The sequence below is a fragment of the Blautia luti genome (genome assembly GCF_013304735.1).
Lineage (GTDB): Bacteria > Bacillota > Clostridia > Lachnospirales > Lachnospiraceae > Blautia_A.
Genome location: NZ_JAAITI010000005.1, coordinates 57672 through 149730, shown reverse-complemented (window position 1 = coordinate 149730; position 92059 = coordinate 57672). Strand labels below are relative to the sequence as shown.

The following is a 92059-nucleotide window of genomic DNA, read 5'->3' as shown; positions in this document are numbered from 1 at the left end:
CATGAACATCATCACCATCATCACGACGATGACCACTGCGGCTGTGGTTGCGAGGATCATGATCACGACCACCACGAGCATGAACATCATGATCATGACCACGAACATCACGAGCATGAGCATCACCATCATCACGATGACGAACACTGCGGTTGCGGCTGCGGGGATCACGACCACAACCACGAGCATCACGAGCACTCCCACAGCACAGCATCCGCAAAACGTGTCTACATCCTGGAGAACCTGGGCTGTGCTCACTGTGCTTCCAAGATGGAGGAACAGATCCAGCATCTTGACGGCGTAGAAAGTGCAACCATCACTTTCGCCACCAAACAGCTTCGTTTAAACGCTGCTGATCCGGATGCTCTGCTTCCGCAGATCCGCAAGATCTGCACCTCCATTGAATCCGAAGTCAAAGTTGTTCCGAGAAATCCGAAACCATCCGCTTCTGCTGACGTGACAACCAAGATCTACCTTCTGGAGAACTTAGGATGTGCTCACTGCGCTTCCAAGATGGAAGAACAGATTGCAGATCTCGACGGTATCTCCGAAGCTACCATCACTTTTGCCACCAAGCAGCTCCGTGTCACTGCAAAAAATCCGGACCGCTATCTTGACCAGATCCGCAAGATCTGTACTTCCATCGAATCCGAAGTTGTCGTAAAAGAAAAAGATCCGAAGCCAAAAACGCAGACAGCTGCATCCGAAACTCACGCAGCTGGCAAAAAAGAAACTTTTTCCAAAGAAAAGATCGACACAATCTGTATTATCATCGGTGCGATCCTCTTTGTTGCCGGCGAAATCATGGAACATAAAGGATTTGCAACTACTGCCACTCTTCCGGTATTCATGATTGCATACCTGGCCCTTGGCGGTGTGATCGTTGTAAAAGCAGCCAAAAACATCTCCCATGGACAGGTTTTCGATGAAAACTTCCTGATGAGTGTTGCAACCCTTGCTGCTTTTGCTATCAATGATTCTGCAGAGGCCGTAGGCGTTATGCTCTTCTACCGTATCGGTGAGCTTTTTGAGGAAAAAGCTGTTGAGCGAAGCCGTGGACAGATCATGGACGCTGTTGACCTCCGCCCGGAAGTTGTAAATCTTATTGTTGGCGATGACATTCAGGTAATCCCATCTGAGGAAGCTCAGGTTGGTGATGTTCTCCTGGTCCGCCCTGGCGACCGTATTCCTCTTGACGGCGTGATCCTCGAAGGAAGCAGCCGTATTGACACATCACCAATCACAGGTGAACCTGTACCAGTTGCTGTAAACGAGGGTGACGAGATCACTTCCGGATGTGTAAATACCTCCGGCCAGTTAAAGATCCGCGTGGAAAAACCTCTCGAAGAGTCCATGGTCACACGTATCCTGGATTCTGTAGAAAATGCAGCAGCAAGTAAACCGAAGATCGACCGTTTTATCACACGTTTTGCAAAAGTGTACACTCCTTGTGTTGTAGGAATCGCTGTTGCAACAGCACTGATTCCATCCCTTGTAACCGGAAACTGGCATTACTGGATCTACACAGCCATCACCTTCCTGGTAATGAGCTGCCCATGTGCTCTTGTACTTAGTATCCCGCTTGCATTCTTCTCAGGCATCGGTGCCGGTTCCAAGAAAGGAATCCTGTTCAAAGGCGGCCTTTCCATCGAGGGATTAAGCAATCTTGGCGCTGTAGTTATGGATAAAACCGGAACCATCACAGAAGGTAACTTCCAGCTTCAGAAAGTTGTAACTGCCGGTAAATATAACGAAAACGAACTTCTTTCCATGTGTGCAGGCTGCGAGCAGAACTCCACACATCCGATTGCAAACAGTATTGTAGCTGCCGCAAAAGAACGCGGAATCCAGTTTGAAAAACCGATCTCTCTGGAAGAAATTTCCGGACATGGAATTGTCGCAGAAATGTCGGAGGGAAAAGTTCTCTGTGGAAACCGCAAGCTGATGGATAAATTCGGCGTCACCATCGGAGAATTAAAAGAAGCCTCTTACGGCTCTGAAGTATTTATGGCTGTAAACGGAACTTTTGCAGGATATATGCTGATCTCCGATACTATCAAACCAGATGCAAAAGAAGCCATTGCTTCCCTGAAAAAACTCGGTCTTCACACAGTTATGCTTACCGGAGATTCCGAAGACAGTGCAAAGGCCGTAGGAAAAGATGCCGGAATCGATGAAATCTATGCCAAACTTCTTCCGGAAGATAAGCTCAATGCCCTGAAAAAAGTCCGTGAGGCACACGGAACGGTTATGTTTGTCGGCGACGGAATCAATGACGCTCCTGTTCTTGCTGGCGCTGATGTAGGCGCAGCCATGGGAAGTGGTGCAGATGCTGCGATCGAGGCTGCAGATGCTGTATTTATGAATTCCAATGTAGACGCTATCCCGCAGTCCATCGCCATTGCGCGGAACACAAACCGCATTGCATGGCAGAACGTGGTATTCGCCCTTGTGATCAAGATCGCAGTTATGATCCTTGGTCTTGCCGGACACGCAAACATGTGGATGGCCGTATTTGCAGACACTGGTGTTGCCATGATCTGCGTGCTGAATTCCATTCGTATCCTGTATAAAAAATAAAGAATTTGACCGGTGCGGTTTTTTCAGCTACAATAGAAGTTAATAGTTTGGAGGATACGCAAATGAAGAAACCACATATTGATTACCCGATCAATGATGATACGCTGTATCGGCTCGCCGACCTTTTTAAGGTCTTTGGTGATCCTACCAGAATCCGTATCCTGTATGCGCTTTCTGTAGAAGAGCTTTGTGTGCAGGACATTGCCGACCGGCTTTCCATGACACAAAGTGCCATTTCTCATCAGCTTCGTGTACTGAAACAGATGTCACTGGTCAAATTTCGAAGAGATGGAAAAACAATCTTCTACTCCCTGGCAGACAGCCATGTAGCCACCATCATGAATCAGGGTCTGGAACATGTAACAGAAGAATAAAACATAAAAAAACAGTCAAAAAAGCCGATCCTCTTTCCAGCAATGGAAAGAACAGATCGGCTTTTTTATAAACAGCGTTCAATTCTGACGCTTTTTATTCATTTACACAGTTAATCGCATCTACCGTCTTCCTGTACTCAGAAGAAACTTTCTCAAGCATTTCCGGAAGCTTTGCGGCATCCGGATTGCCGCCTCTGAGCTCTTCTGTCAGATCACTGGAAACTTTAAACAGCTGCGTAAATCCAAGATTTGCACAAACACCCTTTAATGTATGGGCGGCACGGAAAGCTTCCTCATAATCTGCTTTATCCATAGTCTCTACAAGTGTCTGATAACTTGGATCATCAAGAAATTTCCGGGCAAATTTTTCAACCAGCATTTTGTTTCCCGCAAAACGTCCAAGCACCTCTTCATAATTGCTTTCAATTGCACTGTAACACTGCTCAATTGTCATAGTATATTTCTCCTTTCCATCAGGCATCCTCCATATTTTTACGGTCTGTTTCCTGAACTGTGCATTATTTATATTTATCCCTTGCTCTGTGATGAAGCACCATCGCTCCGTATGCAGGCATTCTCACATGGAGGATTCCCGCATCTGCAATATATTCTTCCGGCATTTCCGTATAGCCTTCTCTGGAAGAAAGCATCAGCCGCTGAAAAGCGGTTGCTTCTTTCCGACTCACACCGGTTTTCCAGACCGTTACTCTCACATCTCTCTCATAATCCTGATTATTGAGAATCACAATGATCTGCTCAGAATCAGAAAAACGGCCATAACTTAAGCCCTGATGATCGTTCCACAGAAATTCCAGGGAACCTTTTGCAAGGAGCGGATATGCCTTGTGTACACAGATCATCCGTTTATGGAAATCCAACATCTCAGAATCTTCTTTTCCCCATGGATAGGTTCTGCGGTTATCCGGATCTGTAAAGCCGCACACGCCGGCCTCGTCCCCGTAATATACCGTAGGTGCGCCAGGCCACGTCATCTGGATCACAACTGCCTCTCTCATGATCGCAGGGTTGATACCTGCAGATGCTGCTTCTGCTCCTGCATAGGAAAGCCTTCCTACCCTGTGGTTGGTTCTTGTGAGAAATCTGGAATGATCGTGGTTGGAAAGCTCATTCATGGCCCCGTAAAGAGCTCCCATATGCAGTGAACGCATATGATGCTTCATAGCTCCGATAAAAGCCTCACTGTTGCCATAAAGGTCTTCCCGGTACTCATCACTGTGCTTCTCCATTCCGGTGAGGAACCAGGTTACAGGCTCCATAAAAGCGTCGTAGTTCATAACTGTATCCCACTCATCACCAAGAAGCCAGCTCTCCGGATTTCCGTAGTGTTCCGCAAGGATCACCGCATTGGGATTGGCTTCTTTTACCGCCTTTCGGAACTCTTTCCAGAAGTGATGGTTAAATTCATTGCTGTGGCCCAGATCTGCTGCCACATCCAGTCTCCATCCATCTACATTATACGGCGGAGAAACCCATTTCCTGCCTACGTCAAGGATTGTCTGACAAAGTTCCTCAGATCCTTCATAATTCAGTTTCGGCAACGTATCGTGAGTCCACCAGCCATCATAAGTAGGATTATATGGCCAGCGGTTCTGATCCCGGAAACAGAAGAAAGAACGGTAAGGGCTGTCCGCCGAAACATAAGCTCCCTTTTCGTATCCTTCCTGGTTTTCATAGATCCGTTCTCTGTCCATCCATTTATTAAAAGATCCACAGTGGTTAAATACCCCATCCAGAATCACTTTCATTCCTCTCCTGTGGATCTCTTCCACAAGTTCCCGGAAAAGCTCGTTGCTGGCCTTCAGATTCCATTTATCGGTCACACGACGGATATACTTAAGTGCATGACTGTTATCCCGGTCTCCGGGGCTTAAAAGGCCGTCACAGTCCTCCACGATCTTTCCGATATGAGGATCGATATGGTCATAGTCCTGACAGTCATACTTGTGGTTGCTTGGGGAAACAAACACCGGATTCAGATAAATCACATCCACCCCAAGCTCCTGCAGATAATCCAGTTTATCCATGACTCCCTGAAGATCGCCGCCGTAAAATTCCCGGACACCCATAACTGCAGGAATTTTTCCCCAGTCATCCACTTTCACGGAAATATCCCCAATATAGGAGTATTCTCCGGTTTCCACATCATTGGAAGGATCTCCGTTATAAAAACGATCCACATAAATCTGGTACATGATCGCACCCTTCAGCCATTCCGGCACATGATAATCCGGATAGATCTCAAATTCTGTCCGTTCCTCATGCCTGGTACTGACACCGTTTGTATCGTAATAACAGGTAACAAGCCCTGAATGGATTTCAAAATGATAGCGCACAATGTCTTTTCCCATTATGATCTGTGCAGTATAGTAATCAAAACTTCCGGAAGTCTTCTCCCGTTTCATTTCCAGATATTCCCCGTCATGCACAAGACAGACGTTGTCCACATTATTTCGCTGGGTACGAAAACGGATCGTAACTGTATCGCCCTCCCGCGGTTCCACAGGTGTCCGGTAATATTCTGTTCCATCGCTGAACATCGCGTCTTTATTTAATACCGGACTCATATTGAGTATATACTGCATCTTCTTTGCTGTCTCCATGCTTTCATATAACATTCTATTTTCCTCATTCCGTTTTTAGTACCACTCTCTTAAATATATTATCTTAATTTTTTCCATATCGCAAGTTTATCTACCGGTTTTCTCCATGTTTCCGCTTTTATTTTTACGCAGTAAAAAAGACAGCTGGTTAGGCTGCCTTTTTTGGAGAAGGTATTTCTTCTTATGGGGTGTAGCAAAAACTATATAATGTATTGGGGGGGTTTTACGGTATATATAGTACCATGTGTCCACCAAAAAGTGTGCACAAAGTTCACAAAATTCAATATGTTTTTTTGTGCACTTTATTCGTTTGTTTCTGCAACCTCTTCTTTTTCTGTTGTAAAAAGTGCTTCAAACTCTTCACGATGTACTTTTTCCTTCTCAAGAAGAAGGGATGCACAGCTGTGAAGAACGCCGATATGCTCTCGGATAATACTCTCTGCTTTCTCGTGGCATTCGCTGATGATACGGGAAATTTCCTCATCGATCTCTCTTGCCACTTCCTCGCTGTAACCTCTGGTATGTGCCAGATCACGGCCGATAAATACCTCATCGTCATCGTTGCCGTAAGCGATCAGGCCGATCTTTTCGGACATACCGTATTTCATTACCATGGAACGTGCAGTCTCTGTGGCACGTTTGATATCATTGGATGCACCTGTTGTAATATCTCCGAAGATGATCTCCTCGGCCACACGGCCTCCGAGAAGCGTTGTGATATCCTCCAGCATCTTGTTCTTTGTGTTGAACATCTCATCATTATCCGGAAGCGGCATGGTGTAACCGGCAGCGCCCATTCCTGTAGGAATAATGGAAATGGTGTATACCGGGTCCATATGCGGAAGCACATGGAACAGGATCGCATGACCTGCCTCATGATAAGCAGTGATCTTCTTCTCTTTGTCAGAGATGACCTTGCTCTTCTTCTCTGCACCGATCCCGACTTTAATGAATGCTTTTTTGATATCTTTCTGCATGATATAAGGACGGCTTTCTTTGGCTGCGTCAATGGCCGCCTCGTTGAGAAGGTTCTCCAGATCCGCACCGGTAAATCCGGCTGTTGTCTGGGCAATCTGGCGAAGATCCACATCATCTCCCAGCGGTTTGTCCTTGGCATGGACCATCAGGATCTCTTCTCTGCCCTTAACATCCGGACGTCCCACACCGACTTTTCGGTCAAAACGTCCCGGACGGAGGATTGCCGGGTCCAGGATATCCACACGGTTGGTAGCTGCCATCACGATAATACCTTCATTTACTCCGAAACCATCCATCTCTACAAGAAGCTGGTTCAGTGTCTGCTCTCTCTCATCATGGCCGCCACCCATTCCGGTTCCTCGCTGGCGGGCTACCGCATCGATCTCGTCAATAAAGATAATGCATGGCGCATGGCGCTTGCCTTCTTCAAAAAGATCTCGTACACGGGACGCACCGACGCCTACAAACATCTCCACGAAATCCGATCCGGAAATGGAGAAAAACGGAACCCCCGCTTCTCCTGCAACTGCTTTCGCAAGAAGGGTTTTACCGGTTCCCGGAGGACCCACAAGGATTACTCCTTTCGGAATTCTGGCACCTACTTTGGTATACTTCTGCGGGGATTTCAGGAAGTCAACCACTTCCTCCAGATCCTCTTTCTCCTCCTGAAGACCTGCAACATCCTTGAATGTTACTTTCTTATCATCAGGGGTAGACATTCTGGCTCTGCTTTTTCCGAAGTTCATCATCTTCGCATTGCTTCCACCGCCTCCAGACATCTGCCGGTTCATCATCATAAAGAAAAAGATAAGGATCGCACCGGTAAGTACCACCGGAAGAACGGTTCCGATCATGGAACTGTCTTTGGGCACATTGCGGATCGTCGGATCAATGTCATATTTTTCAAGAAGCTCTTCTGCCTCTTTTACATCGGTTACATAGACTGTCCTCTGACCGTCTGAAACAATGTTTGTCGTTACATAACCGGTGGGCACTTCTCTGTTCTGATGAATCACTGCATCCGTTACTTTGTCTTCTTCCAGAGCCTTTTCCAGCTGACCCATTGTGTAACTGCCCTGGGTAGATACCTGGTCATTAAGATACAGATATCCTGCGATCAGTGCCACAATAAGCAGAAGGTACAGGCCTATCTTACCTGAATGCTTGCTCACTTGGTTAAATCTCCTTTCAGTCCTCCAGTTCCACTACTCCGATGTAAGGAAGGTTTCTGTATTTCTGGGCATAATCAAGTCCATATCCTACCACAAACTCATCCGGAATATTGAAACAGCAGTAATCTACCTTTACGTCTGTCACACGTCTCTCCGGTTTATCAAGAAGCGTACAGAGTTTAATGCTTGCCGGATGTCTGCCTTTCAGGATACGCAGCAAATAGCTTAATGTTCTTCCTGAATCAATGATATCCTCCACGATCAGGACATCTTTCCCCTCCAGAGGCTGGTCAAGATCCTTGACGATCTTTACAACACCGCTTGATTTCGTGTCATCACCGTAACTGGATACAGACATGAAATCCAGAGTTACCGGCCGTGTGATCCTTTTGGCAAGCTCACACATAAAGAAAACTCCGCCTTTCAGCACACAGATCATGTGTACATCTTTTCCCTCGTAATCTTTGTTGATCACATCTGCAACTTCCTGGATACGGGCATCTACTTCTTCTTCACTGAGTAAAACCCTGATTTTTTCGCTCATGTTAAAACTCCTCCTTGGTAATGTAATTCCAACACTCTCCCTGTAGTGGAAGTGACCTTATACTGTTCGTTCATTCGTCCTCCCGGGATCCAGAGGATCTCTGATCCTGTGGCAACAACCGGAATCTGATCCCTTAAACCGGCCGGAATCTTCTCGTCAATAAAGACACGGTTCAGTTTCTTTCTTCCTCCGGCACTGTTTACAACAAGATAGTCTCCCTGTTTTCTGGTACGAACGCATGGACTACCTTTTATTTTATCATAATCCATCCATTTCGTATACTTTTTTTCTTCAATCTTCTGATTCTTATAGGGAAAAATTTTTGTCTCAAAGATTCCGAAAGAACATCTGAGGGTTCCTGGAACCGGAATTTCAAAAAAACACTCTGTATACTCCGGTGCCTCCTGCGTTTCTGTCTTTTCCAGCAGAATCCCTCCATACTGCCGGATGGCCCTTAAATGCTGCGGAAAGCAAATATAACGGCCGATTTCTTTCTCCCTGAGGGAAAATACCTGTTCTACGTGAAGAGAGGTAAAATCTTTTCTTTTCCCCGCAAGCTGTTCAAAACCTTCCATCACTGCATATTCCCGGATAATGGAATCTTCTTCAAAAAAGATATCATCCAGAAAATAGCCTTCTTTCCGCCTGCACAGTTTCAGAAGTTCTTTTCCTTTTTTTTGGAAATACTCATCCGCAGACGCAAGGATTCTGGCTGTTTCCGCCATATGTTCCACTGCCTTTTGGTTAATTTCCATCTCCATTGCAGGAAGTATGTGATGCCGGATTCTGTTTCTCGTATATTCATCAGAAAGGTTACTGCTGTCTGTAATATAGGGAATTCCTCTTTCTTCCAGATAATAGACAATTTCCTTCCGTTCTAAACATAAAACCGGCCGGATAATTTCTCCATTACAGGGGCGAATTCCCGAAAGGCCGCGAAGGCCTGTCCCTCGTGCCAGATGATGTAGCATGGTTTCTGCCAGATCATTACAGTTATGGGCCAGCGCAATGCAGAACCGCCCCATTCCCTCTTCCCGTTTTTCCGAAAAACCAAGCTTCTTTTTTTCTTCCGCAAAAGCCTGCTTACGAACAATCCTTCCGGTTTCTTCCTCTCCCAGTTTCCACTCCCTGGAAAGTCTGGGAACCGGATAATGATAAGACTGAAACGGAATTTTCCATTCTTCACAGATTTTTTTTACAAGGGCTTCATCTCTGTCCGCTTCTTTTCCCCTGATTCCATGGTGGATATGAACCGCCTCCAGGGAAAATCTAAACTCTTTTTGTATGCTTTTTAAAATATGGAGCATGGCAACAGAATCCGCTCCTCCGGATACTCCCGCCACTATCATACTTCCAGCTTCCAGCATCTGATTTTCCCTGATATATTTTTTTACACGTTCGATCATTTTTTCTCCTGTATCAAAGACTTTCTATTTTTTCCAAAGGCCGGCCACAACTACCGTCATATCATCTTTTGCCCGGTAATCGCTGTATCCCAGAACCCGTTCCAGTATTCCACGCCCAATCTCTTTCGGTTCTTTTTCCCGGATATCCATAATAATTTCCTTCATGGTCTCCTCTTCCCGCTCTGCAGGCAGCGCATCCAGAACTCCATCTGTCATCATAATCAGATAATCTCCATGGTAAAGTTTTCTGGATGCCGTATCAAAATCCAGCTGCTGAACCAGGCCTGCTGCCAGACTTTCCGATGCAATGGACTCCACCCAGTGGTCTCTTTTTATGAATGTAGAGGATGCACCCGCCTTCAGGAAATTACAGATTCCCGTGTAAAGATCCACCGCACAGATATCTACTGTGGAAAACATTCCTTCTCTTCCTTTCAGAATCAGTGCCGAATTCACCATTCGTGCTGCTGTTTCCTGAGAAAATCCGGATTCCATAAACTGTTCCAGCAGCTCCACCACAATTTCACTTTCCCTGAAAGCTTCCATCCCGGACCCCATTCCATCCGAAAGGCAAAGAAAAAACCTGCCATCTTCCTCCTGGCGGCAGATATAATTGTCTCCGGAAACTTTTTCCGCTTCTCTTGTCAGGCTTGCCACTCCGTAAAGAATCTGATAACTTACATCCTCCACGAAATGCACGGTATGAAAATCCCCATTTACAATACTCCTGCTTCCCTGCTCCGGTGTCATAGGGCTTCCACATATTCTAGATAAAATCTGTGTAATTTCCGTCATAGAAACACACTGCCCGCTTCTGGCACGAAGATTCAGAAATACCTGCCGTCTTCCTTCTACTTTGTCCATAACCCAGACATTTTTTATGATTACATGTTTTTTGCGGAAAGCCTTCCGGAGATCCTCCCGGAAGCTGGGATCTGCCGGCATAATGTCATACAATTCTTCGGCCACGTGATCCATAATTCTGGATATCTCAGTAAGCTGCTGTGCAACCGCAAGACGACTTTCAATCATTCGGTTATCCCAGACCAGATTCTGTCTCTCTTCCCGAAACTCTTCATTCAGAACCTGAAAATACTGAGCTGACCGCCCACAGGCGCTGATCCATTCACTTCGCGCCTGACATATGGCTTCCTCATCGCCTTCTTCCATAACACGGATCATCTTCTCACTGCCCCGCATGGTTTCCCCGGCACGTTCTCCCCAGCAGATTTCTCTCTGATAACATCTGGCACAGACAGAAGCACTGGTGTCAGAAATAATACGGTTCAGCTGTCCTCCGCTCAAAAACTCCTTACGGTATGGCATCCCATAAAAAGTTTCCGCCAGTTTTCGGAATGATGCTGCATACCGTTCCACTTTTTCCTTCTGGGGATGGCTTTCACATAGCGGCATCATCTCTTCTTTTTCCTGCGTTCTTCCTGAAAAGACAGTTTTTGCCATGTCCCGGAGTATCAGCAGAATGCTGACTACGAGCATGGCAATGATCCATTCCTGCATATTTTTCCCTCCCCTTATAACCTTCACTGACTGATTATTATAAAGGAGGGATTCTGAAATATGTGTCAAAACCGCACGATAATCCCAGGAAATTTTCTGCCAAAAGACTTCTGGTTTCGGCTATTTTTCTTCCTGAAATACAATCTCATTGTCTTTTACAAGACCAAGCTTTTCTCTGGCTGCTTCTTCTACATATTCATCGGTTTTCATATATTCTTTCTGAGCTTCTATTTCCTTGGTTCGTTCCTTCTCACTGTCAATTGATTTATCCAGTGCCGCCGCCTTGGAATTATAATAATCCAGACGTTGCTGCAGCCCCTTGCTCTGCACCATAAGACTTCCAAGCAGCACCAGCGCAATCACGGCAATTCCTACCATACCAAGATAATTATAACCGATTATCTTCTTTTTTTTCCCTTTTTCCGGCTTTTTCAATCTGTCTGCTCCTTTTTTATCTTTCCTGATTTTCATTTTTATTATGAGCTTATACATCCAGATTTTACAACTTCTGTTAAAAAATATCAACCAGTTTACTGTCTTTTTTTGTCCTTATTGAAACAGTCTTTTTAAAAAGGACTCTTCCTTTTTTTCCTTCTTTCTGCCAAGATATGCAAGGCTGTCAATTCTGCCTTCCAGACTCAGTTCCCCGCTCTCCAGATCCAGATGCCTTACATGCAGGGAATCTCCTTTCAGGGACAGTTTTCCTTCTTCTGTGTGCAGCAGTATCTCTTTTTCGTCAAAAGATATCACCTCCCGGATTCCGGTGATTGTGCCCCCCTTCTGTCTTTCCAGCATCAGCTTATGAGCTACCGCAGATTTCTTTCCGTCCAAAACCAGCCTCCCGGGAACCGTTTCTCTTTTAATCTATGAAACGCCGTATGGAAATAGACCATTCGCAAAAACATGCCCATCGGCCGGATATCGAAACGTGCAGAAAGCGTTTTCCGGATCTGGTTAAATATAGCGGAACATACTCTCTACTTCATCTTTTTTTACTGTATCTTTTACTTCCAGAACTTCCACCTTTACGTTACGGCTTCCGAACTGAATTTCCACAGTATCTCCGGTTTTCACCTGTACAGATGCCTTGGCCGGTTTGTCATTTACCAGAACTCTTCCTGCATCGCATGCCTCATTGGCCACTGTACGGCGTTTGATCAGTCTGGATACTTTCAGATATTTATCAAGACGCATATTTTTTTCCTCCTTTAACAAAACTTTCGTAGTAAAAAAGCAGGAGAAACCGGTTTCTGGTTCCTCCTGCCGTTATCACTGAATCAACAGATTATTTACCGTTAACAACATCCTTTAAAGCTTTTCCTGCTTTGAATTTCGGAGACTTGGAAGCCTCGATTGTCATGGTCTCACCAGTCTGAGGATTTCTTCCCTCTCTTGCAGCTCTTGTGCTTACTTCGAAAGTTCCAAATCCAACAAGCTGAATCTTCTCGCCTTTTTTCAGTTCATCAGTTACAACATCGATAAAAGATTTCAGAACAGCTTCTACATCTTTCTTGGAAAGATTGGTGTCTTTCGCCATTGCTGCTACTAACTCTGTTTTATTCATGGTGTTTCCTCCTATAATTGATGTTCTCTTATTTTTTTGGCTTTGCCTTATATATATAAACCTTTTGGCTTATAATGTCAAGGTTTTTCGCATATTACAGGCGGAAGGATGACCCATTTATTTCATGGAATCAACCATTTCAAGAACTGCCTTGCCCATTGCATCGGATTTCTCGTCTGCATCTGCAAGAGAGGTTCCTTTTACTCCATAGTAGAATTTTACTTTCGGCTCTGTACCGGACGGTCTTACGCATACCCATGCATCGTCTGTAAGCTCATAATAAAGAACATTGGAGTTCGGAAGGCCTGTCGGTTTCTTCTCTCCTGTAGCAAGATCTGTAATCTCATCCAGTTTATAGTCACGTACTGCGGTTACTTTATGACCTGCAAACTCTGCCGGCGGATTCTGACGAAGTGTTGTCATGATCTCCTGAATCTTCTGGAGTCCCTCGATACCCTTCATGGTAACTGCCTGGATAGCATCTTTATAATATCCAAACTCCTCATACATATCAATCATTGCATCCCAGAGAGTCTTGCCCTGTGTCTTATAGTAAGCGGCAGCCTCGCAAAGTGCCATAGTAGCAACGATGGCATCTTTATCTCTTGCATAGGTTCCGATCAGGCAGCCATAGCTCTCCTCAAATCCGAAAAGATATGTACCCTTACCGCTGTTCTCAAATCCAAGGATCTGCTGTCCGATGTATTTGAATCCGGTAAGCACTTCGATGAGGTTCACGTTGTATCCCTTGGCAATCGCATCTGCCAGGTTTGTTGTAACGATTGTCTTTACAAGAGCTCCATCCTCTGGAAGACTTCCGTTTACAGCCTTTCTCTGGCTCAGCTCATAGTTTGCAAGAAGGCATCCGGACATGTTTCCTGTAAGGTCATGGTACTCACCGTTTTTATCTTTTACACGGACACCAAGACGGTCTGCATCCGGATCTGTTGCAAGTACGATATCTGCATCAACTTCTTTTGCAAGCTTCAGGCCAAGTTCAAATGCCTCTGCTGCCTCCGGGTTCGGATAGCTGACTGTCGGGAAATCTCCGTTTGGAAGTTCCTGTTCCGGTACTACGTATACGTTCTCAAATCCAAGCTCTTTCAGGATTCTTCTGGCCGGGATATTACCAGTTCCGTGAAGTGGTGTGTAAACGATCTTGAGGTTCTTGCCCTCTGCCTGGATGGCATCCATATGGATGATCTGTTTCTTAAGCTCTGCCATGTAAGCATCGTCAACAGCCTGTCCGATCACCTCGAAAAGTCCTGCCTTCACTGCTTCTTCTTTATCCATGGTCTTTACGGTATTCCAGTCGGAGATTGCCTTAACCTCACCCATGATTCCGGTGTCATGAGGTGGTGTGATCTGTGCACCGTCTTCCCAGTAAACCTTGTATCCGTTGTATTCCGGCGGGTTATGGCTGGCTGTTACGTTGATACCTGCAACGCATCCCAGATGACGTACTGCAAAGGAAAGCTCCGGTGTCGGGCGAAGTGTCTCGAAGATGTAAGCCTTGATTCCGTTAGCTGCCAGGCAAAGTGCTGCTTCCTGAGCGAACTCCGGTGACATATGACGGGAATCATATGCAATGGCAACACCCTGGGATTTCTTGTCTACTTTTGCGATGTAGTTGGCAAGACCCTGAGTTGCTCTTCTTACTACATAAATATTCATACGGTTGGTACCCGCGCCAATGATACCGCGCAGGCCTGCCGTACCAAATTCAAGATCCATATAAAAACGCTCTTTGATCTCATTTTCGTCGTCTTTGATTGCTTTCAGCTCTTCTTTTGTTGCCTCGTCGAAGTATGGGTTTTCAAGCCACTGATTATAGATTTCCTTATAATCCATGTTCCAAAATACCTCCCTGTTTCTTTGTATAAGATAATTAACATTATATAACAATTTTCTGAAAAAGGGAAGTTTTGTTTTTGACACATTCAGAATTATTCCTGCCGGAAGCACTGTTTTGAAAATTCCTCCCACTGTTTTTTCTGATGAATCAGGGTTCGCAGCTTTTCCACATTTTTCCCGGAAACCACTGCTTTATTATGAGTATAATAATGATTGGCAAGTTTCCAGTATTTTTCTGGATAACAGAATCGGACTCTTAAATTCTGCCACTCAGACTCTGAAATCGGGCGTACCGAATTGTATGCGGAAAGCATTTTCCGGGCAATGTGTAAGTCCCAGCAATATTTCTCCAGAATTTTTCGCATAAAACGGTACAGATCTGCCATCTGCACATCAAAACTCCAGTGGCTGAAATTGGTTACTGCTGTATTTTTTCCAAGGATCAGTACATTATGCTGATTATATTCCCCATGACAGATACTGCCTTTCTGGAGAGCCTGCTGCCGCAAATTTTTATAATCCGTGGTTTCCAGCATATCTGCCGCTTCTTCTCCCTTCTGAAGAAACCATTCCACACTTTTCAGATAATCTTTTTCAAATTGATTGGATGCTCCTTTTTTCCGGATAAAACGACGTATCTTTTTCATTTCCTGATTATGCCGGCTATATTCATCCTGCAGATCTCTTCCCACATAATCCATTTCCACCGGAAGCTGCATGATTTTGTGGATTTGTGCCAGAGTACGGATACTCTTTAAAATATCCGTTTCGGATTTCGTATCACATTCCCGTCCCTCAAACCAGATCTGTGCAGTGTATGGAATGGCATCTTTGTCCCTGCTTACCAGAACACCCTCCTGATTTCTGAGATAAGCATCCACGAAACAATTCTGTTTTTTCAGTTTTTCAAGAAGCTGCTGCTGCATGGAAAGCTTTTTTTCTGAGCCGTGAAATTCCCGGAGTATCACAGGACCTTTTTCTGTCTGGCAAAGAAGTGCACCCCTCACCCTGCCGGAAGTAAATGCTGTAAGCCCATACTGCTCCAGTACGCTCAAACCATAATCATACAAAAAAGTTCCCCCCTGCCTTATTTTACGTTCTATCTTATGCAGGGGGGATTTTCGTTATTCTATTGGGTTTTCATGCTGTCTTTTTCCGCTGTTTCAAGAAGTTTTTCTTTTGTGTTAAGGGATGGATCTTTCAGTACACAGTCAAGAAGTCTTTCCAGAAGGTCTCCCAGTTCCGGTCCGGCCGGATGTCCGGCTTTTATGAGATCTTTTCCGGAAACTGCCAAGGTTTTCAGTGAGGTACATTCTCCTCTCTCAAGGATTCCCTGATAGGTTTCTGTCACGCCACCTAACCGTGCCAGTTTTTCCTCTCTCCTGTAAGTACTTTGCGCTAAAAGGTCTGCCTTCTGTACTTTCAGATACAGTGGAAAAAGATCTTCTCCTATAAGATTCACAGATCTTCTCACATCCTCAGCTGCCGGCGTGGGGCGAAGATCATGATACCGGATCAGACGGCAGGTATTTCGGATCGTTGCATTGTCAAATTTCAGACGGCGCAGGATCTTACCGGCCAGCTTCTCACCTGCCGGGCCATGCGTCTTAAAGTGGTCTCTTCCGTTCTCGTCCGTCTTTTTTACAACCGGCTTGGCGATGTCGTGAAGAAGCATGGTGATGCGGAGAAGCCGGTCATTTTCGATCTCTGTGAGGCTTTTCAGAATGTGCTCGCCCACGGTGTAACAGTGATGGGGAGTATTCTGCTCTGTCTCCATGCAGGCATCAAATTCCGGAAGAAACTCTCTTGTAAGACCTGTCTCCCAGGCTGTCCTGAGATAATCCGGATGATCGGACACCAGAAGCTTCACAAGCTCTGTCTGGATACGCTCTGCACTGACATGTTCCAGGTTTCCTGACATCCGCGCCAGTGCTGCCTTTGTATTCTCTTCCACAGTAAATCCAAGCTGTGCGGAAAAACGCACTGCCCGGAGCATCCGAAGGGCATCCTCTGTAAAACGTTCCACCGGATCCCCGACACACCGGATGATCTTCCCATCAATATCTTTCATTCCGCCAAACAGATCCACCAGTCCGTGCTCCGGATGGTAGGCCATGGCATTGATGGTAAAATCTCTTCGTTTCAGATCTTCCTCAAGGCTTCTGGTAAAAGTCACAGCATCCGGATGGCGGCCATCATGATACTCGCCGTCCACACGGTAGGTTGTCACCTCAAATCCTTCTTTATCCATCATTACGGTTACTGTTCCATGCTGGATCCCCGTATCTACAGTTCTGTGAAAAAGTTCCTTCACCTGCTCCGGAAGTGCAGAAGTTGTAATGTCCCAGTCCCCCGGCACCCGGTTCAGGATGGAATCCCGGACGCAGCCGCCGACAACGTAGGCCTCATAGCCGGCAGCATTTAAAGTCTTCAGAATCTGCGCTGCTTTTTGTGGTATGTTTATCTTCATAATAACTCCTCTTACTGATTGCTGCTGTCAAGATCAAGCATTCACATTTCACTGTATTATCTGCTCTCAGCAGCCGGATGATATTCTGATATGGTTTCAGTAACGACATTATAGCATAAATCCATAAAAACAGCGGAGCTTATTTCGCTCCGCTGTCCAAATTCCTGTATGATCTGGTTACTGCTCACGCAGTTTTATACATTTTAGTATGCACGTCCCCAGTAAACCATTTTCTTGGCCGGTTTTCCACAGCATACGCAAACGTCGCTTAACTGCTCCTGCTCAAATGGCATACATCTGGATGTTGCCTGGAAATCTTCTTTGATCTTGTCCTCGCATGCACGGTCGCCGCACCACATAGCTTTGATGAATCCTGGCTTGCTGTTGATGATCTCGCCGAACTCCTCGTAATTCTTGGCTACATAAGTATGTGCCTCTCTGTGTGCACGTGCGCGCTCCAGCATATCATGCTGAATGGTATCCAGAAGCTCTTTAACCTTATCTGCAAGCTCCTCGAAGGATACAGTGTATTTCTCACGGGTATCTCTTCTGCAGAGAACTGCCTGGCCATTCTCGATATCTTTCGGTCCACACTCAACACGAAGCGGAATACCACGCATCTCCTGCTCAGCGAATTTGAATCCCGGGCTCTTGTCTGTAGCGTCAACTTTTGCACGGATGCCTGCTGCCTTCAGTGCTACAAGAAGCTCGTCAGCTTTCTCCATAACGCCCTCTTTACGCTGCTGAATCGGAATGATCACAGTCTGTACCGGAGCGATTCTCGGAGGAAGAACAAGACCGCTGTTATCACCGTGTACCATAATGATGGCACCGATCATACGGGTTGTCATTCCCCAGGATGTCTGGTGAACATATTTCAGTGTGTTATCTTTGTCTGTGTACTGGATTCCGAATGCTTTGGCAAAACCATCCCCGAAGTTATGGCTTGTACCGGACTGAAGAGCTTTTCCATCGTGCATCAGGGACTCGATGGTGTAAGTAGCCTCAGCACCTGCAAATTTCTCTTTATCTGTCTTCTGGCCTTTAATAACCGGAATTGCAAGAACTTCCTCACAGAAATCTGCATAGATGTTCAGCATCTGGATGGTACGCTGCTCAGCTTCCTCTGCTGTTGCATGTGCTGTATGTCCTTCCTGCCACAGGAACTCTCTGGAACGAAGGAACGGACGTGTTGTTTTCTCCCAGCGGACAACAGAGCACCACTGATTGTAAACCTTCGGAAGGTCTCTGTGGGACTGGATCTCTTTCTGGTAGAAATCGCAGAACAGAGTCTCGGAAGTCGGACGTACGCAAAGTCTCTCCTGAAGCGGATCAAGACCGCCATGAGTTACCCATGCAACCTCCGGGGCAAAACCTTCTACATGATCTTTCTCTTTATCAAGAAGAGACTCCGGAATAAAGATCGGCATGTAAACGTTCTCTACACCAGTCTCTTTAAATCTGCGGTCAAGCTCATGCTGGATATTCTCCCAGATTGCATAACCTGCAGGTTTGATCGCCATACAACCCTTAACGCTTGTATAGCCGCAAAGCTCAGCCTTCTTAACAACGTCTGTATACCACTGAGCAAAATCCTCATCCATAGACGTAATGGCCTGTACTAATTTCTTTTCTTTTGCCATGATAAATCTCCTTTTTTCCAAAAAAAATAAGCCCTCCGAATCCCTCACAAGGGACCGAATGACTTCGGCGGTACCACCCCAGTTAACAGCGCACCCGCTGCTCTCTCAACACCCGTTAACGCCGGAAACACACGCCACGCTTCAATCACGCAGAGCTCCGAGGCCGGTTCCACAGTTCACGCACAGGACCCTTCCACCAAACCAGACCCCTCTCTGAGATAATTCCCTGTGTACTATTCTCATCATCGCCGTATCTTTGATACATTTTAGGCGAAAACTCCCCCAAAGTCAACCCCAAACCAAAAAAATTCTAATCCACCAAACCCTATCGCCACCATTCAGGGAACAGGGCGCAAGCGCCCGCCTTCCCGTTCATGACCAATACCGTACTCGTGCCCGGAAAGGGAGGGGTGCAGGGGAGGGAAAAGTGGGCTTCGAAACTCCGAGCGCCTTTCCCTCCCCTGCGGTTTTTTACACTGTTGTCAACAGTGCCTCAAATTTTCCTTTCATTTCATACTCGCCGGCATTAGCCGTAATAAAAATACTATCTCCCTTCTGCACATCCACACTTTCCTCCCCGGACTGCACCTTCCCGGCGCCATCCAGCACAAGCAGGCTGGCAAAAGAGGTCTTATCAATCTCTCCAAAGATCTTCTTCATCCTCTGTCCATCCAGAACCACCTTATCAACCGTAAAATAATCACAGTCCACAATATGCGGCTCAAAAGACTTCTTCCGAAGGATCGGCACCCTCTTCGTCACCTGAAGCGCCTTCTCAATATGAAGATCCCTTTCCTTCCCATTGGCATCCTTACGTCCATAATCATAAACCCTGTTTAAGTCAACATCTGTTTCTGCTTTTCCCCTGATTCTTTTTGCTATGCCATGTTTCTACTCTTTCACAGACACTGCCGGCATCTCCAGATACCGGTTCAGATCTTCTGTGAGAATACGGATCTTGTCTCTGGTATCCTGCTCTTTGTAGGTCAGCCGGTCTGCGATCCTGGTGATATAATCCTCTTCCTCGATGATCTCACAGGTTTCCGGGAAATTAATATCATAGTACTGGGCAAGATAGGATACCCAGTAGTCCACAGGCACCTGTCTGTCCGCAGATAATACAGACTCTCTTCTGAGACAGGACTCCCACACTGCCGGCGAGATCAGCCCTTCTCCAGCTGCTTCCTCTGAGGCTCCCAGCATGGCTTCAATGGATGCCACCAGTTTCACCCGGCAGTTATCCAGCTTGTCTGCATCCCGGATCAGTTTTGCATGAAACAGTGTTCTGGCGTCATGGATCCCCTCCAGCTTAAAATCACTGTGCTTACGGATTGCCGCATCGATCAGAATGTCAAACTGGTCATCACGGATAAAACGGCGGATTATTTTTTCCTCCCCGAAGAGAAGTTCTGCCCCGAATACTGCATGATCCATAGTTCCCGGCTCAAAGCTGTGAAATCTTCGGATCTGCTCAAAACGTCCGATATCGTGAAGCAGCCCGATCAGTTCTGCAAGTTCCACGTCTTCCCTGGAACACTCCATCCGTCTGGCGATCTCCCCTGCGTATTTCACCACGCCGTAGGTATGCTCGATCTTCAGATAAATCTGCTCATCCTGCCGGTCGTATTCATCCAGATATTTCTCGAATTCCTGTTTTGCATGTGCAATATCAATCATTCTGCCACACCCCTTCTGCTTTTTTTCGTTCTGTAACTTTTTTAAAACGCTCTGTGTTTATTATATCGAAGGTCTCTGACAAATTCCACCGTATTTCCCGGAATTTTGAAAATTCCCTCTGTTGCCTGATCCAGGTCAAAAAAAGACAGCTGACCTATGTCTATCTTCTGGATAGACCGGACAGCCGCCTTTTCTCTGGAATCTCTTACTATTTTCTTATCTCACAAAATGGATCTCATAATCTCCTGATCCGGCCTCAGCCTGCATAAATCCGTCTCCTGCCGTGAACGTAAGTCCGTCTGCGGCTTTCACTTCCTTCGCCCCATCCAGGCAGATGGTTGCGGTTGTATTTGCAGGTACGGAAACATGCAGAAGTGTCTCTTCCGGTGTTACTTCCCAGAAGCTTCTTACCGGACCGTAAACAGAACGGTATTCTGCTTTTACATATTTAAGATCTCCGCCCATTCTCGGATAAATCACTGCGTGTTTATAACCAGGTTTCTTTTCATCCACTTCAAGGCCTGCCATCACACGTACCAGCCATTCTCCGATGGAACCGTAAGCATAGTGATTGAAGGAGTTCATATCTGCACTCCACATGGTTCCGTCCGGTTTCAGTCCGTCCCAGTGTTCCCAGATCGTAGTAGCTCCCATCTTCACCTGATACAGCCATGACGGGAAATCATCTTTCAGAAGCAAATCGTACGCTTCCTTTACATGGCCATTCTGGCTTAATGCGTGGCAGAAATACGGAGTTCCCACAAATCCGGTTACCAGATGATCATTCTCTTTTTTCAGAAGCCTTAAAAGACCCTGAACCGTTTTCTCTTTATATTCTTCCGGTACCAGGTCAAAATACAGTGCCACAATATGTGCGGTCTGTGTCTGCGCCGTCATCTCACCGTTTTCATCAAAGAATGTTCTCTGGAATTTATCCACAACCTTATTGTAAAGGTCTGTGTATTCCTTCACATCTTCCTCACGGCCCAGAACTTCGGCTGCTTTTACAAACAGTCCTGTGGAATATGCAAAATAAGCCGTACAGGTCAGATCATTTGGAGTTGCCCCGAAATAACTGCCTTCTTCTGCGTCCAGAGCTACCCAGTCACCAAACTGCAGCTTGTAGTTCCAGATATAATCCACAGAATACTCTCTCATAAAGTTGATCCAGTTCTTCATGCTGTTATACTGAATCTTCAGAATTTCTTTGTCACCAAAAGTCAGATACATGGTCCATGGATTGATTACTGCCACATCTGCCCAGGCCGCTGCGGAATGGCTGCCCTGTTTAAGAAGCCAGTTATCCCCTTCATTTCCGGAAATAATATCCGGAACAACATGGGCAACACCGCCCTCCTCTGTCTGATCCGCCTCCACATCGCGGAGCCATTTCCGGTAGAAAGAATATGTATTTTCAAGGAAGCATGCTGTACGGCAGAAAATCTCCGCGTCACCGGTCCATCCAAGTCTCTCATCTCTCTGCGGGCAGTCTGTAGGAACATCCACAAAGTTACTCTTCAGTCCCCAGAGGATATTGTGGGCCAGCTGGTTCAGATCCGGATTGGATGTCTCAAGAAATCCGGTACGTTCCATGTTGGTATGAATGGCATGTGCGATAAAGTTTCCAGGTTCCGGTGTTCCCGGGAAGGAAACGATCTTTGCGTAACGGAATCCCATAAAGGTAAAGGACGGACGGTAAGTAATGGTTCCATCTTCTCCGAATGTATACTGAAGAGATTCTTTTGCCCCTCTTAAGTTATCAAGATATACATTTCCTTTGGAGTCCAGCACCTCAAAGCAGTCCAGACGGATCACATCACCTTTTTTACCTGTTGCGGTAACCTGAATGAGGGCACTCATATTCTGACCAAAATCAATGACCAGATCTCCTTCCGGCGTCTCAAAGATTTCTTTTGGTTTTACCTCATCCATAAGGGAAACTTTTCCACTTCCCTGTCCGGTAAGAACGGAAAAATCATAATCCAGTTTACGGACTGGTTTCCACTGTCCGGCTGTACATCCAGCCTCAGACCATCCTTTGATTTCTTTTGCTCCGTCGTAGATCTCACCATCATAGATCTCTGCAAACACAACCGGTGCATCTGCACCGCTCCAGCTCTCATCTGTCACAAAAAGCTCTTCGGTTCCATCCTCATAACGGATTACCATCTGCGCCAGAAGTGCGGTATTTTCTCCATAATGGTTTCTTCTCTTTTCCAGGCCTTCAAATCCCATTTTTCCTTTATACCAGCCTGCTGCCAGCACGGCACCCGCCGCATTTTTGCCTTCTTTCAGGTAATCGGTTACTTCATAAGTCTGGAAGCAGAGATGTTTCCGGTAGGAAGTCCATCCCGGTGTCAGTTCATCCTTTCCAACTTTTCTGCCATTAACATAAAAATGATACAGTCCCAGTGCAGTTACAGACACAAAAGCTTCTTTTACCGGTTTTTCAACTGTAAACTCATTTCTTACATAGGTACCTTTGGAATTGTCCTTATCTGCCTCTTCCTCTGCAGATACAAACACTGCTTTCCATTCTCTGTTATCCAGAATTCCTGTGACAAAGGATGTCTCCGCCCACTCTGTCTCTTCTCCGTTGGCGGTTGCTTTTACACGGGCAAAATATTTCTTCTGGGATTCCAGTTTCACATTCTCAGGAAGGATCTGTGCAGATGCATCACTGTTTACCCTTCCACTTTCGTAGATCTTTTTCTCAAAAGCTTTATCCTCTGCAATTTCCAGCTCCCAGGTATCCTGAATTACATTTCTCTTATCACTTTCTAATGTCCAGCTGAACTCCGGAACATGTGTGATTCCAATCTGTTCTTTTTCATAATCCATACGGATCTCATTAATTTTTAACATAGGTTCTACCCCCAATTTTCCGTGATATTGTCAGTTCTTACAGAAATGGTAACAAAAAAAGCGTCATCCTTCAATAACGCTTTTTCATCAAAATATTAACCATTTATAAGGTGTTTCGATGTTCTTTCCGGTACTGTGCCGGCGTACACCCCTCTGCCTCACGGAATTTCCGGTAAAAGAAATTCATATTATTGTAACCACACAGCGGGATCAGCTCTGAAAGCGGCAGTTCCGTTGTTTCCAGAAGCATCCTTGCTTTTTTCAGGCGCTGTTCCTGAACATGTTCCACAAAACTTCTTCCTGTTTTTTCTTTCAGAAGGGCGGTAAGATAATTGCCATGCATTCCAAAAGCCTTTCCCATTTCCGGCAGTGTACAGGTTTCGTAATTTTTTTCGATATAGGAAAGCAGTTCCAGGATCTGTACTTCCTTTGCCACAGATGCCTGTTTCTTTGTCTCATCACGCCAGGTTCTGAGAAGTTCTGTAAACAGAATAATCACATAGCTTTCCATCACCTCTTCCATGCCGATGTCCCGGGTGTAATACTCGGATATAATCTGTTCCATGATCTCACCCACCCGGTTGTTTCCATGGGTTTTAAAATACAGATAATGTTTCTTCTTCCTGCTTCTGGTCACCGATTCCGCAAGAAACTCCGAGACAATTCCCTGACGCGGCATCCGGCTTAAAAACGCCGCGTCAAAGAATTCCCGGCTCATAAGAATATTTACCAGAATATCATTTTCACCGCCGGCCTCAATGGAATGCACTGCCTGGGTATCAAAAATACAGACATCCCCTTCGCTGGTGACAACCTTCTTTCCTTCTATGGTCTGGCTGCAGCTTCCTGACCAGAGATAACACAGTTCTATATAATCATGCTGATGGGGCAGTACTTCCACATAACGGTCCTGCCTGCTTACCACAATTTTTTCTCCCGGTGCCATAAACAGGCTTCCCTCAAAAAGATAAGTTCCCTGGCCGGACTTTGCAAACCGGCAGGTGTCCTGCCTGTGCAGTTCCTCCAGGGAAATTCCTTTCAGAATCTCTTTTTCTCTTGGTGTTATCTTTCTCAGATAACGGTCAAGTTCTTCTCGGTTCATCGTATTTTTCAGGCTCCTCCGTTTCCAGAAAACAGCTGTTTCCGCTCTTTTCCTCAATATAACACGTTGGCTTTGTCCGGTAAACCGTTTTTTCCTGTTTCTCCTATTCATACTTTACAATTTCTTTTCGCAGCCGCTTCATGATCCGCTTCTCCAGGCGTGAAATATAGGACTGCGAAATTCCCAGGAGATCTGCCACTTCTTTCTGAGTCTTTTCCATCCCTTCTCTGTTTCCCAGCCCAAAACGCAAGCGGATAATCATCTGCTCTCTCTTTGTCAGTTTGCTGATGGCTTTTCCCAGAAGCGCAATCTCCACTTCATCCTCCAGCCGCCTGGATATCACATCATCATCTGTACCAAGAATATCCGAAAGCAGAAGTTCATTGCCGTCCCAGTCCACATTCAGGGGTTCGTCAATGGAAACTTCCATTCTGGTCTTGCTGTTTCTCCGAAGATACATCAGGATTTCATTTTCAATACACCTGGATGCGTAAGTAGCAAGTTTGATATTTTTTACAGGATTAAATGTGTTGATCGCCTTAATCAGTCCAATCGTTCCAATGGAAATCAGATCTTCCACCCCTACCCCTGTATTGTCAAATTTCTTCGCAATGTAAACCACCAGCCGGAGATTGTGCTCAATCAAAACTGCCCTTGCTTCTTTTTCTTCCTCTGTCCCCAGCATGGCAATTACCTTCGTCTCCTGCTCCGGCGGAAGTGGTGCCGGAAGGATATCATTTCCCCCGATATAAAAAACATCTCCCGGCCGGTTAATCATAAATCTTGAAATCACCTGAAATGGATACGCTCTTACTGCAGCTCTGTTCATAAAAAAGCCCCCTTCTTAATTCAATAGTCTGGAATTCAAAAGTATCCCGTACTCTTCTCCCAAAGCTGAGGGCTCAAATGTAATGGCAAGTACCGGTTTTCCCACATGTACAACCCTTCCGGGAGTCTGGATCGTAAGTTCGGTAAGAATCACACCCAGCAGCAGTCCTTCTTTCCCGCCTGCTGTGCGGCACGAAAGAAAATGAGGCCGCAGCCCGGCAAGTTCCGTGCTTTCCAGCTCCTCTGGTTTTTCTTTTATGTACATCAGTTTTTTTACCAGTTCTCTGGAAAGCACTTTTTCCAGAAGTTCCGGTTTTACTATGGATACCGGCTGTCTGCTTACAGGATCCATAAGAAGATTTCCTGTGTCAAAAAAGCCGTAGGACTGTTGTTTTTTCCCCTGATATATCAGGGTTACCGGATAAATATTTTTCCGGCACAGCCGGAAAGTTTCTGCCACACAGGTCAGTGTGTAAAGACTGCCATAGGTTCCTGCCAGAAAAAGCAGAAAAGTTCTTCCTGTCATGGTTCCTTCTGTTTCCAGCGCCTGATAAATCCCTCCCACCACAAAAGCGGTAAGATACATCGCCAGAATTGTTTTTGCCAGCAGGCAGCCCCTCTTCAGCCGAAACGCAAAAGCTGCCATAAAAAAAGCACAGCTTCCATGAATCAGAACAGCCACCGGAAAAACAATCCGGACAGGCATATAAAGAAGCAGACAGGAAAAACCAGCTCCCAGCGCAGCAGATGCCAGACACCGGAATCGGCTTCCGCCAAGATGCAGAAACCTTCCCACAAGTCTGAGAAGCATGTAATCCATCAGGAAATTCGTCAGAAAAACGATATCTATGTATATGGTCTGATACATAAAATTCCCCCGCTGCCACCTAACACTTTATCCGTGATCAATCCTTCACTTTGGTAAGTGCATTTATTATATGGCAGGCTCTCTGCATATTTTGTCAAAGCATGGAAGCCCTGGCCTCAAACTTGTCGTGGCATTTCTGGGGCACTCGACATTTATAGATTCTTTCTATGGATTCGTGACAAAAATGTATAAATTTCTGTACAATGATGCATCTTTGTTGATTTTCACACTTTATAGTGTTAAAATATTTTTTATTATAAAATCTGAAAAGCAGACAGCTTTTTGCTGATATTTTTTATGGATATAAGGGAGGAATCGAACAATGATTAATATCACCGGACACACCGGGCTTACCGGCCTTCTGGGAAGCCCCGTTGCACACAGCGTATCACCTTTAATGCACAATGAGGCATTTCGTTACCTCGGGCTTGACTATGTATATCTCTGTTTTGATGTGACAGAGGAGACCCTTCCTCAGGCAGTGGAGGGACTGAAAGCCTGCGGGATCAAGGGCTTTAACCTGACCATGCCAAACAAGAATAAGATCGTGGAGCTCCTGGACGAACTTTCTCCTACCGCACAGCTGATCGGAGCGGTAAATACCGTCCGCAATGATAATGGAAAATTAAAGGGATTTAATACCGATGGTTATGGATTTACCCAGTCTGCCAGAGATGCAGGCTGTGATGTGAAGGGACGCACCATCACCGTTATGGGTGTGGGCGGTGCCGGAATGGCAATCTGCGGACAGTCCGCCCTGGAAGGTGCAAAAAAGATCCATGTTTTTGCACGTCCTACCAGCCGTTACTGGGAACGTGCCGCTGCCATGGCAGAAAAAATGTCTCATATGACAGAATGTCAGATGATCCTTCATGAGATGGATGATCACGCCGCTCTGAAAGACGCACTGGAAGAAAGCACTCTTCTGATCAACGCTACTTCTGTGGGAATGGTTCCGGATGTGACCGGCACAGTCATCCCGGACAAAACTCTGTTCCATCCGGAACTTACGGTAGCCGATGTTGTGTATGAACCAAGAGAAACAAGACTTCTTAGAGAAGCCCGGGAAGCCGGATGTCCAACCTTTAACGGAATGTACATGCTGCTTCACCAGGGCGTAAAAGCATTCCACATCTGGACCGGACTGGATATGCCGGTTGAGATTGTAAGAGAGAAATATTTTAAATAATCCATCCCTGTTAATACACGATCCGCATATTAATTCCCTGTGGGAAATCTCCGTATTTTTCTCCGAAGAGATTGATTCCACCCTGATTTATGGCATCCGGGCGCACTCCGATCCTCAGAGAAATATACGGTTTTCCTGACAGGCGCACGGTTTCCAGTATATTCTCATCGTTCACCTTAATCTCATTGATGTAACATCCATCTTTTCGCAGAGAAACTCCTGTCATAAATCCATACTGCGTCAGACCTATGGGCCATACATTTGGTGTCAGTCTTCCTCTTCTTGCTCCCAGATCTCCCGGACATGTATAAGTCCCAATCTCTGTTCCATTAACTGAAAAAGTAATATCCGACGGCCACTGGGCATTATATCCAGGTGCTTCCGAACAGAGTTCCATGGAAAAATTCATCTCCCGGATGTTCCAGAGGGGATTTATTTTGTTGGGAAAACGATATTCTATATATCCCCGGCTGAACCAGATCAGCTGCGCCTGCTGCCTGTCCGTCGAATAAAAAGACCTTGGATCATCAAAAGTATCAATTACCCCGTTCATTCCCGCCAGGCCACAGGAAGGTTCCACCTGAAAATCTGTATAATTTCCAAGGGGCATCTGGTATACCAGCGTATTTTCCGCCGCGCTGATATCCGTATCATACGCTTCCAGATGAAACGAAATAAAATCGCACATGCAGACTCTCATGGAGCCATGAATTCCCGGCTGGCTTTCTGTAGATACCAGATGAGCATCCTCCAGACAGCGGATATGCAGCGCTGTTGAAGATAACGGGATTCCCAGTCTCCTGGAAATTTCCTGCAGTGACAACGGATGCACCTTTATCAGATTCAAAATATCAATCCGTACCGCTGAAGACAGCGCCTTTCCGATTGCTGTGATCCATGGTTTGTGACTCTCTGTTGACAGGTTCAGTTCCAGTTCCTTTTCCGTTGTAATTCCCTGACTGATTCTTTCTTCCGCCATTCTTTTTCCTCCGTTTCAAGATTCATGTAATGAATATCTGCTTCTTTTCTTATTTATTTCATTATTTATGTAATAAACATCATTTTTTCAAAAATATATACAAATTGCATTATACATTCTTGTTACAATCGCAGATTTGCGTCATTTTGCATTAAAACCATTGATTTTTTTGAATTTTGCAACTACAATTATGAGTATAAAAAAGAGAAAAAACTTTTTGAAGCTTCGTTTTTTCTTCTCTTTCCAGTAATTATGTAATAAATTTATTAACCCTATTATATGGCAGCCAACGTAACCTGACAACATTCTTTTTTATATCCCGGGCAATACCCATTACGGATATTTCAATATTGATTTTACTCAAAGAAAGGATTTAACTCTATGAGAAATGAATATCCGCGCCCTGATTTCATCCGGGAGAAATGGATGCCTTTAAATGGTACCTGGAATTTTCAGGACGGAACCGACAAAACTCCCGTAAAAATCCAGGTTCCCTTCCCGCCTCAGAGCAGACTCAGCGGGTTTCAGGAAGAACTTACTTCTGACAGAATTACCTATCAGCGGAATTTTTTTATCCCGGCAGAGTGGATCGGTCAGAGAATTCTTCTTCACTTCGGAGCTGTTGACTACAAATGCAGCGTATTTATCAACGATCATTGTGTTGGCTTTCATGAAGGCGGTCAGTCCTCCTTCACCTTTGATATCACAGATTTTCTTTCCGGAGGTGAAGAAACACTCACCGTGGCAGTTACCGATTACCTGCACGATGAGACCGTTCCCAGAGGCAAACAGTTCTGGAAATCATCCGGCGAGTTTATCTGGTACACACAATCCAGTGGCATCTGGCAGTCCGTATGGCTGGAGCCGGTAAATGAAGCCCACCTGGAATGGATTCATTTTACTCCGGATATTGATCAGGGTACTGTAGAAATCACTTATTCTCTTTCCGACTGCACTGTTTTTCCATGTGAACTGGAATGGGATATCCGGTTTAAGGACCATCCGGTTTCTCACGGTTCCCTTACCGTTTCCGAAAAACGCGGAAAGATAATTGTTGATATTTTCAAAAACAAAGCACTGCGCGGTTCCTTCCACTTTACCGGATGGTACTGGTCTCCGGAACATCCGAATCTTTTTACAGTAAGTGCACTTCTGAAATCCAGAAATATCCTTCTGGATCAGGTGGAAACTTACTTCGGAATGCGTAAAGTGCACGTCCACGGTGGCAGAGTTTATCTTAACAATCAGCCTTATTATCAGAAGCTGCTTCTGGATCAGGGATACTGGAAGGACGGACTTGTTACCGCACCTTCCGAAGAAAACTATATCCAGGATATTCAGAAAGCCAAGGAAATGGGATTTAACGGCTGCCGCAAACATGAAAAAGCGGAAGATCCTCTCTTTCTTTACTGGGCCGATAAACTTGGATTTCTCGTATGGGAAAGCACAGCCAGTTTCTGGAGTTTTTCTCCGCAGTCAGCAGCTGTTTTTTCCCAGGAATGGACCCATACCATACAGAGAGACTACAACCACCCCTGCATTATTCTGTGGAACATGATGAATGAAAGCTGGGGGGTTCCCAGACTTTACGATAACACACAACAGCAGCATTTTGCGCGGTCTCTGTATCATCTGGCTCATGGCCTGGATCCTTCCAGACTTGTAATCGCCAATGATGGATGGGAAATGACGGAAAATGACATCTGTGCATTTCACTCCTACAAACACGGATCTCCGGATAACCCGGATGCTCAGGCCGCATTTTCTCTGGGACTTCAATCTCTTTCCGGACTTGAAAGCCTGGTAGAACGACCGCTTTTTGCAGACAGCTTTGTTTATGAAGGGCAGCCGGTTATGCTTACAGAAGCCGGAGGAATTTCCCTTAAAACAGGAAAGGATAAAAAAAGCTGGGGCTATTCTGATACAGACAGCGAAGAAAGTTTTCTCGCAGCTTACAGCCATGTAATCCGATCCATCTACGCTTCTGATCTGCTTTGTGGTTTCTGCTACACACAGCTATCTGATATCCAGCAGGAACAGAATGGGCTTCTCGATGAAGATCATCAGTTCAAAACAGATCCGAAAAAAATCAAAGCAATCAACGATTCCAGGGAAACGACAACCTCATTTTCCACCATTGAAGACTATTAAAGGAGGCCTCTATGAAAAAAACAATTTTTGTACTTCTGGATGCCTGCCAGTATGAAGCCGGCACACGAAATCTCGGATATCTGGAACATCTGATTGATTACAAAAAAGGTGCCAAATATAAAGTAAAAGGAGAACTTCCTTCTCTTTCCAGACCTATGTATGCAACGCTTCTTACAGGAACTCCGGTCTTTTCCCATGGGATTACGACCAATGATACCCTGAGGACCCTGGACTGTGACAATGTTTTTTCCCTCTGTCAGAAACAGGGTGGAAAAACCGCAGCCGCCGCTTATCACTGGTTCGGAGAACTTTATAACCACATTCCATTTCGCATTGACCGTGAAAGAATACAGCTTCAGTCTTCCGAAACCATTAATTCCGGAATTTACTACTGGGATGACACTTACCCGGATTCCCATCTTTTTGCTGATGGCGAATTTCTCCGGCAGAATCAGAACCCGGATTTCCTCCTGATTCATTCTATGGCAATTGACGATCAGGGACATAAGCACGGATCCGGTTCAAAAGAATACGAAGAAGCCATCGCTATTGCAGGGCATATGATCGCCAATCTGCTTCCCACATGGAGAGCCGCAGGATACCATGTGGTTGTCACTGCAGACCACGGCATCAACGAACTTGGCATCCACGGAGGAAACGATTGTGCACAGCGTGATGTTCCACTTTATATTTTCAGCGATCAGGTATCTGCCGGTCGATTTGAAAATCAGTATATTTCACAGCTTTGCATTGCCCCGCTTCTGTGCCGGCTTCTTGATATCGAGCCATCCCCGGATATGATGGCAGAGATTCCGATCAATATGGCAGATGCTATTTCACTCATACCATAACAAAGGAGGGTTTAACTATGAGAAAACGTAACTTATCTTTAATGAGCACTGTACTTGCAGCCGCACTTTCCGCATCCATGCTGATCTGTGCCATTCCTGTCAGCGCTGCGGACGCTTCAACCGTTGTTTTAAACGGCGAAGAAATGAGTCTTGATGACCTGATCAAAAACGCCAAAGAAGAAGGGGATCTGCAGTCTGTGGGAATGCCTGATGACTGGGCAAACTGGAAAGGTTCCTGGGATGCAATCACAGATACTTACGGAATCACCCACGGCGATGTTGATATGACTTCCGCAGAAGAGCTTTCTCAGTTTGCAGCTGAAAAAGATGATCCTACAAAAGATATCGGTGATATCGGTCTTTCCATGACACCAGAAGCCATCAAACAGGATGTCATCGGCACCTACAAAGCTTCCACCTGGGATTCCTTCCCGGACTGGGCAAAAGATCCTGACGGCCACTGGATCATGACCTATACCGGATCTCTTGCCTTCATCGCAAACACAGAGTTTACCGGCGGAAAATGCCCGACATCCTGGGAAGATGTAAAGAACGGGGATTATCTGGTATCTGTCGGAAATGTTCTTGGCGGTGCCGCATCACAGGTTGCTGTATTATCCTGTGCGATCGCCAATGGCGGTTCCATGGATAATGTCCAGCCAGGAATTGATTACTTTAAAGAACTGGCCAAAGCCGGACGTCTTGACACCGGCGACACCACTTCCGCCCGCCTTGCAAGCGGTGAAATGGTCTGCTGTGTAGGTAATTATGATTATTCTGTCCTTGCATGGAGAGATAACATTGTAGCAGAAAATCCAACCATGGAACTTGATATCACAATCCCGTCTGACGGTTCCGTAACAAACGGATACGCGCAGATCATCAACAAATACGCGCCTCATCCAAATGCGGCAGGTCTTGCCATTGAATATCTCTGCAGCGACGAAGGTGCCATCAACCGTGCAGAAGGATATGCACGTCCGACCAAACAGGACGTAACACTTCCTGACGATGTAAAATCCAAACTTCTTGATGATGATTTATACAAAAACTGTACAAATATCTCTGATGTTGACGCATTAAACAGCGCATGTGCAGAAATCGCTGAATTATGGGAAAGAGAAGTTCTTCCACTGGTTCAGTAAAAGGGAGGGCTGACAGATGAAAAAAGTTCGTAACCTTCAAAAACTGATACCGCTTCTTCCGCTACTTTTGCTGGCTATCCTGTTTATCTTTCTGCCGATTATAAGCATGGTCCAGAAAAGCTTTTTATCACCGGAAACGGGTGCTTTTACATTCAATAATTACAAAACAATCTTTACAGATTCCGTTTATCAGGTAGCAACCAGCAACAGTCTGTATCTGTCCTTTGCTTCCACTATCATTGGACTGATCCTCTCTTTCTTTATTGCCTGGGCAGTCAATGAACTTGGAAAAAACGGACAGAGCCGTATGTTATCCATGTTGAATATGGTATCAAATTTTGCTGGCTTACCACTTTATTTTTCATTTGTAGTTATTCTTGGAAACACCGGAATTTTTGTACTTGCATTGCGTGCCATCGGTATACAGCTGTCTACCGTTTTCCGTCTGTATTCCATCCAGGGGCTTTTGCTGATGTTCATTTACTTTCAGCTGCCCCTGGGCAGCCTGATGCTGGTTCCTGCTTTTCAGGCAGTGGATTCTTCCTGGAAGGAAGCAGCTGAGATCCTGGAAGCTTCCCCGTTCCAGTTCTGGACGCGAATTGGAATTCCGGTAATGCTTCCGAGTCTTCTTGACACCTTTGCACTGCTTTTCGCCAATGCGATCACAGCTTACGCCACAGTTCTTCTTCTGGTAACCACCAGTATTCCTCTTCTTCCGGTAAAAATCACAACCATGTTTACCGGAGAAATGACACCACAGAAAGAAATGGGATCTGCTCTGGCAATCTGGATGATTATCATCATGCTGGCCGTTATCTGTATCTGCAATCTTCTGAAAAAGCTGACGTATAAAGGAGGGGAACAGGTATGAAACGAAGAAAAAAACTGCCTTATGTTATCATTATCCTCGCCTGTATTTTTCTCCTGATTCCATTTGCTGCAACCCTTGTCTACTCCTTTACCATCGGATGGACAAAACTGTTTCCTGCAGGATGGACTTTTAAATACTGGATACAGGCATTTACCGAGCCAACACTGTGGCCCGCTATCCTTCGAGGCGTTCTGATCAGTATTCCGCCGATTCTGATCTGCAACATCGTTGTAATTCTGGCTCTGTATACTTCAGTGGTCTATTATCCAAAACTTGAAAAATACATCCAGACCATCTGTATGATTCCAAATTCCCTGAAGGGTGTAACGATTGCAATTCCTGTACTGGCACTTTATGCAGGCGGAGTAACTTTCTTTTCCAACCGAATGGTAATGCTGGTCTGTATTTACAGTATTTCCATCCTGCCTTTTGTATATCAGGGAATCCGAAACAATCTGCACGGAATCAACGTTACCCGTCTTCTGGAAGCAGCGGAAATCCTGGGTGCCGGAAAATTATACGCATTTATCCGGATTATTCTTCCGAATATGCTGGCCGGTATTCTGGTATCTTCTCTTCTCGCTCTCTCCACAGTTTTCGGAGATTTTGCAGTCATAAAAATCATTGCGGGAAACAAATACGAAACCATTCAGATGCTTCTGTACAACAGCCGTCTGATTGTACTTCAGTATCAGTGTGTAATTGTAATCATCATGTTTACAGTTACTCTGGTTATTTCACAGCTTGTTTTTAAATTTCAGAACAGAAAGAGATAGGTGATATAAATGGCATATATTGAATTCAGAAATGTTCACAAAAGTTTCGGAAATAACGAAGTTCTGAAAGGCATCAATCTTTCTATTGATGAGGGAGAATTTGTCACTCTTCTCGGTCCGTCCGGCTGTGGAAAAAGTACGCTTCTCCGCTGTTTTTCAGGCCTGGAGACCGTTACGGAAGGAGAAATTTATCTGGACGGAACAAACATCACCGATTTTACTCCCAAACAGCGAAAAATCGGCATGGTTTTCCAGCAGTACAGTCTGTTCCCCAATATGACTGTGCGCCAGAATGTTGCCTTCGGCCTTCAGATGCAGAAAAAAGACAAACATTTTATTGCGGAAAAAGTAAAAGATGTTCTTCATACCGTAGGACTTTCCGACAAGCTGGACCAGTATCCACGTCAGCTGTCCGGCGGCCAGCAGCAGCGTGTTGCCCTGGCCCGTGCCATTATCATGGAACCGAAAGTTCTTCTGCTGGATGAGCCTTTAAGTGCAATTGATGCCCTGCTGCGAAGAAACCTTCAGGTTGAAATCCGTAAAATTCAGCAGAATCTGAAAATGACTACCATTTTCGTCACACATGATCAGGAAGAAGCCATGGTTATGTCCGACACCATCCATCTATTTAATGTGGGCCAGATCGAACAGTCCGGATCACCGGCAGATATCTATACCCATCCACAGACAAAATTTGCAGCCAATTTTATCGGACACTATAACATCCTCAGCAATCCGGATCTCAAAAAACTGTGCGGTCTTTCCTCAGACTGTGACTTTGTCGCAATCCGCCCGGAAGCCGTCCTGATTTCTCCGGAACCCCTTAATGATGCTGTGCATTTCCAGGGAAAGATCACCGGTGTGATGCTGCGTGGAACTACCATTTCCTACACCATAGACTGCGATGGTATCGAATTACGGGCAGATACCCTGTTTGAAACCAACCGGCAGCGCAATATGGGCGAAATGCTTCAGCTCCAGATTTTGAAAGAAGATATTCTTCATCTTCATTAATAACTCCTGACTTTACGGAGGTATTCCCTGCAAAAAAACTCCCACCAACAGGCAGCTATAAACAGCTGTCTCTGTCAGCGGGAGTTTGGTTATGTTATTTTATATCTTCTTATTTCTTTTCTTCCTGAACTTCGATCTTACGGATAGTCTTGTTCTTGATCTCTTCTTTGATGAAGCTGATGAACTCGCCAAGATCTTTCATTCCTTCATCACCAAGGTAACGGCTTCTTACGGAAACCTTGCCCTCTTCTTCCTCTTTTGCACCAACGATAAGCATGTATGGTACTCTCTCAAGACGTGCCTCACGGATCTTGTATCCCATCTTCTCAGAACGTCCGTCTACGGAGCAGCGGATGCCTGCCTCTTTCATCTGGGCCTCTACCTTCTGCGCATAATCGTTGAACTTCTCGGAGATCGGGATCACACGAACCTGCTCCGGGCAGAGCCATGTCGGGAACATTCCTGCATACTTCTCAATGAGCCATGCAAGAGTTCTCTCATAGCATCCCATAGATGTACGGTGGATGATGTACGGACGCTGTTTGTCGCCGTTCTCATCAATATAGTACATATCAAACTGTTCTGCAAGAAGTGCATCCCACTGGATTGTGATCATGGTGTCTTCTTTTCCGTATACGTTCTTGGCATTGATATCAACCTTCGGTCCGTAGAAAGCAGCCTCTCCTACATCCTCTGTGAACGGAATGTTCAGCTCGTTCAGCATCTGGCGGATATGACCCTCTGTCTCCTCCCATACTTCCGGCTCACCGATATATTTCTCTTTGTTTGTCGGGTCCCATTTGGAAAGGTGATAGGTTACATCTTCCTCAACACCAAGTACCTGCAGGCAGTACTGTGCAAGTGCGATACAGTCTTTGAACTCTTTTACCATCTGGTCCGGTCTTACGATCAGATGTCCCTCGGAAATAGTAAACTGACGAACTCGTGTCAGGCCATGCATCTCACCGGAATCCTCATTACGGAACAGTGTGGAGGTCTCACCGAGACGGATCGGCAGATCACGGTAGCTGTGCTGCTCTGCTTTGTATACATAGTACTGGAACGGGCATGTCATCGGACGAAGTGCGTAAACTTCTTTGTCTTTCTCCTCGTCTCCAAGTACGAACATTCCGTCTTTGTAATGATCCCAGTGTCCGGAGATCTTGTAAAGGTCGCTCTTTGCCATCAGAGGAGTTTTTGTTCTTACGTATCCACGTTTTGTCTCCTCGTCCTCGATCCAGCGCTGAAGCTCCTGCATCATGATCACACCGTTTGGCATGATAAGCGGAAGTCCCTGTCCGATTACGTCTACCGTTGTAAAGATCTTCATCTCACGGCCAAGTTTGTTATGATCGCGTCTCTTAGCCTCTTCCATCTGCTCCAGATGCTCTTTCAGCTCATCCTTTGTTGCATATGCAGTTCCGTAGATACGTGTAAGCATTGCGTTTTTCTCGCTTCCTCTCCAGTATGCGCTGGAAGAAGAAAGAAGCTTGAATGCTTTGACTCCTTTTACGCTCATCAGGTGTGGTCCTGCACAGAGGTCTGTCCAGTCTCCCTGGGAATAGAAGGAAATCTCCTCTCCCTCCGGAAGATCCTCGATCAGCTCTACCTTATATGGCTCATTTTTCTCTTTGAAGTATGCGATGGCATCCTCACGGGATTTTGTGAAACGCTCGATCTTTGCGCCTTTTTTGATGATCTTCTTCATCTCTTTTTCGATGGCATCAAGATCCTCACGGGAGAATGGCTCGTGGTCAAAATCATAATAGAATCCTGTGTCAATGGATGGTCCGATGGCAACCTTTGCCTCCGGATACAGGTTCTGTACTGCCTGTGCCATTACATGAGATGCTGTATGGCGGAGAACTGCAAGACCTTTCTCATCTCTTGCTGTAAGGATGTTAAGCTCACAGTCACTGTCAAGAACTGTACGGAGATCTACAACCTCTCCGTTTACCTCTCCTGCACATGCTGCGCGTGCAAGGCCTTCACTGATATCATATGCGATATCGATTACAGATTTTGCTTCTGCATATTCTTTTTTTGATCCGTCTTTTAATGTGATGATCATAATCGTTTCTCCTTTCATTTTCGGTAAATTTCTATGGTACACAGTGCAGTTTCTGTTATTATGAAGGATTTTTTTGCAATAAAAAATCCCTCACAGTACATCGTGCACTGTAAGGGACGAGTTTGTTCATTCTCGCGGTTCCACCCTGCTTGCTCTGCTTCCCTAGTCACGCCAGGATACAAAGCCTCTCAATTTAGATGATAACGGAATCACCGGACCGGATTGGGGCCACTCGGAGGTAGTTTTCGACTGTTTCCTGATAAGATGTTTCCAGCACTTCACATCTCTCTCTGTAACATTTCACAGCTTACTCGTCTCGTCAACGTGTTGCTTTATTGCTTTTTCTGTGGTTCATTATAAGCTCATGATTTTTATTTGTCAACGCATGTTGGCAAAATTTTTCAGATTTATACATTCCTGTGTTACTGATCACGGAGCAGGCAGTAACCTCCTGTGAACTACAGATTTCCCATGAGTTTATCTTTAATGACAGCCAGAATCTCTCTTGGAATGTAGATCAAAAGACGCCAGCTTCTGTATCTGGACGGAATCATGGCAACTTCACGGAAACCACATTTTCTGGCAATGGCTGCGCCTCTCCACACATGAAAATTGTTAGTGACAACGCCTACAGAACAGTTGCAGGTTCCAATTTTTCTAAGGCTGAAAGCCAGATTTTCTTTCGTACTGGTGGATTTTTCTTCCAGGATCAGACGGCTTCCGTCAATTCCATGACCTGTAAGATACCGGTACATAGCCTCTGCTTCTGAAATATTTTCCCCGGTACCTTTTCCACCGGAAAGCACTGCCTTCGTCCCGGGATTCTCCTCAAGATAAAGAAGGGCCCTTCTGGCTCGTTCCAGAAGGGCAAGTGTCATCCGTGTTCCGTCCACATGGGCACCTAACACGATAATGTAATCCAGATTCTTCTTTACGCTCATTATCTTCCGCAGCAGTATTTGTATTTCTTGCCGCTTCCGCATGGACACGGATCGTTTCTTCCGACTTTATGTGGTTTCACAACTGTGCCGGATTTCTTCTGCTCCATGTAGAGAGCTTTCTTCTTCTCTTCTGTGAAGATCTTATCCCACTGAGGAAGGTTGTACAGCCAGTCAGCCTTAGCATCTACCATGTTCTTGTAGAGAGCTTCTTTATCGAATGCAAGGTTAACCTTGGTGTTCTCATCCATAGTTTCAATCGGGTTCGGAACCTTCAGGCTGTCGTTGATTCCGTCAAGGAAACCAACCATAGTCATAACGTCCTGGCCGTATTTCTCAGCAAGCTCTTTAACGGTTCCGGAAACAACCTCATCCGGGTTCTCCAGAAGCTGCTCGTAAATGTTCTTCTCAATGTTAAAATAAGTTGCCCAGAAGCGCTGAAGCTTATTCTTATCTGCATTCTGATTATAAGCAACGGAACGCCACTGCTCAAGAATTGTCATATCGCTCATTGTCTGATCCTCTTTTCCAAAATTTTAAATGAGTAAAGCGGACATTTACATTCCGCTTTATGATGTGCGTTTATTATAGCATCTTTTCCACAAAAACACAAATTATAATATCATAAAATCCTATAATTTTATATATAATTTGTATAATAAACACAGCTTCAGGATATACTTTTTATATCCTCCCCTTTAGACGCAGAGGGCTTCGCGATGGTGCAGGTTCTCTGCGTTTCTCTTTTTACACCGGAGGTTATTTCACGCCAAGTTTTTCAAGCTCTTTTGCCGCCTGTTTCAGGTTTTCGAACTGAATGGTACGGATTCCTGCTTTTCTGGCCCCTTCACAGTTGATGGCCCGATCGTCCATAAATACTGACTTCTCCGGTTTCAGATCATAGCGTTTCAGAAGTGTCTCATAAATATCCACTTCCGGCTTAATCTGCTGTACATCACAGGAAAATACCACTCCATCCATATATTTCAGGAACGGCATATCCTTCTTTGTGCGATCCAGCATATAAGTTCCGTAATTGGAAAGAACGTAGAGATGATATCCCTGGTTTTTGAGATATTTTACCCAGGTTTCCGCATAGTCATAGAGATGCATGCATTCCGGGTCACGTCGTACCACCTCACGGATGTCTGCCTCATATTCCGGCGCACTTTCTACAAATTTATCCACATACCAGGATTCCTCATGGAGTGCTCTGTCCTGCTCCTCCCAGATTGGATTTCGAAATGTTGCATCTGCGATTTTTTGATATTTCTCTTCCGGGAAGTTGTAGCTCTTCAGATACTCTTCCCAGTCATATCCCATCAGCACATTTCCCACATCAAAAATAACATTCTCGATCATACGGTCCTCATCCTCCTTTGGTTTCTTAGGTCCCCAGATCCGGTACGCCATCCAGAAAACATAAGCCACGATCGGTACCAGCACAGCTGCCGCAAAAGCGCCACGGAACAGTGTCTGTGAGCTCTCACTATTGCCCCATGCAAACACCATTGGAAGGCAGAATATGAGAAGCAAAAGAACAACACCTGCCAGTGCCGCAATTCTTTTAAAATTTTTCATTGAGATTCCTTTCACATGATATGTCAGTTATTACAGGCATCCTTATCTTCATCCACTTAGCAATTAACAAAAGGGCGCCGGAGAAGTTTCCCCGGCGCTGCCTGTCATAATCCTGTCACAGTAAATGATTATCTATAAATGATGTCGTTTCTTCCTGGTCCGTTGGAGATCATGGTGATCGGGAATCCGATGTGTTTCTCTACGAACTCTACATATTTTCTGCAGTTTTCCGGAAGATCCTCATATTTTTTGATTCCACGGATATCGCATTTCCATCCCGGAAGCTTCTCAATAACCGGTTTTGCTTTCTCAAGCTGCACAGTTGTCGGGAATTCTGTTGTTACCTCTCCGTCGATCTCATAGCCTGTGCAAACCGGGATCTCATCCAGATATCCCAGAACATCCAGTACTGTAAAAGCAACGTCTGTAGCTCCCTGGAGACGGCATCCGTATTTGGATGCAACACAGTCGAACCATCCCATACGTCTCGGACGGCCTGTAGTAGCACCGAACTCACCACCGTCACCGCCACGTTTTCTCAGCTCATCTGCTTCCTCGCCGAAGATCTCAGAAACGAATGCACCTGCTCCAACTGCACTGGAGTAAGCTTTGCATACGGTTACGACCTTCTTGATCTCATATGGAGGCAGGCCTGCACCGATGGCACCATAAGCAGCCAGTGTGGAAGAGGATGTAACCATCGGATAGATTCCGTGATCCGGGTCTTTCAGAGTTCCGAGCTGTCCCTCAAGAAGAACCTGTTTGCCCTCTTTCAGTGCATTCCAGAGATAGAGAGATACGTCACATACGTATGGCTCAACCATTTTCTTGTATTCCATCAGCTCGTTCATGATATCTTCCGGTTTCAGAAGCGGTTTGTGATAGAGATGCTCAAGTGTTACGTTTTTGGTCTCACAGATACGTACAACTTTCTCTTTCAGTGCTTCCTCATCAAAGAGCTCACTTACCTGGAAGCCGATCTTTGCATATTTGTCAGAATAGAACGGAGCGATTCCGGATTTTGTGGAACCGAAAGCCTTGCCGCCAAGACGCTCCTCTTCATACTGATCGAACAGAATGTGGTAAGACATTACCATCTGTGCTCTGTTGGAGATCAGGATCTTCGGTGCCGGTACTCCACGGCCTACTACTTCGTTGTACTCCTTGAAGAATACCGGAATATTCAGTGCAACACCGTTTCCGATGACACTTGTTGTATGTCCGTAAAACACACCTGACGGAAGTGTATGAAGTGCGAATTTACCGTAATCATTTACGATGGTGTGGCCCGCATTGGCTCCACCCTGAAATCTTACGATGATATCGGCTTTCTCAGCAAGCATGTCAGTGATCTTGCCTTTACCCTCATCTCCCCAATTTGCTCCTACTACTGCAGTTACCATAACACAGTTTCCTCCTTGTGTCTTTCTCTATTATTCGGAACGACATGTTCTCTGCCTGTAATACACAGAGACACGTCATTCCTGTCTGTGTTCATTTCTTAATGTTTATAACATCTTGGAATTATACGTTGATCTCAACCTTAACGCCAAGCAGATCCTTATGTGCATCCAGAACCGGCTGTACCACATTGGCGATAAATGCCTCTGTCTGCTCTTTGGCACGTCCTGTATATCTGGACGGATCCATGGATTTCTGAAGATCCTCAAGAGTCAGGTTAAATGCCGGATCCGCAGCGATCAGCTCAAGAAGGTTGTTTTCCTTACCTTCTACCTTCACATTCTTGCCTGCTTCCATGGAAAGCTCACGGATACGCTCATGAAGCTCCTGACGGTCTCCGCCTGCCTTAACTGCATCCATCATGATATTCTCAGTTGCCATGAACGGAAGCTCGGACATCAGTCTCTTCTCGATAACCTTCGGATAAACAACCAGTCCATCTACAACATTGAGGCAGAGATCCAGGATTCCATCGATGGCAAGGAAGCCTTCCGGAACGCTGAGACGCTTGTTTGCAGAGTCATCCAGAGTTCTCTCAAACCACTGTGTTGCAGATGTGATTGCCGGGTTCAGGGCATCGATCATCACATATCTGGACAGGGAAGCGATTCTCTCACTTCTCATCGGATTTCTCTTATATGCCATAGCCGAAGATCCGATCTGGGATTTCTCAAACGGCTCCTCCACTTCTTTCAGATGCTGAAGAAGACGGATGTCGTTGGACATCTTATGTGCACTTGCAGCGATTCCCGCAAGGATATTCAGTACACGGGTGTCAACCTTTCTGGAATAAGTCTGTCCGGAAACCGGATAGCAGGACTTAAATCCCATCTTCTCGGCGATCATCGGATCGATCTTGTCGATCGTCTCCTGATCTCCGTCAAAGAGCTCCAGGAAGCTTGCCTGTGTACCGGTTGTTCCCTTGGAACCAAGAAGTTTCATGGTGCTTAATACATACTCAAGATCCTCCAGATCCATCAGGAATTCCTGTGTCCAGAGAGTTGCTCTCTTACCTACGGTTGTGGGCTGTGCCGGCTGGAAATGAGTAAATGCCAGAGTCGGCTGATCCTTATACTGTGCAGCAAACTTGGAAAGCTCAGCGATCACATTCACAAGTTTCTTGCGGACAAGTTTCAGTGCCTCTGTCATAACGATAATGTCAGTGTTATCTCCTACATAACAGGAGGTCGCTCCCAGATGGATGATACCTTTTGCCTTCGGGCACTGTACACCAAACGCATACACGTGAGACATTACATCATGGCGAACCTGACGCTCACGCTCCTTAGCCACATCATAGTTGATATCATCCGCATGAGCTTTCATCTCGTCAATCTGCTCCTGGGTGATGTTAAGGCCAAGCTCACGTTCCGTCTCAGCAAGTGCGATCCACAGCTTTCTCCATGTGCGGAATTTCATGTCCGGGGAAAAAATGTACTGCATCTCTTTGCTTGCGTACCGCTCTGACAGCGGGCTTACATATCTGTCTGTATTCATTATTATCCTCCTGATTACATACATCCGGGCCGGAATGGCGAATGATCCGTTATCTGCCCGAATCTGGTTAATTCACGCCTCTTGAAATTATATAACATTGCCTCTTTAAAAGCAACCGTTTGTTACTCCATACCCTGATGGAATTTTCCCAGGAATTCCTTCATTCTGCCATTATCGGAAGAAAATACCTCCTGTGGGGTTCCTTTCACTGCGATCACACCCTTGTCCATAAAAATGATACGATCGGAAATATCTCTTGCAAAATTCATCTCATGGGTAACAATCACCATGGTGATATGCTCCTGTGCCAGATCCTTGATAACCTTCAGGATCTCACCGGTGAGCTCCGGATCCAGTGCAGATGTCGGCTCATCAAAAAACAAGATCTTCGGGTTCATGCAGAGGGCACGGGCAATGGATACTCGCTGCTGCTGTCCTCCGGAAAGCTGGAAAGGATATGCGTTCTCCTTATCTGCCAGGCCCATCTTCTTAAGAAGGCTTCTTGCCTGGGCATAAACTTCATCTTTCTTTCTCTTCTGCACTTTTAAAGGTGCATCCACGATATTTTTCATTACGGAAAAATGAGGAAACAGATTAAACTGCTGGAATACCAGTCCCACATCTCCTGTTTTGATGATCTCGCCGCTGTCCGGTGTCTCAAGACCTGTGGCGCAGCGCAGGATGGTGGACTTGCCGGAACCGGAAGGACCGATGATACTTAAAACTTCCCCCTCTTCCACATCAAGCGAAATGTCTTTGAGAACTTCCAGCCCGTCAAAGCTTTTTTTGATATGTTTCATTTCAAATAATTTCATATTCTGTACTCTCCATTCCGGTTAACGGTAGTAATTCATGCTCTTCTCAACCTTCTGCATCACAACAGCCACGATCAGATTGAATACATAATAAAATACGGCAGCGATCACAAAGGGCATCATGGTCGTCTGTGCACTTGCGATCTGCTTGGCAATGGTAAACATCTCCGCTACTGCCACAACAAAGGCAAGGGAAGTATCCTTGACCAGTGTAATAACTTCATTGGTAATGGATGGCAGGATCCTTTTGATCACCTGTGGAAGGATGATGCGGAAAAACGTCTGCACTTTATTGTATCCGAGGATCTTTGCAGCCTCATACTGTCCAACCGGCATGGACTCAATGCCGCCACGGTAGATTTCTGCAAAATAGGCCGCATAGTTGATGGCAAATGCGATAAATACAGCGATCAGGCTGTATCCCATGGAAATACGGATTCCAAAGATAAAATATGGACCGAAATATACAACCATCAGCTGCAACATCAGAGGAGTTCCTCTCATGATGGATATGTAAGCGGATACAATGGCACGGATCACTTTGTTTTTGGACATTCTGCCAAAACAGATCAGAAGTCCCAGCGGCAGAGAAAACAGCAAAGTTACAAAAAAGATCTCAATGGAGACCAGCATTCCTCCTGCCAGCTGCTGAAGCATTACAATAAAACTCATTTTTTTCCTCCTGGTTCGGAGTATCTGTCCCATTTATCGGACTGATACCTGTAATTCCTGTAAACAACAGGAAATGAGCATGCCCGGCAGCTCTTCCAACGCCGAAGCACCCTCATTTCCTTTTTATGCAAAAGCTTCAAAAACTTCTGCTATGTTTCTTATTTCTCCTGCTGTTTGATAGTTTCTGAAAAATATCTTCACAGTTTTTGCTGTAATCTGAGACTGGATCACTTAGATTCAGAATCCGCTTCTTTCTCTGTGCTATCTGCACTTTCTTCTGTGTCAGCTTCTGTGGAATCGGAATCTGAGTCCTCCTTATCCTCGCTGATGCAGAGCATACTCTTATCCAGCTCATATTTATCTGCAAGCTTGTCAACTTCACCGGACTCGTCAAGTTTCTTGACTTCATCCCATACCAGATCTTTCAGTTCATCGTTACCCTTCTTAAATCCGATGCCATACTGCTCATTCTGGATCGGCTCGTCAAGGATCACATATTTATCCTTGCCTCTCTGGGAAAGCTGATAATTGGCAACACCAATATCAACAGCAACCGCATCTGCAGCACCGGAATCAATGTTCATAAATGCGGTGTTGTAATCCGGGTTCTCTGTGAGAGATGCAAAGCTGTCCTTCAGTTCCTTATTGTCATCGTTGTTCAATGCGTCCAGTGCAGCGGATGCAGCCTGTACAACTACGTTCTTACCCTTAAGGTCTGCAAGCTTCTCAATTCCGGAATCCTTGGCAACTACGATCACCTGCTCATTGTTGATATAAGGATCGCTCCATGTATAATCATCCTCACGGCCGTTAATGGTAAATCCGTTCCAGATACAGTCGATGGTTCCGGAATTCAGCTCCATATCCTTGGAATCCCAGTTGATCGGCTTCTTGACAAGCTCCCAGCCAAGATTATCACATACTTCCTGAGCCAGGTCAAGGTCAAATCCCACATATTCTCCATTATCATCCTTATATCCGAATGGAGGGTACTCTGCGTCAAATCCGACGATCAGTGTCTTATCCTCAACACCAGCCTGTACACTTACTCCTGTTACCATCATTCCTATTGTCATCGCTGCCGCCATTACTACTGCAACTGTTCTCTTCTTCATGATCGTTCTCCTTTTTTTCGTTATTCCTTTATCACGTGGTCACTCTACCACGCGAAAGCGTATGGTTATAGTAACATACCAAAAAGGAGCTGTCAAGAGCAAACCTTCTGCTGTGCCAGATAATCTTTGTATTTCTGTCTTGCATTTTTCAGATAGGCTCTGGAAATAGGAATTTCTGTCTGTCCGATGACAAAACTGTTCTTTTTAAGTGAGGTCACTTTCTCCAGATTAATGCAGAAACTCTGATGACATCTTAAGAAACTGCTCTCTGCCAGCTGACCTTCAAAATCCCCCAGCCGCGCCCGGCAGCTGATCTTCTTTCCATCTGTAAGATGAAAGGTTACATTGTGAAGGCTGCTGGATATGTACGACAATCGGCTGTGCTGAAGTGTATAAACCTGCGTTCTGTAATGAAAATACAGCGCTCTTCCACCCTCCCGCTTACATGCCGACAGAATCGGTATCAGCACATGTTCCAGTTCTCCGCTTTCCACCGGTTTCGTCAGATAATTATATGCAAATACTTCAAAGGCTTCTTTATAAAATTTCTCATTGTCCGCTACCATGACAACCGGTATATAATTTCCCCGCAGTCTCATTGCCCGTACAGTCTCCAGGCTTTTCCCATTTTCGCCGTCCAGTCCCATGAACACCATATTACAGATCTTATGTTCCTGGGAAAGTCCGTCAAGAAACCCCTGTCTGCTGCGATATACCAGTATCTCCGCATCCGGAACAAGTGTGGACAGCTGCCTGGAAAGTTTCTGTGCATCTTTTCGTATTTCGTCACATATCGCAATTGTCATTACCGCCATGGTTCTGGTTTCCTCCGTCCTGTTGTTTCTGCTTAACTCTATAAGACCTATTTTATTTTTATAGAAAGGACTCTGCAATATGTGCTACCAATTGTGCCCTCTTTTTTTACAAATCATTGCAATTCCTGATTCATTTCCGTATAATAATGCCATAAGTATGAAAAAGGAGAATTATCATGTCTGATTTCAGCAGTAAATGTCGCGAATATCTAACAGATACAGGAGAAACGGTTTACCAGTTAGCTTCATCCTCCGGTCTGGACCGCACCTCCCTGCAGCGTATGCTTACAGGCAAACGTCTGCCCAGCATTGACTTTATCCACCAGTTCTGCGACTCCATCCGGATTAATCCATCTCAGCGCCTGGAACTGATGGAATTATATAAAATCGAAAAAATTGGAAAAGAAGTTTATTATAACCGAAAATATATTCAGGAGCTTCTCCGCGTAATCAGCTCCCAGCAGACCATTTCCCCCTCCGGTTTCCAGCGGCTTCCTTCTCTGCCGTTTTACCGTGGAGATTTTTCTTTTGATGTGGAAAAAAAGGTCTTCAGCCTTTTTGAAGATATCCTTGATTCCGGCTCTGATGAAGAAATCTGTACTAATATCCCGGCTAACTGCCGCCTTCTTGTACAGACTTTTGCACGCCTTTATCCAGAATACGGGAAGCTTCCTCCTGTGATCCAGATTCTTCCGCTTCATCAGAATCCCACCGCTTCACCGGATTACAATATGAACCTGGAAACCTTTCTCTGCACCATCCTCCCAATCCTGTCCGGTTTTCTCAATTATCAGCCGTATTATTACTATACACAGGCAGGAAGAGATGTTTCCAGTTACACATTATTTCCGTTTTTCTTTATAACAAAAAAGAAGCTCCTGCTTCTCTCCTATGATATGATGACCTTTGTGTTCACAGAAAATCCGGCTGTTGTCAGCTCTTACAATCAGGAATTTCAACGGATTCTTGAAAATTCCCGACGTTTCTTTCAGCAGTCCGATTCTCCCTCTCAGATTCTGGAAATTTTTGGTTCCATTATGCACACCAGTATTACGACAAATTTTGCGCTGGAATCCCATCCCTGCCTTGCCCTGATGTCCTACGGACCTGATTTTGTGCAGGCATTATTTAAAAACCGTGATGTGGACCTTTCCAGTCCTGTCTATACACAGCTGGCTGCCGTATTAAAACAGCCATCCTTTGCTTTTACAGAAGATGACACTTACTGCAATTATTTTACCCTGAACGGAATCCGGAAATTTGCGGAAACCGGACTGCTTGACGGTCCCTATTCCTACCATCAGACACCACTTCCGGTGGAAGAACGAAAAAGAGCCATCCTGCATCTTCTTAATACAGATCTGGGTGGCGAAAAATGCAGAATCCTCAAGCCTTCTGTTCTTCCCGAAACAGTCATTCATCTTGAAGTCCTGTCTGATTACTCTGTTTTTCTCTGTTTTCTCTCAGAGGAAGACACCTTTATCTGCGTCTATCTGAAAGAGACAAGTATCGGCCAGGCACTGAATGATTATCTCTGCTCCCTTGCCGACGATCATGCCGCTTACTCAAAAAAAGAAGCCCAGCAAATCCTGCTGGGACTTCTTGAACAGCTTTAAGAACCTGTACTTCTGTGATATTCTCTTGTAAGATTCTCAAGAATCCTGTCGGTCTCCCCGGATGCAATCTTCTGCTCCGGGAGACTCAAAAACTTCTCCAGTCTTCCTGCTACCTCTTCTTTTACTGTTTCTTCCACCTTCAGCTCTTCCAGCCTCTTTTCAAACTCTTCCTGGCTGTGAACACTTCGATACGCCAGAAGATAAACTTTCAGAGCTTTTTCTGACCGGTTTTCTCTCCATGCCATAAAAAAGCAGTCAAGGGCTTTGTCCATCTGAAATAGATAACTGTAGGCACATCCCTGATTATGGAAAATCCGCTCACGCATCTCACCGGAAACATCTTTTGACTCCTTTTCCAGCAGTTTCTGATAAACCCGGATGGCATTTACATACATCCGGTTCTCCATAAGAGCGTCCCCTTTCTGTTTTTCCCTGATTTCCTCAGATTCACTGTTTCTTCTCTCAATTCTGCCATTCAGTGTACGGAGTTCCTCATAAGCCAGATAATTGATTTCCTTAAAAACCGGATACAGGATTTCTTCCAGTCCTGCTTCTTTTCCGATAAAAGGTTTCAGTTTTGCCGCAAGTTTCGGCAGATCCAGTTCTTCTTCAAGCCAGGTGCACAGCTGATTGCTGATCAGAGAACTGTCCACAAGATACAGATTGTTGTAGAGATAATAGCACAGTTCTTCTATGGAATAAATATTCGTGCTGATATTTTCAATATAAAATGGTTTCTCTGCTTTCTTTACCTGGCATAAAATATATCCGCTCATACCTGTTTCCTTTCTTCCGTTTCATCCCAGCGAACCAGTTCTTTCCAGACTTTTCCACTGGACGGATACATTTCACCAAATCCAAGATCTCTCACTGTAACCTCGCACTCTTTCGGGGATACATATTTCAGCGTAAGCGCAAGTCTGGTTGTCCGGTTCGGGCGTTCTGGCAGGCCATCAAGAGCCATCGCCACACGCTTCTTTTCCGTTTCATCCGGAAGGCTTACCGTAAATACCAGTTCCTTTGTATCATCCAGAATCAGTTCACATCCAGCACTGCATTCATACCAGTTACTTCCACCTTCAATCAGTGGATAATATGCCGGAGAGCCCATAACACGCATGTCCATTCCCACATCTGCAACAACCAGGGAGTCACTTAAATAGCGATAGCCTTTCAGCTTACGATCCTCAAGGCGGTCTTTAACAGCGATGCAGGCACCTTTTGCAAAAAGATTATTTCCGTAAAATACCTTGCGGCCCTGATGACATAGAATTTTCACCGACTGCTGCGCCCATTGCTGGTCAAATCCTTTTCCTGTAATCTGGACACTGGAAAAGAGCTCTTTTCCAAGAGTTTTGCTCACAAAACGGCAAAACTCCACATCACGGATTTCATTTTCCGGATCGAGCTTTGTGCTTACCGGATCTTCCAGTTTTACAAGGACAGGCCTGGATGCACCGTTTATGGTCAGTTTCCGGAAATCAACCGTATCTCCCGAAAACGCATACCATCCTACGCTCCGGTTCCAGGTTTCTCTTTTCTGTCCCAGTGCATAATAATAAAAGCTCTCCCCGTAATCCATGAGCATGTATTTTTCTTCCGGAAAACCAGCCAGGCTGCAGGCTTCCTGGTAATTCCGTACCTGCACCGCATTAAGTTCCGGCGAAGTAATACATAAACATTTTGTATTTTTTACAATATCCTGGATTCCCAGAAATTTCAGAATTTCTCTCAGAAAATGTGAGAAAAGTTCTGCCGGTTTTCTCTCTTCTCCTGCTACCTGAACTGCCTCTTCTTTCCGGCAGATATCATAAATATTTCCAACCATGATTCCGCCTTTTTCCCTGGCAAAATACTCAGCTTCCAGGCCTACGCAGTAATCCTTCTGCACGGATCTGTAGCAGATGCAGCCCGGGGCCTCATACTGACTGGCCCCCACTTTCATGGAAAGAGAACGTGCTTCTTCTGCCTTTCTGTCATAATAACAGATCTGTGTGTATTCTTTTCCAATATCAATTCCTATGATCAAGTCACGAATTTCATTCATCTTTCCGGTTCCTTCTCTATGACAAACATTTCATTGACGTACTGTTCCTGACGGAGATACTGTGTCAGCTTTTCCTTCACTTCCGGTTCTTTTTCCAGCTTTCTTGCACAGAGAATCTGATTAATCAGCTGATATTTGCTGGATGCACGGTCATCCGTCTGGTTCATGGTCAGCACTTTTTCTTCTGTTTTGTGCGTACCTTCACGGTCTTCTGTCTGGAAATAATAACGCAGGGTTTCCCCGTAAAACAGGGTAAAGGTCTTCGTAAAAATTCCCTCATAAACATTGCGAAGGGGTTCACTTTTATATTCCGGTGCTGTTCCAAGTCCTGTATCCAGTGAATAATACAACGTAACCGAAGCCTCCGGTGAAGCATGAAACTCCACAAATGTTTTATCATCCAGCTGGTATGGCCTTAAAATACGCTGATCCAGATTATGGAAAAACTCAAACACCATTCCTTCTTTCACACAGGCAGCAATGATTTCTTCTTCCAGCGCCAGCTCTTCTTCATCCGGTGTTTTTTCTTCGGAAAGTATCTTAAGAAGTGCCAGATCACAGATCCGATCTTCGGGCCACTCTTTTCGTTTTCCCTCTTTCAGATATTCCCTGAGCTCTGGGGTCTCCGGCATTTCCCGCACAAACATTCCATATGCCATCTGTGTCAGATAAGCTCCGATCACTTTTTCTTTTCCAAGATGACTGATATAGGATTTCAGAATTTCCTCTCCTTCTTCTCTGTAATCAGAAGTATACATCAGAAGAGAAAGGATTCTCTCCTCCAGATTATACGTATCCATCTCAAAACCGCAGGCACTTTTCCAGATGTTCAGAAGTTCATCCACAGGCCCAAACCTGAACTTCATCAGATATTGAAGAATCACCTCGTCATAAATTCCTTTCCTGTATACATACGACGCGAGTGCAATCAGTTCCTCATCTTCCGCGCAGTCACATCTTATAATCATCCTGCTTACAAGTTTCAGAAGTGCCCGCTCATCCACACCTTCAAATCCAAAAGCTTCCACAACACTCATTGCCTGTGGAAAAAGCCCTCTCTGAATCAGAATCTCCAGCAGGATCTTTTTGTCAACCATGGCATATTCCCGGTAATCCATCATCTCAAGACAGGTATCCAGGTCTTCTCCCTGCACATGATCTCTGTAATAATCCAGAATTCTTTTCCGGACAGCACTCTTGTATTCCTCTGTAAACGCTGAGGAGAGAACAAGTTTCTGGAAAATTCCCAGATTTTTTCTTCCAATCTCCTGGTTCTGGCAGTAATAAAGAAGCACGCCCGGTTCATCCGCACCTTTTTCCAGCACTGCCGGTACCATCTCCCGGTCATCAAAGAGCGGTGTCAGATTATAGTCTACCGTAGCTGCATACCGTCTCTGTTTTTCATCCTGAAAAAGTACTGCTGCATCACCGGTATAAATTTTCGGGTAGGCAATTCCATGTACACATGGATAAATTTCTTCCTGTTTCAGCTGTCTGTGGCGTACAATCACACTCCGTACCTTGGGATCATCGGTATACAGACGGTAGGTAAACATTCTTGACGCAATAATCTGTGCTTCCTCGCTGCCTTCTGGCTCCCGCATAAATTCCTGATAAACAACCGCATAATTCTCATTCATCCGGCCTTCCTGCAGTTTACGCAGTGCAAAATCCTTCATATTGTCCCGATAACTCTCATACGTCTTGGGATCTTTCTCCTTCTGTGCAATAATACATGCGTACAGATATGCTCTCTTGGAATCTCCGAGGTTGTTGTTATTATAAGTAAAATACATAAGTAACGGCTTCGGCAAAATTCTGCGGTAAGAAGTATCCAGTGTTTCCACATAATACTCATACAGACGCGTAATCCTGATTCCTCTCTCCACTGCTGCGGAAAACCAGCGGAAATATTCCGTTTTTCTCGGGTTTCCCTTCATGATATATTTACAGATTGCTTCCACGGTATCATCTGTCGGAAAAGCCTCACAGCCCATAACCATGGCACGGTACAGACTATCATTGAAATTTTTCTCATAACCGGAAAGGTAGGCAAGACGCATTACCAGCTCCTCTGTCAGCATCTTCTCTTTTCCTGCAAAGAGAAATACCTGTGCCCAGAAACGGTTCATCCTGTGAAGCAGGGACATATCTGCACAGATTGCATTCCATGCTTCCAGATACAGAAACGGACTGGTACATCCTCTTTCAAAGAGTTCCTCCATCAGAAAGATTTTTCTGGAAGAAGAAAGCCCCTGGTCCATTTCAAATACCAGTTTCAGAAGGATAAAACTGTCCTCCTTCTGCATCTGGAAATTCTGAACCTTACGCAATGCCTGTTCCTTATCTCTGTATAATCCGGTCAGTGTGCACAGATAAAGATACAGTCCTGCCAGTTCCAGCTCATTGTGGCTGAAAGATTTATTCTGATACCGTTTCAGGATATCCACTGCCTTCTCATCTTCATTTTCCAGATGATAAAGATAAGCTTCCAGAAGCTGATACTCCGGATATTTCAGTCCGCTGTCACCCATTCTGTCAAGTTTTTCATGGGCAAGTACCGACCAGGACTGAAAATCCGTTTTTCCACAGACATAACCCAGATATTCCTTCAGAAGAGCTGCTCGGTACTGTTTCTCCAGAAGATCAATATTTACAGAACTTCCTGTTCCTCTGGATGCCAGCACGTGATATACCAGCTTCTGGTAAGGTGTCTTTATAACAATCTCACCATACTGATTTCCTTTTCCAATCTTTTCTCTGTGGATCACATAATTTATTTCACAGGTTCTTCCGATAAAATCATCTTCTGTAATAACATGTTTTTCTGCTTCCAGAAACTCACCGTTTACTTCAATATCTGCCCGTAAATGTCCCCAACCACTTCTGTGAATATAAAGTGACTCCTGAACGGACTCACTGACATCATAAAAATTGGCTTCTTCCCGGTTCAGGCTCAACTCCACTTTTTCCTTGACGCCGGCCGCAATGAGAAATTCCTCCAGGTGCTGATAGGTTACCGGCTGCTGAGACATCCCTGCATAAAGAGAACGGATTTTTTCACTCTGATCTTTCAGAATCAGGGAAAAATGGCGCTCTGTGAAAATTCTGTATGCCTCGTGAAAATCTTCCTTCGCAATGCGAAGAAATTCTTCCAGGGAGGAAACTTTTCTGCCGGAACTTTTTACTTCTTCTTCTGAAACAGCAACCTTAAAAGGCAGTCTGTATTCTCCGATGCTGGTAGTAAAGCACAGCCATCCCTCAAAGCTCTCTCCCGGATTCATCCCCTCTGCATCTACTCCATAGGGCATGCGTATGGTAGTTCCTGAAAAACGATCAAATCCAGGCACAAGTCTCCGGTCGGATGATGTCACAAATCCGCTGATCCTGCGGTTGTCATCTGTGCCAAAATAAATTTCAGCCCTGGTAGTTTCTCCTGCTTTCAGGGTAGCGGAAATCTCCTCCTGGGAAAACAGAAGCTCTGGCTGTTCATAAATAAATTTTCCATTAAGAAGCTGTTCTATCCTCTTTTTCAAAATATATACTCCTCGTCAATGTACACTGATTATTCTACTCATATTTTATGATTATACACCAGATCAGAAGGTGGTGCAACAGGATGAACCCTCTGTCCTTTTCTTAAAAATTCTGTTGGAAAAGCACGAAAAGCACGTCCTTTTCATAAACTGTAAGGAAATCCCCTTTGAGGTGAATCTTTGAAAACGTTTCTGAAACCGCTGTCTGCCGCAGAAGAACAGTTTTATCTTCTGCGGTTCCAAAGGGGCGATCCTGAGGCAAGAAATATTCTTATCGAGCACAATCTTCGTCTTGTAGCCCATGTTGCAAAAAAATACCAGGGCTGTGATGAGGACCCGGATGATCTGATCTCCATCGGTACCATCGGACTGATCAAGGCAATCTCCACCTTCGACCCCTGCCGTACCTCCAAGCTTTCCACCTACGCGGCACGCTGTATTGACAATGAACTTCTCATGATGCTGCGCGCCCGCAAAAAACGTTCCAGGGAAGTTTCCCTCTATGAACCTATTGGTACGGACCGGGAAGGCAATGAAATCAGCCTCCTTGATATCATTGAAAGTCCACCTGTTGACGTTGTGGAAGACTGTTTTCAGCGGGAAAACATTCTCCATCTTCTCCGTCATATTGCCGAGATCCTTTCTCCAAAAGAATACCATGTCATCTGCTGCCGCTATGGTCTGAACGGCCAGGAACCCCGGACTCAGCGTGAAATTGCCAGAGAACTTTCTATCAGCCGCTCCTACGTATCCCGCATCGAAAAAAATGCACTCCAAAAACTCCGCACTCTTTTCCCAAAAAATCACTAAAGGGGAGAACGTTCTTTTCGTTCTCCCCTAAATCATTTACCTCATTCGCCTCTTCGAAGGATATCAAATACCTCCGGTGTCTCGTTCAGTTTTACGTAAATTCTCTGCTGTGCATGCGGCGCACTCTCCATGGACTCACCCTCTTCATTATAGATGGCTTCCACTGTAACCGGAATGTTTCTTCCATCCGGTTTCATAATCTCGATGGTTTCTCCAACAGAGAACTTATTTCTCTGTGTCAGTCTTGCCAGGCCTCTCTCATCGATCTCTTCCGCAAATCCAAGGTACGTATATTCTCTTACATAGGTATTGCTGTCATAAATTTGTGTATTCTCATCTGGTTTTCCATAGAAAAATCCGGTTGTAAACTGACGGTAGGTACAGTTCGAGATCTGTTCCTGATACCACGGCATATTGGCATGATATTTTTCCGGACTTTCCATACAGTCGTCAATGGCTTTTCGGTAGGTTCTGGCTACTGTAGCCACATAAAGAGCTGTTTTCATACGTCCTTCGATCTTCAGGCTGTCAATACCGCTGGTAAGGATGTCTTCCATATGTTCTACCATGCACAGATCCTTGGAATTGAAAATAAAAGTTCCTCTCTCATTTTCAAATACCGGCATGTATTCTCCCGGGCGCTTCTCCTCCACAACAGAATATTTCCATCTGCAGGGATGGGTACAGGCTCCCTGATTGGCATCTCTTCCTGCCATGAAGTTGCTGAGAAGGCATCTTCCGGAATAGGAAATACACATTGCTCCGTGGATAAACGTCTCAATTTCCATATCATCCGGAATATGTGCCCGGATTTCCCGGATTTCCTCCAGAGAAAGTTCTCTTGCACTTACCACACGCTTGGCACCAAGATTATACCAGAAACGGTATGTCTCATAGTTGGTATTGTTCGCCTGGGTGCTAATGTGACGCTCGATCTCCGGGCAGATCTCCTTTGCATACATAAAGATTCCAGGATCTGCGATGATCAGTGCATCCGGTCCGATCTCCTTCAGTTCCTGAAGATATTCTCTTACGCCTTCAAGATCCCGGTTATGTGCCAGGATATTCACTGTCACATAAACTTTTACACCATGTGCATGGGCAAAGGCAATACCCTCACGCATGTCCTCTTTTGAAAAATTCTTAGCCTTTGCACGAAGTCCAAAGGCTTCTCCGCCGATATAAACGGCGTCTGCACCATATATGACGGCAACCTTTAAAACCTCAAGGCTGCTCGCCGGAACTAAAAGTTCTGGTCGTTTCATAAGCCTGTTCTCCTGTTTTCACACTTACAGCCGCCCCGTCTCCCAGAGGAAGTACCGATGTACGTAGCACCGGGCTGTGGGTCAGCTGCCAGAGATATTCTCTCATTCTTTTATAAATTGTCCGGTTTCGCCGTTCCACAAGATAATGAGATTCGATAATGTCTCCCTCCTGCAGCACGTTGTCGGATACCAGAACACTTCCCTCTTTCATCAGCCGCAGCACATCAGGAAGCCAGTGGATATACTGACCTTTGGCCGCGTCCATGAAGATCATGTCAAACGTTCCGGTAAGGGTTTTCAGGATCTCACCGGCATCTCCTTCCAGAAGTGTAATCTGGGATTCCCTTCCTGCACGCCTGAAATTATCCTTTGCCACAGGAATTCTTTTTTCGTAATTTTCTATGGTAACAATCTTAAGATCTTCCGGGCCGTATTCGCACATAAGAAGTGTGGAGAAGCCTACGGCAGTCCCCACCTCCAGAATGCGCTTCGGCTGTTTTACCGCCAGAAGCATCCTCATAAAACTCTGCATATCTCTTCGGATAATCGGCACCCGGTCCGCAAGTGCCTCTGCTTCCAACTCCTGCAGAAACGGAGTGTTCCCCATATCAAGAGAATTGATATAGGTCTTCATGCGTTCTTCTACGATCACTGGCTGTTCGATCCTTCCTCGCTCTCCTCTCCTGACAGCACCGCCAGAATTCTCGTTGGCGTATATGCTGTACTGAGAAGGTATGTACCGGCTTTAATCTGTCCGTGATACGCGGACATTCTTTCCTGCACAGTAAATGCAAGCGCATCTTTGATAAGGCCCTTCTGCTCCAGTGTCTTACCCACTTTATATGCGGACGCACCTTCCTTTATGACCACCGTGACCTGCTGTCCCTCTCCCGGGCTCATAGCCTGCTGGTTAAACACATTATATCCGAACTGATATGCGGATTTTCCAACCCAGATCAGAAATACGATTACGCAGATATATAAGGCGATTTTAAACACCCCTCCAGCCAGAAAAACGCCGGCCCTGCCTGCCTTCTCTCTTGTGTCTGCCATAGTCTTTCTTCCTCCTATAAGTCAGGAATCTGTATGTCTATCCCGGCTACCAGTGTTCTGCAGATTCGCTGCATCAGTCTGCACAGCGCAAGCTCGGCATCAAGATAGGCATTTACTTTCAGGTTCTGTCTCAGACTTGCAGATTCACGGATGAGCTGTTCCGCTATCTGGAACAGCTCATCCTTGTCTGCCTGACTCTGAAGTCTGAAATTATCTCCCCGGAATTTCATCACCCTCGCCTTCAGCTCAGGATCTTTCTCAAGCTGGGCTGCCTGTTTCTGATATTCCTGGTATTCATCACTTCTGTGCACAGCATCGAGAAGTTTCTCAATGTCCATGCTGATTTCGTCCATCCTCTTATGCCTCCATAATGATCGGCAGAATCATCGGACTTCTCTTGGTGCGTTTCCACAGATATTCACCAAGTGCATCTTTGACTTCTGTCTTAATTTTGCCCCAGTCTGTGATATTGTTTTCCAGGCAGGAATCCAGTGCGGTTTCCACAACCTGTCTGGCATGTTCCATAAGATCCTCGGATTCTCTTACATATACAAAACCTCTGGAAACAATGTCCGGTCCTGCAAGAACCACATTGCTGTGGCGCTCCAGTGTCATAACAACAATCATAATTCCGTCCTCTGACAGATGCTGACGGTCACGGAGTACAATATTTCCAACATCGCCCACACCAAGTCCGTCTACGAAGATCGCTCCTGTGTGAACACTTCCTGTTACCTTGGCATCCTGTCCGTCCAGTTCCAGTACATTTCCGGAAGAAAGGATAAAGATATTCTCTTTCGGAATTCCAAGATCTTCCACAATATGTTTCTGTGCAGTCAGATGACGGTACTCACCATGGATCGGGATCGCATATTTCGGTTTTACAAGGGAGTAGATCAGCTTGATCTCTTCCTGGCAGGCATGTCCGGAAACATGGACATCCTGGAAAATAACTTTGGCCCCCTTCATGGACAGCTCATTGATAACCTTGGAAACTGCTTTTTCATTTCCGGGAATCGGATTGGAGCTGAAGATGATGGTATCGTTTGGCTTAATGGTAATCTTCTTATGGATGTTGGCTGCCATACGGGAAAGTGCCGCCATGGACTCACCCTGGCTTCCAGTTGTAATCAGAACTACCTTGTCATCCGGATAATTCTTCACCTGATCAATCTCGATCAGAGTATTCTCAGGGATCTGCAGATATCCAAGTTCGGATGCTACCGAAATAACATTGACCATACTGCGGCCTTCTACTGCAACTTTTCTTCCGAAACGGTATGCAGTGTTAATAATCTGCTGCACACGATCCACATTGGACGCAAAGGTCGCAATGATGATTCTGGATGTACGGTACTCATTAAAAAGATTATCAAATACATGTCCCACTGTGCGCTCGGACATGGTAAATCCCGGTCTCTCCGCATTGGTACTCTCACACATCAGTGCAAGAACGCCCTTCTTACCAATCTCCGCAAAACGCTGCAGATCGATGGCATCTCCGAATACCGGTGTATAATCGACTTTAAAGTCTCCTGTGTGTACCACAATTCCCACCGGAGAGTAAATGGCCAGTGCTGAGGCATCCTGAATACTGTGGTTGGTCTTAATAAATTCCACAGCAAAATCTCCAAGATTAATCACCTGTCCGTGCTTTACTTCTTTCAGCTTGGTGGAACGCACAAGATTGTGTTCTTTCAGTTTGTTGCGGATCAGTCCCAGCGTCAGCTTGGTAGCATAGATTGGAACATTGATCTCCTTCAGTACATAAGGCAGAGCTCCAATATGGTCCTCATGTCCGTGAGTAATCACAAAGCCCTTCACTTTGGAAATGTTTTCCTTAAGATAAGTCACATCCGGGATAACAAGATCAATTCCCAGCATATCATCCTCAGGGAAAGAAAGTCCGCAATCCACAACTACAATGCTGTCTTCATACTCAAAAGCGGTGATATTCATTCCGATCTGTTCCAGACCGCCAAGTGGTATGATTTTAAGTTTCGAGGATGATCTGCGGCTGTTTTTCCGTCCGGATGGTCTGCCGCTGTTCTTAACCGGTCTCTGTGTGTTTCTGCTGCTGTTCTTTACAGCACCGCCTGTGGCTGCTTTCTTCGCTGTCGGGCGGAACGGCTTATCCTGGCGGTTCTTATTTCCGCCACGATACTGTCTTGTCCTTGATCCAGCGTTCTTCTGTCTTGGTGCCTGTTTTCTGGCGCCGCCTGCGGAACTTACTGTTCTGTTCTCCGCATTTCTGTTGTCACCGTTATTTTCGCTTTTCAAAAATCGCTCCTCCATTCAAAATTCACGTCATCCAGCATCTGCTGAAAAACTGCGTAAACAGCCTGAAGCTCGTCCTCATCCTCGACCATCTCATAACAAGCTTCCGTGCTTCCCGGAGCAGAAATATCCTTCAAAATATATGCGTCTGCTTCCTCATCCTGTGAATCGGACACCAAAAGATAAGTCACACCCGCAATGTTGGTCTGCTCCTCTACGTAAAACTCAGCAGTTGTGCCGTCGTCTGACTGAAATATTATTTTTTCCATATTTAATTCTTCCTTATCCGTTCTTATGAAAATATCCGTATTTCCGGTTTATTCTTTCTCACTTTCCTGTTGCGCCTTCTTATGTGCAACAGAGTCCAAATATCCCTGCAAAATAAAGACTGCAGCTACCTGATCCAGATACTGTTTACGGTCTTCCTTATGCACGCCGGTCTCTTCCAGTGTGCGGTCCGCTGCCATGGTAGTCAGTCTTTCATCCCACATAATAACAGGCAGGCCTGTACGTTTCTCCAGCATTTCCTTAAATTCCAGAGATTTCTCGGCCCGCTCCCCTACGGTATTGTTCATGTTTTTCGGGTATCCCAGAACGATCTCCGTAACCTGATACTCCGAAATAATTTCTTCAATACGTGCCAGTGTACGGCGAAGCTTGTTCTCCTGCTTGCGCCATACCGTTTCCACGCCCTGGGCTGTCAGACCAAGAGGGTCGCTTACTGCAACTCCCACAGTCTTCGAGCCATAATCCAGTCCCAGTACTCTCATATTACCGTTCCCAGGACTTGTTCTTGATATACTCGGTAAGAAGTTCCTCTACCAGCTCATCACGCTCCACTTTCATGATCATGCTTCTCGCACCCTTGTGGCTTGTGATATAAGTCGGGTCTCCGGACATAATATATCCTACGATCTGATTCACCGGATTGTATCCCTTCTCATCCATTGCATTGTACACCAGATCCAGGACTTCCTTTACCTGAAGCTCCTGATCCGGTTTTGTTCTGAAATACTGTGTATTTCCCAGATTATTTTCTGCCATTGTCTCTCACGTCCTTAAAATATATTCTTTTTTATTTTAATATAAATTTACATAAATTACAATCTTAAATTTAACGCGGATTGCGAATGCAAACTGTCAACATACGATTCCGTGCTTTATTTTACAACTTCACCGGTCATGATATGCTCTTCAAGGAAACTCTCTGCCTTTACTCTTACGATATCATTTACGCCATAATTTTCGGATTTCGGTACCGCTGTTTTTATATATTCACGGCTGTGTCCCAGATACCAGATCTGGCCATCTTTTGTATATTCCTCTTCAATAAGAACTTCCAGTTCTTTTCCCAGCATGGACCTTTCGTAATCCTTTGCATGACGGTGATGCATCTCGATCATTTTTTCGCTGCGCCGGGCTTTTTCAGCCTCTGTCAGCTGGCCGTCCATGGCTGCTGCCTTTGTGCCCTGTCTCCTGGAATATTTAAAGATATGGGTCTCATAAAAATGAATACCATCCACAAAATCATAGGACTTCTGGAATTCTTCTTCGGATTCCTGTGGAAAACCTACGATCACATCCGTAGTCAGTGCTGGATTTTCATATACTTCTCTTAAAAGTTCACACCGTTCTCTGTATTCTCCGCTTCTGTATCTGCGGTTCATCCTCTCCAGAGTCTCATCACAGCCACTCTGCAGGGAAAGATGGAAATGCGGGCATACTTTTGGCAGTGCCGCAATCCCTTCGGCAAATTCTCTCGTAACAATTCCCGGTTCCAGAGATCCCAGGCGGATACGCTGAATTCCTTCGATCTCATGTACAGCGCGGATCAGGGAAAGCAGTGTCTCTTTTTTCTCCTCCGGAAAATCTACGCCGTAGGAACTTAAATGAATTCCTGTAAGAACTACTTCCTTATACCCTTTTTCTGCAAGGGAATGGACTTCCTTCAGCACACTTTCAATGTTACGGCTTCTGACACGGCCTCTCGCATAAGGAATAATACAGTACGTACAGAACTGATTACATCCGTCCTGAACCTTGATGTATGCCCTTACATGTTCTGCTGTATGATCAATGGAAAGATCCTCATACTCTTTTGTCTGGTTGATCTTAATCACATGGGAGCCATGTCCCGGTTTATTTTCCGCATATTCTGCCAGTGCTTCCACAATATTGATCTTCTGGTTATTTCCAAGTACAAGGTCAATGGCTTCGTCTTTTTCCAGCTTATCACCACCGGTCTGTACATAACATCCCGTTGCTACCACGATTGCTTCCGAATTCATTTTTTTTGCTTTATGAAGCATCTGTCTTGATTTTCTGTCTGCAATATTCGTTACCGTACAGGTATTGATTACATAAATATCCGCTCCCGGCTCAAAAGGCACAATCTCATATCCTGCCTCCTCCAGAAGCTGCTGCATGGCCTCAATTTCATAGGCATTTACTTTGCAGCCCAGGTTGTGTAATGCAACTCTATTTCCCATTTTTCCTCACTTTTTTTACACTTTAACTAATTATTAAAACAATTTTTATCTCTTTTTACCTTGACTTTTCTGGGGCCGACAGGTAAGATGAAAGCTGTAAATACAAAAATCTATCAAGGGAGGTTATTATAATGAAAACAGCTAAAATCTCACTGAACTCCATCGATAAGGTGAAGGCATTCGTAAACGAGATCAGCAAATTCGACTGCGATTTTGATTTAGTATCCGGAAGATATGTGATCGATGCAAAATCCATCATGGGTATCTTCAGCCTGGATCTTTCCAAGCCGATCGACCTCAACATCCACGCAGACGGCGCTGCTCTGGATAACGTAATGCAGATTATTTCCAAATATACAATCGACTAATCTATGATGTATATTTGAGAGGAACTGTATTGGATACAGTTCCTCTTTTTTCATGTTTTCAGAATTTTTCTGATCTCAATGATCTCCCTTTTTCTGATACCGTTTGATAATCCCAGGGAACCTCCAAAGCGGGGTTCCCTGATTGTTTTTTCTTACGGAAAAACAATCACTGAATTTCAATGATCTCTGTGGTATTCAGAGCAGTCTCCATCAGCTCATCGATCTTCTCAGAAAGTTTCTGCTCGGAACGGCGGATCACCTTAAGATTCGGCTTGGTTACCGGATGTTTTGCAACAAAGATGGTACAGCAGTCCTCAAACGGCTGAATGGATGTCTCAAAAGTATCGATCTTTCTGGAAATCCGAACAATCTCCTCTTTATCAAAACCGATCACCGGACGATATACCGGAAGTGTGCAGACCTCGTTTGTGGAAGCAAGACTCTGTAATGTCTGGCTTGCAACCTGACCGATACTCTCACCTGTGATCAATCCGAGACAGCGGTCTTTTTTTGCAAAATGCTCGGCAATACGCATCATGTATCTTCTCATAATGATGGTAAGCTCATCATGTGGGCACTGGTCGTAAATATAAAGCTGGATATCTGTAAAATTAACTACATGGAGACGGATCGGTCCGCTGTATTTGGCTACCAGGCGGGCAAGATCCACGACCTTCTGTTTTGCACGCTCGCTGGTGTAAGGCGGTGCATGGAAATATACCGCATCGATCTTAACGCCACGTTTTGCGATCATGTAACCGGCAACCGGGCTGTCGATTCCGCCAGAAAGAAGCAGCATGGCTTTTCCGTTTGTTCCGATAGGCATTCCGCCTGCGCCCGGAATGGTCTGGGAATATACATAGATCTTGTCACGGATCTCCACAGAAAGATCCAATTCCGGATGATGAACGTCTACACTTGCCTCCGGGAACGCATCCAGGATACGTCCGCCAAGCTCTGCGCTAACTTCCATGGAGCTAATCGGATAGGATTTCTTTGCACGGCGTGTCCAAACCTTAAAGGTTCCGTTAAAGTCCGGATGCCACTGTTTCATATAGCTTACTACGTCTTCGGCAAGTTTCTCAAAGCCCTGCTCTTCGTAGATCATAACCGGGCAGATACCTACGATACCGAATACGTGCTGCAGTGCGTCTACAGCCTCATCGTAATCATAATTCTCCGGGCAGAATACATAGACTCTTCCCTGCTCTTTTTTTACTTCAAAATCTCCCTCGATCTTGGAGAGCGCAATCTCCATCTGATGTACGAGAGCATCTTCAAAACGGTAGCGGTTTTTTCCCTTCAGGGCGATTTCCGCATATTTGATCAAAAATGCATGTACTAACATAAAAATTCCTTTCTTGTGTGTTCTCTATCGACGTGCATACCTGCGTAACATCGGGATGGTTTTTCCCAGGGCTTCCAAGCAGTAATCTACTTCTTCGAAAGTATTCTCCTCACAGAAACTGATGCGGACGGTACTCTCCACATCTGCTCTTGAAAGTCCCATAGCTGTCAGTGTTGCACTTGGTTTTCTCTTATGACTGGAGCATGCACTTCCTGCGGAAATATATACTCCGAATTCTTCCAGTGTATGGAGCAGGACTTCGCTTCGGACCCCGTGGAAAGTCACACTCATGATGTGCGGTGCCCCTTCTCTTAAAGGCATTCCGTTGATGGTGATGTCTCCAAGCTTTGAAAGTCCCTCTGCCATCCGTTCTTTCAGGTCATAAAGGTGCTGTATTTTTTTATCAAAATCTGTATATACCATCTCTGCGGCAACGCCAAGGCCTGCAATTCCCGGTACATTGTCTGTTCCGGAACGCATGCCGTTCTGCTGTCCGCCTCCAAGGATCTGTGGCTGTACTCTTACTTTTTCGTTGATGTAGAGGAAGCCCACGCCTTTTGGTCCGTGGATCTTGTGACTGCTTACAGATAAAAGATCGATTCCCAGCTTTTTCGGATAGATACGGTACTTTCCGAAAGCCTGGATGGCATCTACATGGAAAAGCGCTTTCGGGCTTTTTTCGTGGACGAGCTTTCCGATCTCTTCTACCGGCATCACAGCTCCCACTTCGTTATTCACGTACATCACAGACACCAGGATCGTATCCGGGCGCAGAGCTGCTTCCAGCGCTTCCAGTTTCACAACTCCCTGATGATCCACAGGAAGGATGGTCACCTCATAACCCTGGTCTTTCAGATAGGCAAAAGGCTGAGCCACTGCCGCATGCTCCACTGCCGTTGTAATGATATGGTTTCCCATACGCTTGTTGGCTTCCACGCCGCCGATAATGGCAAGATTATCTGATTCTGTTCCACCGGAGGTAAAAAGAATCTCTTTTTCGTTAACTTTCAATAATTTTGCAAGGGTTTGGGCGCTTTTGCGGACGTAATTCTCCGCTTCCATTCCCTTTTTATGCATGGCAGAAGGATTTCCGAAATCTCCTGTCATGGTTTTGCAGACAATATCCTTTACTTCATCGAAGCATCTCGTTGTCGCGGAATTGTCAAAATATGCTTCCATAGTTTATTCATCCTCCAGTTGAAACATCAGAACAGAAAGTACTGCGAGTCCCGCAGTTTCTGTCCGTAAGATCCGGTGTCCCAGGGTGATCGGTTTCGCACCGGCTTCCATGGCATCTGCCACTTCCTGCTCTTCAAATCCACCCTCCGGGCCGATAAAAACACCGATGCTTTTTCCCGGTTCGATTGCCTGGATCAGTTCCTTTGTCTCTTTCATTCCTTTTGCAAGTTCGTAAGGGATCAGCAGAACATCCAGTTCTTTTGCGTAAGCAAGGGCTTCCTTAAATGTCATCACGGAATGGACTTCCGGAACAAGCATGCGCTTGGACTGTTTTGCCGCGCTTTCCGCGATCTGCTGCCAGCGGGATACCTTTTTTTCCGCTTTCCTGTTATCCAGTTTTACCACACATCGTCTGGTTGAAACCGGAACTACGGAGTATGCCCCAAGTTCCACTGCTTTCTGGATGATCAGCTCCATCTTATCCGCTTTCGGCAGGCCCTGAAAAAGATAAATGCGGTTTTTCAGCTCATAATCCGGCTCCTGGACATAGAGGATGTGGAGCAGCACTTCATCCTCCCCGGCATTTTCGATCACACAGTGATATTCTTTCTCCTTGTCGCTGATCCAGAGCTCCTCGCCTTTTTTCATGCGGAGCACGTTCACGATATGGTTCACATCACTTCCTGTGATGTGGATCTCATGTCTTTCCCCGTCGATCTGATGAGGTTCCACAAAAAATCGCTGCATGAGATCAGTCCTTTCTTGCTGTCACAGATACCCACTCGCCCTGATGAGTCACTTCTACCAGAGTCAGTCCGGCGTCTTTTACAGCCTGCACTACAACGTCTTCTTTTACATCCAGGATGCCAGATGTAATGTAATAAGCGCCTTTTTTCATCTGTGCAACGATCACCGGTGTCAGCGGTACCAGAACATCTGCCAGAATATTTGCAGTTACGATATCATATTTCTCATATCCTACCTGATCCTGAACGTCTTTGTCATCGATGATATTTCCGATCATCATGTCAAAGGATTTCTCCTCGATCTGGTTGGCCTCCTTATTCTCAGATACTGCCGGAACTGCACATGGATCAAGGTCTGTACCAACCACATGGCCTGCACCAAGCTTCAGTGCAACGATTCCAAGGATTCCGCTTCCGGTTCCCACATCCAGAATCTCCATTCCCGGCTTCACAAATTTCTTCAGCTGGCGGATCACAAGCTGTGTAGTCTCGTGCATTCCTGTACCAAAAGCTGTTCCCGGATCAATGTGAAGGATCATCTTGTCCTTATCCTCTGCCTTCACTTCTTCCCATGACGGTACAATCAGGATATCATCCACATAGAACTGATGGAAATACTGTTTCCAGTTGTTGATCCAGTCTTTATCCTCTGTCTGGGATTCTGTGATGGTAGCTTCTCCGATATCCACAAAGCTTCTTAAATCTTCCAGTGCTTCTTTTACATCTTTCAAAATGGCTTCTGTATCTGCATCCTCTTCCAGATAGAAATTCAGATATGCGATGCCGTCATCTGCCGGTCCTTCCGGCATGATATCCACGAACATCTGCGCTTTGTCCTCATCGGTCAGCGGCTGTTTATCCTGAATCTCCACACCTTCAATTCCCACCTCGGCAAGTGTGCAGATCACAATATCCTCTGCCTCTGTTTTTGTCTTAAGTGTAAAACGGTTCCATTTCATATTTCTATATCTCCTTATGCTGTATACACATTTACGGATTTCTTTTCCTGTCTGTTGCCTGTTTTCTGTTTCCCTGAAAACGGGCACTTCTTTTAATATACACGAATACAGAAAAAAAAGAAAGAGGCTTTTTATGCCTCTTTCCTGTTTTCACTTTATTTATTCCTCAAACATTTCCTTGACTTTCTCACGGAAACCTTTTTTCTTCTTTTCTGTTTTTTCAGATTTTTCGGAAGTCTCGGCTGTACTGTCTGCTGCCGGACGGTTGCCGCATGCCGCATCAAAAGCCTCCAAAGCTTTCTTTGCCTCCTCATTAAGGTTAGTCGGAGTCTGGACTACCAGTGTTACATAGTGGTCACCACGAACGTTCTTGTTACGTAATGACGGAACACCTTTGCCCTTCAGGCGGATTCTTGTATCCGTCTGTGTTCCCGGTTTCACCTCATAGGCAACCTCACCGTCTACCGTATTGATACGCATCTCCCCGCCAAGTGCAGCCTGTGCAAATGTGATCGGAGCTGTTGAAAAGATATTCATATCCTGTCTCTGGAAGATCGGATGACGGGCTACATTTACCTCAACCAGCAGATCTCCTCTCGGACCGCCGTTGGTTCCCGGCTCACCTTTTTCACGAATACGGATGCACTGGCCATTGTCGATACCGGCCGGTACAGATACCTGGATCTTCTTTCTGGAAGAAGTATATCCGGTTCCACGGCAGGCACTGCATTTATCCTTGATCACCTTACCGGTTCCATTACAGTCCGGACAGGTCTGGACATTACGTACCATACCAAACATGGACTGCTGAGTGTAAACGATCTGACCCTGGCCTTTACATTTCGGACATGTGACCGGTGATGTTCCAGGTTTCGCTCCGGTTCCGTGACATGTGGTACACTCATCCTTCAGAACGATTTCCAGCTCTTTCTCGCATCCGAAAACCGCTTCCTCAAAAGTAATGTTCACACGTGCACGAAGGTTGGCGCCCTTCATCGGTCCGTTGTTGGCCCGTCTGGTTCTGCCTCCGCCGCCGAACAGGTCTCCGAAGATATCTCCGAAGATGTCTCCCATATCTGCGCCGTTGAAGTCAAATCCGCCAAAGCCGCCGGCACCGCCTCCGCCGCCGTTTTCGAATGCTGCATGACCAAACTGATCATACTGTCTTCTCTTGTCGGCATCACTTAAAACGGAGTACGCCTCTGTCGCCTCTTTGAATTTCGCCTCAGCCTCTTTATCACCCGGATTTACATCCGGGTGATATTTCTTGGCCAGCTTACGATATGCTTTTTTTAATGTTGCGTCGTCGGCGTTTTTATCCACACCTAAGACTTCATAATAATCTCTTTTATCAGCCATTGTAATTATTTCCTACTTGTCTTAGACTTCCTTGTAATCAGCATCTACAACATCATCGCCGTATCCTGCTTCATTTCCGCCCTGAGCACCAGCGTTTCCGCCCATGTTGCCCATATCCGGTCCAGGACCAGCCTGACCCTGAGCTCCCTGAGTCTGCTCATACATCTTGGAGAACAGTTTCTGAGCGCTCTCCATCATCTTCTCCTGTGCAGCCTTGATGTCTGCAACCTGAGAATCAGTAAGCTCCTGAGCATTTGCTGTCTGTGCAAGAAGATCTTTCAGTGCATTGAGGTCAGCCTCAACACTTGCTTTATCGTTTGCGTCAAGCTTGTCGCCAGCTTCTTTCAGTGCATTCTCAACCTGGAATACCATGGAGTCTGCATTGTTTCTTGTGTCGATCGCCTCTTTACGTTTCTTATCCTGAGCCTCGAACTCAGCTGCTTCTTTGACAGCTTTGTCGATATCGGAATCGGACATATTGGAACCAGCTGTGATTGTGATGTGCTGCTCTTTACCTGTTCCAAGGTCTTTAGCGGATACATTAACGATACCGTTGGCATCAATATCAAATGTTACCTCGATCTGCGGAACTCCACGACGTGCTGGCGGGATTCCATCCAGACGGAACTGGCCGAGGGATTTGTTGTCTTTTGCGAACTGACGCTCACCCTGTACAACGTTGATATCTACAGCTGTCTGGTTATCTGCTGCTGTGGAGAAAATCTGGCTCTTCTTTGTAGGAATTGTAGTATTTCTCTCGATCAGACGAGTTGCGATACCACCCATTGTCTCGATGGACAGAGACAGCGGAGTAACATCCAGAAGAAGGATATCACCGGCACCTGCATCACCTGCAAGTTTACCACCCTGTACGGAAGCACCAAGTGCAACACACTCATCCGGATTCAGGTTCTTGCTCGGCTCTTTGCCTGTTAACTGTCTTACCTTATCCTGTACTGCCGGGATACGGGAAGAACCACCAACCAGAAGTACCTGGCCAAGCTCGGAAGCTGTGATACCTGCATCAGACAGTGCACGGCGAACCGGCTCAGCAGTCATCTCTACAAGATCATGTGTCAGCTCATCGAATTTAGCTCTTGTAAGGTTCATATCAAAATGCTTCGGTCCCTCAGCAGTTGCTGTGATGAACGGAAGGTTGATGTTTGTTGTTGTTGCGGAAGAAAGCTCTTTCTTAGCTTTCTCAGCTGCCTCTTTCAGTCTCTGAAGAGCCATCTTATCGTTGCTAAGATCTACGCCCTCAGTTCTCTTGAACTCGGAAAGCATGTAGTCTGTGATCTTCTTATCAAAGTCATCACCACCAAGACGGTTGTTACCAGCTGTGGAAAGAACCTCGATAACGCCATCACCGATCTCGATAACAGATACATCGAATGTACCACCACCAAGGTCGTATACCATGATCTTCTGCTCTTTCTCATTGTCAAGACCATATGCAAGAGCTGCTGCTGTAGGCTCGTTGATGATACGTTTTACATCAAGACCTGCGATCTTACCTGCATCTTTGGTTGCCTGACGCTGAGCGTCGTTGAAGTAAGCCGGAACTGTGATAACAGCCTCTGTTACTTTCTCACCAAGATAAGCCTCTGCATCCTTTTTCAGTTTCTGAAGGATCATTGCGGAGATCTCCTGTGGAGAATATTTCTTGTCGTCGATAGTTACACGGTAATCAGTACCCATCTCTCTTTTGATTGAGGAGATTGTTCTGTCTGCGTTTGTAACTGCCTGACGTTTTGCAGGCTCACCTACCAGACGCTCTCCTGTCTTTGTGAATGCTACAACGGATGGTGTTGTTCTTGCGCCTTCTGTATTTGCGATAACTGTTGGCTGTCCACCTTCCATTACGGCTACACAGCTGTTTGTTGTACCTAAGTCAATACCAATAATCTTTCCCATGATTTTTTCCTCCTGTTTTAGTCTGTATCTGTTAAAATAAAGTTTGTTGTCAGTTAGTTTGCAACCTTTACCATACTGTGGCGTACTACGAAATCCTTGTAGGTGTAGCCCTTCTGAAATTCTTCCACCACGATGTTCTCTCCAACCTCTTCATCCTCCACATGCATCACTGCATTATGGAAATCCGGGTTGAATTCCTTTCCCACTGCTTCGATCGGCTTCACACCAAGCTCATCCAGTGTTGTGGTAAGCTGCTTGTAGATCATTTTCATTCCATCTGCAAAAGCATCGCCTTCCTGTGCCTGTGCAAGACCTCTTTCGAAGTTATCCACAACCGGCAGGATCTTTTCAACGATCTCTTTTGCGCCGATGATGTACATGCTGGATTTTTCTTTTTCCGTTCTTTTACGGAAATTATCAAATTCAGCCATGGTACGCTTCAGGCGATCGGTAAGTTCCTCCACCTTCTGCTCAGATTTATCTTTTTTCTTCTTTCCGAAGAAGGAAGTTTTTGATTTTTCTTCTTTTTTATCCTCTGAGGCAGCTTCTTCGCCTGGAGTATTATTTTCTTCCTCCGGCAGATCTTCTCCCTCCGGTGTCAGGTTTTCTTCTTCCTGATCTCCGTCAGTTACGGGGATTTCCTTCTCCGCTTCCTGCTCTTCGGATGTTTTCTTTGTTTCCTCCGACACTTTTTTTCTACCGCCTTTCTAAGTTTTCTTCTTTTTCAAAACGTCATCCAGATGATTCTTCAGTTCCTTCAGACTGTCCACTACATTCTCATAATCCATTCGTTTGGGACCGATGATCCCGATGGTTCCGTACATTCCGTCTCCCAGTTCATATCTGGCAGTTACAATGCTGCAGTCCTTCATGGTCTGGATTGGCATCTCATCACCGATGTAAACCTGAATTCCTGTATTCTCTCCATCTGACATCTGTTCTTTTACAAGATCGGCAAGTTCATGCTTCTCCTCAAATGCGGAGATCAGCTCCGTTGCCTTCTCTTTATCGGCAAGCTCCGGATACTTGAAAATGTTAGTTGCACCTGAAGTATAGATCTCCATATCTTCCTCTTCCACATGAATGGTGGCTGCCACTGCATCCAGAACCGTTGCCACCACACCGCTGTGGCTGCCTGCCTGTTCCTTCAGTCTGGCGATCATCCCAAGGTTGATATCCTGGATTGGAATCCCATTGAGATTGGTGTTAAGAAGAAGATTCAGTTTCAGGATCGTCTGGTCGTCCATTTCCTCATCCAGATTGATGATCTGGTTCCGGACTGTGTTGTTGTCACTGACAACCACTGCCACAAGCTGAAGCTCGCTCATCCTCGACAGCTGGATGAACTTGACCTTGTTGCCGCTGTACTGCGGAACGGAAACCATGGTAGCATAGTTGGTATTGGAAGCAAGAACCTTCGCAACCTTCTTAAGCACCTTATCCATCTTATCTGTCTTCTCAATGATCAGATCTCGCAGCTCTGCGACCTCCGCTTCCTTCTCCTTCATCAACTCATTGACGTAAAGTCTGTAGCCCTTATCTGAAGGAATCCTTCCTGCTGAGGTATGAGGCTGGACGATATAGCCCATATCTGTCAGGTCTGACATTTCATTTCGGATCGTTGCGGAACTGACATTGAGATCCGCATACTTGGAAATGGTCCTGGAACCAACCGGTTCTCCGGTTTCCATATAGGTCTTGATGATTGCTTTTAAGATTTTTTGCTTGCGCTCATTCAACACCTCTTCCATGAATCCATCTCCTTTCCTTTTTATTCTTTCCTGACGGATGTTGATTCTTTTTTTACATCTGTTAGCACTCATTTTAGTGGAGTGCTAACATCTACAGTCTTTAAGATATCACCATGTAAAATATTTGTCAATATGTTTTGAAAAAAAGTTCTTATTTTTTCAAAACAAAAAAAGCATCAGTACGATGCTTTTTTGTAATACTGGTCTATGCAGTTCTGTGCCCCGGCAAAAAATTCCGCTTCTGTTTTCTGTCCCAGCATATATTTCTGAAATTCCGTTCCCATGGACGAAACGGCTTCTATGGAATCGGCACACAGTGGTCTTGCTTTCAGCTTATAATCTTTCAGATATTGCCGGATCATTTCAATGCCATCCAGATCAAAATTCTTATCCTCGATCACATCCAGTCTTGCCGGACACATTTTTGTCAGCTGTCCGTAATTTTTACTGGCCTCATATCCGGACACATACTGAAGGAACTTCAGAGCTGCTTCTTTATGATCAGAATTTTTATTCAGTACATACTGCCAGGTTGCGATATTGGTCACCTTCTCGTCAAATTCCGGAAATGGTGCCATATGGATCTTATCTTTTCCATACACGCCTGCATTCTGAAAAGTACTCAACACACCGGTATACATAAACATACATCCATACTGGCCGTTTATAAATTTTTCATTCAGCTGGTCATGCTGGTCGATCAGATTCTCCTCTGATATCATCCCTGTATCCAGCATTCGCTTCATATATTCTGCCGCTTCTCTTGTTTTCGGATCCGTCCAGTCTGTATAATCTCCTCCGAAAAAATCGACATACTCGCTGATACTATTATATATGTAAGAAATCTCCCATGCATCCCCATATGCATATTTTCCCGTATTCTGAAGCTTTTTCTGAAGGATCTCAAGATCACTGAGACAGGAGAGTCTGTCCAGACCAGCCTGATCCAGCAATTCCTGGTTCACCCAGAATGCCATGATATCCATCCTGAACGGTACCGAAAAAATATGTCCGTCTGACATGCATATTTCTTTCAGGTATTCCTGCAGAAAATTCGCCGCTGTCTCCTCTGTCATAACCGTATCTTCCAACGGAAGAAGAAATCCCTTATGTTTAAATTCGGATATCATCTCATCATTTACTGTGATCAGATCAACAGAATCATCTCCTGATGTCAGAAGAGTTGCTATTTTGGCCTGGCGATTGTCCGCATTGGCCGGACATTTTTTAATATGGATCTTTATTCCAAGATCTTTTTCCGCCTGGCTGATAAAAGAATCAAAGCCTTCTGTGCCTGCATCCACATGAAGGATCGTCAGTTCCTGTCTGTTCTCCGGCACAATATCAGATGCAGCCTCCTTCTTCTGGACTCCACATCCTGTCACTGCCAGAGCCAGGGCAAATACCCCGCAAAATACCTGTTTTTTCAATCTCTACCACCCTTTTTATCTGGGCCATCTATCCTCTTTTGACATCAACGGCTGGAACGGTGCATGAGGAAGTGTCTGATACCAGTACGCTACACTTGCCACATCATCCTGTCGTTCAAACAGGCCACGGTATCCGACGCCTATCTGCTGAATCGTAACGCGAAGATCCTCTTCAAAGCAGATTGGATCCTGTAAATGCCATCTGTAAAAGCCTCTCATTGGCGGGCAGTCATCATTATGATAAAAATTGTGGATCAGCTCGTCATGGGCAGAATAATACGGATATCCCAGATACGGCGTGTTATAATTCTGTTCCACGGTTTTTCCATCCACCTGTTTGGCAAAGCTCCAGGAACCACCAAAGTAATCTTCCGTTCCTGTTCCACAGATGGTCGGATACTCCTCATCTCCGTCAATATAAAACTTCATTTCTCCCTCGCCCCACCAGTAACGTTCCAGTGTGGTAAGTGCCATGTAGGTTCCTATATAATGGCCTTTTCCTTTTACTCCATCCAAAATTGTATAATCTTTTGTTTTTTCTGTCAACCGTTCCCTTCTCCACTGCGCATGGAAATAAGCAATATCGTCCGGAAGCTCATCATAGAGACAGTAATCTACCTGATAAAAGAAAGCCGGGATTTTATTTGCATGCTGGTTTTCCAGTGTGATCTTTGCTTTCTTCTTAAACGGCATCGGGAAATAGCAGTTAAAGCCCCTGTTTGGAACAACAGCCACCGGAACAGAATTTACAAAACATTCCCTTCCGAATCCGCAGCAGAAGAAATCACCCAGAGGACTTTCCACGGAAGGAGTTTCCTCGTCATCCCAGTACATACGGATTACAAGATCTCTCAGTACAAAGCAATCTGCCTCTGTAGTCTTGTTATCAACGGTGATCCAGATATGATTGATCTGTCCCGGTCCTTCCATTTCTGCCAGAGTTACCACAGTTCCCGGCTCAATATCCCTGAGACACGGGCTTCCTTTTCTGGACGGTCCCAGATGACTTGCAGCCATACCGCCTCTGCCTTTTTCTCCATGAGGATTTTCTGCGTTGATCGCACGGCTTTTTCCATGCTTTGCAAGTGCGATCCCTCCCAGTCCGCCTGTAAATGCCTGATACATATCTGTTTTCTCCTCTCTTTTGGAAATTAAAAATATTATATTTACGCTTTTACTCCACCTGCCATGATACCATCCATGATCTGTTTCTCAAAAACAGCTACAAAGATAATGATCGGAAGAAGGATGATCCATCCCATGGCGCTGACCAGATCCCACGGAACTCCATACATGTTGTCACGTAACGGAAGCTGTACGATGGAAACAGAAAGTACCTGAATACCATTTGAATAAAACAACGGTGTGAAAAAGTTATTCAGACAGGTAATAAAGTTGATAATGCAAACCGTAGCGATTGCCGGCTTCATCAGCGGCAGAACGATCGTAAACAGTCTCTGTGAAAAAGATGCGCCGTCAATAGCAGCTGCCTCCTCCAGTGAGATCGGGATCTCACCGACAAAGTTTCTGAGGATCAGAACCGTAAACGGTATAACGGTACTGATATAAAGAAGGATAAGTCCCGGATATGTATCATACAGCTTTACCTTCTGCATAAACTCATACAGCGGGCGGGCTGTGACAACCTCAGGGATCAGCATGGTAGCCAGAACAAACGCAAATGCAACAGAAACTCCCTTTGAGTTAAATCTTGAGAAGCCATAGGCAGCCATTGCACACAGCACGGTACTGATCACAAGTGTAATGCCTACGATCAGAACTGTATTTCCGATCTTTGAAAGCAGTCCTACATTCTGTATCAGAAATTTATAGCTTTCCAGTGTGGGATGATCCGGAAGATAATCGATCGGTGTTTTAAACAGTTCTCCTGACGGTGTGATCGAAGAAATAAAGATCCAGTAAACCGGGAACAGGATCAGAAAAGCCACAACTGCAAACAGAACCCATCTTCCAACGGCTACCACTCCATGATAAACATTATATTTTCCTGTATTCTTCACGATAATTCCCCCTAACTGTCAAACTTATTCATAACACGTATATTCAGCCAGCTGAAGATCGCCATTACAACAAACAGCAGCATAGCCAGCGCCGAAGCATATCCTACGTTTAGATTTGTAAATGCTTCTGTTGTGATTCTGTATGCGATCAGCGCAGTATCCTCTCCAGGGCCTCCAGATGTCATGGAATAAACCAGATCGAAGGTTGTCAGTCTCCAGAGTGTGAACGGAATACATAAAGTCAGGACATTTTTTGCAATCAGCGGAAGTGTGATCCGGAAAAAGCTCTGGATCCCGTTTGCACCGTCTACCTTTGCTGCCTCATAGATATCGCCGGAAATAAACTGAAGTCCGGAAAGTACAAGAATTGCAAAGAACGGAAGGTCCTTCCACAGGTCCATTGCAATTACCGCTGCTCTTGCAGTACCTGTATTGATCAGCCAGCTGTTCTGGTAACCCGGTACAAACCAGCGGATAAAATCATTGATCAGACCATAATCATTGTTAAATGCCCATTTTGCAGCCATACCGGCTACTACTGCAGGCATAGCCCACGGGATCAGCACGATGGTCCTCAGAAAACGGCGGCCTTTGAATTTCATATTCAGGATCAGTGCCAGGATAACTCCGAGGATCACATGAAAGATCATGGAAGCAACCACAAATATTGCCGTAAAGCTGATCGATGTGAGCACTTTAGGATCAGAAAATACCTTCAGGTAATTCTTGAAGCCTATAAATTCATTGATACCTGCAAGGATACTGATATTAAAGAAGCTGTTTTTCACAGTCATCAGAATGGGATATACTGTTGTAAAACCTCGAATCAGTACAACCGGCAGGATCAAAAGCCATGGTATCCACTTCATATTTTTTTTGCTTATTGTCATGGAACTTTCCTCCCTGTTCATCAAGCAATGTAAAGCAGACTTTTACCTCTGCTTTACATTGCTGTTTTTTTATATCTTTTACTTATACATATCTACCACATCCTGAGCCTTCTTGCAGAACTCATCAACTGTAATCTCGTCTTTCATACAGGACTGGAAGATTGTTCCCATATCGCTGATAAATTCCATTGTCTGTGCCACCATCGGACGTCCCTGTACATTGCATTCATTTGCATATCTGCTGTACATTTCTTTTGCCGGGTCAGAATCCGGAACTACCTTCTCTGCAACATCCTTTCTTGCAGGATATCTGTCAAATGCTTTATAGGAAGCTTCCATTCCGCCTTCATCAGCCATATACTGGAGGAATTTCACAGCTGCATCTTTATTCTTGGATGCTTTGTTGAGAACATAGCTCCAGGAATCTGTAAAGATCGCACGCTCTCCCTTGCCGCTGAAATCCGGTACCATTTCCATGTGGATCTTATCTGCGCCAAGCATATCTGCCTTTGCATAATCTGTTCCAAGGCCCCACATGAACCAGCATCCGTATTTTCCGTCATTGATCTTCGGATTCATCTGGTCATATTTATCTGCAATCTGTTCGATGGATGTTTCTTTATTAGCAACCAGATCGTGAAGGAACTGAACTGCTTCCTTGTTTTCCTCTTTGGTCCAGTCAAAATAATCGCCGCCGAACATGTTTACAAACTGTGCAAGCTCGTTAAATGCATAGGTTTTCTCCCAGGAACCGCCGTAGCCGAATCTTCCGTCCTTGGAAACAGCCTTCATATACTTCATGAAATCCTCTTTTGTATCAATGGATTTGATTCCGACCTCATCCATGATCTCCTGATTTACCCAGAATGCAAGATATCCTGTATAGCCTGGAACACCGACGATGTTTCCGTCCTTATCTGTGATCATATCCTTTACATATCCCTGGGCAAACTGATCAGCGATATCATCTGTCATTACTGTATCGTTCAGTCCTTCCAGCCATCCGGAATTTTTAAATGCCGCGCTCATCTCATCGTTGATCTCAATGACATCCACGGAAGTATCTCCTGTGGAAAGCATTGTGGTGATCTTCTGCTGACGGGTATCTGTATCTGTAGGTGCCGCAATTACATTAATGTTCAGGCCCGTGGCATCTTCCACATTTGCAAGCCAGTCCTCAAAATCCGGGTCTGTGGTGTTGACGCTGTATAAGGTAAGATCATATTTTTCCTTTGCGGAAACAGTAACCACGTTACCTGCCATACCCACAACCATCGCTGCTGCCAAAACTGCACTCATTACTTTTTTCTTCATATCTTTCTTCCTTTCTGGACATTTTCGTGTTTGTCCACACCTGTTTTTGATGGTTTAAGGATACCAGAGAGCCCCCTCATTCTAAATACAATATTTTATGATTTATTTATATTATTTTTCGTTCTCTTGTATTTTTGTTGTTAATTTTTTATAATCCTTTTATATAATCTATATTTGTAACGGCTTTTTTCACAGCTGAATTCGGTTTCATTAATTTGTTTTTGACATAAAGGAGAATATGTACTATGAAATTCCACAAATGTATCCCACCCAGTTTTTCCTCATTTCGCTATAAGCTCCTGCTCGCATTTCTGATCGCAACTATGGTACCTCTGATTTCCCTGACCTTCATCAGCTACCATATCTCCTATAACATTGCCAGAGATCGTATTATCGATTCCGCCGTAATGACTGACAGACAGCTGGTTTCTCAGCTGAACGACCGTCTCGGTCAGGTTGAAAATGTAGCAGATACCATACAGTTTCAAATGTACTCCCTAAATCATTCTTCCTCCAATAAGGTAGATGCACTTAAAAAATTCACCACTGTAAAAAACAATATTTCGCTGTATAAATCCACATTCGATTTCTTCCATATATATGTTTTTCTGCGGCCGGATCAGCTTGGTTCAAAAGAAGGCCTGTACTTCTTTTCCACAGACGAGCTTTCTGCATATGGTCTTGATAAAAATACTGTTTCCGGTTCAGGCTTCTCCTCTGTCTGGATACCGGTTTCCAATATGCCGCTGCCTAAAATACTGTCAACAAAAAAAACATCCGCCGATGTGATTCTCTGCGTCCGGGCACTGAAAAATCAGGCCACCGGTATTCTGGAATACGCCTACGGCATTGCACTGGATACCTCAGAGCTTACCACTTATCTGCAGCCTGCAGCTATGGATTCCCGCATATACAGCTACATTCTCACAGATCACGGAGAGATTGCAGCGAAAAATACATCCTCACTGAATTTATCCGGAATTTCCAAAGCACAGTTTCAGAAATTTAAAGAAAATGCAGATTCTTCTTTTCACAGCGGCGACAAATATTATAACTGCTGTACCTTAAGCAATGGCTGGCTCCATGTTACCGAAATCCCTGAAAGCTACATTAGGGGCAACACACACATTCTGATCCGTGCCTTACTGATCACTGTCCTTATTTTTCTGCCCCTTACTGTTATCATCGTTATCCTGTTTTCCGAAAATCTAACCCGGAAGATCACTGCACTTTCCTATGCAATGGAAGCCTTTCAGCTGGGACATGATCCGGAACATCTGTCTATCGTTACTGTTCCCCACCCGGATGATCCTTCCAGGTATGATGAGATTGACAGACTGGGCATCACCTTTGAAGATATGCAGCACACAATAGCCGGAAACCTGAAATCCATTGTAAATCTTTCCGTAAACGAAGAACGTCTGAAATACCAGCTGCTCCAGTCACAGATCAATCCGCATTTTCTTTACAATATCCTGGGATCGATCCGTACCTGCCAGTCCCTTGGAAAGCTTGACATTGCTGATCAGATGATCGCAGATTTGACTGCCTTTTACCGTCTTACCCTGCGTAAATCAAAGGAACTTATTCCTATTAAAGATGAATTGGAAATTGCCCGGCTTTATCTGGAAATGGAAAAGCTCTGTCATAAAGATAATCTGGACTGGGAAATCGAAGCAGAAGATGGAATCGAAAATTTCCTGATCTGCAAGTTTACACTTCAGCCATTTCTCGAAAATTCCATTCTGCACGGGATTTCTTCGGGCACACCAGCTGTTTTCATTTCGATCCATGTTCTTTATGGCGATGATACGGTTGTGATCTCCATTGAGGACAACGGTGCCGGCATGGACTCCGAAACCCTTGCACAGCTGCGCCATGCTATTGAGCATAATGTTATTGATTATGAGAAGCATTTTGGAATTTCCAACGTAAGTTCCCGTATTTCCAACCCATTATACGGAAACGGTTCCGTAAGGATCCGCAGCAACCCCGGAAACGGCACATACGTCACCATTGAATTCGAACAGATGGAGGAAGATATCGATGAAAAAAATAATGATCGTAGATGATAATTACTTATCTGCAGAAGGTATCGAAAAAAACATAGACTGGGAAACACTGAATGCAGAGATCATCCATGTCTGCTACAATGGAACCTCTGCTATCGAAGCCATGAAAAAAGAACCGGCAGATCTGATCATTTCTGACATTGAAATGCCTGATCTTGACGGCATTTCCATGAGCCGTCAAGCTCTTGAGATCAATCCTATGGTGAAGATCATCCTGATCAGTGCCTATGATAAATTTGAATATGCAAGACGTGCTCTGCTCCTCGGTGCTCTGGATTATATCGAAAAGCCTCTGGATTATGCCTATCTTATCCAGAAGGTAAAAAACGCTTTTGCACTGATGGAAAAGGAACAGAAAAATCTCCAGCTTCTGAAACAAAGCAGGCCTCTTCTTACGGAAAAATTTTTCCGCGAGATCACACACCTTCCGTCTTCTGAAGCAGCCTACCGACTGAAGCCTTATCTTAAGTATCTGAATCTGGAGCTGAATTATGATTTTTATGCAATTGTTATTCTGGAGCTTGAAAATGCTCCGGATCTAAAATCCGTTTACGGGATTGAAAAGTTTCAGATGGAGCTTCTCAACCTTCAGGATCTGATAACAGAGGAAACCGCTTCTCTTGATTTTGTGTATCTTCTCCCGGATATGGATGGCTATCTGTGCATTCTGGGACACAGCGGCTGTCAGTCCAACAGCTTTCGCCAGCTTACCAGCGGACTTATTTCCTCAATCGCAGATGCCTGCCAGCCACTGGGACTTTCTCTCAACGCAGGCATTGGAACAATTGTCCAGGATTTCTGGAACCTGAACCATTCTTATAAAAGCGCCGTACATGCGCTGGAATACAGATTCTTTTTCCCTCATCAGAATATCTTTGACGGAAGAGACGCTCTGGGTTCCGATCTGTCTGTTGCAGATTTTTCAGATACAAAGGAGGATGAACTGATCCGGCTTCTCTGCAAAAAGGATACCGCTGCCATAGATCTCTGGTTTCAGAATTTTTCCGACTGGCTCACTCAGAAATTTCGCACAAAGAATTTCGCTTTCATACAGATTTATTCTCTTCTTGGCCGGATCCTGAAATTTTTCTATGAATTAAATCTGGATACGCATGACCTTGAAGCTAAAATTTTGTATGTTTACAACCACATAAATGAGTTTCATAATACGGAAGAGCTATGTCAATGGCTGAAGGATCTGTGCCATCTTTTATGCCGGAAGCTTGATTCCTCCATGAATGATTATCACCAGAAGCTCTGTGAACTGGTGATTTCCTATATCAACGAACACTACACTGACAATACGCTCTGCCTCAATGACATTGCTGCCTCTGCCAATGTAAGCCCTGCTTATTTAAGTGCTCTTTTCAAAAAAAATCAGGGGATCAGTCTCAGTGACTTTATCACATCTCAGCGAATTTCCGCAGCCGCCCGTTACCTGACTACGACTACTATGAGTCTGAAGGAGATCAGCCTGAAATGTGGTTATGCCAATCAATATTATTTCAGCACCAGCTTCAAAAAGAAAATGGGGATCACACCTTCCGCCTATCGGGAACAGAATACATAACTTCTTCTCTTCTTTATAACAAAGTTACTGGCACAAATGCCAGTGCCCTTCTCCGGAATTTTACTTATAATCAATCAATAAAGAGACCCCTCATATTTTTTCGAAGGAGGGATCGCTATGAAAAAATGGAAAAAAATCCTGATATCTCTGATAACAGTCTTTGTACTGGCCATGCTTCCGGCAGAATCGGCAATTCTGCCTGGCACAGTCTGTGTTACAGAGGCCGCTCCCAGGATCAGTTCTTCCAGGCTAAGGCAGATCCTGACACAAAAAGATGCTTCCGAGCTTGCCAACGACACTCTGGATATGGCTGTTCCATATTGGGCTGATCTTCTCAAGGGCTCCGGCATCACCCTGCGCTCCCTAGGCTTTTCAACTACAAAATAAGCTTTTCCTAAAAACAGATCGAGCATACCCGGCAACACCCCTGGCTATTACAGCCAGGGGTGTTGTACTGTCAGCTGCTTTGCAGCCTATTCCGTTAATTCTTCCAGATTCTTTTTTAATTCGAGCATCTTGTCTCTCAACTCAGCAGCCTGCTCGAAATTCAGGTCTGCTGCCGCAGCACGCATCTGCTTCTCTACCTGAGCGATCACCTTCGTCAGTTCTTTTCGGTTCATGGATTCCGGATCCTTTTTAAGCTTCACTTCTGTCTCTGCCACCTTCTTCGAAACAGCGATCAGATCACGGACCGCCTTCTTGATCGTGGTCGGAGTGATGCCATGCTCCCTGTTGTAAGCCTCCTGTATCGCTCTCCTTCTTTCTGTCTCCGAGATTGCTTTTTCCATGGATTCTGTCATGTTATCCGCATACATGATCACATGGCCTTCGCTGTTCCGGGCAGCACGGCCGATAGTCTGTACCAGGGATGTTTCCGAACGAAGGAAGCCTTCCTTATCTGCATCCAAGATCGCTACCAGTGTAATCTCCGGAATATCCAGCCCTTCTCGCAGAAGGTTAATTCCAACCAGCACATCAAACACATCCAGTCGCATATCGCGGATGATCTCTGCACGCTCCAGAGTGTCAATATCTGAATGGAGGTATCGGACACGGATTCCCAGATCCTTCATATAATCGGTAAGGTCCTCTGCCATACGTTTGGTCAGGGTCGTGATCAGGACTTTGTTTTTCTTTTCTATTTCCTTATTTACTTCTGCTACAAGATCATCGATCTGTCCTTCGATCGGACGCACCTCCACCTTCGGATCAAGAAGCCCTGTAGGACGGATGATCTGCTCTGCGCGGAGAAGCTCATGGTCATATTCATATTCTCCCGGTGTCGCAGATACAAACATTACCTGGTCAAGCTTGTTCTCGAATTCATCAAAGCTCAATGGACGGTTATCCTTAGCAGACGGAAGTCGGAAGCCGTAATCCACCAGTGTCTGTTTACGGCTCTGATCACCGGCATACATACCGCCAACCTGGGGAACTGTCTTATGGGACTCATCTATAATAAGTAAAAAATCATCTCCGAAGTAATCCATCAGGGTATATGGCGGCTGTCCCGGTGCCAGCCCGGTCAGATGTCTGGAATAATTCTCGATTCCGGAACAGAATCCTGTTTCCTTCATCATTTCCACATCAAAGTTGGTTCTCTCGGCAATTCGCTGGGCCTCGATCAGCTTGTCCTCACTTTTGAAATATTCCACCTGATGTTTCATCTCTTCCAGGATGGCATCTGCCGCACGGCGGATCTGCTCCTGAGGCACAACATAATGGGACGCCGGAAAAATCGCCGCATGGCTTTCCACACTTTTGATCTCACCGGTAAGCACATCGATATCTGTGATCCGCTCGATCTCATCGCCAAAAAATTCCACACGCACTGCCCGGTCTGTAGAGTTAGCTGGAAAGATTTCCAGCACATCGCCACGCACCCGAAAAGTTCCTCTATGAAAATCCATCTCATTTCTTGTGTACTGGATATCGATCAGCTGTTTGATAACCTCATCACGGTCCTTCTCCATTCCAGGGCGAAGAGAGATCATCATATCAAAAAACTCCTGAGGTGCACCCAGGCCGTAAATACAGGATACCGACGAAACCACGATCACGTCTTTCCGCTCACATAAGGCCGCTGTGGCGGAAAGACGGAGCTTGTCGATCTCGTCGTTGGTGGATGCATCTTTGGCAATGTAGGTATCTGTTGAGGGGACGTAAGCCTCCGGCTGGTAGTAATCGTAGTAAGAGACAAAGTATTCCACTGCATTCTCAGGGAAGAATTCCTTCATCTCGCCATAAAGCTGTGCCGCCAGTGTTTTATTGTGTGCAAGTACCAGAGTTGGTTTATTTAACTGGGCAATGACATTCGCCATTGTGAAAGTCTTACCTGAGCCAGTAACACCAAGCAAAGTCTCGAACTGGTTGCCTTCTTTAAATCCCTCGACCAATTTCTCAATTGCCTGAGGCTGGTCTCCTGTGGGTTTGTATGGGGCTTTTAATTTAAAAGCATGTCCGCCCTGTGGGCTGCTTTTATGAGCAAGTAGCTGACTATTGTCAGCGGATTGCGAATGTCCTTTTTCTGCATTCATGGTAAATCCCTCCATTTGCGACTTTTACTATGATCATTATCAGCCAAAAATTCGTATCCAGATTCGTGACGAAAAGCTCATTTTTATAGTGAATAGATGTGTTTCCCACCTCGTTACGAATAAAAGTCACAAAACTGATTTTTGCGGATAAAACAGCACTCGGAAATACCTGATGATACCAGGCTCCGGTTCTGTCATATTTTTACTGTTTGTTCTTGTAACAGTCCCTATTATATCAAATAAATTTTTGAAAGTATATAGATTAACGCAAGAAAAAAGTACAAATGTTCGATTCTTATTTGTACTTTTTTCTATCACTACTATTCTATTTTTTATCATGCTGCGTTGAAATATTCCTCCAGGATTAAGTCTATTTCAATCACTTTCGATACTTCACTCAATATGATAAGTTTGCGTAAACGCAAAGAAACAGCGACTTTGAAAAGTTATCCCGCTTTTGCTTACCATATTATTTTCTTAAATTAACATTCATGTAACGCCCAATATTACGCAAATTCATCGAGTCCTCTACAAACTGAAGTTCATCCCAATATGCAGACCTTTGATTATACACGCTTATAAATTATTGGTTCATCATATCCAAAAGTTCTCTTCCCATTAACTTCCATGCTTTCCGATACTTCCAGAAAATTGTTGGAAAACTTTTCCCAAAGTTTGAATGTCATTACCGGAGAGAACTGGCTTGTGCTGCCTCCCTCCCAAATTCCGTCCTTTTCATGATAAAGTGCCGGATTAAATTTTTCAGATTTTTCTAGTTTAGAGTAATCAACATTCTTCATAGAATCATATGAAAATGTATTTTTATCTTCTCCTTTTGGAATTTTATAAGAAGAAAGTAAAATTCCCTGTTCTATTTCCGTGATAAGGAAAAGATGTGGAGATGCATGACGTTTTCCATTAATTTCATAATAACTCTCTTCAACAACAAATTTTCCTTTGAAATCTTCAGGAAGGTTATTTATTTTGTCATTACAGATTGTATTTACATGTTCCGCATATGGATATGTTTTCCCTTCTGCCTGCATCTTATTAAATTGATCCTTATTATCAAAATGTCCTGTCATCATTCCTACAAAATTATCAAGTTTCATCATATACTTTACCTCCTGGTATTTGCCTAATCACACTATTCCTCTTTTGCTTTTGCCATACTGGCGATATCTCCCACTCCATTCAATACCATTGTCGGAAGATAAGCATAAGTTTTGAGTGTATCCTTCGTTGAACATCCAGAGAGAACCAATACAGTAGACATACCACTTTCCATTCCTGAAATCACATCTGTATCCATACGATCCCCAACCATTACAGCTTCTGCTGAATGACATCCAAGCATATTCAATCCTGTTCTCATCATCAGTGGATTCGGTTTCCCACAGAAATATGCCTGTATACCTGTTGCCATTTCAATTGGGGCAATCAATGCACGACAGGCAGGAGCGATTCCGTTCTCGATTGGTCCGGAAACATTCGAGTTTGCTCCAGTCAACTTAGCTCCCTTCAGAACTAAATTCGTTGCTTTCGTTAAGGTATCCAATGAATAGGATCATCCCTCTCCCACAACAACATAATCCGGATTTACATCATTCATTGTAATGCCAACATCATAAAGTGCATTTAAGAGATCTGCTTCTCCTATCACAAATGCCGAACAGCCTGCCGCCTGTTCTTTTAAAAATGTGGCTGTTGCCAATGCACTGGTATAAAAATGTTCTTCTGGCACATCAAGTCCCATCCTAGCCAGTTTCTGATTTAATTCTCGTGTGTATATCCACTATTATTTGTCAAAAACAAATATTCTTTCTTTTCATCATGCAACCACTGGATGAATTCTGGAACACCTGGCAATATCTGATTGCCATGATAGATCACACCATCCATATCACAGATGAATCCTTTTTTTTCATTAAAATCGATTATGGATTTTATCATGTTCATATGCGCCCTGCCTTTCTTGTTTCTTTAGAATACACCTTACTCTTTTCATAATAAAATAAAGCGCTATTTTCTACAAATATTTTTATATTATATCATCCACACATAAAATCAAATACATAGTACTGTGAAATCAAAGTAAATATTTCTATCAACAGAACCTTTTATGACAACATCTCTTTCACACAAATACTCCGATAATCACTCGGTGATATTTTATATCTTTCTTTAAATACTCGGTTAAATGTTCTCTGACTTTCAAATCCACTATCCAGACAAATGTTTGTAATAGAATCACTCGTATTTTCCAAACGATGGCATGCATAGTTCAGCCTTGCATCGTTAAGATATTGATTAAAGTTTCTATGGAATGTTTTGGAAAAGAGTCTGGATAAAACATATTTGCTCACCCCCAGATCTTTTGCCATCTCTTCCAGCGAAAATTTCTTCTTAAAATTTGCTGATATATAGGAAACTGTCTGGTAAATAAGATCGTTGCTCCCCACACTGCTCTTTTCTACCAAATTTAATTTTCCTATGCAGCGTGCCAACACAATTTGAAGATATGCCTGTGCAACAGTAATATCCGACTGTTCTGTCTCTAAAATTGCATTTATAACCCTATATACCTCCGGTTCAACCTTTTCCGCTTTGATGATTGGGTATTCAGGAGCCATGGATTGCATGATATCTGCAAATTTGGCTATCGTAAATGGCGATGCAATCAGATAAGTCGCTTTATTTACACCGGGTGTCAGTACCTGATAGTGATGAATAACATCTGGAAATACAAAGCCTATATCTCCTTTTTCCATATGGTATAGTTCCTGTCCGACACCAAGTTCTAATGATCCACTTGTTACACAAACGATCTCCAGTGCATTATGAAGATGTGGTTCAATATGTTTTGACTTCCTATTTATTGCTATAATCTCCTCTTTTGTGTCAACATATTTTAACTGCATGAAATACTCCCCTTTGCAACATTTGTCTATATCTTCTTTCGATTTGGCAAGCAATCCTTTTACACCTATCTTATAATCAACTTGTAAATAAGGAAAGGAGGAATTGCAAATGAGCAACCTAAAAAAATATCTGAATGACCTTTTAGTATTCTACACTGAATATTTTGAGCATCCTTACCATGTATAAATACTAAAAGGACTATTTTGTGAAAACTGAATATTTTCTTAAGGCCATTTCACAAAAATGAAGTGGTCCTTTTTTATTTTCAAAATACAGTTCTATCACTTTATATATAGAAAAAAGCACTGTCTCATCGAGCAACGACCAGACAACGCTTTCTCCTGTCAATTCTAATTTATGTCTAATGCATCTGTTACTTCATCTGCAGCAATTCCTTTTTCTGCTTTCAGTTTTTTATTTGCATCTTCTACATTCATTCTTGAAAGTACAAACATAATCAATACATCAAAGATTAACGGAAGCCAAAGATACATAAACTGCATCATATCAAGTGCAGACTGCGGCTGAGTTGCATTTGTTCCGATATATCCACTGAACTCAAGCATCCATCCAACAACAGCGGTTCCAATACCTCCACCGATTTTTACACCAAGAGAAGTACAAGAGTACATCGTTCCGTCAATTCTCTTTCCCTGCGTAAGATAAGTGTATTCAGAGCAGGATGCGATAACTGCATTCATATCTCCTTGCCATGGTCCCTGACCTAAGGCTGCAAGAGCTGTAAATGCCATCATCAGCGGAACACTGCCCATATATCCGGCAACAACAACAAGTGCTCTACCGATGACTGCTAAGACGTAACCTCTTAAGTTCAGTTTATACATACCTTTCCACTTACCAACTAATGTCGGTGTGAAAATCAGGGCAATGATCAGTGGAATATTTACTGCCCATGCAAATTGTCCAAACAAATTCTTATTTTTCAGTACCCATGTCATGTAATAAATGCCAGCTCCAATCATGGCACCATATAACTGCTGTAAAATATATGTTCCACAAATCATCATGTAATATTTGTTTTTGACAAGAAGCTTGAATGCCTGTACCATTCCGTACTTTTCATTATCATTCTTTACTTCTCCTTCATTAAGTTCTTCCTCCGGAAGTTCCTTAACAGAAAGTGCTGAAATCGTATTTACGACAAGACCAATGATTGCATAGATAATAGCAACCGTTCTCCATGCCGCAGCGTCTCCACCACATTTATCTACAAATCCAACTGTAATCGCCTGAATCAGAAGACTTGTTGAAAATGCAAAAATAAAACGGTAAGATCCCATCTGTACACGCTCTTTGCTGTTCTTTGTAATCAGTGACGTAAGTGCTGAATAAGCAATATTGTTTGCTGTATAAAACACACCATTTAACAGTGTATAAGAGATAAAGAACCATGCATATTTAGCCGTTGTTCCCAAGCTGACTGGTATTGCAAAACAGCAGACCAGCGTAATGGCACAACCAATATATCCGTATAGCATCCAGGGTTTCGCTTTTCCCATTTTACTGTGTGTTTTGTCAATCATTGATCCAAAAAATATATCCGTAAAACCATCAAATAGTTTTGATACGGCAATCAGGGTACCTACGACACCTGCAGCAAGTCCTACTGAGTCCGTCAGATAGACCATCATAAAAGATGTCAGGAACGCATAGACTACATTACCTGCAATATCGCCTGATCCATATCCAATTTTGTTATACCATTTCAAATACTTTTTTTCTTCCATCGAATTTCTTTGCTCCTCATCTTCATCGCACTTAGAATTTCAAGATGTCTAACAGAGTATGATGTCTAATTCTAGTTTTTTCTCTGTTTTTGTCTGATTGCTCTGTATATCCGGACTTTACATAACAATCAGACTCTCTTTCCTTGTTTACGGGTTACATGAAACTTTATTATCCCTTTACATACGGTATCAGTGTAAACTGAAACCGGAATAATACATCATCAAATCGGTACTGATCCAATACAACTGGACCACAACTATTAGAACCAATGCCATTTAATGCGTAGTCAACGCAAAATACTACACTATCTGATTCTGTCAGTTCATAATTATGCGTTTTCTTCTCAAGTTCTTCCTGCGTATAATAAGAAGCATTGAATGAAAATGCCTTTTCTGCGGATGCCACAATTCCATATCGGCTGTTGTTAAGCTCCACATATTCACAATCATAATGGCTTCCATTTTCCTGTGGACGGATATAGTCCTCATGTAAATCCCCTACATCTGCCCGGTACAAACCGTGGCTCGCAGCCTGATGTTTGTCACAATAGCTTTCCTGTGGTCCCATTCCAAAGTATCGTGCAGCTGAAAGTTTTTTATCCAGGAACATCCTCACACCAAATCTCGGAAGATCCGGGAATTCATCGTCTTTTGTTACTGCAATATCTGCATCAATCTTTCCAGCAGCTTCTATTTTCCATGTAATCGTCACATCAAGAATCTTCTGTACTGTCTCTGCCACAACGGAAGCATGGCTTGTAATCTTCACACCATGTTTTCCCTGCACAACCTCTGTCGTATAGGCTCTTGTGTAAGCCTTATCATAGTGGGCTTTCTTCCATTCAGACTTGATGTACATATCGTTATCTGTTGGAGCTCTCCAAATATTTAATTCCATCGGATGGTTCAAGTATTCCCGCCCTGCGAATTTCATCTCTGTAAAGAGTGCAGTACGTTTGTCTATGGTATAAGCAAATTCACGCCCCTTGATATGAATCTGTGTATCATTTTCATTTACCTGTAATTCAGAGTCCACTACTGTTTTTGATATCCATTTCTCTGCAAGTTTACATTTTGTATCCTCTTTACTTACCTCAATTTCATCAAATCCAAGAATATGGTCTTCATCCAACAGTGGCAATTCTTTTTTCAGATGGTAAATAAGTTTTAAATAACATTTCCCATTCTCTGGAACATTGATCTTCAGGTTTGTTTTTCCTTCCCCATGTGGTGCCACAGAAAACTCCGGAAGTATGCCTTTGCTGATCACAAGACCATCCTGTGTCAGCTCATAACTAATCTTCACATAATCTTTCAAGTCATCAAAATCCATGTAGTTATGAAGCACCAGTTCTCCGCTTTCTTTGTTATAGGAAATAACTCTTGCCGGGCGATAAACATTCTTGTATTCCAAAAGTCCTGTATGTACCGTTCTGTCCGGATATACTAATCCATCCATACAGAAGTTGCCATCATGAATTTCTTCGCCATGGTCGCCCCCATAAGCATATATAGTCTTTCCATTCTCAGCAGTTCCATGAGCAATCGCATGGTCACACCATTCCCAGACAAAGCCGCCGCACATTTTATCATTATCCTGAATCATCTGGAAGTAATCTTCAAAATCTCCAGGTCCGTTTCCCATGCTGTGACAGTACTCTACCAAAAGAAAGGGTTTGCTTCCATCTTTATCCAGATATTCCTGAATTTCGGAAAGCGCTGGGTACATCCGGCTGTACACATCCAGATTGCTGTAATCATATGTTTCATCATAATTACGGTATCTTGCACTCTCATATTGTGTGATACGGTCTGGATCAAAATTCTTTGTCCATTCCAGTGCTTTTTCAAAGTTGCAGCCATAAGCACTCTCATTTCCCATTGACCACATAACAATACAGAAACGGTTTTTGTCACGTTCTACCATGAGTTTTACGCGATCAACGATTGCCTCTTCCCATACCGGATCATCTGCAATCTTCTCATTCCATCGTTTGAACCGATTGTAATCAGTGTCTTCTTTTCTGTAGATCATAAATGGACCATGAGCTTCAATATCTGCTTCATCTATTACCATGAATCCATACTTGTCACACATTTCATAGAAAAATGGTGCGTTCGGATAGTGGCTGGAACGGATTGCGTTAAAATTATGCTGCTTCATTAACGTAAGATCGGTTGTAATCTGTTCCGGATTGATTGTAAATCCAGTAACCGGATCAGAATCATGTCGATTGACACCACGGAATTTAATCTTCTGTCCATTTAAATAAATAACCTGGTCTTTAATCTCTATCTTTCTTAATGCAATGTGATCTACAATTACTTCATTCTCTGTTTCAAGAATCAGTTTATATAGATATGGATTTTCTGTATTCCAAAGTTCCGGACTTGCGATTTCTAATACAGCTGTTCCTTCTTCAGCAATACTTCCTAGTGCTACAACTGCTCCGTTTCTATCTTCAATCGAAATTTTTACATTTAACGGAGAGTAGAATTTCATTTCAATTTCTACTTTCGCAAGCATATCCTCAATTCTTGTTTTAATATGATAATCACTGATTGCCTGTTTTGGGCGTTTCAAAATGTACACATCCCGGAAAATACCACTCATACGGAATTTGTCCTGATCTTCCAAATAGGAACCATCACACCACTTCATTACCAACACTGCCACCGTATTCGTTCCATCCTGAAGTACATCGGTAACATCAAACTCACTGGTCATATGCGAAACCTGGCTGTATCCTATGTAAGAGCCATTGATCCATACGTAAAAGCAACTGTCTACTCCTTCAAAGTTCAAAAAAGATTTTGGCGCTTTCTCATCTCTACTGTACTCAAAAGTATGTACATAGACTCCACACGGAATGTCCTGTGGCACATATGGTGGATCAAACGGAAATGGATACCGGATGTTTGTATACTGGTGTGTATCATATCCAGCCATCTGCCATACACTTGGAACCTGAATCTCATCAAAATTTTCTGTATCATAATTCTTCTCAAAGAAAGAATCCTGAATGTCATAGATGCTGTTAAAATACTGGAATTTCCAAGTTCCATTCAATAACTGCATACGATCTGACTCTTCTCTGTGTTCCACCAAGTTATCCATTCTTCTGGATACCGGAATATAATAGGCTCTGGCTGGCATTGTGTTTTCGTGCAGTACGCTTAGATTTTCATAATAACGTGGTACGATCATAAATAGCTCTCCTCCAATACATATACTTTTTTGTTCTTTGTTTTCCTAAAGCAAACCTTATACTTTACTTTTTGTTTACGTTCCTTAGTTATGCTATATATAGCTTATCCTAATTCGCAAAATATGTCTATGAATTGGATTAGACAAAATATGCACTAAATGATACAATGATAAAAAGTACGAAAAGAGGTGCTGTCCTATGTATTTGAACACCGGTTATTTGAACCACTCACATATGGATTTCAAAGACAAAAGTCGTCCGCTGATTGTAGGTAGCTGTGGTACTTACCGTCTTTCCAGACATCCCAAACTTCCGACCTACCGTCCAAAGGGTCGTCTGGATTATCAGATTATATATATCACTGCTGGTTGTGGGCATTTTCATTTTGATAATGTAAATAATGAAACGATTGTTCCAGCCGGCAACATTGTACTGTACAGACCGAAAGAACTCCAAAAATATGAATATTACGGAGAAGATAAGACAGAAGTATACTGGATTCACTTCACAGGAAGCAATGTGAAAAATATCTTACGTCAATATGGGTTTCCGGATAAAGAACGTGTCTTTCAAGTGGGTACATCTAATGAATATGAACAAATTTTCAAACGTATCATTATCGAGCTGCAACGCTGTCAAGACAATTATGAGGAAATGCTTGTCCTTTTGCTACGTCATCTTCTGATCAGTTTCCACCGGGAACTGACAAGAGAGCACATATTAAAAAATGAATACCTTGATCATGAGATGGATAATGCTGTTACCTTTTTCAGTGAAAACTACAATCAAAATATCAATATTGATGATTATGCTGCCTCACGAGGCATGAGTGTCAGCTGGTTTATCCGAAATTTCAAAAAATATACCGGTTCTACACCAATGCAATTCATTGTGGGAATCCGCATCAACAATGCTCAGATGTTACTTGAAACAACAACTTATTCCATCCATGAGATTTCTAAGATTGTCGGATATGATAACCAGCTTTATTTCAGTCGGCTTTTTCACAAGTTGAAAGGATATTCGCCGAGAGAATACCGAAAAATAAGAAATAGGTTATGAAATCTATAATGTCATAAAAAGTGAACTACTCGGCAACTTAGTTACCAGAGCATCTGAAATCTGGCGGGATACCGCCTTTTTTCAGGGTGCGTCCATGACACCAATACTGCTTGCCTTTCGGCTATACAGCTACTTTTATTACTTCTGGATTTTTTAGTCCGGTTACGGACAGTTCCTTCTGCTTTCCGGATACGGAAAGATATTTCCGCAGGATATTAAATGCGCCTACTGCATCTGCATTGTAGCTTACTCTGTCAGTTATATACATACCCCGTTCTTTTCGGTTTGTTGCTTCTGCATATCTTTTTGATACTTCCGGTGATAACGGACTGCACTGGCTGGTATAGCTTTCCTCCTGTTTTATCAATTGGATCCCATACAGTTTCAGCTTATATCCCAGCATGATATAAAGCCTGTTATATGGCAGTCCGTGAAACTTCTGGTTGACTTTATGCCCCATATCTTTCTCTTTACGGATATTTCGGATATCTCCCACAACCACACAGCGGATATCTTCTTTTCTGCAGTATTCTGCAATCCATCTGGTCACTTTATGAAGATA

General features: G+C 44.5%; 78 protein-coding genes and 1 pseudogene (1 of these 79 running past the window's edge). 16 read left to right on the top strand and 63 right to left on the bottom strand.

Annotated features, from left to right (window positions below; genetic code table 11):
- On the top strand, window positions 1-2580 hold a 2580-nt coding region (locus G5B06_RS04740), incomplete at its 5' end, for a heavy metal translocating P-type ATPase (protein ID WP_330606693.1).
- 62 nt (window positions 2581-2642) lie between these two features.
- Window positions 2643-2954, top strand: coding sequence for an ArsR/SmtB family transcription factor (locus G5B06_RS04735; RefSeq protein WP_021976406.1), 312 nt, complete (start codon window positions 2643-2645; stop codon window positions 2952-2954).
- Window positions 2955-3048: 94 nt separating this feature from the next.
- Here G5B06_RS04735 and G5B06_RS04730 read toward each other — a convergent pair whose 3' ends face one another.
- From G5B06_RS04730 to G5B06_RS04635, 20 genes are all read right to left on the bottom strand, one after another.
- On the bottom strand, window positions 3049-3408 hold the full coding sequence (locus G5B06_RS04730; protein ID WP_173771450.1) for an Hpt domain-containing protein: 360 nt from the start codon (window positions 3406-3408) through the stop codon (window positions 3049-3051).
- A 64-nt stretch (window positions 3409-3472) separates the two neighbouring features.
- Entirely contained in the window at window positions 3473-5590 is a 2118-nt protein-coding gene (locus G5B06_RS04725; protein WP_173762387.1) for a glycoside hydrolase family 13 protein, read from the bottom strand.
- A gap of 287 nt (window positions 5591-5877) precedes the next feature.
- A complete protein-coding gene (gene ftsH / locus G5B06_RS04720; RefSeq protein ID WP_294409049.1) occupies window positions 5878-7725 on the bottom strand; it encodes an ATP-dependent zinc metalloprotease FtsH in 1848 nt (615 codons plus the stop codon).
- Window positions 7726-7741: 16 nt separating this feature from the next.
- Window positions 7742-8269, bottom strand: a complete 528-nt coding sequence (gene hpt, locus G5B06_RS04715) for a hypoxanthine phosphoribosyltransferase (protein ID WP_173762388.1) — start codon at window positions 8267-8269, stop codon at window positions 7742-7744.
- On the bottom strand, window positions 8266-9675 hold the full coding sequence (gene tilS, locus G5B06_RS04710; protein ID WP_173762389.1) for a tRNA lysidine(34) synthetase TilS: 1410 nt from the start codon (window positions 9673-9675) through the stop codon (window positions 8266-8268). The genes hpt and tilS overlap by 4 nt, the downstream gene beginning before the upstream one ends.
- 24 nt (window positions 9676-9699) lie before the next feature.
- Window positions 9700-11193, bottom strand: a complete 1494-nt coding sequence (locus tag G5B06_RS04705) for a SpoIIE family protein phosphatase (RefSeq protein ID WP_173762390.1) — start codon at window positions 11191-11193, stop codon at window positions 9700-9702.
- A 120-nt stretch (window positions 11194-11313) separates the two neighbouring features.
- A complete protein-coding gene (locus G5B06_RS04700; RefSeq protein ID WP_244092653.1) occupies window positions 11314-11628 on the bottom strand; it encodes an FtsB family cell division protein in 315 nt (104 codons plus the stop codon).
- Window positions 11629-11742: 114 nt separating this feature from the next.
- On the bottom strand, window positions 11743-12024 hold the full coding sequence (gene yabP / locus G5B06_RS04695) for a sporulation protein YabP (RefSeq protein ID WP_243279005.1): 282 nt from the start codon (window positions 12022-12024) through the stop codon (window positions 11743-11745).
- A 123-nt stretch (window positions 12025-12147) separates the two neighbouring features.
- A complete protein-coding gene (locus G5B06_RS04690) occupies window positions 12148-12387 on the bottom strand; it encodes an RNA-binding S4 domain-containing protein (protein WP_118062154.1) in 240 nt (79 codons plus the stop codon).
- Between the two features lie 91 nt (window positions 12388-12478).
- The gene (locus G5B06_RS04685) at window positions 12479-12808 is read right to left on the bottom strand and encodes an HU family DNA-binding protein (RefSeq protein WP_278278404.1); all 330 of its coding nucleotides are present in this window, start codon (window positions 12806-12808) and stop codon (window positions 12479-12481) included.
- A gap of 66 nt (window positions 12809-12874) precedes the next feature.
- Window positions 12875-14608: a phospho-sugar mutase gene (locus G5B06_RS04680; protein WP_148447292.1), complete on the bottom strand. Its 1734-nt coding sequence runs from the start codon at window positions 14606-14608 to the stop codon at window positions 12875-12877.
- A 95-nt stretch (window positions 14609-14703) separates the two neighbouring features.
- The gene (locus G5B06_RS04675; RefSeq protein ID WP_173771448.1) at window positions 14704-15681 is read right to left on the bottom strand and encodes a CotS family spore coat protein; all 978 of its coding nucleotides are present in this window, start codon (window positions 15679-15681) and stop codon (window positions 14704-14706) included.
- A gap of 59 nt (window positions 15682-15740) precedes the next feature.
- Window positions 15741-17081 carry a CCA tRNA nucleotidyltransferase gene (locus G5B06_RS04670; RefSeq protein ID WP_173771447.1) on the bottom strand — a complete coding sequence of 447 codons (1341 nt, stop codon included), beginning with the start codon at window positions 17079-17081 and terminating at the stop codon, window positions 15741-15743.
- A gap of 203 nt (window positions 17082-17284) precedes the next feature.
- Window positions 17285-18724, bottom strand: a complete 1440-nt coding sequence (proS, locus tag G5B06_RS04665) for a proline--tRNA ligase (protein WP_148447298.1) — start codon at window positions 18722-18724, stop codon at window positions 17285-17287.
- Between the two features lie 471 nt (window positions 18725-19195).
- Window positions 19196-19486 (bottom strand): hypothetical protein, encoded by a 291-nt coding sequence (locus G5B06_RS04660; protein WP_173762392.1) that lies wholly within the window; start codon window positions 19484-19486, stop codon window positions 19196-19198.
- Window positions 19487-19615: 129 nt separating this feature from the next.
- A complete protein-coding gene (locus tag G5B06_RS04655; RefSeq protein ID WP_173762393.1) occupies window positions 19616-20401 on the bottom strand; it encodes an HD domain-containing protein in 786 nt (261 codons plus the stop codon).
- Window positions 20402-20617: 216 nt separating this feature from the next.
- Complete coding sequence (locus G5B06_RS04650; RefSeq protein ID WP_173771445.1) at window positions 20618-23266, bottom strand: alpha-L-rhamnosidase; 2649 nt, start codon at window positions 23264-23266, stop codon at window positions 20618-20620.
- 103 nt (window positions 23267-23369) lie between these two features.
- Window positions 23370-24368, bottom strand: coding sequence for an AraC family transcriptional regulator (locus tag G5B06_RS04645; protein ID WP_173762395.1), 999 nt, complete (start codon window positions 24366-24368; stop codon window positions 23370-23372).
- Between the two features lie 103 nt (window positions 24369-24471).
- Window positions 24472-25197 (bottom strand): RNA polymerase sporulation sigma factor SigE, encoded by a 726-nt coding sequence (sigE, locus tag G5B06_RS04640; protein ID WP_148447308.1) that lies wholly within the window; start codon window positions 25195-25197, stop codon window positions 24472-24474.
- A 15-nt stretch (window positions 25198-25212) separates the two neighbouring features.
- Window positions 25213-26064 (bottom strand): sigma-E processing peptidase SpoIIGA, encoded by an 852-nt coding sequence (locus tag G5B06_RS04635; RefSeq protein WP_148447310.1) that lies wholly within the window; start codon window positions 26062-26064, stop codon window positions 25213-25215.
- 322 nt (window positions 26065-26386) lie between these two features.
- On the opposite strand from G5B06_RS04635, the gene G5B06_RS04630 reads away from it, so the two are divergent.
- Window positions 26387-27253, top strand: coding sequence for a shikimate dehydrogenase (locus tag G5B06_RS04630; protein WP_021977624.1), 867 nt, complete (start codon window positions 26387-26389; stop codon window positions 27251-27253).
- 10 nt (window positions 27254-27263) lie between these two features.
- On the opposite strand, the gene G5B06_RS04625 is transcribed toward G5B06_RS04630, so the two are convergent.
- Window positions 27264-28232 carry an ArsR/SmtB family transcription factor gene (locus G5B06_RS04625; RefSeq protein ID WP_173771443.1) on the bottom strand — a complete coding sequence of 323 codons (969 nt, stop codon included), beginning with the start codon at window positions 28230-28232 and terminating at the stop codon, window positions 27264-27266.
- A 381-nt stretch (window positions 28233-28613) separates the two neighbouring features.
- Here G5B06_RS04625 and G5B06_RS04620 point away from each other — a divergent pair, with 381 nt between their 5' ends.
- From G5B06_RS04620 to G5B06_RS04595, 6 genes are read left to right on the top strand one after another with little or no spacing between them, the layout of a single operon-like run.
- Window positions 28614-30383, top strand: a complete 1770-nt coding sequence (locus G5B06_RS04620) for a glycoside hydrolase family 2 protein (RefSeq protein WP_173771440.1) — start codon at window positions 28614-28616, stop codon at window positions 30381-30383.
- Between the two features lie 11 nt (window positions 30384-30394).
- Complete coding sequence (locus G5B06_RS04615; protein WP_118170395.1) at window positions 30395-31234, top strand: alkaline phosphatase family protein; 840 nt, start codon at window positions 30395-30397, stop codon at window positions 31232-31234.
- Between the two features lie 17 nt (window positions 31235-31251).
- The gene (locus tag G5B06_RS04610) at window positions 31252-32379 is read left to right on the top strand and encodes an extracellular solute-binding protein (protein WP_173771438.1); all 1128 of its coding nucleotides are present in this window, start codon (window positions 31252-31254) and stop codon (window positions 32377-32379) included.
- A gap of 16 nt (window positions 32380-32395) precedes the next feature.
- Window positions 32396-33250, top strand: coding sequence for an ABC transporter permease (locus G5B06_RS04605; RefSeq protein WP_118062801.1), 855 nt, complete (start codon window positions 32396-32398; stop codon window positions 33248-33250).
- Window positions 33247-34026, top strand: a complete 780-nt coding sequence (locus G5B06_RS04600; RefSeq protein WP_118062800.1) for an ABC transporter permease — start codon at window positions 33247-33249, stop codon at window positions 34024-34026. Before G5B06_RS04605 ends, G5B06_RS04600 begins: the two co-directional genes overlap by 4 nt.
- Window positions 34027-34035: 9 nt before the next feature.
- Window positions 34036-35040: an ABC transporter ATP-binding protein gene (locus G5B06_RS04595; RefSeq protein ID WP_118062799.1), complete on the top strand. Its 1005-nt coding sequence runs from the start codon at window positions 34036-34038 to the stop codon at window positions 35038-35040.
- Window positions 35041-35149: 109 nt separating this feature from the next.
- On the opposite strand, the gene thrS is transcribed toward G5B06_RS04595, so the two are convergent.
- The 10 genes from thrS to G5B06_RS04545 form a co-directional block, all read right to left on the bottom strand.
- Window positions 35150-37111 (bottom strand): threonine--tRNA ligase, encoded by a 1962-nt coding sequence (thrS, locus tag G5B06_RS04590; protein WP_118062798.1) that lies wholly within the window; start codon window positions 37109-37111, stop codon window positions 35150-35152.
- Window positions 37112-37569: 458 nt separating this feature from the next.
- Window positions 37570-38052 carry a YdcF family protein gene (locus G5B06_RS04585; protein WP_118062797.1) on the bottom strand — a complete coding sequence of 161 codons (483 nt, stop codon included), beginning with the start codon at window positions 38050-38052 and terminating at the stop codon, window positions 37570-37572.
- Window positions 38052-38561, bottom strand: a complete 510-nt coding sequence (locus G5B06_RS04580; protein ID WP_021977629.1) for an SEC-C metal-binding domain-containing protein — start codon at window positions 38559-38561, stop codon at window positions 38052-38054. The genes G5B06_RS04585 and G5B06_RS04580 overlap by 1 nt, the downstream gene beginning before the upstream one ends.
- Window positions 38562-38808: 247 nt before the next feature.
- Entirely contained in the window at window positions 38809-39630 is an 822-nt protein-coding gene (locus G5B06_RS04575; protein WP_118062796.1) for an HAD family hydrolase, read from the bottom strand.
- Window positions 39631-39758: 128 nt separating this feature from the next.
- Window positions 39759-41033 carry an adenylosuccinate synthase gene (locus tag G5B06_RS04570; RefSeq protein WP_022426147.1) on the bottom strand — a complete coding sequence of 425 codons (1275 nt, stop codon included), beginning with the start codon at window positions 41031-41033 and terminating at the stop codon, window positions 39759-39761.
- Window positions 41034-41154: 121 nt separating this feature from the next.
- Window positions 41155-42588 (bottom strand): adenylosuccinate lyase, encoded by a 1434-nt coding sequence (purB, locus tag G5B06_RS04565; protein WP_118062795.1) that lies wholly within the window; start codon window positions 42586-42588, stop codon window positions 41155-41157.
- 122 nt (window positions 42589-42710) lie between these two features.
- On the bottom strand, window positions 42711-43403 hold the full coding sequence (locus tag G5B06_RS04560) for an amino acid ABC transporter ATP-binding protein (RefSeq protein ID WP_118062794.1): 693 nt from the start codon (window positions 43401-43403) through the stop codon (window positions 42711-42713).
- A 21-nt stretch (window positions 43404-43424) separates the two neighbouring features.
- Window positions 43425-44075: an amino acid ABC transporter permease gene (locus tag G5B06_RS04555; RefSeq protein WP_118062793.1), complete on the bottom strand. Its 651-nt coding sequence runs from the start codon at window positions 44073-44075 to the stop codon at window positions 43425-43427.
- 227 nt (window positions 44076-44302) lie between these two features.
- Window positions 44303-45190 carry an amino acid ABC transporter substrate-binding protein gene (locus G5B06_RS04550; protein WP_118062792.1) on the bottom strand — a complete coding sequence of 296 codons (888 nt, stop codon included), beginning with the start codon at window positions 45188-45190 and terminating at the stop codon, window positions 44303-44305.
- 92 nt (window positions 45191-45282) lie between these two features.
- The gene (locus G5B06_RS04545) at window positions 45283-46005 is read right to left on the bottom strand and encodes a LytR/AlgR family response regulator transcription factor (protein ID WP_118062791.1); all 723 of its coding nucleotides are present in this window, start codon (window positions 46003-46005) and stop codon (window positions 45283-45285) included.
- A 176-nt stretch (window positions 46006-46181) separates the two neighbouring features.
- On the opposite strand from G5B06_RS04545, the gene G5B06_RS04540 reads away from it, so the two are divergent.
- Window positions 46182-47621, top strand: a complete 1440-nt coding sequence (locus G5B06_RS04540) for a helix-turn-helix domain-containing protein (RefSeq protein ID WP_118062790.1) — start codon at window positions 46182-46184, stop codon at window positions 47619-47621.
- On the opposite strand, the gene G5B06_RS04535 is transcribed toward G5B06_RS04540, so the two are convergent.
- From G5B06_RS04535 to G5B06_RS18930, 3 genes are read right to left on the bottom strand one after another with little or no spacing between them, the layout of a single operon-like run.
- The gene (locus G5B06_RS04535; RefSeq protein WP_118062789.1) at window positions 47618-48397 is read right to left on the bottom strand and encodes a hypothetical protein; all 780 of its coding nucleotides are present in this window, start codon (window positions 48395-48397) and stop codon (window positions 47618-47620) included. The two genes, G5B06_RS04540 and G5B06_RS04535, sit on opposite strands and share 4 nt — an antisense overlap.
- Window positions 48394-49668 (bottom strand): DUF5716 family protein, encoded by a 1275-nt coding sequence (locus G5B06_RS04530; protein ID WP_118062788.1) that lies wholly within the window; start codon window positions 49666-49668, stop codon window positions 48394-48396. The genes G5B06_RS04535 and G5B06_RS04530 overlap by 4 nt, the downstream gene beginning before the upstream one ends.
- A complete protein-coding gene (locus G5B06_RS18930) occupies window positions 49665-53204 on the bottom strand; it encodes a DUF5717 family protein (RefSeq protein ID WP_244092654.1) in 3540 nt (1179 codons plus the stop codon). The genes G5B06_RS04530 and G5B06_RS18930 overlap by 4 nt, the downstream gene beginning before the upstream one ends.
- A 180-nt stretch (window positions 53205-53384) precedes the next feature.
- Here G5B06_RS18930 and sigK point away from each other — a divergent pair, with 180 nt between their 5' ends.
- Window positions 53385-54014, top strand: coding sequence for an RNA polymerase sporulation sigma factor SigK (gene sigK / locus G5B06_RS04520; protein ID WP_148447329.1), 630 nt, complete (start codon window positions 53385-53387; stop codon window positions 54012-54014).
- Window positions 54015-54055: 41 nt separating this feature from the next.
- On the opposite strand, the gene G5B06_RS04515 is transcribed toward sigK, so the two are convergent.
- From G5B06_RS04515 to mtaB, 9 genes are all read right to left on the bottom strand, one after another.
- Window positions 54056-55279: a peptidase U32 family protein gene (locus tag G5B06_RS04515; RefSeq protein WP_021977647.1), complete on the bottom strand. Its 1224-nt coding sequence runs from the start codon at window positions 55277-55279 to the stop codon at window positions 54056-54058.
- Window positions 55239-55931 carry an O-methyltransferase gene (locus G5B06_RS04510; RefSeq protein WP_173762406.1) on the bottom strand — a complete coding sequence of 231 codons (693 nt, stop codon included), beginning with the start codon at window positions 55929-55931 and terminating at the stop codon, window positions 55239-55241. The genes G5B06_RS04515 and G5B06_RS04510 overlap by 41 nt, the downstream gene beginning before the upstream one ends.
- Window positions 55928-56332, bottom strand: a complete 405-nt coding sequence (locus tag G5B06_RS04505; RefSeq protein ID WP_148447333.1) for an endolytic transglycosylase MltG — start codon at window positions 56330-56332, stop codon at window positions 55928-55930. The genes G5B06_RS04510 and G5B06_RS04505 overlap by 4 nt, the downstream gene beginning before the upstream one ends.
- 14 nt (window positions 56333-56346) lie before the next feature.
- Window positions 56347-56685: a YlbF family regulator gene (locus tag G5B06_RS04500; RefSeq protein ID WP_173762407.1), complete on the bottom strand. Its 339-nt coding sequence runs from the start codon at window positions 56683-56685 to the stop codon at window positions 56347-56349.
- 4 nt (window positions 56686-56689) lie between these two features.
- Window positions 56690-58627 carry a ribonuclease J gene (locus tag G5B06_RS04495; protein WP_420314377.1) on the bottom strand — a complete coding sequence of 646 codons (1938 nt, stop codon included), beginning with the start codon at window positions 58625-58627 and terminating at the stop codon, window positions 56690-56692.
- Window positions 58609-58878, bottom strand: coding sequence for a DUF1292 domain-containing protein (locus G5B06_RS04490; RefSeq protein ID WP_118062786.1), 270 nt, complete (start codon window positions 58876-58878; stop codon window positions 58609-58611). Before G5B06_RS04490 ends, G5B06_RS04495 begins: the two co-directional genes overlap by 19 nt.
- 48 nt (window positions 58879-58926) lie before the next feature.
- Window positions 58927-59379, bottom strand: a complete 453-nt coding sequence (ruvX, locus tag G5B06_RS04485; RefSeq protein ID WP_118062785.1) for a Holliday junction resolvase RuvX — start codon at window positions 59377-59379, stop codon at window positions 58927-58929.
- A 1-nt stretch (window position 59380) separates the two neighbouring features.
- Window positions 59381-59653 carry an IreB family regulatory phosphoprotein gene (locus G5B06_RS04480; protein ID WP_015527087.1) on the bottom strand — a complete coding sequence of 91 codons (273 nt, stop codon included), beginning with the start codon at window positions 59651-59653 and terminating at the stop codon, window positions 59381-59383.
- 116 nt (window positions 59654-59769) lie between these two features.
- Window positions 59770-61098, bottom strand: coding sequence for a tRNA (N(6)-L-threonylcarbamoyladenosine(37)-C(2))-methylthiotransferase MtaB (gene mtaB, locus G5B06_RS04475; protein WP_118062784.1), 1329 nt, complete (start codon window positions 61096-61098; stop codon window positions 59770-59772).
- Window positions 61099-61229: 131 nt separating this feature from the next.
- Between mtaB and G5B06_RS04470 the strand changes: the two genes are divergently transcribed.
- On the top strand, window positions 61230-61466 hold the full coding sequence (locus tag G5B06_RS04470) for an HPr family phosphocarrier protein (protein ID WP_015527084.1): 237 nt from the start codon (window positions 61230-61232) through the stop codon (window positions 61464-61466).
- Window positions 61467-61632: 166 nt separating this feature from the next.
- Here G5B06_RS04470 and thiI read toward each other — a convergent pair whose 3' ends face one another.
- The 13 genes from thiI to G5B06_RS04405 all read right to left on the bottom strand — a co-directional run bounded on the left by thiI (window position 61633) and on the right by G5B06_RS04405 (window position 76377).
- Entirely contained in the window at window positions 61633-62814 is a 1182-nt protein-coding gene (gene thiI / locus G5B06_RS04465) for a tRNA uracil 4-sulfurtransferase ThiI (protein WP_021977655.1), read from the bottom strand.
- Between the two features lie 24 nt (window positions 62815-62838).
- Entirely contained in the window at window positions 62839-63993 is a 1155-nt protein-coding gene (locus tag G5B06_RS04460) for a cysteine desulfurase family protein (RefSeq protein WP_021977656.1), read from the bottom strand.
- A 3-nt stretch (window positions 63994-63996) separates the two neighbouring features.
- A complete protein-coding gene (locus G5B06_RS04455; RefSeq protein ID WP_118062783.1) occupies window positions 63997-64740 on the bottom strand; it encodes a 16S rRNA (uracil(1498)-N(3))-methyltransferase in 744 nt (247 codons plus the stop codon).
- A 4-nt stretch (window positions 64741-64744) separates the two neighbouring features.
- Window positions 64745-65698: a 50S ribosomal protein L11 methyltransferase gene (gene prmA / locus G5B06_RS04450; protein ID WP_118071205.1), complete on the bottom strand. Its 954-nt coding sequence runs from the start codon at window positions 65696-65698 to the stop codon at window positions 64745-64747.
- 159 nt (window positions 65699-65857) lie between these two features.
- On the bottom strand, window positions 65858-67057 hold the full coding sequence (dnaJ, locus tag G5B06_RS04445; protein ID WP_173762408.1) for a molecular chaperone DnaJ: 1200 nt from the start codon (window positions 67055-67057) through the stop codon (window positions 65858-65860).
- A gap of 21 nt (window positions 67058-67078) precedes the next feature.
- A complete protein-coding gene (dnaK, locus tag G5B06_RS04440) occupies window positions 67079-68971 on the bottom strand; it encodes a molecular chaperone DnaK (protein ID WP_148447345.1) in 1893 nt (630 codons plus the stop codon).
- A 53-nt stretch (window positions 68972-69024) separates the two neighbouring features.
- Window positions 69025-69660 (bottom strand): nucleotide exchange factor GrpE, encoded by a 636-nt coding sequence (grpE, locus tag G5B06_RS04435; RefSeq protein ID WP_059085388.1) that lies wholly within the window; start codon window positions 69658-69660, stop codon window positions 69025-69027.
- 18 nt (window positions 69661-69678) lie between these two features.
- Window positions 69679-70722, bottom strand: a complete 1044-nt coding sequence (gene hrcA, locus G5B06_RS04430; RefSeq protein ID WP_059085387.1) for a heat-inducible transcriptional repressor HrcA — start codon at window positions 70720-70722, stop codon at window positions 69679-69681.
- Between the two features lie 176 nt (window positions 70723-70898).
- Window positions 70899-72152 carry an ABC transporter substrate-binding protein gene (locus tag G5B06_RS04425; RefSeq protein ID WP_244094528.1) on the bottom strand — a complete coding sequence of 418 codons (1254 nt, stop codon included), beginning with the start codon at window positions 72150-72152 and terminating at the stop codon, window positions 70899-70901.
- Between the two features lie 15 nt (window positions 72153-72167).
- Complete coding sequence (locus tag G5B06_RS04420) at window positions 72168-73277, bottom strand: glycoside hydrolase family 172 protein (RefSeq protein ID WP_021652327.1); 1110 nt, start codon at window positions 73275-73277, stop codon at window positions 72168-72170.
- A gap of 41 nt (window positions 73278-73318) precedes the next feature.
- On the bottom strand, window positions 73319-74173 hold the full coding sequence (locus G5B06_RS04415) for a carbohydrate ABC transporter permease (protein WP_021652326.1): 855 nt from the start codon (window positions 74171-74173) through the stop codon (window positions 73319-73321).
- Between the two features lie 11 nt (window positions 74174-74184).
- Window positions 74185-75063, bottom strand: a complete 879-nt coding sequence (locus G5B06_RS04410) for a carbohydrate ABC transporter permease (RefSeq protein ID WP_044961978.1) — start codon at window positions 75061-75063, stop codon at window positions 74185-74187.
- Between the two features lie 78 nt (window positions 75064-75141).
- Window positions 75142-76377, bottom strand: coding sequence for an ABC transporter substrate-binding protein (locus G5B06_RS04405; RefSeq protein ID WP_092071267.1), 1236 nt, complete (start codon window positions 76375-76377; stop codon window positions 75142-75144).
- A gap of 245 nt (window positions 76378-76622) precedes the next feature.
- Between G5B06_RS04405 and G5B06_RS04400 the strand changes: the two genes are divergently transcribed.
- The 3 genes from G5B06_RS04400 (at window position 76623) to G5B06_RS04390 (ending at window position 80406) form a co-directional block, all read left to right on the top strand.
- Window positions 76623-78449, top strand: coding sequence for a sensor histidine kinase (locus G5B06_RS04400; RefSeq protein ID WP_180215126.1), 1827 nt, complete (start codon window positions 76623-76625; stop codon window positions 78447-78449).
- Complete coding sequence (locus G5B06_RS04395; protein WP_243279008.1) at window positions 78424-80019, top strand: response regulator; 1596 nt, start codon at window positions 78424-78426, stop codon at window positions 80017-80019. Before G5B06_RS04400 ends, G5B06_RS04395 begins: the two co-directional genes overlap by 26 nt.
- Window positions 80020-80136: 117 nt before the next feature.
- Window positions 80137-80406, top strand: a complete 270-nt coding sequence (locus tag G5B06_RS04390; protein ID WP_173762409.1) for a hypothetical protein — start codon at window positions 80137-80139, stop codon at window positions 80404-80406.
- Between the two features lie 86 nt (window positions 80407-80492).
- Here the strand turns inward: G5B06_RS04390 and uvrB are convergent, their stop codons facing one another.
- From uvrB to G5B06_RS04360, 6 genes and pseudogenes are all read right to left on the bottom strand, one after another.
- Window positions 80493-82571 (bottom strand): excinuclease ABC subunit UvrB, encoded by a 2079-nt coding sequence (gene uvrB, locus G5B06_RS04385; protein ID WP_173762410.1) that lies wholly within the window; start codon window positions 82569-82571, stop codon window positions 80493-80495.
- Between the two features lie 551 nt (window positions 82572-83122).
- Entirely contained in the window at window positions 83123-83671 is a 549-nt protein-coding gene (locus tag G5B06_RS04380) for a hypothetical protein (RefSeq protein ID WP_015527045.1), read from the bottom strand.
- 32 nt (window positions 83672-83703) lie between these two features.
- A pseudogene (locus G5B06_RS19580) lies at window positions 83704-84515 on the bottom strand (HAD-IIA family hydrolase).
- Window positions 84516-84676: 161 nt separating this feature from the next.
- A complete protein-coding gene (locus tag G5B06_RS04370; RefSeq protein WP_173771435.1) occupies window positions 84677-85477 on the bottom strand; it encodes a helix-turn-helix transcriptional regulator in 801 nt (266 codons plus the stop codon).
- Between the two features lie 351 nt (window positions 85478-85828).
- Window positions 85829-87226 (bottom strand): MFS transporter, encoded by a 1398-nt coding sequence (locus G5B06_RS04365; protein WP_114002010.1) that lies wholly within the window; start codon window positions 87224-87226, stop codon window positions 85829-85831.
- Between the two features lie 169 nt (window positions 87227-87395).
- Window positions 87396-90434, bottom strand: coding sequence for a glycoside hydrolase family 2 TIM barrel-domain containing protein (locus G5B06_RS04360; protein ID WP_173771433.1), 3039 nt, complete (start codon window positions 90432-90434; stop codon window positions 87396-87398).
- A gap of 199 nt (window positions 90435-90633) precedes the next feature.
- Between G5B06_RS04360 and G5B06_RS04355 the strand changes: the two genes are divergently transcribed.
- Entirely contained in the window at window positions 90634-91497 is an 864-nt protein-coding gene (locus G5B06_RS04355; RefSeq protein ID WP_044961974.1) for an AraC family transcriptional regulator, read from the top strand.
- Window positions 91498-91618: 121 nt separating this feature from the next.
- Here G5B06_RS04355 and G5B06_RS04350 read toward each other — a convergent pair whose 3' ends face one another.
- Window positions 91619-92059: the 3' end of an RNA-guided endonuclease InsQ/TnpB family protein gene (locus G5B06_RS04350; RefSeq protein WP_244092655.1), read on the bottom strand. It continues 816 nt past the right edge of the window; the window shows 441 of its 1257 coding nt (coding positions 817-1257); its start codon lies beyond the right edge, outside the window — the gene reads right to left on this strand; it ends in the stop codon at window positions 91619-91621.

What these genes read in the sequence shown, in the direction of transcription:
- G5B06_RS04735 (WP_021976406.1), top strand. Translation starts at nt 2,643, where the DNA reads ATGAAGAAACCACATATTGATTACCCGATCAATGATGATACGCTGTAT.
- G5B06_RS04730 (WP_173771450.1), bottom strand. Translation starts at nt 3,408, where the DNA reads ATGACAATTGAGCAGTGTTACAGTGCAATTGAAAGCAATTATGAAGAG.
- G5B06_RS04725 (WP_173762387.1), bottom strand. Translation starts at nt 5,590, where the DNA reads ATGTTATATGAAAGCATGGAGACAGCAAAGAAGATGCAGTATATACTC.
- hpt (WP_173762388.1), bottom strand. Translation starts at nt 8,269, where the DNA reads ATGAGCGAAAAAATCAGGGTTTTACTCAGTGAAGAAGAAGTAGATGCC.
- tilS (WP_173762389.1), bottom strand. Translation starts at nt 9,675, where the DNA reads ATGATCGAACGTGTAAAAAAATATATCAGGGAAAATCAGATGCTGGAA.
- G5B06_RS04705 (WP_173762390.1), bottom strand. Translation starts at nt 11,193, where the DNA reads ATGCAGGAATGGATCATTGCCATGCTCGTAGTCAGCATTCTGCTGATA.
- G5B06_RS04690 (WP_118062154.1), bottom strand. Translation starts at nt 12,387, where the DNA reads ATGCGTCTTGATAAATATCTGAAAGTATCCAGACTGATCAAACGCCGT.
- G5B06_RS04680 (WP_148447292.1), bottom strand. Translation starts at nt 14,608, where the DNA reads ATGGATTATAAGGAAATCTATAATCAGTGGCTTGAAAACCCATACTTC.
- G5B06_RS04670 (WP_173771447.1), bottom strand. Translation starts at nt 17,081, where the DNA reads ATGAAGATAAACATACCACAAAAAGCAGCGCAGATTCTGAAGACTTTA.
- proS (WP_148447298.1), bottom strand. Translation starts at nt 18,724, where the DNA reads ATGGCAAAAGAAAAGAAATTAGTACAGGCCATTACGTCTATGGATGAG.
- G5B06_RS04655 (WP_173762393.1), bottom strand. Translation starts at nt 20,401, where the DNA reads ATGATTGATATTGCACATGCAAAACAGGAATTCGAGAAATATCTGGAT.
- G5B06_RS04650 (WP_173771445.1), bottom strand. Translation starts at nt 23,266, where the DNA reads ATGTTAAAAATTAATGAGATCCGTATGGATTATGAAAAAGAACAGATT.
- G5B06_RS04645 (WP_173762395.1), bottom strand. Translation starts at nt 24,368, where the DNA reads ATGAACCGAGAAGAACTTGACCGTTATCTGAGAAAGATAACACCAAGA.
- sigE (WP_148447308.1), bottom strand. Translation starts at nt 25,197, where the DNA reads ATGAACAGAGCTGCAGTAAGAGCGTATCCATTTCAGGTGATTTCAAGA.
- G5B06_RS04635 (WP_148447310.1), bottom strand. Translation starts at nt 26,064, where the DNA reads ATGTATCAGACCATATACATAGATATCGTTTTTCTGACGAATTTCCTG.
- G5B06_RS04630 (WP_021977624.1), top strand. Translation starts at nt 26,387, where the DNA reads ATGATTAATATCACCGGACACACCGGGCTTACCGGCCTTCTGGGAAGC.
- G5B06_RS04625 (WP_173771443.1), bottom strand. Translation starts at nt 28,232, where the DNA reads ATGGCGGAAGAAAGAATCAGTCAGGGAATTACAACGGAAAAGGAACTG.
- G5B06_RS04620 (WP_173771440.1), top strand. Translation starts at nt 28,614, where the DNA reads ATGAGAAATGAATATCCGCGCCCTGATTTCATCCGGGAGAAATGGATG.
- G5B06_RS04615 (WP_118170395.1), top strand. Translation starts at nt 30,395, where the DNA reads ATGAAAAAAACAATTTTTGTACTTCTGGATGCCTGCCAGTATGAAGCC.
- G5B06_RS04610 (WP_173771438.1), top strand. Translation starts at nt 31,252, where the DNA reads ATGAGAAAACGTAACTTATCTTTAATGAGCACTGTACTTGCAGCCGCA.
- G5B06_RS04605 (WP_118062801.1), top strand. Translation starts at nt 32,396, where the DNA reads ATGAAAAAAGTTCGTAACCTTCAAAAACTGATACCGCTTCTTCCGCTA.
- G5B06_RS04600 (WP_118062800.1), top strand. Translation starts at nt 33,247, where the DNA reads ATGAAACGAAGAAAAAAACTGCCTTATGTTATCATTATCCTCGCCTGT.
- G5B06_RS04595 (WP_118062799.1), top strand. Translation starts at nt 34,036, where the DNA reads ATGGCATATATTGAATTCAGAAATGTTCACAAAAGTTTCGGAAATAAC.
- thrS (WP_118062798.1), bottom strand. Translation starts at nt 37,111, where the DNA reads ATGATCATCACATTAAAAGACGGATCAAAAAAAGAATATGCAGAAGCA.
- G5B06_RS04585 (WP_118062797.1), bottom strand. Translation starts at nt 38,052, where the DNA reads ATGAGCGTAAAGAAGAATCTGGATTACATTATCGTGTTAGGTGCCCAT.
- G5B06_RS04580 (WP_021977629.1), bottom strand. Translation starts at nt 38,561, where the DNA reads ATGAGCGATATGACAATTCTTGAGCAGTGGCGTTCCGTTGCTTATAAT.
- G5B06_RS04575 (WP_118062796.1), bottom strand. Translation starts at nt 39,630, where the DNA reads ATGAAAAATTTTAAAAGAATTGCGGCACTGGCAGGTGTTGTTCTTTTG.
- G5B06_RS04570 (WP_022426147.1), bottom strand. Translation starts at nt 41,033, where the DNA reads ATGGTAACTGCAGTAGTAGGAGCAAATTGGGGAGATGAGGGTAAAGGC.
- purB (WP_118062795.1), bottom strand. Translation starts at nt 42,588, where the DNA reads ATGAATACAGACAGATATGTAAGCCCGCTGTCAGAGCGGTACGCAAGC.
- G5B06_RS04560 (WP_118062794.1), bottom strand. Translation starts at nt 43,403, where the DNA reads ATGAAATTATTTGAAATGAAACATATCAAAAAAAGCTTTGACGGGCTG.
- G5B06_RS04555 (WP_118062793.1), bottom strand. Translation starts at nt 44,075, where the DNA reads ATGAGTTTTATTGTAATGCTTCAGCAGCTGGCAGGAGGAATGCTGGTC.
- G5B06_RS04550 (WP_118062792.1), bottom strand. Translation starts at nt 45,190, where the DNA reads ATGAAGAAGAGAACAGTTGCAGTAGTAATGGCGGCAGCGATGACAATA.
- G5B06_RS04545 (WP_118062791.1), bottom strand. Translation starts at nt 46,005, where the DNA reads ATGGCGGTAATGACAATTGCGATATGTGACGAAATACGAAAAGATGCA.
- G5B06_RS04540 (WP_118062790.1), top strand. Translation starts at nt 46,182, where the DNA reads ATGTCTGATTTCAGCAGTAAATGTCGCGAATATCTAACAGATACAGGA.
- G5B06_RS04535 (WP_118062789.1), bottom strand. Translation starts at nt 48,397, where the DNA reads ATGAGCGGATATATTTTATGCCAGGTAAAGAAAGCAGAGAAACCATTT.
- G5B06_RS04530 (WP_118062788.1), bottom strand. Translation starts at nt 49,668, where the DNA reads ATGAATGAAATTCGTGACTTGATCATAGGAATTGATATTGGAAAAGAA.
- G5B06_RS04515 (WP_021977647.1), bottom strand. Translation starts at nt 55,279, where the DNA reads ATGAAACGACCAGAACTTTTAGTTCCGGCGAGCAGCCTTGAGGTTTTA.
- G5B06_RS04505 (WP_148447333.1), bottom strand. Translation starts at nt 56,332, where the DNA reads ATGGCAGACACAAGAGAGAAGGCAGGCAGGGCCGGCGTTTTTCTGGCT.
- G5B06_RS04500 (WP_173762407.1), bottom strand. Translation starts at nt 56,685, where the DNA reads ATGGACGAAATCAGCATGGACATTGAGAAACTTCTCGATGCTGTGCAC.
- G5B06_RS04495 (WP_420314377.1), bottom strand. Translation starts at nt 58,627, where the DNA reads ATGGAGGAGCGATTTTTGAAAAGCGAAAATAACGGTGACAACAGAAAT.
- G5B06_RS04490 (WP_118062786.1), bottom strand. Translation starts at nt 58,878, where the DNA reads ATGGAAAAAATAATATTTCAGTCAGACGACGGCACAACTGCTGAGTTT.
- ruvX (WP_118062785.1), bottom strand. Translation starts at nt 59,379, where the DNA reads ATGAGAGTACTGGGACTGGATTATGGCTCGAAGACTGTGGGAGTTGCA.
- G5B06_RS04480 (WP_015527087.1), bottom strand. Translation starts at nt 59,653, where the DNA reads ATGGCAGAAAATAATCTGGGAAATACACAGTATTTCAGAACAAAACCG.
- mtaB (WP_118062784.1), bottom strand. Translation starts at nt 61,098, where the DNA reads ATGGGAAATAGAGTTGCATTACACAACCTGGGCTGCAAAGTAAATGCC.
- G5B06_RS04470 (WP_015527084.1), top strand. Translation starts at nt 61,230, where the DNA reads ATGAAAACAGCTAAAATCTCACTGAACTCCATCGATAAGGTGAAGGCA.
- thiI (WP_021977655.1), bottom strand. Translation starts at nt 62,814, where the DNA reads ATGTTAGTACATGCATTTTTGATCAAATATGCGGAAATCGCCCTGAAG.
- G5B06_RS04460 (WP_021977656.1), bottom strand. Translation starts at nt 63,993, where the DNA reads ATGGAAGCATATTTTGACAATTCCGCGACAACGAGATGCTTCGATGAA.
- G5B06_RS04455 (WP_118062783.1), bottom strand. Translation starts at nt 64,740, where the DNA reads ATGCAGCGATTTTTTGTGGAACCTCATCAGATCGACGGGGAAAGACAT.
- prmA (WP_118071205.1), bottom strand. Translation starts at nt 65,698, where the DNA reads ATGAAATGGAACCGTTTTACACTTAAGACAAAAACAGAGGCAGAGGAT.
- dnaJ (WP_173762408.1), bottom strand. Translation starts at nt 67,057, where the DNA reads ATGGCTGATAAAAGAGATTATTATGAAGTCTTAGGTGTGGATAAAAAC.
- dnaK (WP_148447345.1), bottom strand. Translation starts at nt 68,971, where the DNA reads ATGGGAAAGATTATTGGTATTGACTTAGGTACAACAAACAGCTGTGTA.
- hrcA (WP_059085387.1), bottom strand. Translation starts at nt 70,722, where the DNA reads ATGGAAGAGGTGTTGAATGAGCGCAAGCAAAAAATCTTAAAAGCAATC.
- G5B06_RS04420 (WP_021652327.1), bottom strand. Translation starts at nt 73,277, where the DNA reads ATGTATCAGGCATTTACAGGCGGACTGGGAGGGATCGCACTTGCAAAG.
- G5B06_RS04410 (WP_044961978.1), bottom strand. Translation starts at nt 75,063, where the DNA reads ATGACAATAAGCAAAAAAAATATGAAGTGGATACCATGGCTTTTGATC.
- G5B06_RS04405 (WP_092071267.1), bottom strand. Translation starts at nt 76,377, where the DNA reads ATGAAGAAAAAAGTAATGAGTGCAGTTTTGGCAGCAGCGATGGTTGTG.
- G5B06_RS04400 (WP_180215126.1), top strand. Translation starts at nt 76,623, where the DNA reads ATGAAATTCCACAAATGTATCCCACCCAGTTTTTCCTCATTTCGCTAT.
- G5B06_RS04395 (WP_243279008.1), top strand. Translation starts at nt 78,424, where the DNA reads ATGAAAAAAATAATGATCGTAGATGATAATTACTTATCTGCAGAAGGT.
- G5B06_RS04390 (WP_173762409.1), top strand. Translation starts at nt 80,137, where the DNA reads ATGAAAAAATGGAAAAAAATCCTGATATCTCTGATAACAGTCTTTGTA.
- uvrB (WP_173762410.1), bottom strand. Translation starts at nt 82,571, where the DNA reads ATGGAGGGATTTACCATGAATGCAGAAAAAGGACATTCGCAATCCGCT.
- G5B06_RS04380 (WP_015527045.1), bottom strand. Translation starts at nt 83,671, where the DNA reads ATGATGAAACTTGATAATTTTGTAGGAATGATGACAGGACATTTTGAT.
- G5B06_RS04370 (WP_173771435.1), bottom strand. Translation starts at nt 85,477, where the DNA reads ATGCAGTTAAAATATGTTGACACAAAAGAGGAGATTATAGCAATAAAT.
- G5B06_RS04365 (WP_114002010.1), bottom strand. Translation starts at nt 87,226, where the DNA reads ATGGAAGAAAAAAAGTATTTGAAATGGTATAACAAAATTGGATATGGA.
- G5B06_RS04360 (WP_173771433.1), bottom strand. Translation starts at nt 90,434, where the DNA reads ATGATCGTACCACGTTATTATGAAAATCTAAGCGTACTGCACGAAAAC.
- G5B06_RS04355 (WP_044961974.1), top strand. Translation starts at nt 90,634, where the DNA reads ATGTATTTGAACACCGGTTATTTGAACCACTCACATATGGATTTCAAA.